Source organism: Algibacter marinivivus (genome assembly GCF_003143755.1).
Taxonomy (GTDB): domain Bacteria; phylum Bacteroidota; class Bacteroidia; order Flavobacteriales; family Flavobacteriaceae; genus Algibacter_B; species Algibacter_B marinivivus.
In genome coordinates, this window is record NZ_QFRI01000001.1 from 1,355,750 (window position 1) to 1,471,092 (window position 115,343).

General features: G+C 32.9%; 84 protein-coding genes and 2 tRNA genes (2 of these 86 running past the window's edge). 53 read left to right on the forward strand and 33 right to left on the reverse strand.

The genetic code is table 11. The annotated features are described in order from the left end of the window. Positions 1–147, forward strand: the 3' end of a protein-coding gene (locus DIS18_RS06250) for a deoxyguanosinetriphosphate triphosphohydrolase (protein ID WP_109352605.1). The gene continues 1,194 nt to the left of window position 1, outside the view; 147 of the gene's 1,341 nt are visible here — the last part of the coding sequence; the start codon falls outside the window, past its left edge; its stop codon occupies positions 145–147. Positions 148–518: 371 nt separating this feature from the next. On the opposite strand, the gene DIS18_RS06255 is transcribed toward DIS18_RS06250, so the two are convergent. After that, the gene (locus tag DIS18_RS06255) at positions 519–899 is read right to left on the reverse strand and encodes a hypothetical protein (RefSeq protein WP_109352145.1); all 381 of its coding nucleotides are present in this window, start codon (positions 897–899) and stop codon (positions 519–521) included. Between the two features lie 102 nt (positions 900–1,001). Next, positions 1,002–2,756 carry a 1-deoxy-D-xylulose-5-phosphate synthase gene (dxs, locus tag DIS18_RS06260; protein ID WP_109352146.1) on the reverse strand — a complete coding sequence of 585 codons (1,755 nt, stop codon included), beginning with the start codon at positions 2,754–2,756 and terminating at the stop codon, positions 1,002–1,004. Between the two features lie 242 nt (positions 2,757–2,998). Here dxs and DIS18_RS06265 point away from each other — a divergent pair, with 242 nt between their 5' ends. Both DIS18_RS06265 and DIS18_RS06270 read left to right on the forward strand, forming a co-directional pair. After that, entirely contained in the window at positions 2,999–5,701 is a 2,703-nt protein-coding gene (locus DIS18_RS06265; RefSeq protein WP_109352147.1) for a T9SS-dependent M36 family metallopeptidase, read from the forward strand. A 67-nt stretch (positions 5,702–5,768) separates the two neighbouring features. Next, positions 5,769–6,218 (forward strand): nucleoside deaminase, encoded by a 450-nt coding sequence (locus tag DIS18_RS06270; RefSeq protein ID WP_109352148.1) that lies wholly within the window; start codon positions 5,769–5,771, stop codon positions 6,216–6,218. Positions 6,219–6,399: 181 nt separating this feature from the next. On the opposite strand, the gene DIS18_RS06275 is transcribed toward DIS18_RS06270, so the two are convergent. Genes DIS18_RS06275 through aspS form a run of 3 tightly spaced genes read right to left on the reverse strand, consistent with a single transcriptional unit; the run spans position 6,400 to position 10,229 of the window. Next, entirely contained in the window at positions 6,400–6,636 is a 237-nt protein-coding gene (locus tag DIS18_RS06275) for a hypothetical protein (RefSeq protein WP_109352149.1), read from the reverse strand. Positions 6,637–6,644: 8 nt separating this feature from the next. Beyond that, positions 6,645–8,432 carry a chloride channel protein gene (locus DIS18_RS06280; RefSeq protein ID WP_109352150.1) on the reverse strand — a complete coding sequence of 596 codons (1,788 nt, stop codon included), beginning with the start codon at positions 8,430–8,432 and terminating at the stop codon, positions 6,645–6,647. Between the two features lie 42 nt (positions 8,433–8,474). Continuing rightward, positions 8,475–10,229, reverse strand: a complete 1,755-nt coding sequence (aspS, locus tag DIS18_RS06285) for an aspartate--tRNA ligase (protein WP_109352151.1) — start codon at positions 10,227–10,229, stop codon at positions 8,475–8,477. A gap of 288 nt (positions 10,230–10,517) precedes the next feature. Here aspS and DIS18_RS06290 point away from each other — a divergent pair, with 288 nt between their 5' ends. Next, positions 10,518–13,142, forward strand: a complete 2,625-nt coding sequence (locus DIS18_RS06290; protein ID WP_109352152.1) for a TonB-dependent receptor — start codon at positions 10,518–10,520, stop codon at positions 13,140–13,142. A 145-nt stretch (positions 13,143–13,287) separates the two neighbouring features. Here DIS18_RS06290 and DIS18_RS06295 read toward each other — a convergent pair whose 3' ends face one another. From DIS18_RS06295 to DIS18_RS06310, 4 genes are read right to left on the reverse strand one after another with little or no spacing between them, the layout of a single operon-like run. Further along, the gene (locus DIS18_RS06295) at positions 13,288–16,818 is read right to left on the reverse strand and encodes an efflux RND transporter permease subunit (protein WP_109352153.1); all 3,531 of its coding nucleotides are present in this window, start codon (positions 16,816–16,818) and stop codon (positions 13,288–13,290) included. 19 nt (positions 16,819–16,837) lie between these two features. Continuing rightward, on the reverse strand, positions 16,838–18,016 hold the full coding sequence (locus tag DIS18_RS06300; protein WP_109352154.1) for an efflux RND transporter periplasmic adaptor subunit: 1,179 nt from the start codon (positions 18,014–18,016) through the stop codon (positions 16,838–16,840). Positions 18,017–18,027: 11 nt separating this feature from the next. Then, positions 18,028–19,350, reverse strand: coding sequence for a TolC family protein (locus DIS18_RS06305; RefSeq protein WP_109352155.1), 1,323 nt, complete (start codon positions 19,348–19,350; stop codon positions 18,028–18,030). Between the two features lies 1 nt (position 19,351). Beyond that, positions 19,352–19,957, reverse strand: a complete 606-nt coding sequence (locus tag DIS18_RS06310) for a TetR/AcrR family transcriptional regulator (RefSeq protein ID WP_109352156.1) — start codon at positions 19,955–19,957, stop codon at positions 19,352–19,354. Between the two features lie 178 nt (positions 19,958–20,135). On the opposite strand from DIS18_RS06310, the gene DIS18_RS06315 reads away from it, so the two are divergent. Beyond that, entirely contained in the window at positions 20,136–21,110 is a 975-nt protein-coding gene (locus tag DIS18_RS06315) for a polyprenyl synthetase family protein (protein WP_109352157.1), read from the forward strand. Beyond that, a complete protein-coding gene (locus DIS18_RS06320) occupies positions 21,110–21,460 on the forward strand; it encodes a hypothetical protein (RefSeq protein WP_109352158.1) in 351 nt (116 codons plus the stop codon). Before DIS18_RS06315 ends, DIS18_RS06320 begins: the two co-directional genes overlap by 1 nt. Positions 21,461–21,621: 161 nt before the next feature. On the opposite strand, the gene DIS18_RS06325 is transcribed toward DIS18_RS06320, so the two are convergent. Further along, positions 21,622–22,152 carry an alpha-ketoglutarate decarboxylase gene (locus DIS18_RS06325; RefSeq protein WP_109352159.1) on the reverse strand — a complete coding sequence of 177 codons (531 nt, stop codon included), beginning with the start codon at positions 22,150–22,152 and terminating at the stop codon, positions 21,622–21,624. 155 nt (positions 22,153–22,307) lie between these two features. On the opposite strand from DIS18_RS06325, the gene DIS18_RS06330 reads away from it, so the two are divergent. Further along, the gene (locus DIS18_RS06330; protein WP_109352160.1) at positions 22,308–25,052 is read left to right on the forward strand and encodes a 2-oxoglutarate dehydrogenase E1 component; all 2,745 of its coding nucleotides are present in this window, start codon (positions 22,308–22,310) and stop codon (positions 25,050–25,052) included. 33 nt (positions 25,053–25,085) lie between these two features. Continuing rightward, positions 25,086–26,300: a 2-oxoglutarate dehydrogenase complex dihydrolipoyllysine-residue succinyltransferase gene (gene odhB / locus DIS18_RS06335; protein WP_109352161.1), complete on the forward strand. Its 1,215-nt coding sequence runs from the start codon at positions 25,086–25,088 to the stop codon at positions 26,298–26,300. Between the two features lie 501 nt (positions 26,301–26,801). Here odhB and DIS18_RS06340 read toward each other — a convergent pair. After that, positions 26,802–27,434 carry a response regulator gene (locus DIS18_RS06340; protein ID WP_109352162.1) on the reverse strand — a complete coding sequence of 211 codons (633 nt, stop codon included), beginning with the start codon at positions 27,432–27,434 and terminating at the stop codon, positions 26,802–26,804. 33 nt (positions 27,435–27,467) lie between these two features. Further along, positions 27,468–27,908, reverse strand: coding sequence for a retropepsin-like aspartic protease family protein (locus tag DIS18_RS06345; RefSeq protein ID WP_109352163.1), 441 nt, complete (start codon positions 27,906–27,908; stop codon positions 27,468–27,470). 75 nt (positions 27,909–27,983) lie between these two features. On the opposite strand from DIS18_RS06345, the gene DIS18_RS06350 reads away from it, so the two are divergent. The 8 genes from DIS18_RS06350 (at position 27,984) to DIS18_RS06385 (ending at position 33,156) form a co-directional block, all read left to right on the forward strand. Continuing rightward, a complete protein-coding gene (locus DIS18_RS06350; protein WP_109352164.1) occupies positions 27,984–28,751 on the forward strand; it encodes a TatD family hydrolase in 768 nt (255 codons plus the stop codon). A 3-nt stretch (positions 28,752–28,754) separates the two neighbouring features. Further along, positions 28,755–29,786 carry an asparaginase gene (locus tag DIS18_RS06355; protein ID WP_109352165.1) on the forward strand — a complete coding sequence of 344 codons (1,032 nt, stop codon included), beginning with the start codon at positions 28,755–28,757 and terminating at the stop codon, positions 29,784–29,786. Between the two features lie 75 nt (positions 29,787–29,861). Continuing rightward, a tRNA-Ser gene (locus tag DIS18_RS06360) sits at positions 29,862–29,949 on the forward strand. Positions 29,950–30,022: 73 nt separating this feature from the next. Further along, a complete protein-coding gene (locus DIS18_RS06365) occupies positions 30,023–30,793 on the forward strand; it encodes a MotA/TolQ/ExbB proton channel family protein (RefSeq protein ID WP_109352166.1) in 771 nt (256 codons plus the stop codon). 21 nt (positions 30,794–30,814) lie between these two features. Next, the gene (locus tag DIS18_RS06370) at positions 30,815–31,246 is read left to right on the forward strand and encodes a hypothetical protein (RefSeq protein ID WP_109352167.1); all 432 of its coding nucleotides are present in this window, start codon (positions 30,815–30,817) and stop codon (positions 31,244–31,246) included. Positions 31,247–31,249: 3 nt separating this feature from the next. Next, positions 31,250–31,837 (forward strand): ExbD/TolR family protein, encoded by a 588-nt coding sequence (locus tag DIS18_RS06375; RefSeq protein ID WP_109352168.1) that lies wholly within the window; start codon positions 31,250–31,252, stop codon positions 31,835–31,837. 24 nt (positions 31,838–31,861) lie between these two features. After that, positions 31,862–32,338, forward strand: a complete 477-nt coding sequence (locus DIS18_RS06380; protein WP_109352169.1) for an ExbD/TolR family protein — start codon at positions 31,862–31,864, stop codon at positions 32,336–32,338. A 125-nt stretch (positions 32,339–32,463) separates the two neighbouring features. Next, a complete protein-coding gene (locus tag DIS18_RS06385) occupies positions 32,464–33,156 on the forward strand; it encodes a porin family protein (RefSeq protein WP_109352170.1) in 693 nt (230 codons plus the stop codon). Here the strand turns inward: DIS18_RS06385 and DIS18_RS06390 are convergent. From DIS18_RS06390 to DIS18_RS06445, 12 genes are all read right to left on the reverse strand, one after another. Next, positions 33,151–33,756 carry a hypothetical protein gene (locus DIS18_RS06390; RefSeq protein WP_181363992.1) on the reverse strand — a complete coding sequence of 202 codons (606 nt, stop codon included), beginning with the start codon at positions 33,754–33,756 and terminating at the stop codon, positions 33,151–33,153. The genes DIS18_RS06385 and DIS18_RS06390 overlap by 6 nt on opposite strands. Further along, a complete protein-coding gene (gene rpoN, locus DIS18_RS06395; protein WP_109352171.1) occupies positions 33,756–35,216 on the reverse strand; it encodes an RNA polymerase factor sigma-54 in 1,461 nt (486 codons plus the stop codon). Before rpoN ends, DIS18_RS06390 begins: the two co-directional genes overlap by 1 nt. Positions 35,217–35,303: 87 nt before the next feature. After that, positions 35,304–36,731 (reverse strand): asparagine--tRNA ligase, encoded by a 1,428-nt coding sequence (gene asnS / locus DIS18_RS06400; protein WP_109352172.1) that lies wholly within the window; start codon positions 36,729–36,731, stop codon positions 35,304–35,306. A 109-nt stretch (positions 36,732–36,840) separates the two neighbouring features. Then, complete coding sequence (locus tag DIS18_RS06405) at positions 36,841–39,231, reverse strand: efflux RND transporter permease subunit (RefSeq protein WP_109352173.1); 2,391 nt, start codon at positions 39,229–39,231, stop codon at positions 36,841–36,843. 47 nt (positions 39,232–39,278) lie between these two features. Then, positions 39,279–40,550 carry a hypothetical protein gene (locus DIS18_RS06410; RefSeq protein WP_245925594.1) on the reverse strand — a complete coding sequence of 424 codons (1,272 nt, stop codon included), beginning with the start codon at positions 40,548–40,550 and terminating at the stop codon, positions 39,279–39,281. Positions 40,551–40,609: 59 nt separating this feature from the next. Continuing rightward, positions 40,610–41,167, reverse strand: coding sequence for a ribosome recycling factor (gene frr, locus DIS18_RS06415; RefSeq protein WP_109352174.1), 558 nt, complete (start codon positions 41,165–41,167; stop codon positions 40,610–40,612). A 55-nt stretch (positions 41,168–41,222) separates the two neighbouring features. After that, positions 41,223–41,930 (reverse strand): UMP kinase, encoded by a 708-nt coding sequence (gene pyrH, locus DIS18_RS06420; protein ID WP_109352175.1) that lies wholly within the window; start codon positions 41,928–41,930, stop codon positions 41,223–41,225. Positions 41,931–42,075: 145 nt separating this feature from the next. Next, positions 42,076–43,050, reverse strand: a complete 975-nt coding sequence (gene tsf / locus DIS18_RS06425; protein ID WP_109352176.1) for a translation elongation factor Ts — start codon at positions 43,048–43,050, stop codon at positions 42,076–42,078. A gap of 84 nt (positions 43,051–43,134) precedes the next feature. Continuing rightward, positions 43,135–43,917 carry a 30S ribosomal protein S2 gene (rpsB, locus tag DIS18_RS06430; RefSeq protein WP_109352177.1) on the reverse strand — a complete coding sequence of 261 codons (783 nt, stop codon included), beginning with the start codon at positions 43,915–43,917 and terminating at the stop codon, positions 43,135–43,137. Positions 43,918–44,110: 193 nt separating this feature from the next. Then, a complete protein-coding gene (gene rpsI, locus DIS18_RS06435; RefSeq protein WP_109352178.1) occupies positions 44,111–44,497 on the reverse strand; it encodes a 30S ribosomal protein S9 in 387 nt (128 codons plus the stop codon). A 1-nt stretch (position 44,498) separates the two neighbouring features. After that, positions 44,499–44,954, reverse strand: coding sequence for a 50S ribosomal protein L13 (gene rplM / locus DIS18_RS06440; RefSeq protein ID WP_109352179.1), 456 nt, complete (start codon positions 44,952–44,954; stop codon positions 44,499–44,501). Positions 44,955–45,086: 132 nt separating this feature from the next. Beyond that, positions 45,087–46,049: an L-threonylcarbamoyladenylate synthase gene (locus DIS18_RS06445; RefSeq protein ID WP_109352180.1), complete on the reverse strand. Its 963-nt coding sequence runs from the start codon at positions 46,047–46,049 to the stop codon at positions 45,087–45,089. A gap of 222 nt (positions 46,050–46,271) precedes the next feature. Between DIS18_RS06445 and DIS18_RS06450 the strand changes: the two genes are divergently transcribed. Then, the gene (locus DIS18_RS06450; protein ID WP_109352181.1) at positions 46,272–48,224 is read left to right on the forward strand and encodes a YgiQ family radical SAM protein; all 1,953 of its coding nucleotides are present in this window, start codon (positions 46,272–46,274) and stop codon (positions 48,222–48,224) included. 69 nt (positions 48,225–48,293) lie between these two features. On the opposite strand, the gene DIS18_RS06455 is transcribed toward DIS18_RS06450, so the two are convergent. The 3 genes from DIS18_RS06455 to polA form a co-directional block, all read right to left on the reverse strand. Beyond that, complete coding sequence (locus DIS18_RS06455) at positions 48,294–49,379, reverse strand: DUF3179 domain-containing protein (RefSeq protein WP_109352182.1); 1,086 nt, start codon at positions 49,377–49,379, stop codon at positions 48,294–48,296. Positions 49,380–49,384: 5 nt separating this feature from the next. Then, a complete protein-coding gene (locus DIS18_RS06460) occupies positions 49,385–50,368 on the reverse strand; it encodes a hypothetical protein (RefSeq protein WP_109352183.1) in 984 nt (327 codons plus the stop codon). Positions 50,369–50,824: 456 nt separating this feature from the next. Then, complete coding sequence (gene polA / locus DIS18_RS06465) at positions 50,825–53,686, reverse strand: DNA polymerase I (protein WP_109352184.1); 2,862 nt, start codon at positions 53,684–53,686, stop codon at positions 50,825–50,827. A 167-nt stretch (positions 53,687–53,853) separates the two neighbouring features. On the opposite strand from polA, the gene DIS18_RS06470 reads away from it, so the two are divergent. Further along, complete coding sequence (locus DIS18_RS06470; protein WP_109352185.1) at positions 53,854–55,083, forward strand: metallophosphoesterase; 1,230 nt, start codon at positions 53,854–53,856, stop codon at positions 55,081–55,083. 140 nt (positions 55,084–55,223) lie between these two features. Next, on the forward strand, positions 55,224–55,520 hold the full coding sequence (locus tag DIS18_RS06475; protein ID WP_109352186.1) for a thioredoxin family protein: 297 nt from the start codon (positions 55,224–55,226) through the stop codon (positions 55,518–55,520). Positions 55,521–55,689: 169 nt separating this feature from the next. Here DIS18_RS06475 and DIS18_RS06480 read toward each other — a convergent pair whose 3' ends face one another. Together DIS18_RS06480 and DIS18_RS06485 are read right to left on the reverse strand one after the other, a co-directional pair. Continuing rightward, on the reverse strand, positions 55,690–56,346 hold the full coding sequence (locus DIS18_RS06480; RefSeq protein ID WP_109352187.1) for a polysaccharide deacetylase family protein: 657 nt from the start codon (positions 56,344–56,346) through the stop codon (positions 55,690–55,692). A gap of 13 nt (positions 56,347–56,359) precedes the next feature. Further along, a complete protein-coding gene (locus tag DIS18_RS06485; RefSeq protein ID WP_109352188.1) occupies positions 56,360–59,671 on the reverse strand; it encodes a glycosyltransferase family 117 protein in 3,312 nt (1,103 codons plus the stop codon). A 193-nt stretch (positions 59,672–59,864) separates the two neighbouring features. Here DIS18_RS06485 and DIS18_RS06490 point away from each other — a divergent pair. Then, positions 59,865–59,937 (forward strand) — tRNA-Gln (locus tag DIS18_RS06490). A gap of 182 nt (positions 59,938–60,119) precedes the next feature. On the opposite strand, the gene DIS18_RS06495 is transcribed toward DIS18_RS06490, so the two are convergent. Further along, a complete protein-coding gene (locus tag DIS18_RS06495; protein WP_109352189.1) occupies positions 60,120–60,944 on the reverse strand; it encodes a universal stress protein in 825 nt (274 codons plus the stop codon). 279 nt (positions 60,945–61,223) lie between these two features. Here DIS18_RS06495 and rimP point away from each other — a divergent pair, with 279 nt between their 5' ends. The 3 genes from rimP to infB all read left to right on the forward strand — a co-directional run bounded on the left by rimP (position 61,224) and on the right by infB (position 65,724). Then, the gene (gene rimP / locus DIS18_RS06500) at positions 61,224–61,685 is read left to right on the forward strand and encodes a ribosome assembly cofactor RimP (protein ID WP_109352190.1); all 462 of its coding nucleotides are present in this window, start codon (positions 61,224–61,226) and stop codon (positions 61,683–61,685) included. A gap of 11 nt (positions 61,686–61,696) precedes the next feature. Next, positions 61,697–62,929 (forward strand): transcription termination factor NusA, encoded by a 1,233-nt coding sequence (gene nusA / locus DIS18_RS06505; protein ID WP_109352191.1) that lies wholly within the window; start codon positions 61,697–61,699, stop codon positions 62,927–62,929. Between the two features lie 80 nt (positions 62,930–63,009). Then, a complete protein-coding gene (gene infB, locus DIS18_RS06510; RefSeq protein ID WP_109352192.1) occupies positions 63,010–65,724 on the forward strand; it encodes a translation initiation factor IF-2 in 2,715 nt (904 codons plus the stop codon). Positions 65,725–65,800: 76 nt separating this feature from the next. Here the strand turns inward: infB and DIS18_RS06515 are convergent, their stop codons facing one another. Beyond that, positions 65,801–66,196, reverse strand: a complete 396-nt coding sequence (locus DIS18_RS06515; protein WP_109352193.1) for an SPOR domain-containing protein — start codon at positions 66,194–66,196, stop codon at positions 65,801–65,803. Between the two features lie 214 nt (positions 66,197–66,410). On the opposite strand from DIS18_RS06515, the gene DIS18_RS06520 reads away from it, so the two are divergent. From DIS18_RS06520 to queG, 13 genes are all read left to right on the forward strand, one after another. Continuing rightward, positions 66,411–67,703 carry a c-type cytochrome gene (locus DIS18_RS06520; protein WP_109352608.1) on the forward strand — a complete coding sequence of 431 codons (1,293 nt, stop codon included), beginning with the start codon at positions 66,411–66,413 and terminating at the stop codon, positions 67,701–67,703. A 73-nt stretch (positions 67,704–67,776) separates the two neighbouring features. Next, on the forward strand, positions 67,777–70,872 hold the full coding sequence (locus DIS18_RS06525) for a TAT-variant-translocated molybdopterin oxidoreductase (protein WP_109352194.1): 3,096 nt from the start codon (positions 67,777–67,779) through the stop codon (positions 70,870–70,872). Positions 70,873–70,900: 28 nt separating this feature from the next. Continuing rightward, positions 70,901–72,643: an NrfD/PsrC family molybdoenzyme membrane anchor subunit gene (gene nrfD / locus DIS18_RS06530; RefSeq protein ID WP_109352195.1), complete on the forward strand. Its 1,743-nt coding sequence runs from the start codon at positions 70,901–70,903 to the stop codon at positions 72,641–72,643. Between the two features lie 9 nt (positions 72,644–72,652). Continuing rightward, positions 72,653–73,183: a DUF3341 domain-containing protein gene (locus DIS18_RS06535; protein WP_109352196.1), complete on the forward strand. Its 531-nt coding sequence runs from the start codon at positions 72,653–72,655 to the stop codon at positions 73,181–73,183. An 8-nt stretch (positions 73,184–73,191) separates the two neighbouring features. Further along, positions 73,192–73,743, forward strand: coding sequence for a c-type cytochrome (locus DIS18_RS06540; RefSeq protein WP_245925596.1), 552 nt, complete (start codon positions 73,192–73,194; stop codon positions 73,741–73,743). 22 nt (positions 73,744–73,765) lie between these two features. Beyond that, on the forward strand, positions 73,766–75,133 hold the full coding sequence (locus tag DIS18_RS06545; protein ID WP_109352197.1) for a quinol:cytochrome C oxidoreductase: 1,368 nt from the start codon (positions 73,766–73,768) through the stop codon (positions 75,131–75,133). 29 nt (positions 75,134–75,162) lie between these two features. Next, positions 75,163–76,236 (forward strand): cytochrome c oxidase subunit II, encoded by a 1,074-nt coding sequence (locus DIS18_RS06550; RefSeq protein WP_109352198.1) that lies wholly within the window; start codon positions 75,163–75,165, stop codon positions 76,234–76,236. Positions 76,237–76,264: 28 nt separating this feature from the next. Beyond that, positions 76,265–78,058 (forward strand): cytochrome c oxidase subunit I, encoded by a 1,794-nt coding sequence (locus DIS18_RS06555; RefSeq protein WP_109352199.1) that lies wholly within the window; start codon positions 76,265–76,267, stop codon positions 78,056–78,058. 231 nt (positions 78,059–78,289) lie between these two features. After that, positions 78,290–82,462, forward strand: a complete 4,173-nt coding sequence (locus DIS18_RS06560) for a gliding motility-associated C-terminal domain-containing protein (protein ID WP_109352200.1) — start codon at positions 78,290–78,292, stop codon at positions 82,460–82,462. 27 nt (positions 82,463–82,489) lie between these two features. Further along, positions 82,490–83,446 (forward strand): PorP/SprF family type IX secretion system membrane protein, encoded by a 957-nt coding sequence (locus DIS18_RS06565; RefSeq protein ID WP_109352201.1) that lies wholly within the window; start codon positions 82,490–82,492, stop codon positions 83,444–83,446. 19 nt (positions 83,447–83,465) lie between these two features. Beyond that, positions 83,466–85,352: an OmpA family protein gene (locus tag DIS18_RS06570; protein ID WP_109352610.1), complete on the forward strand. Its 1,887-nt coding sequence runs from the start codon at positions 83,466–83,468 to the stop codon at positions 85,350–85,352. 186 nt (positions 85,353–85,538) lie between these two features. Beyond that, positions 85,539–86,561, forward strand: a complete 1,023-nt coding sequence (gene ruvB, locus DIS18_RS06575; protein ID WP_109352202.1) for a Holliday junction branch migration DNA helicase RuvB — start codon at positions 85,539–85,541, stop codon at positions 86,559–86,561. A 39-nt stretch (positions 86,562–86,600) separates the two neighbouring features. Further along, positions 86,601–87,527, forward strand: coding sequence for a tRNA epoxyqueuosine(34) reductase QueG (gene queG / locus DIS18_RS06580; protein WP_425428168.1), 927 nt, complete (start codon positions 86,601–86,603; stop codon positions 87,525–87,527). Between the two features lie 5 nt (positions 87,528–87,532). Here queG and DIS18_RS06585 read toward each other — a convergent pair whose 3' ends face one another. Continuing rightward, positions 87,533–88,561, reverse strand: coding sequence for a LacI family DNA-binding transcriptional regulator (locus tag DIS18_RS06585; RefSeq protein WP_109352203.1), 1,029 nt, complete (start codon positions 88,559–88,561; stop codon positions 87,533–87,535). Between the two features lie 254 nt (positions 88,562–88,815). Between DIS18_RS06585 and DIS18_RS06590 the strand changes: the two genes are divergently transcribed. The 14 genes from DIS18_RS06590 to DIS18_RS06655 all read left to right on the forward strand — a co-directional run bounded on the left by DIS18_RS06590 (position 88,816) and on the right by DIS18_RS06655 (position 111,781). Continuing rightward, positions 88,816–91,443 (forward strand): TonB-dependent receptor, encoded by a 2,628-nt coding sequence (locus tag DIS18_RS06590; protein ID WP_109352204.1) that lies wholly within the window; start codon positions 88,816–88,818, stop codon positions 91,441–91,443. Between the two features lie 91 nt (positions 91,444–91,534). Further along, complete coding sequence (locus DIS18_RS06595) at positions 91,535–91,909, forward strand: glutaredoxin family protein (protein ID WP_109352205.1); 375 nt, start codon at positions 91,535–91,537, stop codon at positions 91,907–91,909. Positions 91,910–91,915: 6 nt separating this feature from the next. Further along, on the forward strand, positions 91,916–93,265 hold the full coding sequence (locus tag DIS18_RS06600) for an MFS transporter (RefSeq protein ID WP_109352206.1): 1,350 nt from the start codon (positions 91,916–91,918) through the stop codon (positions 93,263–93,265). Positions 93,266–93,301: 36 nt separating this feature from the next. Then, positions 93,302–94,240: a carbohydrate kinase family protein gene (locus DIS18_RS06605; RefSeq protein ID WP_245925598.1), complete on the forward strand. Its 939-nt coding sequence runs from the start codon at positions 93,302–93,304 to the stop codon at positions 94,238–94,240. 9 nt (positions 94,241–94,249) lie between these two features. Beyond that, the gene (gene gtfA / locus DIS18_RS06610; RefSeq protein WP_219930753.1) at positions 94,250–95,812 is read left to right on the forward strand and encodes a sucrose phosphorylase; all 1,563 of its coding nucleotides are present in this window, start codon (positions 94,250–94,252) and stop codon (positions 95,810–95,812) included. A gap of 96 nt (positions 95,813–95,908) precedes the next feature. Continuing rightward, the gene (locus DIS18_RS06615; protein ID WP_109352208.1) at positions 95,909–98,203 is read left to right on the forward strand and encodes an NADP-dependent malic enzyme; all 2,295 of its coding nucleotides are present in this window, start codon (positions 95,909–95,911) and stop codon (positions 98,201–98,203) included. A gap of 54 nt (positions 98,204–98,257) precedes the next feature. Beyond that, a complete protein-coding gene (ruvA, locus tag DIS18_RS06620; RefSeq protein ID WP_109352209.1) occupies positions 98,258–98,839 on the forward strand; it encodes a Holliday junction branch migration protein RuvA in 582 nt (193 codons plus the stop codon). A 6-nt stretch (positions 98,840–98,845) separates the two neighbouring features. After that, a complete protein-coding gene (gene sov / locus DIS18_RS06625; protein ID WP_109352210.1) occupies positions 98,846–106,117 on the forward strand; it encodes a T9SS outer membrane translocon Sov/SprA in 7,272 nt (2,423 codons plus the stop codon). A 257-nt stretch (positions 106,118–106,374) separates the two neighbouring features. Beyond that, positions 106,375–106,755 (forward strand): glycine cleavage system protein GcvH, encoded by a 381-nt coding sequence (gene gcvH / locus DIS18_RS06630; RefSeq protein ID WP_109352211.1) that lies wholly within the window; start codon positions 106,375–106,377, stop codon positions 106,753–106,755. Continuing rightward, complete coding sequence (locus DIS18_RS06635; protein WP_109352212.1) at positions 106,748–107,125, forward strand: VanZ family protein; 378 nt, start codon at positions 106,748–106,750, stop codon at positions 107,123–107,125. Before gcvH ends, DIS18_RS06635 begins: the two co-directional genes overlap by 8 nt. A 60-nt stretch (positions 107,126–107,185) precedes the next feature. Beyond that, on the forward strand, positions 107,186–107,905 hold the full coding sequence (locus DIS18_RS06640) for an energy transducer TonB (protein WP_109352213.1): 720 nt from the start codon (positions 107,186–107,188) through the stop codon (positions 107,903–107,905). A gap of 235 nt (positions 107,906–108,140) precedes the next feature. Further along, positions 108,141–108,878, forward strand: coding sequence for an energy transducer TonB (locus DIS18_RS06645; RefSeq protein WP_181363993.1), 738 nt, complete (start codon positions 108,141–108,143; stop codon positions 108,876–108,878). Between the two features lie 188 nt (positions 108,879–109,066). Then, positions 109,067–111,166 carry an energy transducer TonB gene (locus DIS18_RS06650; RefSeq protein WP_109352215.1) on the forward strand — a complete coding sequence of 700 codons (2,100 nt, stop codon included), beginning with the start codon at positions 109,067–109,069 and terminating at the stop codon, positions 111,164–111,166. Between the two features lie 213 nt (positions 111,167–111,379). Then, positions 111,380–111,781 carry a hypothetical protein gene (locus tag DIS18_RS06655; RefSeq protein ID WP_146191807.1) on the forward strand — a complete coding sequence of 134 codons (402 nt, stop codon included), beginning with the start codon at positions 111,380–111,382 and terminating at the stop codon, positions 111,779–111,781. Between the two features lie 4 nt (positions 111,782–111,785). On the opposite strand, the gene DIS18_RS06660 is transcribed toward DIS18_RS06655, so the two are convergent. Then, positions 111,786–112,652 carry an MBL fold metallo-hydrolase gene (locus tag DIS18_RS06660; RefSeq protein WP_109352217.1) on the reverse strand — a complete coding sequence of 289 codons (867 nt, stop codon included), beginning with the start codon at positions 112,650–112,652 and terminating at the stop codon, positions 111,786–111,788. Between the two features lie 141 nt (positions 112,653–112,793). On the opposite strand from DIS18_RS06660, the gene cyoE reads away from it, so the two are divergent. From cyoE to DIS18_RS06675, 3 genes are all read left to right on the forward strand, one after another. Then, on the forward strand, positions 112,794–113,687 hold the full coding sequence (gene cyoE / locus DIS18_RS06665; protein WP_109352218.1) for a heme o synthase: 894 nt from the start codon (positions 112,794–112,796) through the stop codon (positions 113,685–113,687). A gap of 3 nt (positions 113,688–113,690) precedes the next feature. Continuing rightward, the gene (locus DIS18_RS06670) at positions 113,691–114,272 is read left to right on the forward strand and encodes a cytochrome c oxidase subunit 3 (protein WP_109352219.1); all 582 of its coding nucleotides are present in this window, start codon (positions 113,691–113,693) and stop codon (positions 114,270–114,272) included. 290 nt (positions 114,273–114,562) lie between these two features. Continuing rightward, a protein-coding gene (locus tag DIS18_RS06675) for a cytochrome c oxidase subunit 3 (RefSeq protein WP_109352220.1) crosses the window boundary here: on the forward strand, positions 114,563–115,343 show its 5' portion. The gene runs 188 nt beyond the window's last position; the window shows 781 of its 969 coding nt (coding positions 1–781); its start codon is at positions 114,563–114,565; the stop codon falls past the right edge of the window.

Consider the following 115,343-nt stretch of genomic DNA (forward strand, 5'->3'; position numbering starts at 1 on the left):
CTCATTTTAAAAGGTTTACCAAAAACTATCAAAACAAACAATTCTAGCCTATACAACCGCTTATCAAGCGTGTGTTATTACGTGTCTTTACTCTCCGATAGCAAGGCGATATTAGATTATAAAAAGATAAAAGGTATTAGTTTTTAAAAAGATTATTTGGGCGTTACCCCGAAAAGGGTCGGGCTTTACACTATATCTTTTTAAAGTGTCATTGCGAGGAGTGAGCGACGTGGCAATCTTTTAAATTATAGTTCTGTATAAACTTTAAGTTTTCTAAGCTTTAAAAAGGATGCCGTTGCAATCCCTAACGCAACTTTCCGCTAAAGAAGTTTTATCCTAAAAATATACTTTTATTTGCTATTGGGTGAACACCAAATTTTAGAATTTCGTTTAACGTGAACGTGTATGGTTTTGTTGCATCCGTACTAAGAAAACAAATAGTTGCGAACCCATTGTTCAGAAGCGATAGAATTTCCGATAAGAATTTCCGAGTAATGAACTATACACTTTGTTTATTTTTAGAACATATCTTGGAATTCTTCACGACTTTTTTCATACTTCAGGAATTCCTCATGTGATAATTCAATTAGAACAGAACCATATTCTACATATTTTTCTAAGTGATTAGATTTTAAGTAATAAATTATTTGTTCATGAACTTGCGGATGATCAAGGTCTTTTAGTAAAAGCTTTGAATATCTTTTTCTAGATTTAGGATATTGTATCCAGAATCTTTTGTAATCACCATGTACTTCATTGGCAATTTTCCAACTGAGTGAGTTTACTATATTTTTCGGAACATTTCCATTCGCTATGTTTATATAAAACTCAACAATTTTAGCGTGAAACTTTTGTCTTGATTCAACTCCATGTATTCCAAAAAGTAATCTTAGGCTCATAAATTAACTACAATGTTTTTACGGATATGCGTCGTTTTAATGACTTAAATCCGACGTTAAACGAAGTTAGTTGATTTTTCTTAGAAAGTCAAGAAGAGGTCTTTACAAAAAACGCCTAAAGATGATATTCAAACTATCAGCGTCCAAACCAACATATTCTTGAAGTTCATCAACACTACCATGTTCAATAAAAGTATCAGGAACCCCCAGTGTTTTAATAGTGTTTTTATAATTATTTTCAGAAGCAAACTCTAAAACAGCACTTCCAAAACCACCATTAATAGCGTTATCTTCAGCTGTAATAACCGTATCGTGAGTTTTAAAAATGGTATGCAGTAAGTTTTCATCCAAAGGCTTTACAAAACGCATATCGTAATGAGAAACGTTTAAATTTTTAATGGCTTCAGTAACATTTCTATCTATGGTGCCCATACTTAAAATAGCAAGTTTATGTCCAGTTTTAAGCGCAACACCTTTTCCAATCTCTATTTTAGAAAAGGGTTGTTTCCAATTTATAGTAACACCACGTCCTCTAGGGTAACGTATAGCTATAGGTTGCTCTAAACCTAATTGAGCAGTGTACATAATGTTGCGTAGCTCCATCTCGTTTCTAGGTGCAAATATGATAAGGTTTGGGATGCATCGTAAATAACTTAAATCGAAAACACCGTGGTGTGTGGCACCATCTTCTCCAACTAAACCAGCACGGTCTAAACAAAAAATAACAGGTAGTTTTTGTATGGCCACATCATGTATAATTTGGTCGTAAGCACGTTGTAAAAAGGTGGAATAGATATTACAAAACGGAATTAAACCTTGTGTTGCCATACCTGCTGCCATGGTTACAGCATGTTGTTCTGCAATCCCCACATCAAAAGCGCGGTCTGGAATTTCAGTCATCATGTATTTAAGAGAACTTCCCGTTGGCATTGCAGGAGTTATACCCACAATGTTTTTATTTTGTTTTGCGAGTTCTACAATGGTATGTCCAAAAACATCTTGATATTTTGGCGGCTGCCTAGAGGCAGTTTTGACAATTAAATCACCTGTTTTAGCATCAAATTTCCCCGGAGCATGATATTTTACTTGATTATCTTCAGCTTGTTTTAAGCCTTTACCTTTGGTAGTAATAACATGTAAAAGCTTTGGTCCTTTTACAGTTTTTAAACGTTCTAATTCTGAAATAACCGTATGTATATCATGACCATCAATAGGCCCTGAATAGTCAAAATTTAAGGCTTCAAAAATGTTATCTTGTTTTTGAGTACCCTTTTTTACGTTGGTTAAATATTGCTTTAATGCGCCAACACTTGGGTCGATACCAATAGCATTATCATTTAAAATAACTAATATATTAGCATCGGTAACTCCGGCATGATTAAGTCCTTCAAAAGCCATTCCGCTAGCAATAGAAGCATCACCAATTACAGCAATATGCTGTTTGTTTTCACCTTTTAGTTGCGAAGCAATCGCCATTCCTAAAGCTGCCGAAATAGAAGTAGAAGAGTGCCCAACACCAAAGGTGTCATACTCGCTTTCTTCTCGTTTTGGGAAACCGCTAATACCATTTAATTGTCTGTTCGTATGGAAATTATCTTTTCTCCCTGTTAGTATTTTATGCCCGTAAGCTTGATGGCCAACATCCCAAATAAGTTGATCTGTTGGAGTGTTAAATACGTAGTGTAAAGCAATGGTGAGTTCTACAACTCCTAAACTGGCTCCTAAATGGCCTTCTTTAGTGGCTACAATGTTTATGATAAATTCTCGTAACTCTTGTGCAAGTAGCGGAAGGTCTTTTTGGTTTAAAAGACGCAGCTCTTTGGGTGAATTTATATTGCTTAATAGACTTTTTTGCACAACACAAAAGTACAAGAATTTATTAGGTAGTTTTTTTGTTTTTTTCTATTAATGTTAAAATGTGCATTTTGAAATAAAATTATGTTGTTTGTAGATATTAAATAAATAAACACATAAAAAAATAACGTAAAATCTTACAGGTTAAAAAAATGAAAATTATTGAATCATCAACAATTAACATGTTCTGTTGTTTTTTTTGCTATAATATCTTTATATTTGGGCGACTAATTCAAAAAAATAATATGAAAAGAGATTACACAAAAATTGTAATGTTCTTGTTTGTGCTTGCATTTACTTTTTCTGTTAAAGGACAAAGTGAATTAAGTAAGTCAAAATACGCAGGAATAATTACAAGCTACTTAAGCAGTAGTGAAAATGCATCAAAAGTATCTGGTTCAGACTTAACAGATATTTATGTTAATAGAGAAGTTTTCTCTAAGAAAACTGGAATAGCAAATGTTTATTTAAATCAAAGATATAATGGTATTAAAATCTATAATGCTATTACTGCTGTTGGTATAAAAAATAATAAAGTATTCCATTTTGCTGAAAAATTTCAAAAGAACATTGAAGAAAGAGTAACTTCTAAAACACCTTTATTAAATGAAAGTCAAGCTATTGAAAAGGCTGCTACTTACTTTAAGCTAGGTGCAATAGGTGAAATTCAATACATAGAAAGTGAAAAAGGAAAAGCAGTTTTTTCTAAAGGAGCAATATCTCAAGAAAACATTCCAGTAGAACTAGTATACACCGAAAATGAAGATGGTGATTTAGTATTAGCTTGGGATTTAAGTATTTATACGATAGAGAGTTCTCATTGGTGGAGTGTAAGAGTTGATGCAAGAACAGGTGAAATTGTTAATCATAACGATTGGGTTATTAGCTGTAATTTTGATGGCAATCATTCTAATCATTCTGATAATCATAAAGCAGGAAATTATTCAAAATCTTCAGTTAACTTATTTAAGGCTGAATCTAATTCTCTTTATACACCTGCTGATGGTTCACAATATAATGTGTATGCATTACCTACTGAAAGCCCATTTCATGGACCAAGAAGTATAGTAACTCAACCTGCTGATGCTACAGCATCTCCATTTGGTTGGCATGATACTGATGGTATTGCTGGAGCTGAATATACAATTACTAGAGGTAATAACGTATGGGCTCTTGATGATATTAATGATAATGACGGTACCGATGGTTTTTCCCCAGATGGTGGAGCAAGTCTGAATTTTGATTTTCCATTAAACCTAGATCAAAACCCACGCGGTTATCTAGATGTATCAACTGTTAATTTGTTTTACATTAATAATGTAATGCATGATATTTGGTATCAATATGGGTTTGATGAAGCAAGTGGAAATTTTCAAGAAAACAATTACGGAAAAGGTGGCGCTGCTTCTGATGCTGTAGCTGCTCAATCTCAAGATGGAGGCGGGCAGAATAATGCAAATTTTGCAACACCAGCAGATGGAAGTGCCCCAAGAATGCAAATGTATTTGTGGTTTGCTGCTGGTACTCCTGGAGATGCTTTAATTATTAACAATGGTTCTCTTGCCGGAGGATATCAAGGTTTTACGGCAAGTTTCGGTGCTGTGTTATCTAGTCCAGTAACTGCAGATTTAGTTGTTTTAACTGATGATGATGGAGGAGAGTCAACTGATCCTAATGATGCATGTGATTTAGTTACAAATGCTGCAGCATTAAATGGTAAAATAGCAGTAATTAGAAGAGGAACTTGTGAGTTTGGAGTAAAAATGTTGGCAGCTGAAAATGCAGGAGCTATAGCAGCGCTAGTTGTAACTGATGATAGAGAACCGGGGCCAATGGGACCAGGAGCTGTAGGAGACCAAGTTACTATTCCATCAATTATGATAGACAAAGCCACAGGAGATGCTATAATTGCATCTTTAGGGAATGGAGATACTATAAATGCTTCGCTTCAAGACGCTGGCCCTTATCAAAGAGATGGAAGTTTTGATAATGGTGTTGTTGCTCATGAATATGGACACGGTATTTCAACTAGATTAACCGGAGGAGCTGATAACTCGGGATGTTTAAACAGTAACTTCCAAATGGGTGAAGGCTGGTCAGATTGGTTTGGATTAATGATAACTATGAAACCAGGAGATGTAGGAACAACAGGACGTGGTATAGGTACATTTGATTTGAACCAACCAAATGATGGTTTAGGAATTAGGCTTAGAAGATATTCTACTGATTTTGCAGTAAATGAATACACTTTTGACGCTACTAATGACAATACCGTTGAAGGTCAAGATGTAGATGGAAATGATATTATAAGAAATAGACGTGTGCATTACATAGGAACGGTTTGGTGTACAATGCTTTGGGATTTAACTTGGGCTTACGTTGATAAATATGGCTTTGATCCTGATTTATATAATGGAACAGGAGGAAATAATAGAGCGATGAGCGTTGTTATTGAAGGACTAAAATTGCAAGGATGTAATCCTGAATTTTTAGAAGGTAGAGATGGTATTTTAGCTGCAGATATGGCATTAACAGGAGGTGAAGACCAATGTTTAATCTGGGATGTTTTTGCTAGAAGAGGTTTAGGAGTAAATGCTTCTAATGGTTTACCTTTCAGAAGAGAAGATCAAGTTGAAAATTTTGATACTCCAGATCCTGCGGATCCATCATTAGCAAATTGTACTACATTAAGTGCTGCTAAATTTAATGCTAGTGATTATAGCATCTTTCCTAATCCAGCATCTAACTTAGTTACAGTTAAGTCTAAAAAAGATTTAGGAGATGTTACTTTAAAACTAGTTGACATTAACGGAAGAGAAGTGCTAACCAAAAGAACATCTCTTATAGGAGAAGTTGAACTAGATGTTAAAGGATTACAGAGTGGATTATACATTTTAAATATTAAAGGCGATTATATTGATACAAATGAAAAGATAGTTATCAAATAATTTCGAATTATATTTTGATTTAAAGAAAGGCGAATATTTTTATTCGCCTTTTTATATTTTTGCTATTATGATAGAACCTTTTGATGACACCTATTTTATGAAGAAAGCCCTACAAGAAGCTGAAATTGCTTTTGAAAAGGGCGAAATACCTGTTGGTGCTGTAATTGCTATTGATAATAGAATAATTGCCCGTGGGCATAATTTAACAGAAACCTTAACCGATGTTACAGCACATGCCGAAATGCAAACCATAACGGCTGCTGCTAATTTTTTGGGAGGTAAATATCTTCAGAAATGTACGTTATATGTAACGCTTGAACCCTGCCAGATGTGTGCAGGTGCTTTGTATTGGAGTCAGATTTCTAAAATTGTTTATGGTGCTAGGGATGAGCAACGAGGTTGTATTAATTTAAAAACAAAATTGCATCCAAAAACGACAATTTCTGGTGGCGTTTTGGCTGATGAAGCTTCTGCTTTGTTGAAACGTTTTTTTGTGGAGAAACGTAATTTGAATTGATTTTGGGGGTTGTCTTTTTGTTATTTTCTTACCCAACCTTGTATTTGACTATTATTTTTTTATTTTGGCTAATGGCTTCCTTGTCCACGTTAGGGATTGAAGTGGATAGCCCAAAGCCTGACAAAGGAAGTGCGAGGACTTGTAACGGAAAGCCCGACCCTTTTCGGGTAACGCCCTAATATTAATATTTTTTGCGCTTTTGATTTTCGCGCATTTGATCCAAGTTTTCTTTGGTGAGCATGTAATCTTTAATGTCTTTATTTTTCCAATGGTAATATGTGAATAACGGGATAACCAAAAAAAATATTCCCAAAACCCCGAAACCAATAAGTTTTTGTGAATAATCAACTTCTAAAGTAAAGCCTAAAATGATGCTTGTTAAGGTTGCAATGGCTAGAAAAAGGATAAGATATTTCATGATTTTTATTACTGTGTAAAATTAATTAATTGCTGCCTGTAGGCGGTTAGTAATTTTGATCTTGAGATGTAACCGTAATATTTTCCGTCTTTTATAACAGGTAAATTCCATGCGCCGCTGGATTTGAATTTATCCATAATGGTGTTCATATTATCACCATCGTAATCTATTATGCCTGCATCGGCGTGCATGAGACTAGAGGCTTGTACCTTTTCGTAAAGGTCTGAATCGAACATCATGTGCCTGATATCATCTAAACGGATAACACCTAAAAATTCATGCTCATCATTAACTACAGGAAAATGGTTTCTTGAGGATTTTGCTACAGCGTTTTTTAGAATATCGCCTAATTTCATTTCGGGTTTTAGTATAATAAAATTGGTTTCGATGACTTTATCGATGTCTAAAACCATAAGTACGTTTTTGTCTTTATCGTGGGTCATTAATTCTCCACGTTGTGCTAGTTTTAGCGTATAAATAGAATGTGAAACGTAGTATTTTGTGATGGCGAATGATATGGCTGAAACTATCATTAGCGGTACAAAAAGTTCGTAACCCCCTGTGATTTCGGCAATAAGGAATATGGCTGTTAGTGGTGCGTGGAGTACACCTGCCATAAGTCCTGTCATTCCTATCAATGTGAAATTAGATTCTGATACATGGAAATCTAATCCCATATTATTTATGATTTTTGCAAAGGCATTTCCAATGGCACTGCCCATAACTAGTGTAGGGATGAAAACACCACCTACGCCACCTGCACCAAAAGTAGTAGTCATGGCTATGGCTTTAAAAATGGCTATTCCCAGTAGTAATGCAATAACAATCCAGATGTTAGATAAGTCTAAATTAAAAGGCGTATTGCCAATGGCTGCTAGGTGATCACCTTTTAATAAATTATTCATTATGCCATAACCTTCACCATAAAGTGGCGGAATAAAATAAAGGATTGTACCGATAGCTAAACCACCAATTAGAAGACGAACTGCTCTACTCTTAAATTGTTTGAAGAAATTTGTTATAGCAAAAAACACTTTTGAAAAGTATACTGATGCAAAAGCAGTTACTAAACCTAATACGGCATAAAAAGCGATATCGTTGACTTCAAATTTATCAGTAAGCTCAAACCTTAGCAAAACATCTGTTCCTAAGAACATATATGAGGTTACAACTGCGGAAACGGATGCTAGTAAAAGTGGCACTAGTGATGTGAAAGCAATATCTAAACTAAATATTTCTATGGCGAATACAATAGCTGCGATAGGGGCTTTAAACATTGATGCCATAGCACCTGCTGCTGCACAACCAATTAGCAACATTCGCGTTTTGGTATTCATATGAAATAAACGTGCTGCATTTGAACCTAATGCTGAACCTACACTTACTGCTGGACCTTGTAACCCTACCGAACCACCAAACCCTGCGGTTAATGGTGCAGTTATTAAAGCTGCATAGATATTATATCTTGGAATAATACCATTGAGTTTTGAAATGGCATATAGGGTTGTTGATATACCATGACCAATATGTTTTTTTAACCATGTCTGTTTAATAATATAGACTAATAGAAGACCAATTATTGGCAGAATGAAGTATAATGTACTTTGATAATCGTGAAAAATATATTGGCTAAAAAAATACGCTATATAGTGTGTAAGGTTTTTTAGAGTAACTGTTCCAAAACCTGCTAAAAAACCAACTAAAATACTGAGTACATAAATAAACTGGCGTTCTGAAACATGTTTGTATTTCCAGATTAAAAACTTGCGCAATAATTTATTAGAGCTTAAAGGCATGTATAAAGCTAATAAAAAATCCTGCAAAAGCAGGATTTAATGTTATGATTTTAAATTAAGTTTTAAGCTTAATTCTGTTAATTGTTCATCATCTATTGGTGCAGGAGCATCTATCATAACATCGCGACCCGAATTGTTTTTTGGGAACGCAATAAAATCTCTGATAGTTTCTTGTCCGCCTAAAATAGCAACCAATCTATCCAACCCGAAAGCTAAACCACCGTGAGGTGGTGCTCCGTATTGAAAAGCATCCATTAAGAAACCGAACTGTGCTTTTGCTTCTTCTGGAGTAAAGCCTAAATAATCAAACATTAAAGCTTGTGTTTCTTTATCGTGAATTCTGATAGATCCACCTCCAATTTCGTTACCATTTAATACTAAATCGTAAGCGTTTGCTTTTACTGAACCTGGATTGGTTTTTAATAATTCTAATTGCCCAGGTTTTGGTGATGTAAATGGGTGGTGCATCGCGTGGTAACGCTCTGTATCTTCATCCCATTCTAATAAAGGGAAATCCATAACCCATAATGGAGCAAATTGATCTGGTTTACGTAAACCTAAACGTTCTGCTAATTCCATACGTAGAGCACTAAGTTGTGCACGCACTTTATTTTTGTCTCCTGAAAGCACACAAACTAAATCACCAGCTTTAGCTCCTGTAACTTCTGCCCATTTTGCTAAATCGTCTTGGTCGTAGAATTTATCAACTGAAGATTTAAAACTACCATCATCATTACAACGAGAATAAACCATACCTAAGGCACCAATCTGTGGACGCTTTATCCAAGAGATTAGTTTATCAATTTCTTTTCTTGTAAAAGTATTTCCACCCGGAACAGCAATTCCAACAACTAATTCAGCAGAATTAAATACATTGAAATCTTTATGTTGTGCGACTTCGTTAAGTTCACCAAACTCCATTCCAAAACGAATGTCAGGTTTGTCATTTCCATACAAACGCATCGCATCGTCATATAATATTCTTGGAAATTTTTCAACTTCAACACCGTTTACTTCTTTTAGTAAATGACGTGTTAAACCTTCAAAAGCATTTAAAATATCTTCTTGTTCAATAAAAGCCATTTCACAATCTATTTGTGTGAATTCTGGTTGTCTATCGGCACGTAAATCTTCGTCTCTAAAACATTTTACAATCTGGAAGTACTTATCCATACCACCAACCATAAGTAATTGCTTAAAAGTTTGTGGAGATTGTGGTAATGCGTAAAATTGCCCCTCGTTCATTCTAGAAGGTACTACAAAATCACGAGCCCCTTCTGGAGTAGATTTAATTAAATAAGGTGTTTCAACTTCAATAAACCCTTCGTTAGATAAATAATTTCTAACTTCTTGAGTTACTTTATGTCTAAAAATTAAACTCTCTTTTACTGGATTACGGCGAATATCCAAGTAACGGTATTTCATTCTTAAATCTTCGCCTCCATCTGTTTTGTCTTCAATTGTAAAAGGCGGTAATTTAGCTTCGTTTAGAACAGTTAACTTAGAAACTAAAATTTCAATATCCCCAGTAGGGATGTTTGGATTTTTTGAAGCACGTTCTATTACAGTACCTTTAACTTGAATTACAAATTCGCGTCCTAAGTTTTGAGCTTGTTCAATTAAATCTTTAGAAGTGCGTTCTTCATCAAATACCAATTGGGTTATACCGTAACGATCACGTAAATCAATCCAAACAATAAATCCTTTGTCTCTTGATTTTTGAACCCAACCCGCTAAGGTTACTTCATTATTTATGTTTGTAGCTCTTAATTCACCACAATTATGACTTCTGTACATGTCCTAAATTTTGATTTTGCAAATTTAAGTAAATAGAATAGAGTATTAATTTTTAAAGTATTTTTTTTGAAAAGTAAATAAAATTAATAGTAACACTATTGATTTACAGGGATTTACTATTTTTTAAAGACTTCTTAATTTTGCTTCTTATTTGTAAGAATTTCGTAAAATTTTATAAATATTTTTGAATAATAATCATATGCACGCATAGTATTTTAGATAATTTTAATTGTTAAACTCGATAATATGCATATATTAGCGTCAACTAATTCAAACTAAAATAAAATTATGAGAAAATTACTTCATTTAAAACCATTGGTTTTTTTAATGTTCTTAGGAATGTCAAATTTAATTATGGGACAAAGTGTTTCTGGTGTTGTCAGTGATGATTCAGGAGCATTACCAGGAGTTTCTGTTGTTGTAAAAGGTACAACTACAGGTACAACTACTGATTTTGATGGAAACTATTCAATAAGTGCAAACAATGGGGATACCCTTGTTTTTTCTTATGTAGGTTATGAAACTCAAGAAGTTGTAGTTTCAGGGAGTACATTAAATGTTACTTTACAGTCAGGTGTAGCATTAGATGCTGTAGTACTATTGGGTAACAGGTCTAAACCAAGAACTATTCTTGATTCCCCTGTACCAGTTGATAACATTAGTGCAGCAGAGTTAACAAGCGGAGGTCAACCAACTATTGAAGCTATGCTTACTTTCAAAGTGCCTTCTTTTAATGCCCAACCACAGGCAATTTCTGATGCAACTGCACATTACGATCCAGCTGATTTACGTGGATTAGGACCAAGTAGAACTTTGGTTTTAGTTAACGGAAAGCGTAAAAATCAAAGTGCTCAAGTTTACCTAAATAGAACACCAGGTAAAGGTGAAGTTGGTGTAGATTTAAAGAGTATTCCAACTGCAGCTATTGAGCGTGTAGAGATTTTACGTGATGGAGCATCTGCTCAATACGGATCTGATGCGATAGCAGGTGTAATTAATATGGTGTTAAAAAAAGATGCACAGTTTTCTACTTTTACTACCAAAACAGGTATAACATCTGAGGGTGATGGATTTAACTTTGCTACAGATTTCAATACAACTTTTGGATTTGGTGATGGTGGATTTATAAACTTAACTTTAGGATACTATAACCAAAAATTAACCAACAGAGCGGGTACACCAGGAACTGCTGATTTACCAGGTGATGCTAGACCTAATGAGATTGCATGGGCTGAGAATAATCCTGATTTAGGGATGAAGGTAGGACAACCAGATTTAGAAAAAGGAGATATTTTTGTTAATATGTCTCATCCAGTAGGAGAGAACTCTGAGTTCTATTCATTCCACGGATATACTTTACGTACTGGACGTAGTTTTGCATATTACAGAGCGCCTTATTGGAGAAGAGATGTTGCAGATGCAGGATTTATTACTGCTCCAGGAGATTTTCAAGGATATCAACCAACTTTTGAAGCAAGAATTAAAGATCATATTAACTCTGCTGGTTTAAAAATGGATTTAGGTGAAGGCTGGAATGCTGATGCTAGTATTACATTAGGAAGAAACAGTGTAGATTATACAGTTAATAATTCTGTTAATAGAAATTATTTAGCTGATAATGGTACATCACCAAGAACATTTAATCCGGGTGGTTATAGTTTAAGTAATGTTATTGGGAATTTAGATTTTTCTAAATCTTTCTCTGACATGGTAAGTGGTTCATTTGGGTTAGAATACAAAAGAGAAGAATTTGAAGCTAGAGAAGGTAATCCATTATCTTATTATGGATCTGGATCTGATTCTTTTGCTGGTATTAAGCCTGAAGAAGCTGGAGAGTGGGATAGAAATAACTTTGCTGCTTATGCTGGTTTAGATTTTGATATTACAGAAGCTTTATTATTAGGAGTAGCAGGACGCTATGAAGATTTCTCTGATTTTGGAGATAACTTCTCTTGGAAAATCAATGGTCGTTATAAATTAGGTGATGATGGAGCTATTAGAGGTTCATACAGTACAGGGTTTAGAGCACCAACGTTGCACCAACGTCATTTAACAAACAGTCAATATATAATTGTTGCTAGTTCTCCTGAGCCATTATTACAAGGAACGTTAGCAAATAACAACCCAGCTGTTGAAGCTTTAGGTGTGCCTAATTTATTTGCAGAAACATCTAGAAATATGTCAGCAGGTATTACGTATAAATTTGATAGAAACTTTTCTGCTTCTTTAGATTTTTATAGTATTAATGTTGATGATCGAGTATTATTTTCTTCTCAAATTGGAGCAGATGGAGATGATACAACTACAAACCCTGTTGAACAAATTCTTGAAGATAACGGTGTTGTAGCAGTACAATTCTTTATTAATGCAGGAGATACTAAAACAACAGGTGCTGATTTTGTATTAAATTATAGAAATATTGAAATGGGTGCAGGTAAACTACATACAAGTTTAGCAGCAAACTTTAATAAAACGACTATTGATGCAATTAATACACCTGATGCACTAGCGCAAAATGGATATGATATTTTTGCTAGAATAGAAAAAGGTTTAATTACTAGCGCAAGACCAAGATCTAAAGTGATTTTAGGATTAGATTATGAGTCTGAAAAAGTAAATATCGGTCTTTATAACACAATGTTTGGAAAAGTAACTATTACTTCTCCAAATGGAGCTGAATTTGACCAAGAGTTGTCTTCTAAGACAGCAACAGATTTAAGTTTAAGCTATAACTTTACTGATAAATTAAGCTTAACAGGAATAATAAACAACATTTTTGATGTTTATCCTGATGTAACTAAGGCTTCTACTGGAACAGCTCAAGCTGGAAGTAGATTTGTTTACTCATCTGAAGTACAACAATTAGGACAATTAGGAACAAACTTTAGTATTGGATTAAACTACCAGTTTTAATTAATTCAATAACATATAGTGGAATCAAAAAGCCCCAACATTTGTTGGGGCTTTTCTTCGCTATTAACTAATCCTTTTGATCAAAGAACAAAAGGATCTTTTTTAAACAACTTATAAGCAAGTTGTTTAATTCTTCAAATAGAAATTAATCTAATCGTTTATCCATATTAAAAACTTCCTGAGGAGCTAATTGTTCGTGAGTAGAAACTCTATCTTTATATAACCACATTTTAAATTTTGTGACAAGATAAAATAAAATTGGTACAACTATTAAGGTTAAAAATGTTGCTACAAAAAGCCCATAAATAACAGTCCAAGCTAGAGGCCCCCAGAAAATTACATTATCACCTCCAACATAAATATTGGCATCAAACTCACTAAAAAGTGTAAAGAAGTTGATGTTTAAACCTGTAGCCAAAGGAATTAAACCTAAAATGGTTGTAATGGCTGTTAATAGTACAGGACGTAAACGCGCTTTTCCACCTTTTACAATGGCTTCAACAAGTTCGCTTTGAACCAAATATTGATCGTCTTCTAAGTTGTTTTTAACTTTTCGTCTGTCTATTAATAGTTGTGTGTAATCTAAAAGAACCACACCATTATTTACAACAATACCTGCTAGAGATATAATACCCATCATAGTCATCATAATAACGAATGAACTACCCGTTGCCACAATACCACCAAATACACCGATTAAGCTCAAGAATATGGCTAACATGATAATACCCGGTTTTGAAACTGAGTTAAATTGAAATATTAAGATGAAGAAAATTAAACCCAGACCAGTAAAGAATGCTCCCATTAGGAAAGCCATTTGCTTATTTTGTTCTTCAATTTGACCAGTATAATCAATCTTAACACCTTCTGGTTTTTCAGCAAAGCTTTGCATTTCGTTTTGAATTTTCGAAACAATGGCACCAGCATCAGTGAAACCAGGTGCTAAAGCAGAATAAAGTGTTACAACACGTTTTACATCTTTATGTTTAATGGCACTAAAACCAGAATTATTAGCTTGTTTAGCCACTGTAGAAACAGGAATCTCTTTTATTTGTCCTGAGGCCATGTCTCTAAATGTTATTTTCTGGTTAAAAATAGCACTAGTATTATATCTATTTTCTTCATTGAAACGCACATAGATATCATAATCTTCACCATCTTCTTTATAAATACCAGCTTTAGCTCCAAAGATAGAATTACGTAATTGTTGTCCAACTTGACCTGAAGTTACTCCTAACTCTCCTGCCTTTTTTCTATCAACAACAACTTGCATTGATGGTTTAGATTTATTTACATCTATTTTTAATTCATCAATACCTTGAATATTTTTAGAATTGATATAATCGCGCATTTTTTCAGCAGTTGCAATTAATTCGCTATAATCCTCACCTTCTAATTCAACATTTATTGGATATCCAGCTGGTGGACCAACAGCATCTTTTTCAACTGAAATGGCAACACCTGGATAAATATCCTTTAAAGATTCTTGTACTTTTTTAAGAAGTTCTTGACTGTCTGCACCTTCTCTGAATTTATACTCGCGCATAGTGGCTGTAATTTTTCCACGATGCGGCATTTCTGCTGCAGATCCACCATCGGTTTGAGGATTTCCAGCGCCTTCTCCTACTTGTGATACAGCACTTTCAGTTAAAAAGTTGAAATCACCATGCATGTAAGCTTCATCATTTATAATTTTGTAAACACGCTGCTCAATATCTTTAGTAATGGCATTTGTTTTTTTGATATCAGTACCCTCAGGATACTCTATATAAACTATAATTTGATTAGGGGTATTATCTGGAAAAAATTCAACTTTTGTACGTTGACTTCCAACAGAAGCTCCAAACCCCATAAAAGCAATGAACAGAAGAATTACAGTTCCAATAGTAATAATTCCAGGCATTTTTCCGCTTAATGCTTTACGTAATGATTTTTCATAAAAACGTTCCCATTTTGGCAATATTTTATTTTGAAAACCATTAGCCCAAGACCTTAAAAATAATCGGTATGCCCACAACAAAATTACAGTTACTACCATTAAGGTTCCTAAGCCTCGGTATGCACCACCAAAAATTAATATGAGTAAACCGATACCTCCAACTATTGCTGAAATTTTAATGATATTTTTCAATGGCATGTCCTTATCTTCAATAGTCATGAATTGAGATACCATAACAGAGTTAAAGAAAATAGCAACAAAAAGAGATGATCCTAAAACAACAGATAATGTTATAGGAAAGTAAATCATGAATTGCCCCATAACTCCTGGCCATAGACCTAAAGGAATAAATGCAGCAACTGTTGTTGCCGTTGAGATGATGATAGGAAACGCAATTTCACCAATTCCTTTTTTGGCCGCCTCAATTCTGCTCATGCCTTCTTCAGACATTAAACGATAAACGTTTTCCACAACCACAATACCATTATCTACAAGCATACCAAGACCCATGATTAATCCAAATAGAATCATCGTATTCATCGTATAGCCTAAGTAGTTTAATATCATGAGTGACATAAACATAGACATGGGGATAGCAAACCCAACAAATAATGCATTTTTAAACCCTAAGAAGAACATTAAAACGGTTACAACTAGAATAATACCAAATATGATATTGTTTACTAAATCATCAACTTGACCAATAGTTTTTGAAGATTGGTCATTGGCAATAGTAACTTTCAAGTCTGGTGGGAAAACATTCTCTATAGCATCATCAACAATAACTTGAATTTGTTCTGCTGCAGCTACCATGTTTTTTCCTGCTCGTTTTTTAACATCAAGCATTACAACTGGAACACCAAACTCACGAGCATAAGTGGTTTTGTCCTCGTCTTTAAACGTTACTTTTGCAACATCTCTTAAGTAAATAGGATTTTCGCGTTCAGATTTTACAACAAAGCTTTCAAGTTCTTTAGGGTCTTCAATTTCACCTAAAATTCTGATTGTTCTTCGTTGCCCGCTCGTAATTAAATTACCTGCGGACATAGTCATGTTTTCTCTGCTTATGGTATTAATAATATCATCAAAACTCACTTGAGCAGCCATCATTTTGTAAATATCAACAGCTACTTCAACTTCTTTTTCTTGAGCACCACGAATATCAACTTGCTTAATTTCCTGAAGCCCTTCAATTTCATCTTCAAGGTATTCTCCATATGCTTTCAACTTATCAACAGGATAATCTCCAGAGATATTAATGTTTAGAATTGGAATTTCTTCAGACATACTTAAATCAAAAACATTAGGCTCAACCTTTGCACCGTTAAAAGTAGGCCAGTCTTCACTTGAAGTTTCAGAATCTACTTCATCTTTCACCTTTTGTTTTGCAGCTTCAACTGAGATGTTTTCATCAAATTCTACAATTACTATAGAATAATCTTCTTGAGAAGTTGAGGTAATTTCAACAACGTTACTAACCGTTTTGAGTTTATCTTCAATCGGGTCAGTGATTAACTTTTCGATATCTTCAGCAGTGTTCCCAGGATAAACCGAACTAATATAAATTTTAGTTTCTTTAATCTCTGGGAAATTCTCCCTAGGCATGCTAAAATATGCTCCAGCTCCTAGAAATAGAATAAGTGCGATTAAGACATACATTGTGGTTTTATTATTAATTGCCCACGATGATAATCCAAATTCCTTATCTACCTTTTTCTTCTTTTTATCTTTTACCATTGGTTTTTAGTCTTTAAGATTATTTAGCGGTTTCAACTACAAGGATTTTTACATCTTGACCATCTTTTACACTACGTGCACCTTCTTGAATTATTTCTTCTCCATTTTCAATACCAGAAAGTACTTCAATATAGTCTCCTTGTGTTCTACCAGTTTCAATAAACTCACGCTTAACTTTAGCTTTGTTTTCAACTTTATCTGTTATGGTATAAACATATTGTTTCCCCTCAGCATTTTCTGAAATAATACTTTGAGGAATTAAAATGGCATTCTCATTGGTATAATCGTTAATCTTAAGTTTTGCAGTAAGATTTGGCTTTATGGTAATATCTTTATTAGGAAGTGCTACTTCAACCTTAAATGTTCTATTTGCAGGGTTTATAAAGTTCCCCGCTTGACGTACTTTAGCATCAACTTCTTTTCCTAAAACAGGGAAGTTTACTTTTACCACTTTACCTTTAATAATATCTGAAACGTAACGTTCTGGAACATCAGTTTCAATATACATATCATCAAGATTTACGATTCTGAATAGCATAGATTGTCCGGGAGCAACAACACTACCTTGCTCCGTAATGACATCGTCAATAGAACCAGAAAAAGGTGCACGAACTACTGTTTTACCAACTTGTTGTTGTAATTGTTTTGTGGCTTCAAGCTGAGCCTCATAGGTTGCTTTGGCTTGTAAATATTGAATTTCACTTCCTATTTTTTGATTCCACAAGCGTTCTTGACGCTCAAAAGTAGTTTTTGCTAAATCTGATTGAATTTTTAATTGTGATAGTTGTTGACTTAAACCACCATCATCAATTTTAGCTAAAATTTGTCCTTTACTTACTTTTTGTCCTTCTTTAACATAAACCCGAGATAACACACCCGAATACTCTGGGTAAATAACTAAATTTTGCTTTGTGTTTACGTTTCCTTGTAATTCAACAAAGTGATTAAAAACAGTTTGTTTTGCAGGGAATGTGGTGATTAATGGAATTTTTTCTTGCGGATCTAATTCCTTAATCGATTTTTCTAATTGTTTTAATTTTGTAGAAATTTCTTGAGCGGAAACATCTAATTCAGCTTTCTTTTTTCTGATTTGTTCTAAATCATTTGTTGCTATAATATCTTCTACAGATTTGTTCTTATCGCCTCCACAAGAGATTAAAAGTAAACTAGCTAATACGAGTGAATATATATATTTCATTTTGATTGATTTTAGTTGTTAATGGTGTTTAAAACAGTTTCTAATTCAGCTTTTTTATTAATAACATCAAGCATGGCTTGAAGAAATTCTTGTTGAGAACTATAAAGTTGAGTTTGTGCTTGCCTCAAATCAAAACTTGAAGCAATACCTTCAAAAAACTTAGTTTGGTTTTTTTGTTCTATACGTTCAGCAAGATTTAAGTTTTTCTTTTTATTATCGTAATCTTCAATAGCATATTGATAATCACTTTTAGCTGAAGCTATTTGAAGTTTTAAGCGTTGCTCGATTTCTGTTAAATCCTCTTTAGATTTTTCAAGATTTATTTTAGCACGTTGTGTAGCTGCTTTTTGTCCTAAGAAATTAAAAACGGGAATTTTTAAACTTACACCAAAAGCTGCGGTTGGTACCCAAACTTGATCGCTATCTAAAAACCTAAATTTTTCGTTAAATCCTAAATAATTGGCATTTATAAAAGTGCTTAGTGTTGGTAAGAACTCACTTTTTTCAAGTTTTACCAGTAACTCTTTCGACTTTTTGTCATTTTCAGCTATTTTATAATCTACACTGTTAGTGATATCATAGGTGTCATTTAAAAGCCCTAATGATATGTTTTGAACTGTTAAGAGTTCTAAACTGTCACTTAATTTCAAGTCCGCATCAATATCACGTCCCATGGTTATGTTTAGCATTTGGTATGCTAAATCTTTAAGACGATTAACATTACTTAGATTGCTTTTTATTTCTGATAATGTGATTTGTAATTGCTCAACACTTTCTTCTTCTTCTAAACCGTTTTCATAAATTTTGGTTAATTCGTTTAAATTTTTAGTCAGTACTTCAACATTACGCTCTAAAATTTCAGAACTTGACTCAGCCAGTAATACATTTCCATATGCATTTATAATGGCTTTTCTAACTTCTAAATCTGTCTTCTCTTTAGCATTTTTAGATATTTCTAAGAATACTTTTGCTGATTGTAAACCAACTAAGTAAGAACCATCAAAAAGTAGTTGTGTTGCTCTAGCTGAAGCAGTAACAGTTTGTTTTGCTCCAAATTCTGGTACGCCATCTCCATCAAAGTCGACAGCCCCAAATTGGCGTTCTATGTTATTTTGATAATCTATTCCAGCACTTATTTGAGGAAAACCAATTGTTGTAGTTTCCCATTTTTGTTTAATTGCTGACTGAATATCAAGTGATGCGTTTTTTGCTGTTCTATTATGTTCTAAAGCAAAATCTATAGCTTCTTGTAACGTGAAACTCTGGCTATTTTCTTGAGAAAATGTAACCGTAAACCACAGTAAACTAAAAGCTAAAATAAGTTTGTTCTTCATTTTATGATTGATTTGATTTGATAAACTTGTTCAATATATCTAGTCCTTTTGGAGAGCAAATACCACGTAAATGGTATTCTATATAATTATTCATTAACATATTCATGGAGAATTTTTTTAATGGGAACAGATCTTTGTCTTTAATACCAAGCATACCATTAAAATATATTCTTGCAATAAATTCTACATCTATACTATCTCTATATAAACCTTGAGTAATACCTCTATTTAAATTATCAGTGACGCAAGTTTGCATAACCTCAAACTGTTTACTTTTTAAAGTATTAAATATTTCAGGGTAATATTTTTGTAATTGATATTGAGGTGAAGATTTTTCATCTTTTAAATGTTCCATAACAAACTGCTTAATGCTGTAAATCTCCTCAATAGGATTTTTTTCTAATGAACATATATGGTCTATACCGCAAGAAATAGATTCAAACAAATTAAGGGTAGTAGCTTCTACAAGTTTTGTTTTATTATCAAAATGTTGGTAAATGGTTTTTTTAGAAACCCCTAAGGCGTTAGCTATATCATCCATAGTAACACTTTTAAACCCATAGTTTAAAAACAAATCAGTAGCGCCTAGTAATATTTTTTCTCTCATAATTGAGACAAATTTACAATAGGAAACTTTTAAAACCAAAAAAGTTTCCTAAGTTTTAATAATTATTTAACATAAGCTTTACTTTATAAACGTTTTATAACTTGCCATTGGGGACATTTTTTTAATTACTTTCTTAAATAGGTTTTACATATCATATTAATTCCATTATTTTTGTTCGATGCTTTCAATACAAGAATATCAAGAAGCGTTTATTAGTTACTTAAAGGACTATAAAACCATAAAAGAGCCTAAAAATCTTTACGAACCTATTGATTATATTTTAGATTTAGGAGGGAAACGTTTACGCCCTGTTTTAACTTTAATGACTGCCGATATTTTTAATGGCAATTATAAAAAGGCTTTAAATGCTGCCTTAAGCATTGAGGTTTTTCATAATTTTTCTTTAGTACATGATGATATTATGGATGATGCACCATTACGAAGAGGTGAAGAAACCGTACATGAAAAATGGGATATAAATACAGGTATTCTCTCTGGTGATGCAATGTTAATTATGGCATATCAGCTTTTTGAAAATTACGACGCTAATACGTTTCAGGCTTTAGCTAAATTGTTTAGTAAAACGGCACTAGAAGTTTGTGAAGGGCAACAATATGATGTGGATTTTGAAACTAGAAATGATGTTACTATCCCTGAATATTTAAAAATGATTGAGTATAAAACTGCGGTTTTAGTTGGTGCTGCTATGAAAATGGGAGCTATTGTTGCAAATGCTTCTGAGGAAGACCAAAATAGTATTTATGAATTTGGACGAAACTTAGGTATTGCATTCCAACTACAAGATGATTATTTAGATGCTTTTGGAGACCCTAAAACATTTGGCAAACAAGTTGGAGGTGATATTATTGAAAATAAAAAAACGTATTTATATTTAAAAGCTTTAGAGTTTTCAAATGATACTGATAAGATTGAATTGACTCAGCTTTTTAATTCTAACCCAGATAATGTGGCTACCAAAATTGAGGTTGCAAAACAGTTTTTTGTTTCTACAGGTTCTGCTGATGCTACAAAACAAGCTATAAAAGATTATACTGCTAAAGCTTTTTTAGGTTTGGAATCTTTAAATATTTCTGAGAACAAGAAAGATCTTTTAAAAGCGTTTGGTAACAACTTAATGAACAGAACTGTTTGATGCAATTACCAAATACTTTTGAGAGTTTAATTGAGGAAGCAAATCAATTAGATTTATACAGAAAATTAATTCTTCAACTTAATAAAGATTTTCTTTTGGCTAATATTGATTTAGACTTTCATGAGGAAGTTTTACCTTCAAGTTTAAAATTATTGCTCCATGAAACGGTTTACAAATTAATTCAGGAGAAGTTTACTGAATATTTGAATCTACTTTACATAATAGATGTTCCAGAAAAAGCAGTTAAAGCTTTGAATGGCGATGATACACTTAAACTATCTGAAAATGTTTCATTTTTAATTTTAAAACGTGAGTGGCAAAAGGTTTGGTTTAAGCATAAATATTCTTAGATTTTTTTAAGAAAATTGCTATGCGTTTAAGTGAGACGAGATGTTGGCGGACAGTTGCAAAAGCGATAGTAGTGGTTAGCTTTTGGCGAGGTAGTCCCGATAGTTATCGGGAAGCCAAAACTAGTAACGGATAGCGCGGTGGCTTGCCATTTGCCAAAATATTAAAAGAAAAACCTAACGAAAGGTGCCCAAGGATCTGCATAAATACTTCGTTCATCATCATATAATACATCGTATCTAATACCAAAAGTTACATTGCCGTTTCTGAAACCTGCTCCTAAATATAGTGCTGGAATCCAATAATTATCGTCTTCAATGTTCGTGTTAACGTTGAAGCGCCTATTAACATTAAGTTGCTCAAATTCAGCTGAAATTTGTAACTCTCTTATGATGTTGTACAAGCCTACAAGACTACCTCCTAAAATAGTAGATTTGTAAACATTTTTCTGATTGTTAAACGTAGCATTTAACCCTAAACCAGCGGCAAAATTATCATCAAATTGATATATGGCACTAGGTGCAACTGTGGCACTAAAAAAGCCATCTCCAAAGTTTAACCCAAGACCACCACCGTACCTAACATGTTTCCAAAAATCATTTTTTTCTTCTTGAGCATTGATTTTTAGAAAGCCTAAAAACAGAAAAATTAAAATTACTACGGTTTTTTTATTAATTGAAAGAAATAAATTCATAAGAATAGGAAATTATTAAAAAATTAACTCAAAATTAAACATATCCATTAAAGAGACATTATTTGTTATAAATATAACCAAAGAAACATCTAATTTTGGTAAATGTTGTATTTTTGACAAAAATTTCACTAAATCGTTATAGTACAAAAATAATAATGGATAAATTTTCATTTTTAAATGCAGCACACACAGCTTTTTTTGCTGATTTGTATGAACAATATCTACAAAATCCAGATGCCGTTGAACCTAGTTGGAGAGCCTTTTTTCAAGGCTATGATTTTGGAAGTGAAAATTACGGTTTAGATGGCGAGATAATTGAAGGTGTTTCTACTCAAATACCAGAGCATGTACAAAAAGAATTTCAAGTTGTAAAACTTATTGATGGTTACAGAATCCGTGGTCATTTGTTTACTGATACCAACCCTGTAAGAGAGCGCAGAACGTATACTCCAACTTTAGATATTAGTAATTTTGGTTTATCAGATAACGATCTAGATACGGTTTTTAATGCTGGAGATATATTAGGTATTGGAGCAAAACCTTTGCGAGAAATCATTTCTCATTTAGAGCGTATATATTGTAGTTCTATTGGTGTTGAATACATGTATTTGCGTAATCCGGAAGTTATTGAGTGGTGGCAGAGTCAGTTAAATGAAAATGATAACCAGCCAAATTATTCACCAGAGACAAAAAAATATATCCTATCAAAATTAAACCAAGCTGTTACTTTTGAAAACTTTTTGCAAACAAAATATGTTGGGCAAAAGCGTTTTTCTTTGGAAGGTGGAGAATCTTTAATTCCTGCTATTAGTAATGTGCTTTTTTACGCTGTTGAAAAATATGGTGTAAAAGAATGTGTCTTGGGAATGGCACACAGAGGGCGTTTAAGTACGTTAGTTAATATTTTTAGAAAACCAATGAATGAGCTATTTAGCGAATTTGATGGTAAAGATTTTGAAGATGAAAATATTGATGGAGATGTAAAATACCACTTAGGCTTAACACTTGATAAAACTTATCAAAACGGAAAAAATATCAAGATGAATTTGGTGCCTAATCCATCGCATTTAGAGACCGTAGCACCTGTTGCTGAAGGTATCACTAGAGCAAAAATTGATGACGATTATGATGGTGATGATTCTAAAATCATTCCAATAATTGTTCATGGAGATGCTGCAATTGCAGGTCAAGGTGTGGTTTATGAAGTGGCACAAATGAGTCAGTTAAATGGCTATAAAACAGGAGGGACAATTCATATTGTAGTAAATAATCAAATAGGATTTACAACTAATTATCTTGATGCGCGCTCAAGCACGTATTGTACTGATGTTGCTAAGGTTACATTGTCTCCAGTATTGCATGTAAATGCTGATGATGCTGAAGCTGTTGTTCATGCAGTTGAAATGGCTTTAGAATACAGAATGCGTTACAAAAAAGACGTTTATATAGATTTATTAGGCTATAGAAAATACGGTCATAATGAAGGTGATGAACCAAGATTCACTCAACCAAAACTTTATAAAAACATATCAAAACACCAGAATCCTTTTAAAATTTATTCAGATAAGTTAATTGCTGAAAATACTATTGATAAGGCATACTCTAATAAAATTGTTGCAGAGTTTAAAGAAACTTTAGAAAGAGAATATTCAAAATCTAAAGAAGCGAAATCTTCAAAGGTTAGAGAGTTTATGCAAGAACGATGGAAAGGCTTTGAAAGAAAAGGTGTTGATAGGATGCTTATAAGTGAAGATACATCCTATTCTAAAGACAGGTTAAAACATATTTCGAAAGTAATTTCTACAGTTCCTGATGGTGTTAAGTTTTTACGAAAAGCAGAAAGAATACTTCAAGGTAGGTCAAAAATGGTTTTTGAAACGGATACGCTTGATTGGGGTATGGGTGAAACTTTGGCTTATGGAAGTTTAATGGAAGAAGGTTTTAACGTTCGAATTTCTGGACAAGATGTTGAACGTGGAACCTTTAGTCACAGACATGCTATTTTACGTGATGAGATTTCAGAAGAACGTATTAATTTATTAAATACAAACCCAGAGAATAAAGGTGAAATGTATATTTACAACTCATTTTTATCTGAGTACGGCGTGTTAGGTTTTGATTATGGTTATGCTATGGCAAATCCGAATACCTTAACGATATGGGAAGCGCAATTTGGAGATTTTAGTAATGGGGCTCAAATAATATTTGACCAATATCTTTCTGCAGCAGAAGATAAATGGAAATCTCAAAATGGTATAGTTGTTTTATTACCTCATGGTTATGAAGGACAAGGTTCTGAACATTCATCTGCAAGAATAGAACGTTATTTGCAATTATGTGGAAAGGATAATATGATAGTTACAAATTGTACAACACCAGCAAATTTTTTCCATTTGCTACGTCGTCAAATGAAACGTGACTATAGAAAACCTTTAATTGTATTTACACCTAAGAGTTTATTGCGTCATCCTAAAGCAGTATCGTCAATAAATGAATTAGCAAAAGGAGAATTCCAAGAAGTTATAGACGATTCAATTAATCCAAAGCATGTTAAGAAATTAGTGTTCTGTACTGGAAAATTTTATTATGATTTATTGGCTGAAAGAGAAGAACTTAAGCGAGAAGATGTTGCTTTGGTTAGAATAGAACAATTGTTCCCGCTTCATCTTGAAAAAATCCAGAATGTAATTGATAGGTATCCAAATGTTGAAAATTATGTTTGGGCTCAAGAAGAACCTAAGAATATGGGTGCATGGAGCCATATGTTACAGCGTTTAGATATTGTTAAGTTAGAAGTTTGCTCAAGATCTTACAGTTCTGTACCAGCACCAGGATCAAGTACTAGAGATAAAAGAAGACAAAAACGTGTGATAGATGCCGTTTTTGATAAAGAAAATTAAAATAGAATTTAAGATACATTAAAATTATAAAGAATGATTTTAGAAATGAAAGTCCCTTCACCAGGGGAATCTATTACAGAAGTTGAAATAGCAACGTGGTTAGTTGAAGATGGAGATTATGTTGAAAAAGATCAAGCTATTGCTGAGGTAGATAGTGATAAAGCAACCCTTGAATTACCAGCAGAAGCTAGTGGGACTATTACGCTTAAAGCAGAAGAAGGTGATGCTGTTGAAGTTGGGGCTGTAGTTTGTTTGATTGATACAAGTGCAGCTAAGCCAGAAGGAGGTGATGCTCCAAAAGAAGAAAAGAAAGCGGATGCTCCAAAAGCTGAAGCTCCAAAAGCACCAACTGCTACAGAAACTAAAACATATGCTACAGGTAGTGCAAGTCCTGCAGCAAAAAAGATTTTAGCAGAGAAAGGAATGGATGCAAATTCAATTTCTGGAACTGGTAAAGATGGAAGAGTAACTAAAGAAGATGCTGTAAATGCTGTACCTTCAATGGGAACGCCAACTGGTGGAAATCGAGGAACTTCTAGAAGTAAAATGTCTATGCTACGCAGAAAAGTAGCAGAGCGTTTAGTAGAAGCTAAAAATACAACGGCAATGTTAACGACTTTTAATGAAGTTGATATGTCTCCAATTTTTGCTTTAAGAAAAGAATACAAAGAAACATTTAAAGGAAAGCATGGTGTAAGTTTAGGCTTTATGAGTTTCTTTACTTTAGCAATTGTAAGAGCATTAAAAATGTATCCAGCTGTTAATTCAATGATTGATGGCAAAGAAATGCTTTCTTATGATTTCTGTGATATTAGTATTGCTGTTTCTGGACCTAAAGGACTTATGGTACCAGTAATTAGAAATGCTGAAAATTTAAGTTTTAGAGGTGTTGAATCTGAAGTGAAACGATTAGCGCTTCGTGCTAGAGACGGTCAAATCACAGTTGATGAAATGACAGGAGGTACCTTTACAATTACCAATGGTGGTGTTTTTGGAAGTATGTTATCTACACCAATAATTAATCCACCGCAAAGTGGAATTTTGGGTATGCATAACATTGTTGAACGTCCAGTTGCTATTGATGGTAAAGTTGAAATAAGGCCAATTATGTACGTCGCATTATCTTATGACCATAGAATTATTGATGGAAAAGAAAGTGTTGGATTTTTAGTTGCTGTTAAAGAAGCTCTTGAAAATCCAGTAGAAATTTTAATGGCTAATGATGTTAAAAAAGCATTAGAGTTATAAATTACTAATAGAAAATAAAAAAGGGTGTTACATAATTTATGTAACACCCTTTTTTCGTTATGGGATATGAGGCTCTAACTAACTAAATAAAAAACATAACGATATTTACTGTAATAACTATTACAACTAAAATTGATAATCCCACAATAATATATTTATTAAGAATATTATTTTCTTTTTCCATTTGAGCTTTAAGCATTGGTTTGGGTTTTTAATATTTTGTTTAAAAACTCTGCACCATTACAGTGCAGAGTATCTAAAAAATTCTCTCTCAAAAGAATTAATTAATAGCAATGTAAAATTAAGATAGGTTTAGGAGAAAAAAAATACGCACTTCTACGTATTTTAATATTGGAAGGAATGGGTTAAAAAAACGAAAGCTCTAAATCATTACAATTTAGAGCTTTCTATAATTCTCCCTAAGAACTAATTAATAGCACTGTAAAGATAAATGATATAAACGAAACAAAAAATACGCACTTCTACGTATTTTATACGCAACTATAAAAAATCTTTGTTTATAGTTGCCCAAATTGAAAGTGAGGTGGGTTTATTGTCTAGACTCAATTTGTGTACAATATTACTTCTGTGTTTATCTACCGTTCTAACAGAAATAGATAATTCATCGGCAATATCTTGACTTGTATTATTTTCAGAAATAAGTTTAACAATTTTTAATTCAGATTTAGTTAGAGAATCTAGTGCTTCAGGCTTATTTTCTAAAGTACTGGCTTTTAAATAAGATGCTATTTCTTCACTAAAATATGGTTTGCCATTTACAACTTGACTGATGCAAGTTTCAATTTCTTCAATAGCAAATTCTTTTAAAATATAACCAAAAACACCAAATTCTAATGCTTGATCATATACTTCTTCTTCTTTATCAAAAGTTATTAGAATAACTTTAGTAGGCAAATCATTTTTTTGACAAGCTTCTGCAATTTCTAATCCAGTCATATAAGGCATTCTTATATCTAGAATAGCAATTTCAGGTTTTAATTTAACAATAAGATTGTACGCGGTTTTACCGTCTTCTGCACTACCTATAATATTGTAGCCTTTTGAAGTTAAAAAATCTGTCAACCCTCGTAACATTAAAGGGTGATCATCAGCAATAACAATAGATGTATTCATTTACTTAAAAGAGAGACTTGGTTTGCTATTAATTTATAACTTTAAATATAGATATTTCTTTTCGTAATCTATGATAGCTTTTCCTTTTTTTAAAATATCTGCACCAATGATGCCATCTACGGGTTTAGAGTTATGATTTATTAATGCCGTATTTACATGGGTAAGATTAAATAAAACTAAGACAACTTTGTTGTTAGTCCATTTACCAATTTTCACATTATTTTTCTTAGCAGTTTTTGTATCCATATCTATGGCACCAGCGCCAGCAGCTTTAATTAAAGAATCTTCAGCATTTAATTTAAATGTTTCTATACCTTCAAAACCAACACAAGAACTAGATGCACCAGTATCTAAAATAAAACTACCTTTCACATTATTAATAGTTGCTTTTATTTCAAAATGATTGGTTTTGGTAAGTTTCAACTTTATTTTGGTATATCCTTTTTCTTCAAGAAATTCTTTCAGTGTTTCCATCTAAATTCATTTTAAACAAATATAATCCTATAAAACAATTATTTTTACAGAATAGTTTAACAAAAACTTTTTAATTTGATAATTACGGATACCCATACTCATTTATATAGTGAAGCTTTTGATGAAGATAGAAATGCGATGATTAGTAGAGCCTTAGAAGAAGGTGTTTCTCGGTTTTTTATACCAGCAATTGACTCTACTTACACAAATTCTATGTTAAAATTAGAATCTGATTATCCTGAACATGTGTTTTTAATGATGGGATTGCATCCAACTCATGTTAAAGCGAATTTTAAAGATGAATTAAAACACGTTGAAGAGATGCTTGCTAAACGAAAGTTTTATGCTGTTGGCGAAATTGGAATTGATTTATATTGGGATAAATCTACTCTAGATATTCAAAAAAAGGCATTTAAGCTTCAAATTCAATTAGCAAAAAAACATAACTTACCTATTGTTATTCATTGTAGGGAGGCATTTGATGAAATTTTTGAGGTTTTAGAAACTGAAAAGAGTGATGATTTATATGGTATTTTTCATTGCTTTACAGGCACGCTAGAGCAAGCTCATAAAGCTATTTCTTATAACATGAAATTAGGAATTGGAGGCGTAGCAACATTTAAGAACGGGAAGATTGATCAGTTTTTAAATCAAATAGATTTGAAACATATAGTATTAGAAACTGATTCACCTTATTTATCACCAGTGCCGTATAGAGGAAAACGAAATGAAAGCGCTTACATAATTAATGTTTTAGAAAAGTTGTCCTATATATATGATACATCTAAAGAATTTATAGCAGAAGTAACAACACAAAATTCTAAAGATGTTTTTAAAATTTAAAGCATGAGTAAATCAAAAACAAGTATTTTACTTATCTATACTGGTGGAACCATTGGTATGGTAAAAGATTTTAAAACTAATTCTTTAAAAGCGTTTAATTTTAAAAATCTTTTAGATAGAATTCCTGAACTACAACTTTTAGATTGTAATATAGATACGATTTCTTTTAAAAAACCAATAGATTCAAGTAATATGAACCCGGAATATTGGGTGCAAATTGCTGAAATAATCGAAAATCATTACGAAAAATTTGATGGCTTTGTAGTTTTACACGGGAGTGACACCATGAGTTATACAGCTTCAGCATTGAGTTTCATGCTTGAAAATTTAGCTAAACCTGTTGTGTTTACGGGGTCGCAATTACCAATTGGAGATTTACGAACTGATGCAAAAGAAAATTTAATTACATCTATTCAAGTTGCTTCATTACAATATAAAGGTAAGCCAGCAATAAAAGAAGTTTGCTTGTATTTTGAATATAAACTGTATAGAGGTAATAGAACAACAAAACTTAATGCAGAACATTTTCAGGCTTTTGCATCGTTTAATTACCCTGATTTAGCTGAATCTGGTGTTCATTTAAAAGTTAATCACGAATATGTTTTTAAACCTAATCTTAGAAAAAAATTAAGAGTACATAAAAAATTAGATAAAAATATAGCCATTGTTAAATTGTTCCCAGGGATAACACCTACTTTGTTGAAGAGTATTTTTAGTACTTCAAATTTAAAAGCTATAATACTTGAAACTTATGGGGCAGGAAATTGTACAACTGAAAAATGGTTTATTGATATTTTAAAAGAAATTATTTCAAAAGGGATTCATATTATAAACGTTACTCAATGTTCTGGGGGAAGTGTTGCGATGGGACATTATGAAACAAGTAGCTTATTAAAAAAGATTGGTGTTATTTCTGGAAAAGACATAACTACTGAAGCTGCAGTTGCAAAATTAATGTATGTGCTTGGGCAAAATATTTCTTCTAACAGCTTCAAAACCACGTATGAAGCGCCTTTAAGGGGCGAGATGACTTAAAAATTAACGCTTTTAATTTTAGACTTCAAAGTTTTTTTTGTTATTTGACCTCCAGTAATTATTAAAACCAATTACAGAGAGGTGGCCGAGTGGCTTAAGGCGCACGCTTGGAAAGCGTGTATGCGTTAATAGCGTATCGAGGGTTCGAATCCCTTCCTCTCTGCTGTTTTTTTATTTTTTAATTGCTTTTTTTTTATATCTTTAACACTTTAACTAATAAAATTAAGATCGAGAACATGAAAAGATTATTTTCTATCCTTGCCATAACAGTAATGGTGGCATTCGGAACTGCTAATGCAACTACAATTGCTAACACTAGTACAGCCGTAACAACAGTTACAACAATGACTCAAGATGATGCAGCACCAGCTGAAGAACTTGGATTTCATCAAGAATTAAAAAAGCGTTTTATTGAAGGAGGCCCTGGTTTTATGGGAATCGTATTATTATGTTTAATTCTAGGATTAGCGATTGCTATAGAGAGAATTATCTTTTTAAACTTATCAACTACTAACACTAAGAAGTTAACTCAAGATGTTGAGGATGCTTTATCTTCAGGTGGTGTTGAAGCTGCAAAAGAAGTTTGTAGAAATACTAAAGGACCTATTGCGTCAATCTACTATCAAGGTTTAGATAGAGCAGATGAAAGCGTTGAGGCTGCTGAAAAAGCTGTTGTAGCTTATGGTGGTGTACAAATGGGACAATTAGAGAAAAACGTATCTTGGATTTCATTATTTATTGCATTAGCACCGATGCTTGGTTTCATGGGTACAGTAATTGGTATGATTCAAGCATTTGATAAAATTGAAGCTGCAGGAGATATGCAACCATCACTTGTTGCAGGAGGTATTAAAGTGGCACTTTTAACAACAGTATTTGGTTTAGTAGTAGCTATTATACTTCAGATTTTTTACAATTACATTATTGCTAAAATTGATAGTATTGTTAACAACATGGAAGATGCTTCCATTACGTTAATGGACCTATTAATGAGACATAAAAAGTAATAATTTAAAAACTAAAAAATTATGGGTTTACATAAAATTTTAAAAATTGTAGCTTTTGCTCTTGCCATTATTGGTGCCATTGTCGCACTTGTAATTATTGCAGGAGACGAAGATACAGCTCAGAGTATGAGTGGTAATATGCTATTAATTGCTTATGCAGTATTAGGCATAGTGTTATTATTAGTTTTGTTATTCGTAATCAAAGGATTGTTTGCTGGAGATATTAAAAAGACATTAATGACAGTTGGTGCATTTGCAGCAGTACTTATTATATCTTATGTTATATCATCAGGTTCAGATTTAGATTTACAACCTTTCGTAGATAAAGGTGCTGATGTAACAGAAGCTACTTCTAAAAATGTTGGAGCTGGATTATATGCTTTTTATATACTTGCAGCAGTAGCAATAGGTTCTATGTTATTTGGTGGAGCTAAAAAAATGTTTAATAAATAGATTATGGCAAAAAGAGCAGCACCAGAAGTAAATGCAGGCTCAATGGCCGATATTGCTTTCTTATTATTAATATTCTTTCTTGTAACTACAACCATTGAAGTTGATTCAGGAATTAATAGAAAACTTCCTCCAATGGAAGAGTCTGAAGAAGATGTAATCATCAAGCAGAAAAATATTTTTACTGTATTATTAAATGGTAAAGATCAATTACTTGTTGAGGATGAAATCATGGAATTGAAAGACTTAAGAGCAGCAGCCATAGAGTTTTTAGATAATGGTGGCGATGGATCATGTGATTATTGTAAAGGAAAAAGAAACCCTTCTTCTTCTGATAATCCAGATAAAGCTATTATTTCTTTAAAGAATGAACGTGAAACATCTTATAAAACCTATATAGCTGTGCAGAATGAATTAGTTGCAGCTTATAACGTGTTAAGAGATGCCAGAGCACAATCCCTATATGGCAAGTCATTTGCTGATATGCAGGCAAACTACAAAGATGTGAATTGGCCAGGGAATAAAGAGAAGCTTAAAGAGAAAATTGATCAAATAAAGGTTGATTACCCTCAAAAGCTTTCAGAAGTACAATAGATTAAAATTTAACATTTATTAAATATGTCTAAATTTAAAAAGAAAAAAAGTGGCGATATGCCGGCGGTTAACACAGCATCTTTACCAGATATTGTATTTATGCTATTATTCTTTTTTATGGTTGCCACAGTTATGAGGCAAAATACTTTAAAAATTGAAAATAATTTACCTTTTGCAGATCAAGTTGAGAAACTAGATAAGAAAGATTTGGTAATGTATATTTATGCTGGAAAGCCAAGTCAAAATTATAAGCAGTTTGGTACCGAAGCTAGAATACAGCTTAATGATGATTTTGCAAGTGTAAAAGATATTGCTTCTTTTATAGCACAAGAACGTGCTTCAAAGCGTGAAGAGCTTATTCCATTTCTTACTACAGCCTTAAAGGTTGATAGTGATGCTAATATGGGTTTAATAGGTGATATTAAACAAGAACTGCGTAAGGTTAATGCGCTTAAACTAAATTACACAACCAAAAAGGGTAGTGTATTTGGAAGAGATTAATTTTACTTTCTTAATTTTATATAAAGGCGTTTTGAAATTTCAAAACGCCTTTTATTTTTTATAACATTCACAATTTTAATTATTATTTTGTTGTTTAGTAATTACTATTATAATTTTTTAATTAGATGAGGTATCTTTTTTTTATCTTCTTTTGTTTAATAAGTATCATACGTTGCTATACTCAAGAAAATATTATTAAGGAAGTAGATTCGCTTTATAAAGAAGATCAATTTTATGCAGGAATCACCTATAACTTATTAGGTAATAGGCCTAAGAGTCTTAACCAAAGTGGATTTTCATTAGGATTTCATTTAGGGTTTATAAAAGATATGCCAATTAATAAAAAAAGGAATAAAGCCATAGGTTTAGGTATTGGATATTCAGCAAATTCTTATAATCAAGACCTTTTTATTAATAAAGATAATGCAGGAAATTTTGTTTATAGTATACTAGCAGACACTGAAACGTACACTAAAAATAAGTTTTCAACACATTTAATTGAAGTTCCTTTAGAGTTTAGGTGGAGAACCTCAACTCCAAGTGAATATGATTTTTGGCGTATTTATATGGGTATTAAGTTTGGGTATACCATAGTTAATACATCTAAATATGAAGGCGATTTAGGACGTATAAAGTATACAAGTAATAACGATTTTAATAAATTCCAGTATGGACTAACTTTAAGTACTGGATACAACACATGGAATATTCATGTGTATTATGGACTAAATTCTATCTTATCAGATAAAGCAACAATAAACGGAGAGCGTATAGATTTTAATGCCATTAAAATAGGATTAATGTTCTATATATTATAACCAATAGTTTACTAAAATTAATTGCGGAAAAGCACCTATAAAAACACCCATGATTAATTCTTTATAAGTATGTGCTTTAAGATGTAGTCTTGAAGTGGCAACTCCTCCCATAATTATACACATTAGTGCAAGTGTTCCATTTATATTAATACTAAAATGAATGCTTAAAGCTATAAAAAACATCAGCGCACCAGATACAGCAATCATGTGAATACTTGCTTTAAATTTTATAATTGCAAGTAATAAACAAGCCATATTAGATATTAGAATTCCAACAAAGAAAAAATAAAGCTCAATAGCTTGTGTTGGAGTTAAAATACGCTGTAAAACTATTAAAAGAACTATACCATTAAGAATTAATGGGTAAATACGCTCCTTAGTAGTTTCTAGATTAATAGTTTTAACTACTCCAATTGTTTTTAATAAATAATAGAGTAAAATAGGAAGTATTACAGTTAAAATAAAAAGTGAAACTACTTTGGCTTGAATTATTTCAATAGGAATATATCGAGGAGATTTAGAAAAGTAAAAAACAACACCTAAAAGAGGTATTAAAAGTGGATGAAAAATATATGAAAGACTCTTTAATATTTTATCCATTATATTTTTTTACGTAATCGAGCTACAGGAATATCTAGTTGTTCTCTATATTTTGCAACAGTACGTCTAGCAATCGGATATCCTTTTTCTTTTAGTATAGAAGCTAAATTTTCGTCGGTTAAAGGTTTTTTCTTATTTTCTTCTTCAATAACTGTTTCTAGGATTTTTTTAATTTCTCTTGTTGAGACATCTTCTCCTTGATCATTTTTCATAGATTCTGAAAAGAATTCTTTTATCAATTTTGTACCATATGGTGTATCTACATACTTGCTATTCGCAACTCTTGATACTGTTGAAACATCCATATTAATTTCATCAGCTATATCTTTAAGAATCATCGGTTTTAAATTTCGCTCATCACCAGAAAGAAAGTATTCTTTCTGATAATGCATAATGGCACTCATGGTAACAAATAATGTTTGTTGACGTTGTTTTATAGCCTCTATAAACCACTTAGCAGCATCTAATTTTTGTTTAATAAATAGCACTGCATCTTTTTGAGATTTTGATTTGTCTTTCGAATCTTTATAACCCTTAAGCATATTATTATACTCTCTTGAAACATGCAACTCAGGGGCATTCCTACCGTTAAGTGTTAGTTCCAATTCGCCTTCAATAATTTTTATAGCAAAATCTGGTACAACATGCTCTACAATCCGATTGTTTCCTGCATAAGACCCACCAGGTTTAGGATTTAAATGCTCAATTTCTGAAATTGCATCTTTGAGTTGAATTTCTGTTATATCAAATTTTTGAAGCAACTTTTTGTAATGCTTTTTAGTAAACTGATCAAAAGCATTATCAATAATATCAGTAGCTAATTCAGTATCGGCAGTTTTTTCTTTTCGGTGTAATTGAATACTTAAACACTCCTGTAAGTTTCTTGCGCCTACGCCAGCAGGATCCAACTGATGTACAATTCTCAAAACTTTTTCGATATTATCTTCTGTTGTATAGACATTTTGAGTGAATGCTAAATCGTCCATAATATCACTTAATTCACGTCTTATGTATCCACTTTCATCAACACTTCCAACCAAAAATTCAGCAATATCTCGCTCTTCATCAGAAAGTCTATAGGTATTTAATTGATTTTTTAAATACTGTGTAAATGAAGTTCCTGCAGCATAAGGCATAGTTTTTTCTTCATCGTCACTACTGTAATTATTTACCTGTGTTCTGTAGTCAGGTATTTCATCATCACTTAAATACTCATCAACATTAATGTCTTCAGCATTAATAGATTCGTTATCATCAAAGTCATCAGTTGTATTATCAAAATCAGAATCTAAGTCATCTTTACTCTCTTCTTTTCCACCTTCCAGAGCAGGGTTTTCTTCTAATTCTTGCTTTAAACGTTGTTCAAAAGCTTGTGTAGGCAACTGTATCAATTTCATCAATTGAATTTGCTGCGGAGACAGTTTTTGGGATAATTTGAATTGTAAATATTGTTTAAGCATGTGGTTTATTCAGGTTGTTACTCAAAGATATAAAAAGGGATTAGTATACCAAAGTCGTACCAAATTGCGCTTTAAAAAAAATATTTTTTAAAATTCGGCATTTTGAGGTGTTCTTGGATATGGAATAACATCTCTAATATTAGTCATTCCGGTTGCAAACATAACCAATCTTTCAAATCCTAAACCAAATCCAGAGTGTACAGCAGTACCAAATTTACGTAAATCTAAATACCACCAAAGTTCTTCTTCAGGAATGTTTATAGCAGCCATTTTTTCTTTTAAAACATCCAAACGTTCTTCACGTTGTGCACCACCAACGATTTCTCCTATACCAGGGAAAAGAATATCCATAGCTCGAACCGTTTTACCATCTTCATTTAAACGCATATAAAATGCTTTAATATTGGCTGGGTAGTCAAACAAAATAACAGGGCATTTAAAATGCTTTTCAACTAAAAAACGCTCATGTTCACTTTGTAAATCTGTCCCCCATTCATTTATTGGATATTTAAATTTCTTTTTCTTATTTGGTTTTGAATTTCTCAAAATATCGATTGCCTCAGTATAACTTACACGTTTGAAGTTATTGTCTGTAATAAAATTTAATTTTTCAATTAAATTCATTGGGCTGCGTTCAGCTTGAGGTTTTGTTTTTTCTTCATTTTGAAGACGTGTATCTAAAAACTCTAAATCTTCTCGGTTGTTATCCAATACATATTTAATAACAGATTTCATAAAGTCTTCTGCTAAATCCATATTGCCTGCCAAATCCATAAAAGCAACCTCAGGTTCAATCATCCAAAATTCAGCTAAATGACGTGAGGTATTTGAGTTTTCAGCTCTAAAAGTAGGCCCAAATGTATATACCTTACCAAGTGACATAGCGTAAGTTTCAGCCTCTAATTGTCCTGAAACGGTTAAGTTAGTTTCTTTTCCGAAAAAATCTTGTGAATAATCTACATCTCCAGAATCGTTGAGTGGTGGATTCTTCACATCTAAATTTGTTACTTGAAACATTTCGCCAGCACCCTCTGCGTCACTTCCAGTAATAATTGGCGCATGCATATAGTAAAATCCGTTATCATTAAAATATTTATGAATAGCGAAAGATAAGGCAGAACGTAATCGCATTACTGCACTAAATGTATTTGTTCTAGTACGTAAGTGTGCATTTTCTCTTAGAAATTCAAAAGAGTGTTTTTTTGGTTGTATTGGATATGTTTCAGGATCAGAATCTCCTAAAATTTCTAATTCATTTACTTGAATTTCAACTTTTTGTCCTTTACCTTGACTTTCAACTAATTCACCTTTCACATGTATTGCTGCTCCAGTGGTTATTCTTTTCAATAAGGATTCATCAAAATTTTCAAAATCAACAACACATTGAATATTATTGATTGTTGAACCATCATTTAAAGCAATAAAACGATTAGCTCTAAACGTTCTTACCCAACCTTTAATTTCTACCTCTGGCAGGATAATATCTTCGGATAATAATTCTGAAACAGTTTTCAAAGTCGCACTTTTTTAAAAATTAATAGTGTAAATATAAAGGTTTCAATCCTCATAATTGAATTTCTAATTTCCAAAATTTTGTGGAGTTGAAATTTAATATTATCAGAATTTAATCTTCTACTTCGTCTTCTTCAGGAATTATATTTATTGAAGGTTTTCTAAGTACTTGTTTATTTGCAATACTCCGCTCTAGGGAGAGTAATAAAGAAGGCAAAAGAAGTAAATTTGATAACATAGCGAATAATAGTGTGGCTGAGACTAAAGCACCTAAAGCTACAGTGCCTCCAAAACTTGAAATGGTAAACACTGAGAACCCAAAAAACAAAACAATAGACGTATAAAACATACTTACACCGGTCTCTTTTAAAGCACCATAAACAGACACTTTAATTTTCCAGTTATTGGCTTGAAGTTCCTGCCTATATTTTGCTAAAAAGTGAATAGTATCATCGACTGAAATACCAAAAGCGATGCTAAATACAAGAATAGTTGATGGTTTTATTGGCACACCTAAATAACCCATTAAACCAGCTGTAACAAGTAATGGCAATAAGTTAGGGATAAGCGAAATAATAATCATTCTACCAGATCTGAACATATAAGCCATAAATAGAGCGATTAAAAGTATAGCTAATGTTAATGAAATTACTAAGTTTTTAACCAAATATTTTGTCCCTTTTTGAAATAATAATGCTTTACCAGTCATTATAACATTATAACGTTCTTGAGGAAATACTTTATCTATTTTTGTTTGAAGGTTTTCTTCAATACGTTCCATTTTATCAGTTCCAATATCTTTCATAAAGGTTGTGATACGAGCATATTGGCCAGTGCTATCCACAAAATTATTGAGTAAATTGACATTTGAAGATGAGTTTTTAGCATAAGACAGAATGAAGCTATTTTCTTGAGAAGTAGGTAATTGATAAAATTTAGTATTACCATTATAATACGCTTGTTTGGAGTATTTAACTAATCCAACAATGGAAATAGGTTTTGATAATTCAGGAGTTTCAATAATTAAATCCTCAAGTTCATTCATCCGCTTTAGGGTAGAAAGTTTCATCACTCCCTTTTTACGTTTAGTATCAACCATAATTTCCAATGGCATAATACCATTAAATTCTTCTTCGAAGAATCGAATATCATTTACAAATTCAGATTCCTGAGGCATATCTTCAATTAAACTACCTGATATCCTTATTTGATAAATTCCAATAATACTTACTACAAGTAACACTACAGATGTTATGTAAATAGCAATTCTTTTATGCCTTACCATACGTTCCATCCAATTTACAAAACCACCAATCCAACGCTTGTTTAAATGCTCTAAGTGTCGATCTTTAGGATATGGCATAAAGCTATATATAATAGGAATAATCAATAAACACAGAATAAAAATTGAAATAATACTAAGTGAAGCTACTACACCAAACTCTTTTAAAAGTTTACTTTCTGTTAAAATAAATGTTGCAAAACCAGAAGCTGTAGTAATGTTAGTCATCAATGTAGCATTTCCGATTTTTGTAATAACACGTTGTAATGATTTTACTTTATTACCATGTAGTTTTACTTCATGCTGATACTTATTGATTAAGAAAATACAATTTGGTATTCCAATGACGATAATTAATGGGGGAATTAATGCAGTTAAGACACTAATTTCATAGTTTAATAAACCAATAATTCCTAGCGTCCACGCTACACCAATACAAACTACAATAAGTGAAATAAAAGTGGCACGAAACGACCTAAAAAAGAAAAAGAAAATGATGGATGTAACTAAAAGCGCAGCTATAATAAATTGGCTAATTTCATCAACAATATTTTTCGAATTTAAAGTACGGATATACGGCATACCTGAAACGCGTACATCTAAATTATACTTGTTTTCGAAGGTTTCAATCTTTGGCAATAATACATCAATAACAAAATCTTTTCTTGCAGATGTGTTTACAATGGCTTTATCCATGTAAATAGCCGTTCGTATTGTTTTTGTTTCCTTATTGAATAAGAAATTATCGTAAAACGGATATTTTTTGAATAGTTCATTTTGCAGGATTTCAATTTGGTCAATTGTTGTAATTGAGTCCTTAATAAAAGGTTCTAAGTTGAATTTCTCTTTTTTAGTGTCTTTAACTAGTTTTTGAAGATCTTTTATAGAGATAACAGTTTCTACCGCTTCATTTTGTTTGAAGTTTTCTGAAAGGGCATTCCAAGCATTTAGTTTTTCTAAGGTAAATAAAGTACTGTCTTTTACACCAAGTATAATAAGGTTGCCCTCTTCTCCAAAGATTTTTAAAAAATTATTATAAGTAATATTTACTTCATGGTCATCAGGTAGCATATTTGCCTCACTATATGCTAAACGCATATTATCCCATTTCTGAGCTAACAGAAATGTAGTAATAATAATACCAACAAGAATTATGATTTTATTACGTAAAATCAATCTTGCTGTAACATCCCAAAAATCTTTTGTGAAAAGTTTAAACATGCGTTAATTAAAAGATGCGCAAAGGTAGAAAAAAGGAGTATAATACCTCATAATGAGACGTTAAATGTAAACTTAAATGCAATATTATCACTGAATTCTGGTAAATGATAGCCGCCATATCGATAAGTAAAGCTTACCCCAAAACCAAATAGTAATTTATTAAGCTCGAATCCAGATTCTGTATAGCCTTTTTTTAAAGAATTAAATGTAACGTTTTGATGTCTTTCGGGGTTATTCATATCACCAATAGCAAATCGGGAAATTAAAACCATTTGGGGTTTATATCGGCCAGAAACATTAAAAGGTTTTAAAAAGTGTTTTAATTGAAACGTTGCAAATTTATCTGAAAAGAATTCATTAAAATACATGGTTTCAAAACTATTCAATCCTGCCACAGAGAAACGTTGTAATATGGTTTCTTTTGTAATATTGTTTGGGTAGGCATGATACAAATGCGTTAATGGTGTATTACCTTTGGCAATTCCAGAAACCAATGTTATTTCTGAAAAGGCATCATTTTTACTTCCGATTTTATGAATGGTTCTGAAATCGAATTTTGAAAATCCAAAATTACTACCAAAAACATCTTTAAAACTTTTAGCGTATTGAAAAGTAAATTTAGGATAACCTTCTTCAATCTCTTCAGTGTTTTTATCACTTGTTTTTATAGTGTTAAATGGGCTCCACTGAAGTGCTATTTTTGCTGTACTTAAATGAAAAGTATTTGTGCTTTCACCATTGAATACATAACTATAACTGTAAGTTGGGTTGACGTTACTAATAGATAATTCAGATTCACTTAATAATTTTGATGTTATTTGATGCTCTAAACCGATTGATTTAGTAATATGTTTATGAAACAAATCAATGTTTAATAAACGTGGTTCAAAAAATTGAAAAAATCGTTTATCAGTTAAGAATTTTGTGCTTCCTGTTTCTTGTAAATCGTCTGTGTAAGATAGGTTAACCCAGGTATTCGTTTTTTTTGCTAATCTAAAACCTCCACCAATACTATATTTAAAACGATGATCTTTAAAGCCATAAACGCCATAGGTGTTAAATCGATATTTTTCAGAAAAGGCATCATTTGTTACACCACCAAGTCCTGTTCTTATACCTTCATATTGATTAAACTTTATAAGATACCTTAAATCTAAGTTGAAGTATTTGGAAGGTAAAAAACCATTACCAAGGCTTTTAAGTAATTCCTTCTTTTTTATGGAGTCTTGTTTTGGTTGTAAGTGCTCTTTAATAGAAGATTGACCATACCCTAAAGTTGTACAAATAATTAAAACAAAAATAGAACAACATTTTAGCATTTGTAAAAACTAGAAACTAAAGGTTTATAAAAAAAGCGACAAAAATGTCGCCTTTAAAGTTATACGGTCATGATTTCTTTTTCTTTATTATCGAAAAGCTCATCGACTTTTTTAACGTGATTATCTGTTATTTGTTGTATGTCTATTTCTGCATTTTTTTGCAAATCTTCTGATATATCATCATTTTTTTTGATATCATTCATGGCGTCTTTACGTGCAGTACGAATACTTACTTTAGCATCTTCTGCTTCAGCTTTTGCCTGTTTTGCTAAATCTTTACGGCGCTCTTCTGTTAATGGTGGTACATTAATAATAATAGTTTCACCATTATTCATTGGGTTAAATCCAAGATTTGCATAAGCAATACCACGTTCTATTTCCTGTAGCATGCTTTTTTCCCAAGGTTGAACCGTAATAGTCCTACCATCGGGTGTGTTAACATTTGCTACTTGACTAAGCGGAGTTTGAGTCCCATAATAATCAACCATAACACTACCTAACATAGATGGGCTAGCTTTACCAGCTCTAATGTTTAAAAATTGTTTTTTAAGATGCGCAAGAGCGTTATCCATTGCTTCTTTTGTGGTATCTAATATAAATTGTATGTCTTCGTTCATTGTTTTAAACTTTTATTTCAAATTATATATGCATATTCAAAAACTACGCCAATTATTACACATTAACTACTGTACCTATGTTTTCTCCAGAAACTACTTTAAGTAAGTTCCCTTTTTTATTCATATCAAAAACAATAATAGGTAACTTGTTTTCTTGACTTAAAGTAAATGCTGTAGTATCCATAACTTTAAGTCCTTTTCTTAAAACATCATCAAAAGAAATAGATTTAAATTTAACTGCAGTAGTGTCCTTTTCTGGGTCTGCATTATAAATACCATCAACTCTTGTCCCTTTTAAAATAACATCAGCTTCAATTTCTATAGCACGTAAAACTGCTGCAGAATCTGTTGTAAAATAAGGGTTCCCAGTACCACCACCAAAAATAACAACGCGCCCTTTTTCTAAATGTCGCATCGCTTTTCTTCTTATAAATGGTTCTGCTACCTCATTGATCTTTATGGCTGTTTGTAATCGTGTTGGGATATCTGCATCTTCTAATGCGCCTTGTAATGCTAAACCGTTAATTACTGTAGCAAGCATACCCATATGATCTCCTTGCACACGATCCATACCTTTACTGGCTCCAGCAACACCTCTAAAAATGTTTCCACCACCAATAACTATGGCAACTTCAATACCTTTATCAGTTATTGTTTTAATATCTTGAGCATATTCTGCTAATCGATCTGGATCTATACCATATTGACGTTCTCCCATTAAGGCTTCGCCAGATAATTTAAGGAGTATTCTTTTGTATTTCATGTGTTTTTTAAAGAGGTTGGACAAAGCTACACAATTTTTTTATTTTTTGAATTTATATGAAACTCGTTTTTTTATATAAAAAAACCACTACTTTAAGTTAAAGTAGTGGTTTGAATATATTTAATTTGTGCTTTTTCGAAAATGATTATCCTACTGATGCACGTTTGAATCCTGAGATTTCAACTTCTCCATAAGAAGAAACATACTCAGCAACAGTTTTCTTTTCATCTTTAATAAACTTTTGGTCAAGTAAACATTGTTCTTGATCTAAAGTTGTATTATCAGAAATGAAACGTTCCATTTTACCTGGTAAAATTCTATCCCAGATTTGTTCTGGTTTACCTTCAGCTTTTAATTCAGCTTTTGCAGCTTCTTCAGCTTCAGCTATAACTTCAGGCGTTAATTGTGCCATAGAAATATATTTAGGAACATTTTTTAGAGTTTTACCTAAACGTCCTAATTCAATATTATCTTTTTCAATAACAGCAATTCTAGCTTCAGTTTCTGATGCAACATAAGCAGGATCAAAATCTTTATATGATAATGAAGTTGCTCCCATAGAAGCTACTTGCATTGCTACGTCTTTAACTAAAACATCAGCATTATCAACTTTAGCAGATAATCCTACTAAAGCAGCAATTTTGTTAATGTGAACGTAAGTACCAACATAAGAAGCTTGTAATTTTTCAAATGCGTTGATTTCTAATTTCTCACCAATAACACCAGTTTGCTCAACTAATTTTTCAGCAACAGTCATACCTCCAAAATCTGCAGCTAAAAAGTCTTCTTTAGAATTTGTATTAAGTGCAATATCAGCTAATTGATTTGCCAATGCTAAAAAGTTTTCGTTTTTACCAACAAAATCAGTTTCACATCCTAAAACAATGGCAACACCTTCAGTTTGGTCTGCATTAATTTTTGAAACAGCAGCGCCTTCAGAAGAATCTCTGTCAGCTCTCTTTTCAGCTACTTTTTGTCCTTTTTTACGAAGCACTTCAATAGCTTTATCAAAATCGCCTCCAGCTTCTACTAAAGCTTTCTTGCAGTCCATCATTCCTGCACCTGTAGCTTGTCTTAATTTGTTTACCTCTTGGGCTGTAACTTTTACAGTAGTACTCATAATTGTTATAATTTAAAAAAGTCGTTTAATTTATTTTCAATTGAGAAAAAGAACTAAACGACTTATTTGTGTGTATTGTGTTATTTATTCTTCTTCTTCAGCAACAGCTTTTTTAGCTGGTGCCGCTTTTGCTTTCGCTTTTGGAGCTTCCTCCTTTGGCGCTGCTGCAGCTTCTTTTTCAGCTTTACGTTCTGCTAAACCTTCTGCAACCGCAGATGTTACATGCGTTAAGATTTTATCTATCGATTTAGAAGCATCATCATTTGCAGGAATAACATAATCAACCTGACGAGGGTCAGAGTTAGTATCTACCATTGCAAAAATTGGAATGTTTAATTTTTGAGCTTCTTTAATCGCGATATGCTCACGCTTGATATCTACAACAAACAATGCACCTGGTAAACGAGTCATATCAGTAATAGAACCTAAGTTTTTCTCTAACTTAGCTCTTAAACGATCAACTTGTAAACGCTCTTTCTTAGATAATGTCATGAATGTACCATCTTTCTTCATTCTATCAATAGAAGCCATTTTTTTAACCGCTTTTCTAATAGTAACAAAGTTAGTTAACATTCCACCTGGCCATCTTTCAGTGATGTAAGGCATGTTAATTTCTGTAGCTTTTTCAGATACAATATCTTTTGCTTGTTTTTTTGTTGCAACAAATAAAATTTTACGTCCAGAAGCCGCAATTTTAGCAAGTGCTGCTCCAGCTTCATCAATTTTAGCTGCTGTTTTGTAAAGGTTTATAATATGGATACCGTTACGCTCCATATAAACGTAAGGTGCCATATTTGGATCCCACTTACGTGTAAGGTGTCCGAAGTGTACACCTGCTTCAAGTAATTCTTTTACTTCTACTGCCATTTTGTAATAGTTTACGTTCTGTTGAATTAGCAATGATTAAGTGGTCATTTTTAAAAATTCGCCTTAACCATTTAGATGCTAAACTAAATCCTGTTTTTACACTAGGACAACAATAACTGTTTTTTAATTTATTATTTTGTTTTGAAAATGATAAAGGAATCTGATATACAGATCCTGAACCATGTTCAGGATATTAACGTTTAGAGAATTGAAACTTCTTACGAGCTTTCTTCTGACCGAATTTCTTACGTTCAACCATTCTTGGATCTCTTGTTAATAAACCTTCTGGTTTAAGTGTTAATCTGTTCTCAGCATCTACTTCGCACATTGCACGAGAAATTGCTAAACGAACAGCCTCAGCTTGTCCAGTAATACCACCTCCATATACATTTACTGTAATATCAAAGTTGGCGTCATTGTTAGTCAAAACTAAAGGTTGTTTTACTTTGTACTGTAAAGTAGCGGTAGTAAAATAATTAGCTAAGTCTTTTTTATTAATTGTAATGTTTCCTTTTCCTTTAGAAACATAAGCGCGCGCAACAGCCGTTTTTCTACGGCCAATTTTGTGAATTACTTCCATGTTATTTAAATTCTTCTAGATTTATTGCTTTTGGCTTTTGAGCTGCATGTGCATGCTCTGTTCCAACAACAACTGTTAAATTACGGAATAAAGCCGCACCTAATTTGTTTTTAGGTAGCATTCCTTTAACCGCTTTTTCTACTACTCTTGCTGGATCTTTTCCAAACAATTCTGTAGCAGTTAAACTTTTTTGACCTCCTGGATATCCGGTGTGACGAATGTATGACTTGTCAGTCCATTTGTTACCAGATAACGTGATTTTTTCTGCATTGATAACAATAACGTTATCTCCGCAATCAACATGAGGTGTGAAGTTTGGCTTGTGCTTACCTCTAATAAGTTTTGCAACTTTAGAAGCTAAACGACCAAGCGCTTGACCTTCAGCATCAACCAAAACCCACTCCTTATTTACAGTAGCTTTGTTTGCTGAAATCGTTTTGTAGCTTAATGTGTCCACACTTTGATTTTTTAATTATTAAACATTCCTCTCTCAAAAAGAGTTTGCAAATTTACGATAAACTATTGGATTACCAAACCTAGCTTGAGGTTTTTTTATGGTTGAAAATCAGGTAGCTGTAGCTTTAAAAAATTAACTACTAAATGTTGCGCGTTGTAACCTGTCATTTATAGATTTTCCTAGTCCAAAATCTGGAAATTTTTCAGCGATAATTACATCCAAATTTTGATGGTCTAAACGGTGCATAGCATCATATAATTTTGATGCTGCTTCATGCATATCACCTTTTTTTGATAAGATGATTTGAGTGGTAATAGAATCATCTTTTATGTCTTCTTTGAAAGTGAGAACGCCAATGTTTTTACCACGGTGCTTTTTTATTTCTTCTGAAATAGCATCCGTTAAGAAGGTTTTCGTTGTCGGAGCGTAATGACGTTCTAACATCCCTGGTGCATCTGGACTCACTTCTTTTTTGTTTTTTATGGCTACTTTCCCCACAACAGATTCAATGTCTTCTATAGCTAATGCGCCTAAACGATAAATAATAGGTTCATCATTTTCAAAACCTATAATGGTTGATTCTATACCGTTTGTACATGCGCCGCCATCTAAAACTTGACCAATAGCATCTTTAAAATAACGCTCTACATGTTCTGGTTTTGTTGGGCTAATACTCCCGAAAGGGTTAGCACTTGGTGCTGCCAATGGGAAAGGGAGTTGTTTTAAAAGCTGTAAAGTTAGTGGGTGTTTGGGTATACGTACTGCTACGGTGTCTTTTCCAGCGGTTATTATATCTGGTATTGTGGACTGTTTTTTTAAAACTAAAGTCATTGAACCGGGCCAGAAGGCTTCGGCTAATAATTTTGCTTTTTCTGGGATATGACTTACAATATCATTTAAGATATCAACAGATGGAATATGAACGATTAGCGGATTGAAAAATGGTCTTTTTTTAGTTTCAAAAATACTTTTTATTGCAGTTTTACTAAATATGTTGCCTGCGAGACCATATACCGTTTCGGTAGGGATGGCTACAAGTTTATCTGAACTTAGTAGTGAAATGGCTTTTTGTATGTCTTTTGAAATGATACTCACTTTTGTAAATCAGGTTGCAAAATTAGTTAAAAAAATGATGTAATTTATATTTGTAAGCTAAATGCTAGCAAGTAGGCCCGCGTTAGGGATAGCAGTGGAAAGCCCATAGCCCGACGTAGGAGGTGTGAGGACTTGTAACGGATAGCCCGACCCTTGTGGTAACGCCCAAATTAATTGCGTTATAATGTATAAGCGCCTATTTTTACCTATTTTTGCAAGGCTATGGAGGAATTGAAACTTTCGGATTGGTTGCCTACCACAAATAAAGAGGTGAAAATACGCGGTTGGGATGCGCTGGACGTGATTTTGTTTAGTGGTGATGCCTATGTGGATCATCCTACGTTTGGGCCTGCGGTAATTGGGCGTTTATTGGAAAGTTTTGGTTTGCGAGTGGCGATTGTGCCACAACCGAATGTGAATGATAATCTTCAGGATTTTGTGAAATTGGGGGCTCCGAAATTGTTTTTTGGAGTAACGGGTGGCTGTATGGATCCCATGATTAGCAACTACAATGCGAATAAAAAACGCCGTGATAAGGATGCATATACACCGAATGGTGATATTGGGTTTCGACCGGATTATGCAACCACAGTTTACTCGAAAATTTTAAAGGAGAAATGGCCTGATGTGCCTGTTTTACTTGGTGGTATTGAAGCATCGTTGCGTCGTGTAACACATTATGATTACTGGAGTGATACGCTAATGCCTACTATTTTGGAAAGCTCGAAAGCGGATATGCTGGTATATGGAATGGGCGAGCAACCTCTGCGAGAAGTGGTACGTTTAATGCAAAAAGGGGTGCCGTTTTCTAGCATTACGACTATTAAACAAACGGCTGTTTTATTGGATGCTGATGCCAGAATTCCGAAGAATAGTAATTGGGAGGATGTTGAAATTGCATCGCATGAGATGTGTTTAAAGGATAAAAAGAAATACGCTTCTAATTTTAAAATTATAGAGCAGGAGAGTAACAAATTGGCTGCTCGTAGAATTTTTCAGAAGGTAGGTGATAAAACGTTGATGATTAATCCGCCTTACCCTACAATGACTGAGGATGAAATTGATGCCTCTTTTGAGTTGCCTTATACACGCTTACCGCATCCAAAATATAACAAGCGGGGACCGATACCTGCGTTTGAAATGATTAAGTTTTCTATTAACATTCACCGTGGGTGTTTTGGAGGGTGTAGTTTCTGTACCATTTCTGCACACCAAGGGAAGTTTATTGCGTCTCGTAGTCAGGAATCGGTATTGCGAGAGGTAGATAAGGTGGCAAACATGCCAGACTTTAAAGGATATTTATCTGATATTGGTGGCCCAAGTGCGAATATGTATAAGATGAAAGGGAAAGTGCAATCGATTTGCGATAAGTGTGTATCGCCTTCTTGTATTTCGCCTGTTATTTGTAGTAATCTGGACACCTCTCATAAACCTTTAACGGATTTGTATCAAGCGGTGGATAGTCATCCGAAAGTGAAGAAGTCGTTTATTGGTAGTGGTATTCGCCACGATATGTTGGTGCCTGAATTTAATAAAAATGCCGACCCTAAAGAGTTGGATGATTATACTGAAGAAGTAATGACGAAGCATGTGTCAGGACGTTTAAAAGTAGCGCCAGAGCATACGAGTGACCCTGTATTGAAATTGATGCGTAAACCTTCGTTTAGTTATTTCCATAAGTTTAAGGAGCGTTTTGATAAGATAAATATTAAGAAAGGGTTAAAGTTGCAACTGATACCGTATTTTATTTCAAATCATCCAGCTTGTGAAGCAGAAGATATGGCAAATTTAGCTGCTGAAACTAAGGATATGGGCTTTCAATTAGAGCAAGTACAGGGCTTTACACCAACACCTATGACGGTGGCTACGGTAATCTATTATAGTGGGTATCATCCTTACACGCTTAAAAAAGTTAGAACACCTAAAACCCGAAAAGAAAAGGATGAACAACATCGTTTTTTCTTTTGGTATAAGGATGAAAACAAGGCTTGGATTAAAAACACCTTAAATAAGTTAGGACGTCAAGATTTATTAGATGTATTACTGCCTGCAAAAACTGAAAAATGGCGTAAAAATAAACCTAGCGGTGAAGTAAAACATACCTTTGATGATGCAGTGCCTTTTAATAAACGGAAGAATAAAGCTAAGTTTAGGAGCAAGAAGAAGAGAAGGTAGTAATAAAATGAGTTTACCGAAAGCTCAAGTAGAGTATCGATAAGCGTATTAAATAGTTTGCTTTTATAATTAGGAGTAAATTTCTGGATTTGGATAAAATGCAGCAATGGCAAACCAATAACTAACTACAGATTTAGTTTTACCTAAAGATTCTCCAGTATTTGGGCCTGATATAACTTCTCCAAAAATTGACCATGCATTTCCAGAATCATCAGTAAAAATAGTTCCTTCTTCGTTTTTATATTCGTATTGGAAATTGGTGTCAAAATATTCAGACGAAAGCTCGAAAGCGTTAATTATAGATTCATTACCAACTATTAAATAATCTTTATCATTAAAGGAGTCTTTAATCACTTTACCTCCTGCAAAACTTGAAAATTGATAAACTTTTGATGTGTTATTATCAATTATGCAATATACTCGTTCTTTGTTGGGTAGTATAGGATTTGTAATATTAGGTCTAAAAATAAAACGATTGTTATTAGTAGCATAATCGCCATATGGTGAGGTGCCATAATTTCTAGAAAACCCAGTTTGCCTATTCAAAATTTTAGAATCTGGATATAAAGCTCTCCATGTTTTCCAGTCTGTTTCAACAACATCTAGCAAAATAGGTTTAGCACTTATTAGTTCTCCATTAACACATTCTAAACCCAATTGAGACCAATTACTATCTGTATTTCTATCATATAATATTAAATTAGCATTGTAAAGTAATCCAGATACACCAAAAGAACTTCGTATTCCATTTGCTATACTTTCCCAAGCAAAAGCGGTGCCAGTTAATGGACAGTAATTTATAGTAACAAAATCATTACCAACTTGGTCATTACTAATTTCATGCCAATCCATAATGATATGCGGATAAGCTTTTACTTCATTATTATTAATAATGCCAATTACTAAATCATTATCATCTAAAAAATCAACATTATTTGCATTTGTAAAGTTTGGGTTGTCTACAGAAGGTATACCATCTTTTCCTGGTCCTCCATCTCTTATTTCGTTAATAGGGATTAGCCAAGTGTCACCATCTGTTATTTCGTCAATAGGAGTTGACCCTGGGCCACCAATTCCATTTTGGTCATTATCGTTAGAGGTGCTACATGCAAGAATAGTAAGTGGTAGAAATAAACTTAAAACATATTTTCTCATTGTGTTTAATTTAAATTAGGTAATGTTTTTTTTGGTTGAACTTTAAATAGTAATCCGGTTGTAATTCTATAGGTTGGTGTTAATTGCGTACCGTCAACGTTATTATAAATTGGAAGTTCTGCTTTAGTTGAAAAAGTTAAATTTGGTGTTAAGTATATTGAGAAATTTGGTATGACAGAAACCCAATTTCCACCAGTGTTATCTAAATCAAACCCGCCGATTTGATCTAACAGGGTGTCTCTGTATTTAAAAGATACACTTGGGTTTGATAATGTTTTTAAAAGTGTAAATTGATCTGAAAAGATTAAAAATACTTGAAACTCATTACCAAATTTGTATGTAGTGTTTTCAAAATATGTATTATTAGTACCAGTGCTTCTGTAAATTGTTCTTATGTTATACGATAGGGAAGGTCTGAAGTTAAAACTTGACGAATATGAGGCTAAAAATATAGCATCCCAAGCATTGCTTCCTGGTTGTAAATCGGCGTTTAAGGTAATGCCTTGTTCATTTAATTCTGTTGAAGAGCCTAAAGGTATTTTAGTTCCAATTCCAAATTGTAAAGAAGCGTTATTATCTATAAGTTTAGGTAGTAGCTTGGATACATCGTACTTTAATAATAAAACAGCATCTCCAATTCCTCTAGATTGATCTAAGTTATTGTTTCCAAATTGAGAAATATTTCGTCGTTGATTAACCCAAGTAAATAAACTCTCTACAGAAAAATTATTGCTAATAGCATAGCTAGAATTTAATATAACAGAATGTGTAATACGAAGTCTAGAATTGTCGTCTAGTTTTTCTGTGCCATCATTTAAAGTATTTAAATTATTGTAATCATAATTTAATCCTAATTGAAGTGTTCCTTTTTCTAATAATGGTAATCCAATATTATTTGATAGCGGAATACCACCAGAACAGCAGGTTTGAGAATTTAAAATTAAAGCATTAAATAACAGAATACCTATTAGGATTTTTTTGTAAAACATAACGAATTGCCTTATTACTAATAAGCGGTCGTTATTATTTTTTAACCCTTACTAACTTTAACATTTGGAATGCTAAATAAGATTAGGCTAAACCTAAAGATCAGATAATTTTGTTAAGATGCTTTTTTTGCAGCAACAGGAAGAGAAAGGCTATATTTAGTATTAGGAAAAAGAATTGAAGTTTCTAACTAATGTGTTAGTTTTAAGTTTTTTGAAGAACTTTGGTTTTACTGAAACTCAATAATTTCATCGAAGTTACAATGCAGTTTTTATGTATTTTCATTAAAAATCAAACAAAAATATTTTTATTTAATCCTATACCTTCATCACTAGATTTTCTTTAAGCCAATTATTAGTTGGATCTTTTAAATGAGCTTCTTTTGCAATATTAAAACTTTAAGAATTTTAGAAAATAATTCCAAATAAAAGAATTGAATATCAGATTTACTTATAATCCTAATGCGCCTCCAACCAATTCAACCCTGTATCAACTTCAACATCCAAAGGCACATCCATTTTAAAAGCATTTTCCATCTCCGTTTTAACCAAAGTTTTTATGGCTTCTAATTCTGGTTTATAAACATCAAACACTAATTCATCATGTACTTGTAAAAGCATTTTAGTTTTAAAATCGCCTTCTTGAAGCTTGTTGTAAATGTTAATCATGGCTATTTTAATAATATCGGCAGCACTACCTTGTATTGGTGCGTTTACCGCATTACGTTCTGCAGCACCACGAACTACGGCGTTACGAGAATTGATATCTTTTAAATAACGACGACGCCCTAAAACGGTTTGTACGTAACCATTATCACGCGCAAAATCAACTTGCTCACTCATGTAGGCGCGCAATTTTGGGTAGGTGGTATAATAGGTGTCAATAAGCTCTTTAGATTCACTTCTAGATAAATCGGTTTGGTTACTTAATCCGAAGGCAGAAACCCCATAAATAATGCCGAAGTTTACGGTTTTAGCATTGCTACGTTGCTCGCGAGTTACATCATTTAAAGGTACATTAAACACTTTTGAAGCTGTAGAAGCATGAATGTCTTCTCCGTTTTTAAATGCCTCAATCATGGTTTCTTCTTTACTAAGTGCAGCAATAATACGAAGTTCTATTTGAGAGTAATCGGCAGCTAATAAAATGTAATCTTCATTTCTAGGAATAAACGCCTTACGAACTTGACGACCGCGTTCTGTTCTAATAGGGATGTTCTGTAAGTTTGGATTGTTACTACTTAAACGTCCTGTAGCGGCTACGGTTTGCATATAATCGGTATGTACTCTACTGGTAGCTTCTTCAACTTGCAACGGTAACGCATCCACATAAGTGCTTTTTAATTTGGCAAGACCTCTATATTCTAATATATTTTGGATAATCTCATGGTCTTTGGCTAAATAACTCAGCACATCTTCTGCTGTAGAATATTGACCTGTTTTGGTTTTTTTAGGTTTATCAACCAACTTTAGTTTTTCAAATAGAATAATACCCAATTGTTTTGGAGATGCAATATTAAATTCTTCGCCAGCAGCCTCATAAATACTTTTTTCAAGGTTTGAAATATCAGTATTCAATTCTTCAGATAAAGAATTTAAAAAATCTTTATCTAGATTAATACCTTCCAATTCCATAGCTGCCAAAACGCGAAGCAATGGAATTTCAATATCATCAAAAAGTTTTTGTGTATTGGCTTCGCCTAATTCATTTTGAAAATGCTCTTTTAGTTGCAAGGTAATATCAGCATCTTCAACAGCATATTCTGTTTGTCTTTCCAAAGGCACCTCACGCATCGATAATTGGTTTTTTCCTTTTTTACCAATGAGTTCTGTTATGGAAATTGGTGTATAGTTCAAATACGTTTCAGCCAACACATCCATATTATGGCGCATATCTGGATTTATTAAGTAATGCGCTAACATGGTGTCAAACAACTTACCTTTAACGTCCACATTATATTTTGCTAAAACTTTAATATCATATTTTAAATTCTGACCCACTTTTTCAATGGTTTCACTTTCAAAAAACGGACGTAATTGTTCAATAAGTTCTTGAGCTTCGTTTTTGTCTTCCGGAAATGGTAAATAAAATCCTTTGCCAACTTCCCAAGAAAATGCAATACCAACCAATTCTGCAGTTAACGGATTCAACCCTGTAGTTTCAGTATCAAAACATACTGAGGTTTGACTCATTAAGTTTTTAATAAACAACTTAGTTGCCATTCCAGACGCCACACTTTGGTAAAAATGCGATGCTGATTCTGCTGTTTTTCTCGAAGATGCTGAACTTGTTTCAGTATCTGTCTCATTTGACGGGTCAGCTCCAAATAAAGAAAATTGTCCTGCACCTGCAGCAGCTTGTTCTTTTGGAGTGACTTTAGGTTTTTCATCTTCTGATTTAGAGCTTGGTACTTGAGAAGTTTCAGTTGCTTGTGCTTCAACATTAAATGTTTTCGTGAAATTATCAATCAACCTTCTAAATTCTAATTCTTGAAAAATCTCAACAACTTTTGGGATATCTGGTTGGTCTAATTCAAAATCTTTCGCATTAAACGTTACAGGAACATCAAGCATAATAGTGGCTAGCTTTTTAGAAAGTAATCCCAATTCGCCATTGGCTTCAACCTTCTCTTTCATTTTACCTTTTAACTGGTCAGTATTAGCCAATAAGCCTTCCATACTACCATAAGCTGCTAAAAACTTTTTTGCTGTTTTTTCTCCAACACCTGGTAACCCTGGGATATTATCACTAGAATCGCCCATCATTCCTAAAAAATCAATGACTTGTAACGGGTCTGTGACTTCAAATTTTTTCTGAACTTCAGGAATCCCCCAAGTTTCATAACCACCACCAAACATAGGACGATACATAAAAATATTCTCAGAAACCAATTGCGCAAAATCCTTATCTGGTGTTACCATAAAGGTTTGGTAGCCTTCTTTTTCAGCTTGTTTAGCAAGGGTTCCAATAACATCATCAGCTTCATATCCAGCCTTAACCATAATAGGAATATGCATAGCCTTCAAAATATCCTGAATAATTGGCACTGCAATTTTTATAGCTTCAGGTGTTTCATCTCTATTGGCTTTGTATTCGGTATACATTTCCACACGGTCTGCACTTCCGCCTTTATCAAAACAAACCGCTAAATGGTCTGGACGTTCCCGTTTTATAACATCTAAAAGTGAATTCATAAACCCCATAATTGCTGAGGTATCTAAACCTTTAGAGTTGATTCTAGGGTTTTTTATAAAGGCGTAATAGCCACGGAAAATTAATGCAAAAGCATCAACTAAAAAGACACGTTTATTATCGGACATTTTGTTTGATTTGAAAGAAAACCAAATCTACAAAAAGTAAATGGTAATTGAGAATTTTAGGGTTTAGGTTTATAAGTCAATTTCGTTTAATTCTTAACAATTAGTTAAATAAGAATCACTTGTTTAACATTCACTTAGATTACCGTTATCTTTGATAAAAAATAAAAATGCGTTGGATTATTTTCTTAGTCATATTTGTTATCATAGACATTTATGCATTTCAAGCTTTCAGAACTATTTCTAAAAACATTTGGTTAACAGTTGCGTATTGGACCATAACTATTTTGGTTTTAGGAAATTTTATTTATCAGTTTTATGGTTTAAATAGAAGTGATTTTGGTAACTCTCAAGCTTTCGCTTTTGGATTTCTAATTGCCTTTTTAGTGCCAAAAATGATTGTTTTAGCTGTTATGTTTTCAGAAGATGTGTTCAGAGTTCCTCAAGCTATATTTCGTTATTTTACTGAAGGTTCAAATGCAGATATAAAATATTTGCCATCACGTCGTTCCTTTATTTCTAAAATAGCATTAGGTATTGCGGCCATTCCTTTTGGAGCAATTTTATATGGTATGTATAGAGGGAAATATAATTTTAAAGTTTTAAAATACACTTTAAATTTTGAAGATTTACCAGATGCGTTTGATGGTTATAAACTCACACAAATCAGCGATGTACATTCAGGAAGTTTTGACAATATCGAAAAAGTAGAGTATGCCATAGATTTAATAAACGAACAAGAAAGTGATGTGATATTATTTACTGGCGACATGGTAAATAATAAGGCTGAAGAAATGAAACCTTACACTAAAATTTTCAGTAAACTTAAAGCTAAGGATGGATTGTATTCTGTTTTAGGAAATCATGATTATGGCGATTATGTACGTTGGGGAACAGATGAAGAAAAAAATAAAAATTTAGAAGAATTAAAAACAATTCAAAAAGAAATCGGTTTTGATTTATTATTAAACGAAAGCAGATATCTAGAGAAAAATGGAGAGAAAATAGCCTTAGTTGGTGTTGAAAACTGGGGAGCAGGAGGCTTTAAAAAAGCAGGAGATTTAAAAAAGGCTGTTTCAAATATTAAAAAAGACGATTTTAAAATATTACTAAGTCACGATCCATCCCATTGGGAAAAAGAAGTTATAAGCGACGATTATAAATATCATTTAACGCTAAGCGGTCATACACATGGTATGCAATTTGGTATAGAAATACCAGGTTGGTTTAAATGGAGTCCTGTAAAATGGCGCTACAAATATTGGGCAGGTATTTATAAAGAAATGGGGCAATATATAAACGTTAATAGGGGGTTTGGGTATTTAGGCTTTCCAGGACGTGTTGGTATTTGGCCAGAAATTACAGTTATCGAGCTTAAAAAAGGCTCAAATAATGCATAATTGTTCAGAAATGCTATATTTACTATGGTTTTGTTATTTTTATATCAAAGGCATAGTGAACCTATTTTAACACTATTATCAAAAAAACAAATAAATATTGTAGGTTTGTAAGAACGTGCCTGATTAATAAACAATAAAGTATGTCGAAATTTGGGGAACTTATAGATGTAGAAATTCCAGTTTTGTTAGATTTCTATACAGAATGGAGTGATCAATCCGAGCCTATGCATCTTATCTTAAGAGATGTTGCTGCGGCATTGGGCGATAAAGCAAAAGTGATTAAGATTGATGTAGAAAAAAACCAAGAACTTGCTGAAGCACTCAGGGTAAAAACGCTACCAACACTTATAATCTATAAAGATGGCGAAATGAAATGGCGCCAAAGTGGAGAGCAAGATGCTAACACACTTATAGGTATTATTCAAGAATATATTTAATTTTTTTTTGGTGTTACCACTAGGGTCGGGCTTTTCGCTATATCTTTTTAAAACGTCATAGTGAGGAGCATGCGACGTAACTATCTGCCGGTTTTTAGTTCACATCAAAAAGATGAGTTTTTTAATTTTAAAAAGGATGCCACTGCAATCCCTAACGCAAACCAGAACTTCAAATAGTATTTAACGATTTAAAAGAAAATCCTTTTTCAGAAAAATACTCTAAAACCTTAGGTAAAGCATATTGCATATTTTTTGAGGCTTTTATACTATCATGAAATACAATAATACTACCATTTGTTGCTTTAGTAATCACATTTTCTAAACACGTTTCTGGCTTCACATCCATATCCCAATCAAAAGATAAAACATCCCACATAATAATGTTGTAATCTAATTTAATTAGCTTTTTACCTTGTTTAGGAGTAATCTGTCCGTAAGGTGGGCGGAATAATTTTCGAGCATCAGATTTTGAGTTAGAAAGATTATCACCCATTGCCTCTTCTGCTTTAGCAATATCTTTTAGATAATCTTTAGTTTTAGTTTTCCAACCTTTGATGTGGTTTTGAGTATGATTACCAATAAGATGACCATGTTTTAAAATATTCTGAAAAATTTCAGGATGCTTTTCAATATTATTTCCAATACAGAAAAAAGTAGCTTTAGCATTAAATTGCTTTAATGTATCTAAAGTCCAATTGGTAATTTCGGGTGTGGGCCCATCATCAAAAGTTAAGAAAATTACTTTTTCTGAAGTAGCAATATCCCATGTGTAGCTAGGAAACATTTTTTTAGCAACAACAGGTGTTTTTACAGGGGTTAAGGGCATGCCTTAATTTATTTTAATTAGAGCTATCGCTTTCTATTGGAACGCCACTATCAGTAGGAATATCTACATCGGTTCTTATGGTGTCTTCAGGTTCTTCATCACCATAAAAATGTCTAAAAGACCTCAAGTAGTTATTAAAAATATCACCTTCAGTTTCAGCAAATTCAACATCATATCTAATTAAAACGTCAACTAAACCTTTATATCGCTGTATATCAGTGTAAATATCTTCAAACAATTGCTCTTGTTTATCAACTTTCAAGCTGCTATAGTATGCTAAGTTTTCTTGATATTTTTTAGAAACATCTTTAAATAAACGTTGTGCTTTTTCCTTATTACCAACTTCGTAATACGCTCCAATAAAAGGCTCTAAAAGCGTATAATAACCAAAATATTCAACAGGCATATTATCCATAGCTATATCTGCTACTTCTTCAGCCTTATCAAGTTTATCTTCATTAATTAATTGCTCAGATAAACGCGCTAAATTCCCTCTATAAGTAATCGAATTTTTACGTGTTTCCACATCATGATAAATCTCTGAACTGCCACTATTTCCCCAATCCCAATTCTTAACTTTTTCGTACATTAAATCACTATCTACACGTCCCATATCAAAAGGATTAGCTCTATCCACAGGAGTTTTTATTGGTACTAATTTGTAACACATACCATCTAACTGTAAATAATCTTTCATCCAGATATAATCATCGTCTCCAAAACTACCACCAGTAAAATAAATTGGGCGTTGCCAATCATTATTAGCAACTATATCTAGCATTAACAATCGGTTTTTATAAAGTGCACCACCTGTAACTTCAATATCAATATGTGGTACAATTTTATCTTCATCTTTAGGTTTTACAATACCATATTTTAAGGCATTTTCTTTATTTACAGGAACACGTAAATGTTTAGTAGGTAAATATGTTGAATTTGCATCTTGACTTCTAACTCTAGACATATCAACACCTTGTTGCTGTAATATATATTTGTACTTTGTCTTAGGGTTATCACTGGCAACAAAATCTAAAAAACGTTTTACCTCTAAAGTGTCAGGAACTACGGGCTGAATAATAATATAATCATTAGTTCCATATTTATATAAATCGTGAGTAAGTTGAGAAGGCACAGGGTCACTCTCATAAGCTTTACGCTTCATTTGGTCTATGTACCAATCGGTTTGAAATAAACTAGTATTTACAACACGTACATCGGTTCTATAACCTTCAATTTCTTGAGCATACCAAAGCGCAAAGGTGTCATTATCACCAATAGTAAATAAAATGGCATTTTCTGCACAAGAATCTAAGTACATTTTTGCCATAGCTCTGGCGGTATATTTGTCAGATCTATCATGGTCGTCCCAATTGTTTGCTGCTAAAATACCAGGGACTAATAACAAACAAGCAACAGTAACTAATGGTGCTGCTAATTTTTTAGACATGTATTTTTTTAGCAAATCATAAATGGCATAAACTCCAAAACCAATCCAAATTGCAAACACATAAAAAGAACCCACTACAGAGTAATCTCGTTCTCTTGGTTCAAAAGGACGTACATTGGTGTAAACCTGTATAGCAATTCCTGTAAAGAGGAAAAACACCAGCATTACCCAGAATAATTTCCTGTCTTTGTTGAATAAAAAGAAGAATCCAATAAGTCCTAAGATTAGCGGTAATAAATAATAAGTGTTTCTGGCTTTATTGTTTTTAACATCTCCAGGTAAATTGTCTTGAGACATGCCTAAGTGCCATTCATCAATAGGTTTTATTCCAGAAATCCAATTACCATGGTTATCATAACGTCCTTGAATATCATCTTGCCTTCCAGCAAAATTCCACATAAAATAACGCCAGTACATGTAACCTAATTGGTATTCAAATAAGTAAGCAATATTACTTGCTAATGATGGTTTTTCAATATTTATATAATCTTTGAACTGTTTCAGGAAAGCATTATAATCTTCATAATCAATATTACCGCTTCTAACATCTTTTCTGAAATTTGCTACAGCACCAAGCAGTTCACTTTCACTAGCGTATTCAGGCTTCAAATTAAAATCTAAAAAACCAGAAAACATCATGTAATTTTCAGCATGTTCACTACTCCACATTCTAGGTAAGAAAGAAGCGTGGTCAGAGTTGTAATTCTGTTTAGCGTTCTTCCAATCATTAACTACAACATATTCACCTTTTTCTTTATCCTTTTCATATTTAGGTTTGTCATCAACATAGGGGTTGTTGTCATCTAAATAAGCATATTGATCTGTAAATTGAGGTCCATAAAACAAATGTGTTTCAGGATATTGCTCTAAGTTATAGTAAGCCAATAATTCTCTGGCACTAGAGGGATTATTTTCATTAATTACCACATTGGCATTAGCACGAATAGGTAGCATTAACCACGTTGAAAACCCAATAATAACAAAAGTTAAACACAGAATTCCTGTATTTAAATGTGTGTAATTTTTTTGACGTGTATATTTTAAAGCATAAAAAATAATAGCTACTAATGCAATACCAGCAATTACAGAACCTGAATTAAAAGGCAAGCCAATAGTGTTTACAAAAAACAACTCAAAAGCACTAAAAATCCTAAGAATGTTAGGTGCGAGTAATTTAAATATAAATAGTAAAACACCAACCGAAACTACATTAGCAATAATAAAGTTTTGAATGGTAATATCTTTATAATTTTTAAAGTAGTAAACAAGTCCAATGGCAGGTATGGTCAATAATCCCATAAAGTGAACCCCAAAAGATAACCCAATAACAAAGGCAATTAAAATAAGCCAACGGTTACCACGTGGTTTGTCCATGTCTTGTTCCCAGCGTAAGCCTAACCAAAATAAAACAGACATAATTAAAGTAGCCATGGCGTAAACTTCAGTCTCAACAGCATTAAACCAAAAAGAGTCTGTAAAAGCAAATGCTAAACTTCCTACTAAACCACTACCTAAAATAGCCATAGATTTTCCTTGAGACATATCTTTTTTACCACCAACTAACTTTTTTAGCAATAAAGTAATCGTCCAAAACATAAAAAGAATGGTAAATGCACTGGCAACAGCACTCATCATGTTCAGCATAAAACCAACTTGCGAAGGCTCTAAAGCAAACATTGAAAAAAACGCACCCATCATTTGGAATAAAGGTGCTCCTGGTGGATGCCCCACTTGTAGTTTTGCCGAAGTTAAAATATATTCTCCCGCATCCCAATAACTCACGGTAGGTTCAACGGTTAAACTGTATGTTATAAGCGCTATTAAAAAAGAAAACCAGCCTAAAATGGCATTCCATTTTTTATAGTTTACATGTGCCATGTGTATCAGTGTTTATTTGCTTTGGCGAATTTAACAATAAATATGAAATGAGACCTAACTATTTAGTTTGTCTTAACATATCTAGTTTACTCAAAACGCTTTTAAAAAAACGATAAATATTCAAGATTATTTTTTTAAAAAAAAACTTGTGCAAAGATTTTTTTATATTAAATTTGCACCCTCATTACACAAATGGCCCATGGTGTAACTGGCAACACGTTGGTTTTTGGTACCAAAGAGTCTAGGTTCGAGCCCTAGTGGGCCAACATTTAAATCCTAATTTCGAAAGAAGTTAGGATTTTTTGTTTTATTAATATTTTCATTTGGGCGTTACCACAAGGGTCGGGCTATCCGCTACAAGTCCTCGCACCTCTCCCGATAGCTATCGGGATCGGGCTATGGGCTATCCGCTTCTATCCCTAACGCGAATTCAGAACTAATTAAATTCCTAAATCTTAAAAGTAATCACAGGTCGTTTTGCATGATTCACCAAGTCTTCACTAATACTACCGTTAAAAAAATGAGAAATTCCTTGTCTACCATGGGTGCTCATACCAATTAAATCAGCACCAATAGATTCGGAAAAATTCATAATGCCTTTTTCAATATTCACATCATTATAAATATTAGTAGAGTAATTTGAAAAGCTAGATGAATTAGCAAAATCTTGCATGCGCTCATTTGCATGGTCTGAAGTAATAAATTTATTAGGTGTATTTACCACAAGTAAATGTAATTTAGCCTTTAAAATTGTAGCAAAATCAACCGCTTTTTTATATGTAGCCTTACTTTCCTCTTTAAAGTCTGAAGCAAAAACAAAGTCACTTACTTTAAAAGTTTCATGTTCCTTTTTAACAACAAGCACAGGAGTTTCAGAAGTTCTAACTATTTTTTCAGTATTGCTACCAATAAGCATTTCTTTTAAACCGCTTACACCATTTGATCCCATAATAACCAAATCAATATCATGCTTTTTACAGTTATGAAAAACACCTTTAAAAATTTCATGAAAATCAACTGTTTCATGTACAGTTACACCTTCTAAATAATCTCTATTTAAAATATTTTCAAACTTCTTATGAGCCAATTTCATAAAAAATACAGCTTCAGGTAAATCGCTTTGCGAATTCATAGCATCAACTTCATGTAGCGGAATTTCTAAGATGTGCAATAAGTAAATTTCAGCATTATGAGCTCTAGCTAATTGGGCAGCTACTTTTAAAGCATTTTCAGCTTGCTCAGAAAAATCGGTGGGAACGAGTATTTTTTTCACATGTTTAAATTTTAGTAATTAATTTCATAATAATTATAAAATTAAGAACATGTGCAACCACTTGTTACACGCGTTCTCTTATTAAAAATTTTAAACATTTTCTGTCATGAAAATATTTTTAAAATTTATTAATGTTCGTTTCATCATAAGTTAAGTTGTGGTGTATCTAAATTTATGAAATATTCCTTTAAAAATCAATAAAATATTATATATTTGCACCGTTGAAAGGCGAAATTAAAGATATGAGGGGACGGAAAGTCCCCTCTTTTTATACTTAAAATGTTTAAAAATAAAGTTACAGAATTACTTGATACAGCGTTAATTGAACGCTCTGATTTGTTCTTAATTGATTTTACAATCAATTCTGAAAACCACATAAAAGTAATTATAGATGGCGATAATGGTGTTTTAGTTGAAGATTGTATGTTTATCAGTCGCGCTATAGAACACAACTTAGATAGAGAAGAAGAAGATTTTTCTTTAGAGGTTATGTCGGCAGGAGCAGCATCTCCATTAACACATCAACGTCAGTATTTAAAAAACATTGAAAGAACGCTAAAGGTAAAAACAGCTTCTGAAGAAATTGAAGGTAAACTTACCGAAGCAACAAATGATACTATCAAATTAGAGTGGAAAGTTAGAGAGCCAAAACCAATAGGAAAGGGCAAAGTAACTGTAAAAAAGGAAGCAAATATTCCTTATGAAAATATTGTAGAAGCAAAAGTTATGATTAAATTTTAATTTAAAGAGTTATGGAAAATGTCGCGTTAATTGAATCTTTTTCAGAATTCAAAGATGATAAGCTAATTGACAGAGTAACGTTAATGGCCATTTTAGAAGATGTATTTAGAAGTGCCTTAAAAAAGAAATTTGGGGATGATGATAATTTTGATATCATTGTTAATCCAGATAAAGGGGATTTAGAAATATGGAGAAATAGAATTGTTGTTGCTGATGGTGAGGTTGAAGAACCTAATCAAGAAATCTCACTAACTGAAGCTCGTAAAATTGAGCCAGATTTTGAAGTTGGAGAGGATGTGTCAGAAGAAGTAAAACTTATAGATTTAGGAAGACGTGCTATTTTAGCATTACGTCAAAACCTAATTTCTAAGATTCATGAGCATGATAATACCATAATCTACAAGCAATTTAAAGATTTAGTAGGAGAAATATATACAGCTGAGGTACACCATATTCGTCACAGAGCAGTTATTTTGTTAGATGATGAAGGAAACGAAATTGTTTTACCAAAAGACAGACAAATACCTTCTGATTTCTTCAGGAAAGGAGATAATGTAAGAGGTGTTATTGATAGTGTAGAGCTTAAAGGCGCTAAACCAACTATCATTATGTCAAGAAGCTCTCCTGTGTTTTTAGAGAAATTATTTGAGCAAGAAATACCAGAAGTTTTTGATGGTTTAATTACAATCAAACACGTAGTAAGAATTCCAGGTGAAAAAGCAAAAGTAGCTGTAGATTCTTATGATGATAGAATTGATCCTGTTGGAGCATGTGTAGGTATGAAAGGTTCTAGAATTCATGGAATCGTTCGTGAGTTAGGAAACGAAAATATTGATGTTATTAACTATACAAATAACTTACAATTATTTATCACTAGAGCATTAAGTCCAGCGCGTGTTACATCTATTAAACTAGATGAAGAGAACAAACGTGCTGAGGTTATACTTAAGCCAGAAGAGGTAAGTAAAGCTATTGGTAGAGGTGGTCATAACATCCGTTTAGCGGGTCAGTTAACAGGCTATGAAATTGATGTATTTAGAGAAGGTGCAGAAGAAGATGTTGAGTTACGTGAGTTTAAAGATGAAATAGAAGGCTGGATTATTGAAGAATTCAGTAAAGCAGGTTTAGATACTGCTAAGAGTATATTAGAACAAGATGTTAAAGATCTTGTTAAGAGAACAGACTTAGAAGAAGAAACGATTGAGGATGTTATCAGAATTCTGAAAGAAGAATTTGAAGAATAGTAAATAAAAGTGCAGATTTGCACTATTGTTATGTCTGAAAAGGTATAATGTATATATTTGAGTATTATTAAAGGCGATTTATGGCTGAAACAATTAGATTAAATAAAGTATTACGCGAGCTTAACATCTCTCTTGATCGTGCTGTAGAATTTTTAGATTCTAAAGGCGTTGAGATAGAGAAGCGCCCGACTACGAAAATTTCTCAGGAGACTTATGATTTGCTTTCTGATGAATTTGAGACGGATGCAAATAAAAAGATGAAGTCTCAAAAAGTAAGCGAAGCTAAGCTTAAAGAAAAGGAAGATTTACGTGTTAAACGTGAAAAAGAATTAGAGGCAAAGCAAAAAGCACAAGAAGCCAGAGAAAAAGCTCAGCAAGAGGAAGTGGTTAAAGCCGCAGCAGAACTTTCGGGTCCTAAAACTGTTGGAAAAATAGATTTAGACGGCAAGAAAGCTGAAGCAAAGCCAGAAGCTCCTGCAGAAAAAGTTGAAGAAAAAGCTAAGACTGTAAAAACTGAAACGCCTAAAGTTGAAGAGAAACCAGTTGAAGCTAAAAAGCCTGAACCTAAAGAAACACCTACAAAGGAAGTTTTAAATGAAGATGGCGAGGTTGTTCCTGATGAAAAGGTTACAACACAATATAAAAAACTTACTGGCCCAAAAATAGCTGGAGATAAAATTGATTTATCTAAGTTTAATAAGCCTAAAAAGAAAAAAGAAGAAAAGAAAACAGATGCTAAAGCTGGAGATGCTAAGAAAAAGCGTCGTCGTATTAGTAAAGCTGGACCTCCAAATCAAGGTGGTCAAAATAGAGGCCCTGGGAATCGTGGTAATGATCGTTTCAAAGGAAAACCTGGACAAGGTCGTCGTAATACTCCAAAAGAAGAGCCTTCTGAAGAAGATGTGAAAAAACAAGTGCGTGAAACACTTGAAAAACTTCAAGGAAAATCTAGCAAAGGTAGAGGCGCAAAAAATAGAAGAGAGAAAAGAGATAAACATAGAGAGCAATCTGAAATCGATCAACAAATCGAAGCAGCAGAAAGCAAAATCATTAAAGTAACAGAATTTGTTACTGCCAGTGAAATGGCTACCATGATGGATGTTGGTGTTACTGAAATTATTTCTGCTTGTATGTCTCTTGGTATGATGGTAACAATGAATCAGCGTTTAGATGCTGAAACATTATCTATTGTTGCTGAAGAATTTGGATATCAAGTAGAATTTGTAACTGCAGATATAGAAGAGTCTATTGAAGAAGTTGAAGATAAACCAGAAGATTTAAAATCTCGTGCACCAATTGTTACGGTAATGGGTCACGTAGATCATGGTAAAACATCACTTTTAGATTACATCCGTGAAGAAAATGTAATTGCTGGTGAATCAGGTGGAATTACCCAACATATTGGAGCTTATGGTGTTCAATTAGAAAGCGGGCAAAAAATAGCATTCTTAGATACACCGGGTCACGAGGCCTTTACAGCAATGCGTGCTCGTGGTGCTCAAGTAACAGATATAGCTATTATTGTAGCTGCAGCTGATGATGATATCATGCCGCAAACAAAAGAGGCTATTTCGCATGCTCAGGCTGCTGGAGTTCCTATTGTATTCGCTATTAATAAAATAGATTTACCAGCTGCAAACCCAGAAAAAATTAAAGAAGGTTTAGCTAATATGAATTTATTAGTTGAAGATTGGGGTGGAAAAGTTCAGTCTCATGACATTTCTGCTAAAATGGGTACTGGTGTTAAAGAATTATTAGAAAAAGTATTGCTTGAAGCGGAGTTATTAGAGCTTAAAGCAAATCCAAATAAACCTGCTATTGGTACAGTTGTAGAAGCATTCTTAGATAAAGGGCGTGGATATGTATCAACAATTCTTGTGCAAGCAGGAACTTTAAAAGTTGGAGATTATGTACTTGCTGGTCAGCATAGTGGTAAAGTAAAAGCAATGCATGATGAGCGTGGTAACGATGTTGCTGAGGCAGGTCCTTCTACACCAGTTTCTATACTTGGTTTAGATGGTGCGCCACAAGCAGGTGATAAATTTAACGTATTTGCAGATGAGCGTGAAGCGAAACAAATTGCTTCAAAACGTGCGCAATTACAACGTGAGCAATCTGTTAGAACACAACGTCATATTACATTAGATGAAATTGGTCGTCGTATTGCACTTGGAGATTTCCAAGAGTTAAATATTATCCTTAAAGGTGATGTGGATGGTTCTGTTGAAGCATTAACTGATTCGTTCCAGAAATTATCTACTGAAGAAATTCAAGTGAATATCTTACATAAAGGTGTTGGAGCTATTACTGAAAGTGATGTATTATTAGCTTCGGCTTCTGATGCTATTATCGTTGGATTTAATGTACGTCCTGTTGGAAATGCAAGATCTATTGCTGATAAAGAAGAAATTGATATCAGAACATACTCAATCATCTATGATGCTATTAACGATCTTAAAGACGCTATGGAAGGTATGTTATCTCCAGAGCTTAAAGAAGAGATTACTGGTACTGCTGAAATTAGAGAAATATTTAAAGTATCTAAAATCGGAACCATTGCTGGTTGTATGGTAACTAACGGTAAAATACTTAGAAACTCAGGGATCAGATTGATTCGTGATGGTGTAGTTGTATTTACTGGAGAATTAGCATCATTAAAACGATTTAAAGATGATGCTAAAGAAGTATCAAAAGGATACGATTGTGGTATGCAAATTAAAAACTACAATGATATAAAAGAAGGCGACATTATTGAAGCTTTCCATGAAGTTGAGGTTAAGAAGAAGTTAAAGTAATCTTTACATCAATTATGTTAAATAAAAAAAGAGCGGTTAATTAACCGCTCTTTTTTTATTATAAGATTTTTAGTTTTTAACTTTTCTTTGGTTTGAAAATAAAAGCATGAGGAAACGTTCTCTTAATTCTTTTTAAAGCCCTGTCTGCTTCAAGACGTGTTCTAAAGTTTCCTACCCATATTTTAAAATTAGGTGTTTCATATTGAATTGAAGGATTCCAACCACCACTTACAGACTTGTTATACTCTTCTTGAGCAGCATAAGCACCGGCACGATTACCCGAATAAACTTGAATTTTGTAACGTTTTGGATCAGCTTCATTTTTATTCATTTCCTTTTTTAAATCAAGTAAAACGGTAATATGTTTGTCTTGATTTATAGTTACATCGCCTTGTTGAGAGTGACCGTGTACTGAAATCAACATAAAAGTAATAAGGCTTAAAAAACTAATTTTTAAATTCAATGGTTTCATTTTCAAAATTATTTATACAAATGTATACGTTATAAACTTAATTGTGGCTCTTTTTATTATTTAGAATCCCTCTAAATTATCAATTAACACTTCTGTAACATTTCTAAAATGGACTTTTAATATTACTTTTGCGAGAGATTTTTTTAACTGTATTTTTCCATTTATGATAATGAAAAAATCATACCAAAGTTTAGAAGTTAATTTGACCAACAATATGAGAAAGGTGATTCACCGTAAATTAAGCAAAAACTTTCTTCGTTTAGGCTTAGTTTTTTTATTAGCGTTTACAAATACTCTTTCTGCTCAAGAAGGAGATCCAGCAAAAGGAAAATCATTATTCAATGCCAATTGTGCTGCCTGTCATAAGTTAGATAAAAAGATGACTGGACCTGCATTACGTAATGTAGAGGCGCGTTTAGCTGAAGAAGAAGGTTTAGATAGAGAATGGTTGTACGCTTGGATTAAAAATAGTGCCGGAGTTATTAAATCTGGGGATGCTTACGCAAACAAAATTTACAAAGAATATGGAGGTGCAGCTATGACTGCGTTTCCTCAATTGTCTAATGAAGACATTGATAATATTTTAGCTTACACTGCTGAAGAGAAGAAAGTTGCTCCACCTACGCCACCAAATCCTGATGGTGGAACTGATACTGCAACTTCTGGAGGCATTTCAAACGAAATCATTTTAGGAGCTCTTGCAATTCTATTTATTTTATTAGCGGCTGGATTATACTTAGTAAATAAAACATTACGTCGTTTTGCATCTGCTCAAGGTATAGATTTACCTGAGTCTTCAAGTAGAACGCCATTATGGAAAGCATTTATTCAAAATCAATTTTTAATGCTTGTAGTAGCGATATTCTTTTTATTGTCTAGTGCTTATTTTGTGTACGGATACTTATCGCAAATTGGTGTTGATCAAGGATATCAACCAGTACAGCCAATTCATTTTTCGCATAAAATACACGCAGGCGATAATGGTGTAGATTGTAAATACTGTCACTCTTCTGCAAGAGTTAGTAAAACGTCAGGAATACCTTCACTTAATGTTTGTATGAACTGTCATAAATCAATCTATGAATATACTGGAGAGACTTCACCAGAATATTCAAAAGAATTCTATGATGGTGAAATTAAAAAATTATATGCTGCAGCTGGATGGGATGATGCTGAACAGAAATACACTGGTGAATCTAGTCCAGTAAAATGGGTTCGTATTCATAACTTACCAGATTTCGCATATTTCAATCACTCACAACACGTTACTGTTGCTGGGGTTGAATGTCAAACATGTCACGGGCCAGTTGAAGAAATGGAAGTGATGTACCAACATGCACCATTAACAATGGGTTGGTGTATCAATTGTCATAGAGAAACAAATATTGACGTTAAAGACAACGCGTACTACACTAAAATACACGAAGAGTTATCTAAGAAATATGGTGTAGATGAGTTAACAGCTGCTCAAATGGGTGGTCTGGAATGTGGTAAGTGTCATTATTAAGAATAAAATGATTGTAACACTTAGTGTAGTCTAAGTGTAAAAAAATTAATAAGAAGTAATTCAATTATATAATATGTCATCAAACAAGAAATACTGGAAAAGTGTTGAAGAGCTAAACGAAAATAGCTCTATTGTTGAGACGCTAAAACAAAACGAGTTTGTAGCTGAGATTCCTACTGATGAATTTTTAGGTGATAAAGAAACATTAGAGTCATCTTCTACAACACGTCGCGATTTCTTAAAATATGTAGGATTTAGTACAGCTGCTGCATCTTTAGCGGCTTGTGAGGGTCCTGTGAAAAAATCTATTCCTTATGTAGTACAACCAGTAGAGATTATTCCTGGTGTTGCAAATTATTACGCGACTACAATTGCTAATGGATTTGATTTTGCAAGTGTTTTAGTTAAAACGCGCGAAGGTCGTCCAATTAAGATTGAAAACAACACCATGGCAACTACTAACGGTAGTGCAAATGCTAGGGTGAATGCTTCAGTTTTAGGGTTGTATGACAGTTTGAGAGTTCAAGGCCCTAAGAAAGGCGATGCGTCTATTTCTTGGAGTGATTTTGATTCTGAAACAACAAAAAAATTAACTGATATTGCTGCGGCTAATAAAGATATTGTGTTGCTAACACAAACTTTTGCAAGTCCTTCAACTAGTAAGTTGATTTCTGAGTTTAAAGAAAAATATGGTAATGTTCGTCACGTAGTTTATGATGCTGTTTCAGAATCAGCTGCATTAGATGCTTACCAAGCTAAATATGGTGAACGCGGATTAGCAAATTACGATTTTGCTAAAGCGATGACTATCGTTTCTGTTGGTGCAGATTTCTTAGGAGATTGGCAAGGTGGAGGTTTCGACTCTGGATATTCTAAAAACAGAGTGCCAGATCACGGTAAAATGTCAAGACACGTTCAGTTTGAGTCTAACATGTCTTTAACTGGTGCAAATGCTGATAAACGTGTGCCTTTAACACCATCTCAACAAAAAATAGCTCTAGCTAAATTACATAGTCAAATCGTTGGTGGTTCTGTTTCAGGAGATTTACCTACTCATATTGAAGATGCAGTTAAAAAAGCTGCTTCTCAATTGAAGAAAGCGGGAAGTAATGGTGTTGTAGTTACTGGTATTAACGATGTAAATGCACAAGCAGTTGCTATCGAAATTAATGAAGCTTTAGGAAGTAAGGCTTTTGATCCTAAAACACCAATTAAAACAAGACAAGGTAATGATAAAGCAGTAGCACAATTAGTAGCTGATATGAAAGCTGGTAAAGTTGCTGCAATTATCATGAGTGGTGTAAACCCAATATATACATTGGCAAATGCTTCAGATTTTGCTGAAGGATTGAAAAAAACAGAATTATCTGTAGCGTTCTCAATGAAAGCTGATGAAACGTCTACGCAAACACAATATATAGCAGCAGCACCTCATTATTTAGAGTCTTGGGGAGATGTTGAACTTAAAAAAGGACATTATGCGTTAATGCAACCAACAATCCGTCCTTTATTTGATACAAGACAGTTTCAAGAAGCTTTATTAAAGTGGAATGGAAATGATGTGTCTTATCACGATTATATTAAAGACGCTTGGGGAACTAGTATTTTAGGTGGAAGTTCTTTCAATAAAGCCTTACATGATGGCGCTTATGTTGGAACTATTGCTACTGAAGTTGAAGATACTGCCGATGTAGTTGAAGAAGAAAATGCAACACCTTTTGGAAATGCAGCACGCTCATTAGCAGCATCTGCTAAATCTGAAGGTTTAGAATTAACATTATACACTAAAGTAGGTATGGGTGATGGTCAGCAAGCCAACAACCCATGGTTACAAGAGTTTCCAGATCCAATTACAAGAACATCTTGGGATAACTATTTAACGGTTTCAAAAGCAGATGCAGATCGTATTGGTTTAACAAATAAGCATGTTGCAAATGGTGCTTTAAATGGTAGTTATGCAAATGTTACTGTAAATGGTGTAACAGTTACTGCTCCAGTAATGATTCAACCAGGACAAGCAAAAGGTTCTGTTGGATTAGCATTAGGATATGGTAGAACTGCTGGTTTAAAAGAAGAGATGCAAACTGGTGTAAATGCATATGCATTATATCAAAACGCTAATAATGTTCAGAGTGTAACTATTGAACCTGCTACTGGTGAGCATGAATTTGCTTCTGTACAACTTCATAATACTTTAATGGGTCGTGGCGATATTGTTCGCGAAACAACTTTAGAGATTTTTAATACAAAAGATAGAGACGTATGGAATAAAGTTCCAACGGTATCTTTAAATCACGAAGAAACTCCAGTTACTTCACCAGATGTTGATTTATGGGATGAATTTGATCGTTCAATTGGACATCATTTTAACTTATCAATCGATTTAAATGCCTGTACAGGATGTGGAGCTTGTGTAATTGCTTGTCATGCTGAAAATAATGTGCCTGTAGTTGGTAAAACTGAAGTACGTCGTAGTCGTGATATGCACTGGTTACGTATTGATAGATATTATTCATCTGAAGAATCTTTTGAAGGTGATGACAATAAAAAAGATAATATTTCTGGTTTAGGAAGTTCATTAAGTGAATTTGGTGAATTGGAAAATGCTTCTGAGAATCCTCAAGTAGTATTCCAACCAGTAATGTGTCAACATTGTAACCATGCACCTTGTGAAACAGTTTGTCCTGTGGCAGCAACTTCACATGGTCGTCAAGGTCAAAATCATATGGCTTATAACCGTTGCGTAGGTACTAGATATTGTGCAAACAACTGTCCTTATAAAGTGCGTCGTTTTAACTGGTTCTTATACAACGGAAATGATGAGTTCGATTATCATATGAATGATGATTTAGGACGTATGGTATTAAATCCAGATGTGGTTGTTCGTTCTCGTGGTGTTATGGAAAAATGTTCTATGTGTATTCAAAAAACACAAAAAACTATTCTTGATGCAAAACGTGATGGACGTGAAATCAAAGATGGTGAATTCCAAACAGCTTGTTCTGCAGCTTGTAGTAATGGAGCAATGAGTTTTGGAGATATCAATGATAAAGACAGTAAAGTTGCAAAACTTTTAAAAGATGATCGTATGTATCACTTATTAGAAAGTGTTGGTACTAAGCCTAACGTGCAGTATCATACTAAAGTGAGAAATACAACTGAAGCATAAATTTAATTAAAGAATCAATTATATAATTATGGCGTCTCATTACGAAGCACCTATTAGAAGACCTTTAGTTACAGGTGAAAAATCATACCACGATGTTACTGTGGATGTGGCTAAACCTGTTGAAGGAAAAGCAAATAAGCAATGGTGGATAGTTTTTTCTATAGCATTGATAGCTTTCCTTTGGGGAATCGGATGTATTTTATACACAATATCTACAGGTATTGGAACTTGGGGTTTAAACAAGACCGTAGGTTGGGCTTGGGATATTACTAACTTTGTTTGGTGGGTTGGTATTGGTCACGCAGGAACACTTATTTCTGCAGTACTTTTATTATTCCGTCAAAAATGGAGAATGGCAATTAACCGTTCTGCAGAAGCAATGACGATTTTCTCGGTTGTTCAAGCAGGATTATTTCCTATTATTCACATGGGTCGTCCATGGCTAGGGTACTGGGTATTACCAATTCCAAACCAATTTGGTTCATTATGGGTTAACTTTAATTCGCCTTTACTTTGGGATGTATTCGCAATTTCAACATATTTATCAGTATCATTAGTATTCTGGTGGACTGGTTTATTACCTGATTTTGCTATGTTACGTGATAGAGCTATTAAGCCTTTTCAAAAGAAAATATATTCTTTACTAAGTTTCGGTTGGTCTGGTAGAGCAAAAGATTGGCAACGTTTTGAAGAAGTATCATTGGTACTTGCAGGTTTAGCAACACCATTAGTACTTTCTGTACATACTATTGTATCGTTTGACTTCGCAACATCAGTTATTCCTGGTTGGCATACAACAATTTTCCCACCATACTTTGTTGCTGGTGCGGTATTCTCAGGATTTGCTATGGTAAACACACTTCTTATTATTATGAGAAAAGTGTGTAACCTTGAAGATTATATTACAGTACAACACATTGAGTTAATGAACATAGTCATCATGATTACCGGTTCTATAGTTGGTGTAGCTTATATTACAGAGTTATTCATTGCATGGTACTCAGGTGTAGAATACGAACAATACGCTTTCTTAAATAGAGCAACCGGACCTTACTGGTGGGCATATTGGGCGATGATGACTTGTAATGTATTCTCTCCACAATTTATGTGGTTCAAGAAATTAAGAACAAGTATCATGTTCTCATTCTTTATCTCAATTGTAGTAAACATAGGTATGTGGTTTGAGCGTTTTGTAATCATTGTAACTTCGTTACATAGAGATTATTTACCATCTTCATGGACAATGTTCTCACCTACATTTGTTGATATTGGGATTTTCATCGGAACAATAGGATTCTTCTTTGTATTATTCTTATTATACTCTAGAACATTCCCTGTTATCGCTCAAGCGGAAGTAAAAACAATTTTGAAATCTTCTGGAGAACGTTATAAAAATATAAGAGAACGAGGTGATAGTTTAGTAGGAACAGGTGCAGATGCAAGAACATCTGGTAATACAGTTGCTAAACCTGCTGCTAAAGCTAAAAAGGAAATAACTTCAACTGATGGTAATTCAGCAAAAGTGAGTAACTTATTAGGAAGCATTGGTGCTTTTGATGCTGCTACTCAAACTGCTGATGATTTAAAGAAAATAAGTGGAGTTGGACCTAAAATGGAAGGCATACTTAATAGTATTGGTATTTATACATTCCTTCAGGTTAGTAAGATGACGAAAAAAGAATATGATTTGTTAGACTCGATCACTGAATCTTTTCCAGGAAGAGCAGAACGAGATGATTGGGCAGGACAAGCTAAAAAATTAATAAACTAAATATAGTCAATGGAAGCTTCAAAAGTTATTCACGCTATTTATACCGATGATGATATTTTAATGTCTGCCGTTAAAAAGGTTAAGGAAGAAAGACATCACATCGAAGAGATATATACACCGTTTCCGGTTCACGGACTAGACAAAGCTATGGGATTAGCACCAACACGTATTGCTATTACAGCATTTATGTATGGTTTAGTTGGTTTAACTGTAGCTATTCTAATGATGAATTTCATCATGATAGAGGATTGGCCTCAAAACATTGGTGGTAAACCAAGTTTTAGCTACTTAGAAAACATGCCTGCTTTTGTACCAATTATGTTTGAGCTTACAGTGTTTTTTGCAGCTCACTTAATGGTAATTACATTTTACTTACGTAGTAGAATGTGGCCTTTTAAAAATGCTGAAAATCCTGACCCAAGAACTACAGATGACCATTTTTTAATGGAAATAGCCGTTCATGGAAATGAAAAAGAATTAGAAAGCTTGTTAGCAGAAACTGGAGCAGTAGAAATTAATTTAGTTGATAAAGCCCATTAATAAATAATATGAAAAGCTTAATTAAAATATTAGTAATAGCAGTTGTTTTAGTTGCAGTGTCTTGTAAAAAAGATACAGCACCAAACTATCAATTCATGCCTAACATGTATGAGTCTGCTGGGTATGAAACTTATGGAGAAGCAGCATTTCCTAACGGCGTTGAAGCACAAGTTCCAGCTGAGGGTTCTATCCCAAGAGGTTTCGTTCCTTTTGATATCGAGAATTCTACAGCAGGTTATGAGTTAGCAAAAGCAACTTTAAAAAGCCCACTTGATTCTACTCAAGTAGATTTAGAGAGAGGAAAAGAGATTTATAATATTTACTGTGGTATTTGTCATGGTAATAAAGGTAAAGGACAAGGGAACCTTGTGAAGCGTGAAAAAATTCTTGGTATTCCAAGTTATGATGACGCTGGTAGAGCTATTAATGAAGGAAGTATTTACCATACAATTTATTATGGTAAAAATGCCATGGGATCTTATGCTAACCAATTGAACGAAGAAGAACGTTGGCAAGTAGTTTCTTATGTATTAAAGTTGAAAGCTGATTTAGAAAAGTAAGATTGATAAGATTATTATAGATATGTATACATTTTCAAATAAATTAAAGACATTTTCTTTCATTCTAATGATTTTAGGAGCATTAGGTGTAGGATATGGTTTTATGACATCTCATAAATCTTTTGAAGAAGTTGAGCACTTACTTGCAGAAGAGTCACATCACGGTGGAGGACATGGTGAAGAGGCTGCTCATAATGAAGCAAGCCACGGTGCACATGCAACAGTTGATACTCACGCTGAAGGTCATGGTGAAACAGCACACACAGAGGTTGATGAACACGCTAAACACATTAAGCATGTGCAACATCAAATAGCAAACAGACCATGGTCTGCGCTATATGTTGCGGCATTTTTCTTTATGATGATTGCTTTAGGTGTTTTAGCCTTTTATGCGATTCAAATAGCATCACAAGCAGGTTGGTCTCCAGTACTCTTCAGAGTTATGGAAGGTATGACAGCTTATTTATTACCTGGTGCTTTAATTGTATTAGGAATTGCAGCAGCATCTCACTTTATAGGTCATAATAACATATTCATTTGGATGGATCCTGAAGTTGTAGCTCATGATAAACTGATACAAGGAAAATCTGGATGGTTAAATATTTGGGGTTTCATTATCAGAGGATTAATTTTTATTGGAGGTTGGAGTTTATACCGTCATTTTTCTAGAAAATTTTCTATCGCTCAAGATACTGCTGAAGATAAAAGTAACTTTAAGAAGTCATTCCGTATATCAGCAGCATTCTTAGTATTCTTTATATATACAGAATCAATGATGTCTTGGGATTGGATTATGAGTGTAGATCCTCACTGGTTCTCAACATTATTTGGATGGTATGTATTTGCTAGTATGTTTGTAAGTGGAATTACTGTGATTGCTTTAATTACTATTTATTTAAAATCTAGAAATTACTTAGAGTTTGTAAATGAAAATCATTTACATGATGTAGCTAAATTTATGTTCGCATTCAGTATATTTTGGACATATTTATGGTTCTCACAATTCATGTTAATCTGGTATTCTAACATTCCAGAAGAGGTAACATATTTTGTAACACGTTTCCAAGATTATAAATTACCATTCTTAGGTATGGTGGTTATGAACTTTGTATTCCCAATATTAATGTTAATGAATGCTGATTACAAGCGCATACCTTGGTTTGTAGTTATGGCTGGTTTAGTTATTCTATTCGGACATTACATTGATATTTTCAATATGATTATGCCTGCAACTGTTGGAGATAGATGGTTTATAGGCATTCCAGAAATAAGTTCAGTATTACTTTTTGCAGGATTATTCATATTCGTAGTGTTTACTGCTTTAACAAAAGCACCATTACTTGTAAAAGGATATCCTTTTAGAAAAGAGAGTGAAGAATTTCATTATTAATTAGATATAAATAAAGACGAACGATACCAATGACTGCTTTATTAACAATTATAGTTTTAGTATTTATTTTAATTGCCATTTGGCAAATGGTAAAGATTTTCGATTTAGCTCAAGCTAAAAACGAAAATTCAATTGCTGGTGTTGCTACCGATAAGGATAACACATTAAATGGTTACTTGATGATGGGATTTTTAGCATTCATCTATATCATAACTATTTGGTGTTTTGTTACACTTGGCGATTTACCTTTAATGTCAAATTCTGCATCTGCTCATGGACCAACTATTGATAATCTTATGATTATTTCAATGGTTATTATATTCTTTGTTCAGACAGTTACTCAGTTTTTATTACATTATTTCGCTTATAAATATAAAGGTGAAAAAGGAAAAAAAGCTTTATTCTTTGCTGACAACAATAAATTAGAGGCTATTTGGACTATTATTCCAGTAATTGTATTAGCTGGTTTAATTATATATGGTTTAAGTACTTGGATTAACATTATGGGTGTTGATGAAAGTGATGACCCTTTAGTAGTAGAATTATATGCACAACAGTTTAACTGGAAAGCTAGATATGGTGGTGCTGATAATACTTTAGGTAAAGCAAATGTGCGTTTAATTGATATTGATCGTGCAAACATTTTAGGTTTAGATGAATCTGACCCAAATGCTCAAGATGATGTCATTACAACAGAATTACATTTACCAGTAGGAAGACCAGTATTATTTAAAATGCGTTCTCAAGATGTTTTACACTCAGCATATATGCCTCACTTTAGAGCACAAATGAATTGTGTTCCAGGTATGATTACACAATTTGGATTTACACCAACTGTGACTACTGCTGAAATGCGTCAAACACCTCAGATGGTTGAAAAAGTTCAAAATATAAACAATATTAGAGTAGAGAACAGTAAAAAACTTGTTGCAAAAGGAGAAGATGCTTTAGAACGTTACGAGTTTGATTACTTATTGCTTTGTAATAAAATTTGTGGAAAATCTCACTACAATATGCAAATGAAAATTGTAGTTGAAACACAAGAAGAATATGATGCTTGGATTGCAGAACAAAAAGAATTCAAGAACTCTTTAGTAAACTAATTTAAAAAAGAAAAAACGATATAAGATTATGTCAGCACACGCAGATAACCACGCTCACGACGACGATCACGGACATCATCATAAAGAAACGTTTGTAACTAAATATATATTTAGTCAAGACCATAAGATGATTGCTAAGCAGTACCTAATTACAGGTACTATTATGGGTGTTATTGGGGTTTTAATGTCAATGATGTTTCGTATGCAAATTGCATGGCCAGAAGAGCCAAACGTATTGTTTGAAGCATTATTAGGAAAATGGGCACCAGATGGTGTTATGGATGCTGATATCTATTTAGCATTAGTAACAATACATGGAACCATTATGGTATTCTTTGTATTAACAGCTGGTTTAAGTGGTACGTTTAGTAACCTATTAATTCCATTACAAATTGGTGCACGAGATATGGCATCTGGTTTCTTAAATATGGTTTCTTATTGGTTATTCTTTGTGTCTAGTGTAATCATGGTAATCTCTTTATTTGTTGAAGCTGGTCCTGCAGCTGCAGGATGGACAATTTATCCACCATTAAGTGCATTACCAATGGCACAAGGTGGTTCGGGTATGGGTATGACTTTATGGTTAGTATCTATGGCTATCTTTATTGCTTCTTCTTTATTAGGATCATTAAATTATGTTGTTACTGTAATTAACTTACGTACTAAGGGAATGTCTATGACTAGATTACCTTTAACTATTTGGGCGTTTTTTGTAACAGCAATTATTGGTATTATTTCATTCCCTGTATTATTATCTGCAGCATTGTTATTAATCATGGATAGAAGTTTTGGAACATCATTCTTCTTATCAGATATATTTATTCAAGGTGAAGTATTACATTACCAAGGAGGCTCTCCAGTTTTATTTGAACATTTATTTTGGTTCCTAGGTCACCCAGAGGTATATATTGTAATATTACCTGCAATGGGTCTAGTTTCAGAAATTATGGCATCAAATTCTCGTAAACCTATTTTTGGTTACCGTGCAATGATTGCTTCTATATTAGCTATTGCATTTCTTTCAACAATTGTGTGGGGTCACCATATGTTTATTTCAGGAATGAATCCATTTTTAGGTTCTGTATTTACATTTACAACCTTATTAATTGCGATTCCATCAGCTGTAAAAGCCTTTAACTGGATAACAACACTCTGGAAAGGTAATTTACAGATGAACCCAGCCATGTTATTTTCAATTGGTTTTGTATCAACATTTATAACAGGAGGTTTAACTGGAATTATTTTAGGGGATAGTGCTTTAGATATTAACGTACACGATACATACTTTGTAGTAGCTCATTTCCACTTAGTAATGGGTATATCTGCCCTATACGGTATGTTTGCTGGTATTTATCACTGGTACCCAAAAATGTTTGGACGTATGTTAAATAAAAACTTGGGTTATATTCACTTTTGGGTAACTGCAGTTTGTGCTTATGGTGTGTTTTTTCCAATGCACTTTATAGGTATGGCAGGTTTACCAAGACGTTATTATACAAATAGTAACTTCCCATTATTTGATGATACTGCAAATGCAAATGTTATTATTACAATATTTGCTTTAGTTGGAGGCGTTGTTCAAATAGTATATTTATACAATTTCTTTGCAAGTATTTTCTATGGTAAGAAAACTGTTCAAAACCCTTGGAAGTCTACAACTTTAGAATGGACTGCACCTATAAAACATATCCATGGTAACTGGGAAGGAGAAATTCCTCATGTTTACCGTTGGGCATACGATTATAGTAAACCAGGACATGATGTAGATTTTGTACCTCAAAACGTACCTTTAAAAGACGGAGAAGAGGAACTTCAACACTAAAAATATAATACACATAGTTTATAAAATAGCTCACTTATTTAAGTGAGCTATTTCTGTTTAAAGGCATATTTTTTCGATGAAATGTAAATTTTTATTAAAAAAGTCGATGAAATACAAAAAAATCAGTTAAATTGCAATCAGAAATATTTATGTACTAATTCATATAATTTGATTTAGGATAATATAGATTAATTCTATTGCTATTAATTAAATGATTTTAACTTTTCAACTATGAGAACCAAATCTACTAGAAAGCATGTGTTATTATATACATCTTTTTACTTGCTGTTCTTTGGGTTATCTTTTTCAAGCTATGCTCAATGTCCAGTAATTACCGACCCAACTCCTCCATCCATTTGCGATGCTTCGGGTTTTACTTTTAACGATTTAAATACTTATGCTACCGATGGTGGAAATGGTATTGTTTGGTATGATGCTGCTACAGGTGGTAGTCTATTCAATCCTACTGAATTAGTTTCAGAGGGTGTCTATTATGCCGATGATAATTCTGGAACTTGTGGTTCTAGAGCATCAATAACTATAGATTTTGTATTAGATGATTCTGGTCAAAATTTAGATAGAGTGTATTGTAGTAATGAAAATGCTACAGTACAAACCTATATAGATGATGTTTTACAATCTATTATTCCAGTAGGAGGTTCAGTTGAAGTGTATAATGATGTTGACTTAACAAGTTTAGCAAATTCTGCTGATACAATCCCAGTTGGAGCTACAAATTTTTATGTTGTTTTTGTTGATAATGGTGGTTGTAAAAGTCAATTAGAGCTTGCGCAATTAGGTGTGTTTAGTGCACCTACAGATCCAACACCTTCAACTCCACAATCATTCTGTTCAGATAATAATCCTACAGTTGGAGATTTAAACCCAGGAACAACAGCTACTAATTTTAATTGGTATGCTAGTATTGATGGTTCAGGAGATCCTGTTCCTCCAGCATTATCTGCTTCGACACCACTTATTGACGGGAATAGTTATTATGTTCAAATCAATGATGTTTTTTGTGATAGTAATCCAATCGAGGTTGTTGTGAATATAGATATCCCAGTTGATCCAGGTACTCCAGGAAACTTAGAATATTGTAATGATAATTTACCAGCTTCAGATTTTGACTTATTTGATGAGTTAGGTGGAACTCCAGACAATACAGGTTCATGGTCAGGGCCATTAACCACGTCAAATGGAAATAGAGGTACAGTAAATATTTCAACATTAACAACACCGGGAATTTATGCATTTACTTATACAGTAACAAGTACTGGAGTGTGTCCTGATGGTGTTTCAACTGTAACTATTCAAGTTTTTGAAACTCTTTCTTCGGGAACCCCATCACCTGCAAACCCTACTTCATTTTGTGAAGCGGGATTACCTTCGGCATTCGATTTGTTTACTCTTATAGAAAACCATGATTTAGGTGGTCAATGGACACAAGGAACTTTAAGTTCAGATCCTGTGGTAACTTCAACAATTGATTTAACAGGATTTACTCCTGGAACTTATAATTTTACATACACACAAAATTTACTTCCTAATCCATGTCCAGAAGAATCTACAACGGTACAAGTTATAGTGCTTCAAGATCCAAATGCAGGAGTGGCTATAAATGATACTTTTTGTGAAAATGATTTAGCTTCAAATTCACCTTATAATTTATTTGATGCTTTAGATGGTTCTCAAGACAATAATTCTGGAATTTGGACTGATGCAAGTAATAATACAATTTCAAATCCAATTGATATTACAGGTTTCACAATTTCTGGCAGCCCATATTTATTCACTTATACAATTGATAATGGAACGTGTTCTGATTCTGAACAAATTTCGATTATTATTGAAGATGCTCCAGAATCTGGAATTCCTGTTTCTACTTTTCCTAATTATTGCGAAGGATCAGCACCGTCAAGTTTTGATTTATTCGATTTGTTAGAAGGTGAAGATCAAACAGGTCAATGGTATGTAGGGACAGATAATACAGGTGCAACAACAGTTAATCCATTAGATTTATCTGGATTTATTCCAGGAACTTACGATTTTACATTTGATGTTGATGCCATTGGGAGTTGCGATGATGTACTAGTTACAGTACAAATAATAATTAATCCTTTACCAATTACAGGTACACCAACATCACCAACGTATTGTGAAAATGATTTAGCGGCAAATTCACCATTAGATTTATTTGGTCAATTAACCGGAGAAGATGCAGGAGGAACTTGGACAGATGATAATACTTCTGGAGCCTTAACAGGTAGTGATGTTGATTTAACAGTATTGCCAATTGGTACATATAATTTCACTTATACAATAACAGATTCTAATAATTGTACAAACAGTTCAACAGTAACAATAGTTGTTGAAGATGCACCCGAGTCAGGAACAGCAAATACACCAGTTGAGTTTTGTGTTTCAGATATTACTTCAGGTCAAACATATAATTTATTTGATTTATTAACAGATGAAGATCAAACAGGAACCTGGAATGATGATGATAGTTCAGGAACTTTAATAGGTAATATTGTTACAATAGATGGTCTAGCTTCAGGAACATATAATTTTACTTATGATGTTGATGCCATTGACTCTTGTGATGACGTAAATGTAACAGTCAGCATCATTATCAACGATACGCCAGCACCTACAGCAGTAACTCCACAAGAGTTTTGTGATACTGCAACTGTTGCCGATTTAGTTGCTACTGGAACTACTATTCAATGGTACGATGCTGCAACAGGAGGTAATCTTTTAGCAGACGCAACCGCTTTAGTTGATGGTCAAATTTATTATGCAACTCAAACAGATGCAACAACAAATTGTGAGTCATCAGTTAGAACAGCAGTAACAGCATCGATTTACCAAACACCAAGTGCAGGCGATCCAAATACGAACCCGATAACTTCTTGTAATAGTAATATTAGTATTGATTTATTTACTGGATTAGATGGCACTCAAGATTCTGGAGGAGTATGGCAAAATGATGATAGTGTTGGTAACTTATCAGGTAATATTTTTGATGCTACAGGAGTTTCAGCTGGTACATATAGTTTTACATATTTAGTTACAGCTTCAGCACCTTGTGTTGATGATAGTGAAACTATAACTGTTACTATAGAAGAACCATTAAATGCAGGTTCAACAATAAACCCAGATTTAGATATATGTAGTAATGCAGGTACAACAGATTTATTTTCATTATTAGGAGACGCAGATACAGGAGGTGTTTGGTCTCCAGCAATGACTAGTACTACAGGAGTTTTTGATCCATTAGTTGATGTCGACGGAACATATACTTATACGCTAACAAATAGTTGTGGAACGTTTACAAATCAAGTAGAAGTAACCGTTACATTGGCACCAAATGCAGGTACAGATAATACCTTAGCAATTTGTGTTGGTGATGGCACAACAGATTTATTTACTTTACTAGGAACAGGTGCTCAAAGCGGAGGAATTTGGTCTCCAGCTTTAGACAGCGGAACAGGTGTGTTTGATCCAGCAGTTGATACTTCAGGAACATATACATATACAGTTACTGCAGTAGCACCATGCTCACCAGATTCAACTGCAAATATTGTGGTTACGGTTAATGATTCTCCAACAGTGATTGTTTTAGATGCAAATCCAGAATTCTGTTTGGCAGATAATCCTACTGTAGATGATTTATCAGTAAGTATAAGACCTACTGGAACTGTAAACTGGTATGAAGATTTAGCACTTACATTACCTTTAACTTCTACTGATGCATTAGTTAATGGTGAAGATTATTATGCAACTCAAACTAATGGGACTGGATGTGAATCATCAACACCAGTTCAAATTAATGTTGTAATAAACGATGCACCAACACCAACAATAGATAATTCGACTATTGATTATTGTATTAATGATAATCCTACTATTCAAACATTATCAGATAATATTATTGAGTTTGATAGTAGTACAAATAACTTAAGATGGTACGATACACAAATGGGTGGTTTAGCGCTTTCAGAAACAGCATCACTTACAGATATAACATATTACGTAGTATTAGTAGACCCTGTAACTGGTTGCGAAAGTAGTGTTCGATTACCAGTAACTCCAGATTTAACTGCTTGTGGAAAAATAAATCTTCCTGATGGATTCTCTCCTAATGGAGATGGCACTAATGACACTTATGATATTGATAATCTTGATATTTTATATCCAAACTTTGAGTTAGAGATATTTAATAGAAATGGAAACATCGTTTATAAAGGAAATGCAAATACACCAAGATTTGATGGAACTTCAAATCAAGGTAGAGTTGTTGTAAAAGGAGATTTACCAGTAGGAGTGTATTTCTATATTTTCAGATTTAACGATGGCATAAATAAACCAGAACAAGGACGCTTATACTTAAGCAGATAATTTATAGATAAAGCAAAATTTAAGACAATGAAAACATTAAATATATATCATAAAATAGCTGCTTTGTTAAGTTTGACGCTCTTGTCATTACAAAGTTATGCACAACAAGATCCCCAATTTACTCAGTACATGTATAATATGAGTGTTATTAATCCAGCTTATGCAACTGCAGAAGAAGGTATTTTAAAGCTTGGTGGATTATATAGAACACAATGGGTAGGACTAGAAGGTGCTCCCAGAACAGGAACCTTTTTTGCTCATACACCAATTAACGACAAGATAGAAATGGGAATTTCTTTCACCAATGATAATATAGGAGATATTGTAAATGAGAATAACATATTTGCAGATTTCGCTTATGTTTTACCAGTTGGAATAGAAACTAAAATATCTTTTGGAGTAAAAGCAGGAATTAGAATGTTTGATACTAATTTTAACGGTTTGCAATTACAATCGGGACCAGCAAGTGGTGATAATGCTTTTAATGAAAATATTAATAGAGCATTTCCAAACATGGGAATTGGAGCTTTCTTTTTTACCGATACCTATTATGTGGGATTATCAGCGCCAAATATGTTATCAACCAAACATTTAGAAAATGAAAATGGTATAAAGGCAACTGGTATTGAAAATGTTCATTATTTCCTCACAGGTGGTTATGTTTTTGATATCAATCAAAACCTAAAACTTAAACCTGCATTTATGGCAAGAGGCGTAAAAGGGGCACCATTAGCTGTAGATATTACAGCCAATTTATTAATCAACGAAAAACTTGAAGCTGGTTTAGGGTATCGTTTAGATGATGCTATTAGCGCACTAATTAATTTTAGGGTTACTCAAGATTTAAAAATAGGTTACGCTTACGATTATACAACTACTAATTTAGGAGATTATAATTCTGGATCTCACGAAATATTCATTTTGTTTGATGTCGATTTATTCGGATTTAAAGGCGGATATGATCGTTCACCAAGATTCTTCTAATAACTTAATACTAGGAAACATGAAAAAATACTTATACATACTTGCAGGCCTTTTATTAGTTAGTGGAATGGCTCATGCACAAAAGAAAAATTTAAAACGTGTTAATAAGCTTTTTGAAATGAGAGCTTACAAAGATGCTGCAGAAATTTATGAAACAAAGGAAAGGAATCAAGAAGTACTTCAAAATTTAGCAGACAGTTATTATTATAACACAAGTCTTCAAAAAGCCATTAAAACTTATAGAGAGTTATTTGTGGAATATGGAGATTCTATCGATATTGATTATCATTTCAGATTTGCTCAAGCTTTAAAAGGTGTAAAAGAGTATAAAGAGGCTGATAAACATTTAAAGCGGTATTATAATAAACCATTTAACACCTTAGCTTTTATCGAAGAAACTGATAAAACAACACCACATACTTTTAAATTAAAGCAAATAGAAAATAGGAATTCTAGTAGCGATTTTGGATTATCGTTTTACGGAGAAAATAAAGTAGCTTTTGCATCAGCAAGAAATTCTGAAAACCCATCCTATTCATGGAATAATCTACCATATTTAGATTTGTATAGCGCAACTATAACAAGCCAAAATGTGTTAGAAGATATTCAGCCTTTTTCAGAAGCTATTAATACAAGTTCGCATGAAAGTAATGCTGTAATTTCTAAGGATGGAAAAACCATGTATTTCAACAGAACAAATACAACACGTAAAAAAACAGATGAAGATAGAATTGCTCATATTAAAATTTATAAAGCAGAATTAATAGATAGTATTTGGACGAATGTAAAGCCACTACCGTTCACATCAAATTCTTATAGTACTGAGCATCCAGCTTTAAGTAAAGATGAAAAAACACTTTATTTTGCTAGTGATATGCCAGGGACTTATGGGAGTTTTGATATTTATAAAGTTTCAATTAATGATGATGGCACTTATGGAGAGCCTGAGAATTTAGGTGAAACAATTAATACGAAACACAGAGAACAATTTCCATTTATTAGTGAATTTAACGTGCTGTATTTCTCGTCAATAGGTCATCAAGGATACGGCGGATTGGATGTGTTTAGAAGTAATCTAGTAAACGATACTTTTGATAAACCAGTAAACTTAGGAAGCTCAATTAATAGTAATTTAGACGACTTTGCTTATGTGGTAAGAGAGAAAACAAACAAAGGCTACGTGTCTTCAAACAGAACGGGTTACGATAGATTATTTGGTTTTGCAAGAACACAAAATCCTTTAACTATGTATCAGGTTGAAGGAATTGTACAAGACTTAAACAGCAAAGAATTATTAACAGGATCTTTAGTAACATTATTTGATGAATCTGATACTGTAATTCAAGATACTATAGTTGGAGATGATGCTTATTATATCTTCAAAATCGAACCAAATAAGAAATACAAAGTTAGAGGTACTCGAAAAGCATATATTCCTCAAGATGTTGAATTTTCTACTGATAGCAAAGGGTTAGTTCAACATAATATTTACTTAAACTTAGAATCTTTTGCTGATGCTGAAGAGCGTGTAAAAGAAAAAGAAGATGGTAATGTACAAGTTGAGTTAGATAAAATTTATTTTGATTTTGATGAAGCTATTATTCGTGAAGATGCAGCTATTACTTTAAATGTTTTAGTGGACTTAATGAAGAAATATCCATCTATGGAAGTTGAAGTTTCAGCACATACAGATGCTCGTGGACCAGACCAATATAATTTAGATTTATCTAAACGAAGAGCAGCTTCAACCTTAGAATATTTAGTAAGTCAGGGTATTGAACGAAACCGATTAAAAAGTATTGGTTACGGAGAAATGCAACCTCTTAACGAGTGTGTTAAAGAAGGTATTTGTGATGATAGAGAATACGATATTAACAGACGTTGTGAGTTTACAATTTTAAAATAACCACTCAATAATAACCAACCAAATATTTGAAAAGCCTTTCCAATTCGGAAAGGCTTTTTGTTTATATTTGTTAAAAAAGAATACTATGTATTCTTTTTATTAATAGTTTGTCATTCCTGCGTAGGCAGGAATCCATTTTAACTATAACGAATCTGTCACCCTGAGCGAAGTCGAAGGGTCTTTAAAATGAACGAAAACCTAGATCCAACAGACGATAATTTTTCACCAGAAGAATTAGATGTAGAAAAAAAGTTAAGACCACTATCATTTGATGATTTCACAGGTCAGGATCAGGTGCTTGAAAATCTTCAAATATTTGTTCAAGCAGCAAATTTAAGAACCGAAGCTTTAGACCATACATTGTTTCACGGCCCTCCAGGATTAGGAAAAACGACACTTGCACATATTTTAGCGAACGAATTAGAAGTTGGTATAAAAGTTACCTCAGGTCCTGTTTTAGATAAACCAGGAGATCTAGCAGGATTATTGACTAATTTAGAAGAACGAGATGTTTTATTCATAGATGAAATCCATCGATTAAGCCCTATTGTAGAAGAGTATTTATACTCAGCCATGGAGGATTATAAAATTGATATTATGATTGAAACAGGACCAAATGCTAGAACGGTTCAAATCAATTTAAACCCTTTTACACTTATTGGAGCAACCACGCGTTCAGGGTTGTTAACGTCACCAATGCGTGCTCGTTTTGGGATTCAAAGTAGGCTTCAATACTATAAAACAGATTTATTGACCACTATTGTACAACGAAGTGCCATGATTTTAGATGTTCCAATTTCTATGGAAGCTGCGGTAGAAATTGCAGGCAGAAGTAGAGGGACACCAAGAATAGCAAATGCTTTATTGCGTCGTGTTCGAGACTTTGCTCAAATTAAAGGAGATGGAAGTATTGATATTAAAATAGCAAAATATGCTTTAGAAGCATTAAACGTTGATGCTCATGGTTTGGATGAAATGGATAACAAAATCCTAACAACCATTATTGATAAATTCAAAGGAGGACCTGTCGGAATTACTACTATTGCAACAGCTGTTAGTGAAAGTCCAGAAACTATTGAAGAGGTTTATGAACCTTTTTTAATTCAACAAGGATTTATTATGCGAACACCTCGCGGTAGAGAAGTTACTGAGCAAGCATATAAGCATTTAGGAAAAATAAAAGGTAATATTCAAGGAGGTCTATTCTAAAATTTCTTGTCATGCTGAACTTGATTCAGCATCTAAATGATGATTGAAGCTAAATCAAAATACACAGAACTCATTAAAACCGAAGCAAAACGCCTCGGTTTTTTATCTTGTGGAATTAGTAAAGCTGAATTTTTAGAAGAAGAAGCACCTAGGCTTGAAAAGTGGTTAAACAACAACATGCACGGACAAATGCATTATATGGAAAACCATTTCGATAAGCGTTTAGATCCAACATTATTGGTTGAAGGTTCAAAAAGTGTAGTATCGTTATTATTAAATTATTTTCCTTCAGAAGAACAAAATAAAGACAGTTTCAAAATTTCGAAATATGCTTTTGGAACAGATTATCATTTCGTCATTAAAGACAAACTTAAATCATTATTACATTTTATTCAAGATGAAATAGGAGACGTTCATGGTCGAGCTTTTGTAGATTCTGCTCCAGTTCTTGATAAAGCTTGGGCAGCAAAATCTGGTTTGGGTTGGATTGGAAAACACAGTAATTTATTATCGCAACAAGTAGGTTCTTTTTATTTTATTGCTGAATTAATTATTGATTTAGAGTTAGAATATGATACTCCTGTAACCGATCATTGCGGAACTTGTACGGCGTGTATTGATGCTTGCCCAACAGAAGCTATAACAGAACCTTATGTAGTTGATGGAAGTAAATGTATCTCTTATTTCACGATAGAACTTAAAGAAAATATACCGTCTGGATTTAAAGGGCAACTGGATGATTGGATGTTTGGTTGTGATGTATGTCAAGATGTTTGTCCTTGGAATCGATTTTCAAAATCACACTCTGAACCGTTATTTAATCCGAATCCAGAATTACTTTCAATGACTAAAAAAGATTGGGAAGAGATTACTGAAGACACGTTTAGAAAAGTATTTAAAAAATCGGCAGTTAAACGAACTAAGTTTTCTGGACTAAAAAGAAATATCAATTTTTTAAAAGATTAGTTGTTTTATTTTTTTGAAGACTCTCTTTCAATTAACTCTGTCTCTAAGGTAATAATTTTAGGCGCTATAGTTTTTTTGTTTTTAACAGCCTTTATTTCTTTATAAAGTTGTTTAAATGCCGTTTTTCCCATTTTAAATCCAGGTTGGTTAATTGTTGTTAAAGTTGGAGATATAACTGAAGACATAAACCAATTACTAAAGCCAACAATACTAATGTCGTCTGGGATTTTAATACCCTGTTTATTAAATTCTGTCATAGCCCCAATGGCAACTAAATCTGTGTTTATAAAAATTCCGTCTACATCATTATGGTCTTTTAATAATTGTATTGCATTTTTTTTACCTTCTTCAAAACTCATATCACCACATTCGCAGATATATACAAGGGAAGGGTCATAGGGCAGGTTATTATCCAATAAAGCTTTTTTGTAACCAAGAAACCTATCAATAGAATTTTGAGGTAAAAGTGCGCCTCTAAAATGCGCAACGCGTTTGCAGCCTTTATCTATCAAATGTTGCGTTGCTAAATAAGCTGCTTTTCGATCATCAATAATTATTTTTGAACATTTAACTATTTTGGCAATCTTGTCAAACATAACTAATGGTTTTTCTTGAGAAATAACTTCGTTTAAGTGGTTAAAGTCAGCAGTTTCATTTGCTAAAGAAATTATAATACCATCAACACGTTGGCTCAACAGTAAGTCGATTTGCTTTTTTTCTAATTCATAGGATTCGTTAGATTGAAGAATAATAACTAAGTAACCCTTTTTTTCGGCTTGTGAAATAATACCTTTAATAACATTTGAAAAAAAGTGGTGTACAATTACCGGAATTATTAAGCCTATAGTTTTTGATTCTTTAGTTCTAAGATTAACGGCAAAAGTATTAGGCTTATAGTTTAAAGTTTTTGCTAATTCTCTAACTAATCCTCTTGTTTTTTTACTAACATCGGGGTAATCTTTTAATGCTTTTGATACAGTTGTAACAGAAATATTTAATTGTTCAGCAATTTCTTTTAAGGTAACTGGTTTCATGTCTTAACATTTGTTATTTGTCAGATGTAGGATCAATTCAATCTTTCTTTTTGATATCAAGTTTTATTTATGGTTGATTCACAAAAAGTAATTAATTTATAAGTCTAAATATAATAATAATAAATAAATCGAAAACGTTTTCGTTTAAATCGAAAACGTTTTCGATAATAATATTTAAATTTTAAAGCTCTATAAATATAGATTTGATAAAAATTAACTAAATAAATTATCGAATAACTTAAAATTAAGACAAGATGAATTCAATTAGACAAAATGGAATTTTATTGATCATGTTGCTGCTTTCAGTTAGTACTGCAATAGCACAATCAATATCAGGAAATGTAAAAGACAATACAGGTATGCCTTTGCCAGGTGTTAATGTTATTGTAGATGGAACAACTAAAGGAGCTGTTACAGATTTTGATGGAAACTACACTATTAGTAATTTAGAAAACGGTACTTACACATTGTCTGCAACCTTTATAGGATACGCAAAAACTTCGCAAAGTGTTACTATTGATGGTGCAGATGTTACTGTAGATTTTGTAATGGCAGAAGATGCACAATCACTAGATGAAATTATTGTAACGGGTGTTGTAAACCCTAAGTCTAGAATAGAATCTAGTATATCTGTTTCTACAATGGGTATTAAACTTATTGAGCAAGCTGCACCAAGAAGTGCTGGTGAACTTTTTAGAAATATACCAGGTATACGTGCGGAATCTTCAGGTGGTGAAGGTAATGCTAACTTTAATGTGCGTGGTGTACCAATATCTTCTGGTGGATCAAGATATTTTCAAATTCAAGAAGATGGTTTGCCATTAAACTTATTTGGAGATACATCTTTTGGAAACGCTGATAATTTTTTAAGAATTGATTCTAATATTGGGAGAGTTGAAGCGATTAGAGGTGGTTCTGCATCTACTCAAACTTCAAATGGACCAGCTGGTATTATAAACATGATTAGTAAAACAGGCTCAACTGAAGGAGGGTCTTTAGCAACTACTTTTGGTTTAGATTATCAGACTAGTAGATTGGATTTTGAATATGGTACACCATTAGGGAATGGGTTATCTTATCATATTGGTGGATTTATGAGAACTGGAGAAGGTCCAAGAGATATAGGCTATCAAGGAAATAAAGGCGGGCAAATAAAGGCTAACCTTACTAAAAAGTTTAAAAATGGGTACGTACGTACATATTTTAAGTTTTTAAACGACCAATCTGTAATGTATCTACCAATGCCAATGCGTTTAGAAGGTAGTAATTCAGACCCTACTTATTCTAATTTACCAGGTTTTGATATCACTTCAGATTCTCAACACTCTGCTTATTTACAACAAAGTGCTGGTACATCACCTTTCAATGGTGACAGACATGTAAATGATGTTAGAAAAGGGAATAATCCTATTTCAAAAGCTTTAGGTGCTGAGTTTTCTTTTAAATTACCTAAAGATTGGAAAGTAACTGGTAAAGCTCGATACTCAAATAATAGCGGGCAATGGATTTCACCGTTTACAGCTGCTGTAGGTACTGTTGCTGAAATTGAAACTACGGCTAGAGATGCTGCTGGAGCAGGTTCTGAGCCTTTAGTTTATGCGGATGGAGATAGAGAAGCTTTTAATCCATCAAATGGATTAGCACAAATTATACATATGTTTGATGTTTCTGTAGAAGATTTAAGTAACTTTTTTGGTGATGTAAAAATAAGCAAGAAAATTAGTGATAATGTTGGAGTTACAGCAGGTTTATTTACAGCTACTCAAAATACTAAAATTGGATGGCAATGGAATTCTTTCCTATCTGAAGTTAAAGGTGGAGGAGAAGCAAGATTAGCAGATTTTGATGGTTTCTCTAGAGGTGGTCAATATTCATATGGAACTCCAGTTTGGGGTAACTGTTGTCAACGTAAATATAATACAGTACATAATGTGAACTCTCCGTATGTAGGTATTGATGCTGATATTAATGATAAGTTAAATTTTGATGGTAGTGTACGTTTTGAAAATGTTCGTGTAAACGGTAACATTCAAGGTGGTCCAACAAGTCAAGATAGTTTTGATTACAATGGAAATGGTACTATAGAAGGTATCGAAACAACTGTGCCAGTTATTATTGGTAACGCTGGTCAAATTGTAAATGATGATTATAATTTTGTTTCTTATTCTTTGGGTCTTAACTATAAATTAAATGATGGGGCTGCTGTATTTGGAAGATATAGTTCTGGTGCTTCAGGTAGAGCTGCAGATAGGAATAATTATGGTACTAATGGTTTAGCTGATGTTCAGTACGATCAATTATCTCAACTTGAAGTTGGTTTCAAGAAAAGGCTTAACAACGGAACACTTAACTTAACAGGTTTTATGAGTAATACTGATGAAGGTTTAAGTAATGAGTTGAATAGATCTGTTGGAAATCCATTTAAAGCACTAGGTTTAGAGGCTGAAACAGCTTTAGCTTTTGGAGAGAACTTCTCTTTTAATGGGTCTTTTACATGGACAAAAGCTGAAATTGATGGTGGTGCTAATAAAGGAAATACTCCTAGAAGACAAGCTGATTTAGTTTACAACTTATCTCCATCTTATAATTTTGGAGACACTAGACAGCATAGTTTAGCTTTAAGTGTTTTAGGAACGTCTAAATCTTATGCTCAAGATGATAATGATTTAGTAATGCCAGCTTATGCATACTTTAATTTAATTGGAAGAGCTGGTTTAACGGATGGTCTTTCGGTAGTGTTAAGTGTAAACAATCTTTTTGATACGGTTGGTATTACAGAAGTTGAAGGAAATGGGGATGGTGCTTTTAATGGCGATCGTTTAGTAAGAGCTAGATCAATTAGTGGTCGTTCTACAACATTATCTCTACAATATAAATTTTAAAAAAACAAGTTTAGTTTGATTTGAGTTTGTTAACAAAAGGGTTGGGGTTTTATGCTAAGTCTCAACTCTTTTTAATTAAAAATTTTATAGAATGAAAGCTTTTATTTTTTCAATATTATTTATCATAACTTTAGGTGAATTTAGTTTTGGGCAAGTTGTAGAATCTGGTTTAAAGGATAACTTGACTTCTCAAAAAGATTTGAAAAAAATAATAGTATATGGAAGCGATACATGTCATTATTGTATCGATACAAAAGCATATTTAAAAGAAAAAAAGATAGATTTTATATATTATGATGTCGATGTAAATCTTTTAAAGCAAAGAGAAATGCTAATTAAAATGCAAAAAGCAGGTTTGTCAGTAGATAATTTGTCAATACCTGTTGTGGATTTGTATGGTAAGCTTATTATGAATGAGGCTAATTTTGATGATTTTCTTAAAAAACTAGATACCTCTAAAAATTAAATTAAGATGAAAATTAAAAAGCCAAGTTTATCCTTTTGGCAAATTTTTAATATGAATGTAGGATTCTTAGGAATTCAATTCAGTTTTGGTTTGCAGCAAACAGCCGTTAATCCTATATTTTCATTTTTAGGAGCTAATCATGAAGATTTACCATTGCTAAATCTTGCGGGTCCAGTTACAGGATTAATTATTCAACCTATAATTGGTGCTATTTCAGATAAAACATGGTCACCTCGCTGGGGAAGACGTAAACCATTTTTCTTAATTGGAGCCATAATAGGTAGTTTATGTTTGTTTGCGTTTCCATTTAGTCCAGCTCTTTGGTTTGCTGTTGGTTTACTTTGGATTCTTGATGTAGGTAATAATATGGCTATGGAGCCTTATCGTGCTTTTGTAGGTGATAAATTACCAAATAAACAGTTAAGCTTTGGGTATCAAATGCAAAGTTTATTTGTAGGTGCAGGGATAGTTTTAGCTAACGCATCCATTTTTATTTTTCAAGATTGGTTTGGAGGTGCTGAGACTGTTGAAGCTGGTAGTGGTATTCCTAAATGGTTGTATTATTCGTTTTTTATTGGCGCAATATTATCAGTTTCTACGATTTTATGGTCGGTGTTAAAAACTCCTGAAATTCCACCCTCCGATGAAGAGTTTGACGAAATAAAAAGACACAATGCCTTACCACTTTCAGATAGAATTAAAACCCCTTTTCTAGAAATAGTAGCTGCCATAAAAGATATGCCAAATTTTATGTGGAAATTATCTGGAGTCTATTTATTTCAATGGTATGCGCTATTTGTATACTGGCAGTTTATAGCGCCTATGTTTAAAGAAAGTATGGGATTTAATAGTTCTGAAGCCTTAAGTCAAGCAGCTAAAATGAATACGACATATAATGTTTCAACCATAATTTTTGCTTTAGCACTTGTGCCATTGGCTTTAAAGTTTGGAGGAAAAAAAGTATATGTGTTTAGTTTGTTTTTAACTGGAATTGCAATGCTCAGTATTCCATATATACAGGATCCGCTATTAGTTATATTACCAATGATTTTGTTTGGTATAGGTTGGGCAGCAATGATGGGGATTCCATATTCTATGGTTTCTAAAATTGTACCTCAAGAACGACGCGGTGTTTACATGGGAATATTAAATATGATGATTGTTATTCCTATGGGAATTCAAACTGTAACATTTGGTCCTGTTGTAAAAAACCTATTGAACAATAGTGCAGTTAATGCCATATTATTTGGTGGTATATTTTTTATCATAGCTGGTGTTTTGGCTTTGAGACTCAAACAACCAGAATCTAAAGATGAAACCGAAAATTTGGACACTCAAGTAGGTGGCGATCATTAATCAATAATTAAAATCTATAATTAAGAAAAAATAGTTTTGAAAAATAATAATAAAGATATAGATGTTCTTTGTATTGGTGAAGTACTTGTAGATTTCATTGGGCATCAAACAGGAGTGCTTATTAATAATACAAGAGACTATCACAGATATTTAGGGGGTTCTCCAGCAAATGTCGCTATGAATTCAGCAAGATTAGGTTTGAAATCTGTATTGGTAGCAACTGTAGGGGAAGATGGTTTTGGTGAGTATATTTTTGAAAGACTCAATGAAGTTGGTGTGAATACGAATCATATTAAAACAATTAACAACAAGCCTACAAGCGTTATTTTTGTGTCAAAAACAGATAGTACACCAGATTTTATTCCTTTTAGAAAAGCAGATTCTCATATTTTAGAAGGTCAAATTTCAACAGACTTACTTTCAAAAACAAATATATATCATACAACCTGTTTCGCATTAAGTAAAGATCCTGCACAAACTACTATTTTAAAAAAGGCAGAAGAGGCTTTTGGTTTAGGTTGTAAATTGAGCATTGATGTTAATTATGCAAAAAAATTATGGCAAAATCAAGAAGAAGCGATTCAGGTTATAAAATCGTACTGTAAATTTAATCCTTTGGTAAAAGTTAGTGAAGATGATATGCTTAGGCTTTTTGAGAAAAAGATGGAACATCAAGACATCTTTAATTTTTTCCATTCAGAAGGTGTAGATACTGTTTGTTTAACCTTGGGAAGTAAAGGCGTAAAGTTATCTCAAATAGGGAAAGATATTGTTCAATTACCTGCCATAAAAATTGATGTTGTGCAAGATGCAACAGGTGCAGGTGATGCATTTTGGTCTGGGTTTTTGTTTGCATATATAAAAGAAAAGCCTATTGAAAAATGCTTAGAAGTAGCACTTCAATTGGCAGCATTAAAACTTCAAAATGTAGGCAGGTTACCAGATAATATAAATATTCTATCTGAACTTTTATAAAAATTAATGATGTCTAAAAATTCAAATATTACTAACGGCGTTATGCTTAATGCATACCCAGATAGTATTGGTAATACATTAAGCGATACTATAAGTGTGCTTAAAATGCCAGAGTTTAAAGGTGTTTTTTCGTTGTTTTATGTATTGCCAACCTTTTTTAATAGTGATTTAGATAGGGGGTTTTCTATAATAGATTATAATCTTAATAAACATTTGGTTTCAAAAGAAAATCTGAAAGCGTTAGAGAAATTAAACATTCAACTCAAATTTGATATTGTACTAAATCATTTATCGGTAGCATCACCCCAATTTAAAGATTTACTCAAAAACGGGGAACAATCAAAATACAAAGATTTTTTTATCAATTGGAATAGCTTCTGGGAAGGTCATGGTACTATGGGAGTAGATGGTGTTATTATTCCTAAAAAAGAGTTTCTTAGTAAATTGTTTATGAGAAAATCGGGACTCCCAATTTTAAAAGTGCATTTTCCTGATGGTACTGAGCAACCATATTGGAATACTTTTTACCAAAAAGTTAATGAGGATAATACCTTATTAGGTCAAATGGATGTTAATGCAAAATCTGAATTGGTTTGGAGTTTTTATGAGGAGACCTTACAAAAAGTTAGCGACTATGGTTGTAAAATTTTAAGACTAGATGCCTTTGCTTATTTACATAAAGAAATTGGACAATCTAACTTTTTTAACACACCCGGTACTTGGCAATATTTAAGGAGAATTAAAGACATTGCAGATAAAAATGATTTAACGCTTTTGCCAGAGATTCATGCAGAATACGGTTTGCATTTACATGATGAAGTCGCAAATAAAGGATATCAAATTTATGACTTTTTTTTACCAGGATTAACTATTCATACCATTGAAACTAGTAGTTGTAAAGCTCTCATAACATGGGCTAAAGAAATTATTAGTAAAGGTTATAAAACAGTAAATATGTTGGGTTGTCATGATGGGATTCCTGTGCTAGATTTAAAAGGTAAAACAGTTAATGGTAATTATAATAAAGGTTTACTGGAAGATGATGAGATTGAAACTATCATGGGTACAATTATGAAACGTGGTGGGCGTGTAAAAAATTTATATGATCCGGAAGGTAACAAGATTTCATATTATCAAGTAAATGCTACATTCTTTAGTGCATTAGGTGAAGATCAACAAAAGTTATTACTAGCCAGAGCTATTCAAATGTTTATGCCTGGGATTCCACAAATATGGTATTTAGATATTTTTGCGGGTGAAAATAATTATGAAGCAGCTGATGCTGGAGGAAGTGCTGGACATAAAGAAATTAATAGAACTAATTTAACCATGCAAAATGTTAAAGCGGGACTTAAAAGAAAGGTTGTGTTAAATCAGCTTAAGTTATTAAGATTAAGGAATACTTCCAAAGCATTTTCAGGAACCGTAAGAATTAATGAAACTTCAGACAAGATAATAGATGTTAAATGGGTTAATCAAAATGAATTTGCTCATTTTATAGCAAACCTTAACACATACAGCTTCAAAATAAATTACACAGAAGGAGAGCAACTTAAATGTTATACTTTTTAAATTATAAATTTATGTTTAAAAAGTAATATCAATTTCATAAAAGATTAGGCATTTACTTCTTAGGATTAGTATATTTGTAAATTAATCTTGTCCATTATGAGCGAAGAAAGTAAACGAAGAGAGGCCCTTATATATCATGCAAAACCAACTCCAGGTAAAATTAAAGTTGTTCCAACCAAAAAGTATGCAAGCCAAAGAGATTTGTCTTTAGCATATTCTCCCGGAGTAGCTGCACCATGTTTAGAAATAGAAAAAGATAAAGATTTAGCTTATAGATATACTGCTAAAGGTAATTTAGTTGCAGTGATTTCTAATGGAACTGCGGTTTTAGGATTAGGAAATATCGGTCCTGAAGCTTCAAAACCAGTAATGGAAGGTAAAGGTTTACTCTTTAAAATATTTGCAGATATAGATGTTTTTGATATTGAGGTTGATACTGAAAATGTTGATGAATTTATAGAAACCGTAAAAAATATTGCACCAACATTTGGTGGGATTAATCTTGAAGATATTAAAGCGCCTGAAGCTTTTGAAATTGAAAGACGCTTAAAAGAAGAGCTGGACATCCCAGTAATGCATGATGATCAACATGGTACAGCAATAATTTCAGCAGCAGCATTGTTAAATGCGGTTGAACTAGCAGATAAGAAACTTGATAAGGTAAAAATAGTGATAAGTGGAGCTGGAGCAGCAGCTATTTCATGCTCACGTTTGTATCAGGCCTGTGGTGCTAAGCGAGAAAACATGGTCATGTTAGATAGTAAGGGCGTTATAAGAAAAGATAGAGAAAACTTAACTTCAGAGAAAGCTGAATTTGCTACTAGTAGAAAAATAGACACATTAGATGAAGCGATGAAAGACGCTGATGTTTTTATCGGGCTTTCAATGGCAGATATTGTAACACCAGAGATGTTGTTGGTTATGGCAAAAAACCCAATAGTTTTTGCTATGGCTAATCCTAATCCTGAAATAAAATATGATTTAGCAGTTGCTACAAGAAAGGATATCATTATGGCTACTGGTAGAAGTGATCATCCTAATCAAGTAAATAATGTACTTGGGTTTCCTTTTATTTTTAGAGGCGCTCTGGATGTTCGTGCTACCAAAATAAACGAAGCTATGAAAATGGCTGCAGTAAAAGCATTAGCTAAATTAGCAAAAGAACCTGTGCCAGAACAAGTAAACATAGCTTATGGAGAAACACGTTTGACCTTTGGAAAAAATTATATTATCCCCAAACCTTTTGATCCGCGTTTAATTGCTCAAGTTCCTCCTGCTGTTGCAAAAGCAGCCATAGAAAGTGGTGTGGCTAAACATCCTATAACCGATTGGGAAAAATATGAGGATTCACTTCTACAAAGATTAGGGTCTGATAATAAGTTGGTTAGATTGTTGTTGAATCGAGCGAAATTAAATCCTAAGCGTGTTGTTTTTGCTGAAGCTGATCAGTTAGATGTTTTAAAAGCGGCTCAAATAGTACATGAAGAAGGTATTGCTATTCCTATTTTATTGGGAAGAAAGGAAACTATTGAAACTCTAATGAAAGAAATAGAGTTTGAAGGTGATATTATGATTATCGACCCTAAAACTGAAGAAGAAAACCCTCGTAAAAACAAATACGCTAAAGTATATTGGGAGCAACGTAAACGCAGAGGAGTTACCTATTACTCAGCGCAACGTTTGATGAGAGAACGTAATTATTTTGCAGCTATGATGGTAAATGAAGGTGATGCAGATGCTGTTATTTCTGGATATTCTAGAAATTATCCTACCGTTTTAAAGCCTATGCTAGAGCTTATTGGTTTAATGCCAGGAATTAGTAGAGCAGCTACAACAAACTTAATGATGACTAAACGAGGTCCTCTATTTTTAAGTGATACCTCTATCAATATAGATCCAGATGCAAAAGCGTTAGCTAAAATTGCTCAAATGACTTCTAGAGTAATTAAAATGTTTGGATTGAATCCTGTTTTAGCCATGGTATCCTATTCTAATTTTGGTTCTTCAGAAAATGATAAAGCATCAAAAGTAAGAGAAGCAGTTTCTTTATTACATAGAAACTATCCTGATATGATAGTAGATGGAGAATTGCAAACGGATTTTGCTTTAAATGATGAGATGCTTAAAGAACGATTTCCATTTTCAAAATTGGTTGGAAAAAAGGTAAACGCATTAATTTTTCCAAACTTAGATTCGGCAAACATTACATATAAATTATTAAAAGAATTGCATGAAGCAGATTCTATTGGACCAATTATGTTGGGTATGCGTAAACCTGTTCATATTCTCCAATTAGGGGCAAGTGTTGACGAAATGGTGAATATGACAGCTATTGCTGTAATTGATGCACAACATAAAGAAAAATGGGAATTAGAAAATCCTGAAAAGTAATAAATGTAATGTGAATAATTTTATTACATTTGGTTGTTAAACGAATTGCTCTAAATGATAACGCATATTCAAGGAAAACTTACCGAAAAAAATCCAACTCACGTTGTAATTGATTGTAATGGTGTAGGGTATATGCTAAACATATCTTTGCATACCTATTCGAAAATCCCTGAGGGCGAAAATTTAAAGTTGTTTACACACCTCCAAGTAAAAGAAGACTCTCATACGTTATATGGTTTTTCATCTTTAGCAGAACGGGAAATATTCAGATTACTAATCTCTGTAAGTGGCATTGGAGCTAGTATTGCTAGAACCATGTTATCTTCTTTAACTCCCAAACAAATTAGAGAAGGTATAGCAAGTGGTGATGTACCGTTAATTCAATCTGTCAAAGGTATTGGAGCAAAAACGGCACAACGTGTTATTTTAGATTTAAAAGACAAAATTTTAAAAATTTACGATATTGATGAAGTTTCTGTTTCAAAAGGCAATACCAACAAAGATGAAGCGTTATCTGCTTTAGAAGTGCTTGGTTTTGCTAAAAAACAGGCAGAACGAGTTGTGGACAAAATTATGATAACTGAACCTGATGCTGATGTTGAAACTATCATAAAACAAGCCCTAAAAAATTTATAATATATTTTGAACCAAACTAACAATAAACTAAAAAAGCTAACTAAACAATCTCTCCTAATAGTATTTCTATTATGCTGTTCGTTAGTTGCTTGGTCTCAACAACCTACTCAAGATTCTACTAAAACAGGATTTAGTTTAGGAAAAATTAAAATACCAAATCCAAACAGTGTAGAATCTAAATACACTTACGATCCCTTAACAGATAGGTATATTTATACTGAAAAAATAGGATCGTTTAACATCAATTACCCTATAATTTTAACGCCAAAAGAGTATTATGCTCTTGTAGCAAAAGAAAATTTAAGAAATTATTACAAAGAAAAGATTGATGCTTTTGATGGAAAAAAAGATGGAAGTGAAGATGAACGAAAAAATTTGCTCCCAGAATTTTATGTGAACTCAGGATTTTTTGAAAGTATTTTTGGAAGCAATACCATTGAAGTAACACCAACAGGATCTGTTGAAATGGATTTAGGTGTTTTGTTTTCAAAACAGGATAACCCGTCTTTTTCTCCAAGAAATAGAAGCAATTTTACTTTTGATTTTGACCAAAGAATCAGTTTAAGTTTATTAGGAAAAGTTGGGACAAGGCTTCAAGTTACAGCCAATTACGATACACAATCTACTTTCGATTTTCAACAACTCATTAAACTAGAATATACGCCAACAGAAGATGATATTATTCAAAAAATAGAAGTTGGTAACGTAAATATGCCATTAAATAGCTCATTAATTACCGGAGCACAAAGTTTATTTGGTGTAAAAGCGCAACTGCAATTTGGTAGAACAACTGTTACAGGAGTATTTTCAGAACAAAAATCGCAAGCCAATACAGTTGTTGCACAAGGTGGTGGTACGCTTGAAGAGTTTGAATTTTTTATTAGAGAATATGATGAAAACAGGCACTTCTTTTTAGCACAATATTTTAGAGATGAATATGATAATGCGTTAGCAAATTATCCTTTCATCAACAATAAAGGATTGCAAATTACACGACTGGAAGTTTGGGTAACCAATAGAAGTAATAGAACTGATAATGTTAGGAACATTGTTGCACTACAAGATATAGGTGAGAGTGATAAAGTGTTTTCTTCTGTTCCTGTGTTTTCTGGACCAGGTGCTTTTCCTGATAATGAAAATAATGGTTTTAATCCAATAGCTATTGGAACTTCACAATCGGTTTTAACAGAGCCAATACGAGATGTTTCTACTGCAGATCAAGGTTTTGGTGTTTTAAATGCTGATGTAAATGAAGGAAGTGATTATGCTAAACTTGAAAACGCAAGAAAATTAATCAACGGTCAAGAATATGCTTTAAATACAGAGTTAGGTTATATCTCATTAAACCAAAGATTAAATAATGATGAAGTTCTGGCGGTTGCATTTCAATATACCGTTGGCGGTCAAGTTTATCAGGTTGGTGAATTCGCCAATGATGGTGTTGATGCTACTGATGTTGATACAAATGCACAAGGTCAAGTAACTTCAGTAGTTAATACAGCTTTAGTTCTTAAAATGTTAAAAAGTAGTATTACTAATGTGAATCAGCCTATTTGGGATTTGATGATGAAAAACATTTACGACACGGGTGCTTTTAACCTGAGTCAGGATGATTTTACATTAAACATTTTTTATAACGAAGCATCTCCATTAAACTTCATTTCACCGGTTGGTGCTAATTTCCCTCTAGATATTAATGGAAATCCAGTTACAGGAAGTACACCCAGTGATGACTTAATTGAAAATTCACCTTTATTAAGGGTTTTTAATTTAGATAAATTGAATTTTAATAATGATCCACAATCCAGAGGAGATGGTTTTTTTGATTATGTTCCTGGAATTACTGTAATACCACAAAATGGCAAAATAGTATTTACCAGTGCAGAACCATTTGGTGAGTATTTATTTAATGTATTAGGTGGAGGAAATTATGATGATGATAATTCATTATATAATGAGGATCAGCAAAAATATGTTTACGATATACTTTATAAAAGCACAAAAACAGCTGCTCTTGATGAGGTTGAAAAGAATAAATTCAAATTAAAAGGGCGTTATAAATCTTCTGGAGGCGGTGACGGTATTCCAATAGGAGCATTTAATGTGCCACGTGGTTCTGTAAGAGTTACCGCTGGAGGTCGTGTATTAGTTGAAGGTATTGACTATACCGTAAATTATCAATTAGGACGTGTTCAAATTCTAGATGAATCTTTAAAAGCATCAAATACACCAATTCAAGTTTCTACTGAAAACAATGCAGTATTTGGACAACAAACTAGACGTTTTACAGGTTTGAATATAGAACATAAATTCAATGAGAATTTTGTTTTAGGGGCAACATTATTAAATCTTAATGAACGTCCAATTACTCAAAAAGCAAACTTTGGTTCAGAGTCTATAAACAATACTATTTTTGGTCTAAACGGAAACTATTCAACCAAAGTGCCTTTTTTAACAAGACTGGTAAATAAATTACCAAACATTGATACAGATGTAGAATCTAATTTATCGTTACGTGGTGAATTTGCATATTTAGCTCCTGGTGCTCCAAAAGGTACAGACTTAAATGGTGAAGCTACATCATATATTGATGATTTTGAAGGCTCACAAAACGGCATCGATTTAACATCACAACAATCTTGGTTTTTATCAAGTAGACCTTTAGATATTAATGGAAATGGTAATCCTGATGAACCAGAAGATGATGCTGGAATTCAAAATGGTTATGGAAGAGCCATGTTAAATTGGTATACTATTGATCCTATTTTTTATAGTGTACAACGTCCTGGTGAAATATCTGATGACGATGTTTCTAATCTTTATACCAGTCGTGTATTTATTAATGAGTTGTTTCCTGAACGAGATTTAGTTCAAGGCCAAAACTCTGTTTTATTCACACTAGATTTAGCATATTATCCAGAAGAAAGAGGGCCTTATAATTTTGAACCTGGTTCAGAAGATGATGAGCTAGACAACCCTATTGATAGTTGGGCAGGTATAACGAGACAGATTACATCAACAGATTTTGAACAGCAAAATGTAGAGTATATTGATTTTTGGTTACAAGATCCGTTTCAAGATAACCCAACTAACCCAGGAGGTAAGTTAGTTTTTAATTTAGGTAATATTTCAGAAGATATTATTAAGGATGGTAAAAAACTTTATGAGAACGGATTACCTGCTGATGGAGATGTTACTATATTGAGACAGCAACCTACTAGTTGGGGAACCATTGTACCACAAAACCAATCTTTAATTTATGCTTTTGATACTACAGGTGCTGAGAGAGATAATCAAGATGTAGGCTATGATGGTTATAATGATGCAAATGAAATAGACGTTTTTGGTAATCAATTTGGAGATGATCCAGCAAAAGATAATTACACTTATTTTTTAAATGCTGAAGGAGATATTTTTGAACGTTACAAAAAATACAATGGTGTGGAAGGTAATACTCCTGATACATTTACTAATACAGATAGAGGCGCTAACACACAACCTGATGTAGAGGATATTAATCGTGATAATACTATGAATACGATTGATAGTTATTTTGAATATGAATTAGATCTTACAAGAGCTAATTTACCACAATCACAGGCTGATTTTGAAAACCTTCCTGATTCAAATCCGTTAAAACAATTTTTAAGAGATTTTAAAGACCAACCACGTTCTTTTCCAAATGGAGATTCAAGAAATGTAAGATGGTATCAGTTTAGAATTCCAGTTCAAGGAAGTCATGTTAAAGCGGTTGGAGGAATTAACGATTTACGTTCAGTAAGGTTTACAAGAATCTATCTAAAAGATTTTCAAGAAGCTACCGTGTTCCGTTTTGGTACGCTAGATTTAGTAAGAAGCGATTGGAGAAGATATACTTTGGCTTTAGATAAAAATGACCCAACACCAGATGATCCTCAAACTGATTTTTCTGTTGGTGTAATAGGGACGCTTGAAAACGAAGGAAGTTACCAAAGGCCTCCTGGAATTGAGCCAGAACAGTTGTTTAATAACAATACGGTTGTTCGTCAAAATGAACAATCTTTAGTTGTAAAAGCCTGTAATTTAGAAACTGAAGATTCAAGAGCTGTGTTTAAAAACATAAATATTGATATGCGTCAATATAAGCGTATGAGAATGTTTATGCATGCTGAAGATGGTGAAAACGGTACAGGGAATTTAGCTAGTGATGATTTAGTAGGGTTTATTAGAATGGGTAATGATCTTACTGAGAACTATTATCAAATAGAGCTTCCACTGCAAGTTTCTACATCTACTTCAAGAGAAGGTTTATGGCCAACAGCAAACGAAATTAATATACCAATTGAAATCTTAGGGAAAGTTAAAGCACAAGGGATTTCAGATATGACATTGAGTAATGAAGACCCAACATTTTTCGATGTAATAAATAATGAAATTGTAGCAGTTGCTGATCCATTTGGAGGTTATGTTGTAGGACAGCATCGTGTTGGAATAAAAGGAAATCCAAATTTTGGTGATGTTAGAACACTTATGGTTGGTGTTAAAAATGTATCCAATGATAATGATTTATGTGCTGAAGTATGGTTTAATGAATTACGATTATCAGATTTAGATAACGAAGGTGGTTGGGCGGCTGTAGTAAGTATGGATACTAATTTTGCAGATTTTGCAAATATAAGCGCTACAGGAAGACAAAGTACTTCAGGCTTTGGATCGCTAGAGCAAGGTCCGAGTCAACGTGCTTTAGAAGATGTAAAACAATATGATGTTGTTACCAATATAAACGTAGGACAGTTACTGCCAAAAAAATGGGGTATTCAAGTGCCATTTAATTATGCGCAAAGCGAAGAACTTATTACACCTAAATACGATCAGTTTTATAAAGATTTAACTTTAGACTCCAGATTGGATGCAGCAGAAAGTAATGCTGAAAGAGAACAGATAAAGCAACAATCTGAAGATTATACAAAACGACAAAGCATCAATTTTATAGGTGTTAGAAAAAACAGAACAACGGATAAGAAACCCCGTTTTTATGATGTTGAGAATGTCACATTAAATTATTCTTATAATAAAGTTGAACATCGAGATTTTGAGATAGAAAACTCCGTTAATAAAACATTACGAGTTGGAGCAAATTATGCACACAATTTTAACCCAGTTACTATTGAGCCTTTCAAGAAAAACGACTCGCTTTTTACAGGGAAATATTGGAAGATATTAAAAGATTTTAATTTCAATTTATTACCTACAAGTTTTACAGTTAATACAGATATTAACAGACAATTTAACAGACAAAAGTTTAGAGAGGTAGATTTAACAGGTTCTAATATTGGTATTGAAGAATTATTTAGAAGAAATTATACATTCGATTTTCAGTATGCTATAAATTATAATTTAACTAACTCTTTACAGTTTAACTTTCAGGCGGCAAATAATAATATTGTACGTAATTATTTTGTAGATAACGATTTAATTGCAGGAGAGCAAGATTCAGAATTAGACGTATGGGATGGGTTAATGGATGTTGGAGATCCTAACAGGCAAACGCAAACCTTAGGCGTTACATACCAATTGCCTTTAAACAAAATACCAACGTTTAGCTTTATTGATGCCACTTACCAATATACAGGAAGTTTCCAGTGGCAAAAAGGATCTGATTTATTCGGAAATTTAGAAGTTAACGGGCAGACTTATGATTTAGGAAATACAGTACAAAATTCAAACGTGCATAATCTTAACACTTCGTTGGATATGAAGCGTTTTTATAAGTATATAGGGCTAGTTAAAAAACCTATTAAAAGAGTTAGAAAAAGAGCAGGTGCAACTGCTGGTGCACCTCCTGGAGGAAAACCTGATGAGGATAAAAAGCAAACATCTAGGGTAAAAAATCAATCGCTTACAAAGCTATTAAATGCTGGTGTAGATATTTTAACAAGTATTAAAAGAATACAAGTAAACTATTCTGAAAACAATGGTATATTTTTACCAGGATACTTAAATACACCCGGGTTTATAGGAACGTTTAAGCCTACTGTTGGCTTTACTTTTGGAAGCCAAAGAGATATTAGAGATCTTGCAGCAAGACGAGGTTGGCTAACAACCTTTGATGAGTTTAATCAACAATATACTTCTACAAATACAAAGCAACTTGATATTTCTGCAAGCTTGCAACCTGTTAGAGATTTAAAAATTGATATTGTTGGTAATAGGGCTTATTATCAGAATTTTACTGAAAATTATAGAGTAGATAACGGAATATATAATCCTTTAACGCCTAATACTTTTGGTAACTTTAATATTTCTACCATTTTAATTAAAACAGCATTTGGTAAAAGTGATGAGATTAACTCGCCAGCTTTTGATGATTTTAGATCTAATAGATTAAAAATAGCAGAGCGTTTAGCCGAAAATTTCTATGGTACTAATACTTACACAAGAGATGCTGAAGGGTATCCTCAAGGTTTTGGTAAAAACAATCAAAAAGTATTATTGCCAGCATTTTTAGCTGCTTATTCTGGACAAGACGCAAATAAAATTACAACAAGTGCTTTTAGAGATGTTCCTATACCAAACTGGGATTTAAAGTATACAGGCTTTATGAAATTCAATTGGTTTAAAAAACGTTTTAAGCGTTTTTCTGTAACTCATGGATACCGATCTGCTTATACCATCAATCAATTTAATACTAATTTAAATTTGAATCTGAATCCTGACGATAATGAAGCGCCTATTCCAGGAACTCCTTATGTAAGTCAACCACAAGAAGCTTTAGATCAATCTGGAAATTTAAAGAATGAGCGTTTATTTAGTAATATCAATTTAACAGAGTTATTTAGTCCGTTAGTTAGGATAGATATGGAAATGAAAAACTCTGTTAGAATTTTAGCTGAAATTAAAAAAGACAGAATGTTATCATTAAGTTTTGATAATAATTTGTTGACTGAAGTACAAGGAAATGAATATATTATTGGATTAGGATATAGAATTAAAGATTTACGTATTCGTTCTAAATTAGCGGGTCCTAAAAAGCGAATTGTTAGTGATTTAAATATGAAAGCAGATATTTCTGTAAGAGATAATAAAACTATTATTAGGTATTTAGATTTAGAAAACAATCAAATTACATCTGGACAAACAATTTGGGGGTTAAAATATTCTGCTGATTATGCGTTTAGTAAAAACTTAACAGGTATTTTCTATTTTGATTATACGTTCTCAGACTATGCTATTTCAACAGCATTCCCACAAACTACTATCAGGTCTGGATTTACTATTAGATATAATTTTGGTAATTAATGATATGTTGTTACTAAAATTTATAAACCCTATTGTAAGTAATAATTACTGTATTTAGCAAATTTACCCGCGTTAGGGATAGTAGTGGATAGCCCATAGCCCGACGAAGGAGGTGCGAGGACTTGTAGCGAATAGCCCGACCCTTGTGGTAACGCCCAAATAAAATTTACTTCTAACCTTGTTAATTACTGCTTTGAAGTTTGAAATGTAATTTTGAATAAATACATTTGTTGCATTAACACATTTAAATTTATAAAATGAATATTCCGGCTGAATTAAAATATACCAAAGACCATGAGTGGGTTAAAATAGATGGCGACATTGCTACTATTGGAATTACTGATTTTGCACAAAGTGAATTGGGTGATATTGTTTATGTGGAGGTTGAAACTTTAGACGAAACTTTAGACGCTGATGAAGTTTTTGGAACTGTTGAAGCTGTAAAAACAGTATCAGATTTATTCTTACCATTATCTGGTGAAATTATAGAGTTTAATGAAGCTTTGGAAGACGAGCCAGAGGTTGTAAACTCTGATCCTTACGATGCAGGTTGGATGATAAAGCTTAAATGTTCGGATTTATCTCAAGTGGATGGATTAATGTCTGCTGATGATTACAAAACACTAATAGGTGCTTAAAAAAGTTACGCTTTTAGCGGCTTTAGGTTATTCTATTGCGTTAGGTACGGTTAGTTTAATAACGTTAAACGACCTTCCAGAGGTGCAAATATCATCTGCTGATAAAGTATTTCATTTTTTAGCATATGGCCTTTTTACGTTTTTATGGTATTTTGCTTTTTTTTATACATTTAATTTTAAAAAAAAGAAGTCAGTTATATATGCCGTTGTTTTAGCAATAGTATTTGGCATAATTATTGAAATTTTACAAGATACGTTGACAGAGTCAAGAGCCTTAGATGTTTACGATGCTTTGGCTAATACTCTGGGAGCTTTAATCGCAGCAATTACAGTGAGTTTTTGGAATAAATTGTACGTTAAAAACTCTTAAACACTTGTTTTTTTGACAAATAAATAGTTATTTTAGCATTCTTGATAAACGATTTAAATTATGGAGCCTAAAAAAAATACCAAAGCAAATGTTGGACGTAATAGTTCACTTTACTTCGCCATTGGATTAGCATTGATGTTGTTTTTAACAAACTATGCCATTAATTATAAAACATACGACAAGTCTGATATTGACATAGGGCAATTGAATTTAGATGAATTGGATGATGAAGAAATCCCAATTACAGAACAAATTCAAACACCTCCACCTCCACCACCTCCACCAGCAGCACCTGAAGTTATTGAGGTTGTTGAAGATGAAGAAGAAGTTGAGGAAACTGTTATTGAATCAACAGAAGTTGATCAAGAAACAGAAATTGTTGAGGTTGAAGAAGTAGAAGTAGAAGAAGTAGAAGAAGATATTGATGTACCATTTTCTGTAATTGAAAATGTACCAATTTTTCCAGGTTGTGAAAAAGGTAACAACAATGCAAAAAGAGATTGTATGTCTAAAAAGATTTCTCAATTTGTAAATAGAAAGTTTAATACTGAGTTAGCTGGAGATTTAGGTTTATCTGGAAGACAACGTATAAATGTTATCTTTAAAATTGATAAAACTGGAAATGTAGTTGGAATTCGTGCTAGAGCACCACACCCAGGATTAGAAAAAGAAGCAAAAAGAGTTATTGGATTATTACCAAAAATGAAACCAGGTAAGCAACGTGGTAAACCCGTGAATGTTCCTTATTCTTTACCAATCATTTTTCAAGTTCAAGATTAAGAATATATTCTTTAAATTATATACAAAACCTCGAAGATGTCTTCGAGGTTTTTTTATGGATATTATTAAAGTAGAAGTTTTTTTAAAATAAATAAAACCCCGTTACAGATTTGTAACGGGATTTCTTGTTTTGGTATGCTTATTGTGACTTTATCATAACATTAACATTTAAATTCTAATTATTATGAGAAATCAAAAGAATTCTCACGAACTCATTCGGCAAAATGAGCAAATCGTGAAAAAATCACAAAAGCATGAAACAAATTTACAAAAAAACTCAACCCTTTATTTTCAAATAGGGTTAATTGTATGTTTACTAGCAGCATTTGGATTGCTAGAGATGAAGTTTGAAAGTACTATTCCTAATTACAAAGGGTTACCTCCAATTGATCAAGAAGTGTTTGTTCATATTCCAGTAATTAAAGAAAAGACACCTGCATTGGAAAAACCTGTTAAGCAAAGACGTGTAAAAGACCCAACTATATTTAAAGAAGTTCCTGATGATACTCCAGAAGACCTTTTTAAAAAAGAATTTATTGAACCTAAAGTTAATGTTCCAACTTTAGATCCCGATGATTTCACTCCTCCTATAGAAGAACCAACAGAACCTGAAAACGTTCCATTTATTTCTATTCAAAATGCACCAATTTATCCAGGTTGTGAAAAAGCTAAGGATAATAATGCTAGAAAAAAATGTATGTCTGAGAAAATCACCAAACTGATTCAACGAAAATTTGATGGTAGTGATATTGCATCTAATTACGGCTTAACTGGAAAGCAAAAAATAGATGTACAATTTACTATCGACAAAACAGGAAAGGTAACTGATATTAAAACCAGAGCACCACATCCAAAATTGGAAAAAGAAGCTGTTCGTGTTATTAATTTTATTCCAGAAATGACACCAGGAAAGCAAAGAGATACAAACGTTGGAGTTATTTACAACTTACCTATAGTATTTCAAGTTCAATAAGGACTAAAATTATAATTTCATGCTTTAAAAACCGTTATCATGTTATGATAGCGGTTTTTTCTTGACCTGAATTTATTTCAGGTTCTTAAAATATGACCGTTTTGAATAGATAGTTATCGCTTTTTATTTATAACAAGAATCGAAAAATATAGTATCTTTCAAGCCTAAACTAACTTTCAACATTAACCATGAAGCAATTCATTGTACTACTCCTACTTTTAGTTCAATATAATCTTGATGCTCAAAATTCCTTATTTTCAGAAAAGCCACCTGTTTTTCCTAGTTGTGAAGGTGTAGTCATTGATTCTTTACAAGCTTGTTTCAATAAAGAAGTATATAGTACTATTTATAAAAACTTTAAAGTTCCAGAGCAAGTTTCAAAAGAAAATTATGAGGGCGAAGTTGTCGTTATTTTTGAAGTAGACACTACAGGTCAGTCTCAAGTAGTTTATACTAACGCTTTATATGATGAATTAAAAAAAGAGGCCAAACGTGTTGTTACAGAGTTTCCAAAAATAAAACCAGCGACTTACAACGGAAGGAAAACATTTAAGCAATATTCTATAGCCATTAAAATTCCTTTAGTAGATCAATCGAAGGTAGCGCAAGATGTAGCTAAAACTCAAGAAGTTTCAAAATTAGAAGCAGCAGCAAAAAGTGAGTTTGATAAAGTTGATGAAGAATTAAAAGTTTTTGAAAATAAAGCGTTTCAAAGTCAGTTAAATATTCAATTTACCCATAGTGATTATGCGCGATTTGATAGACAGATGAACCTTATTGGCACAAATAGCCATACGGCATCAAAACCATTTGTCTATGAAGAGGTTTCAAAATATTTTGATTTTCAAGCGGAACAAGACCGATTAAAAAAAGAAGCAGACTCTTGGGGTGAAAAGAAATTATGGAACGAACATTTGGTACAACTCCAAGGAAAAGATTATTGGTTTACTGTAGACCCTATTTTAGATTTGCAAGTTGGATCTGATTCTGAGTTGGATTCCGGATCAACGTATAACAATACCAGAGGTGTTTTAATACAAGGTGGATTAGGAAGTAAATTGAATTTCTACGCTACTGTTTTTGAAAGCCAAGGGCGTTTTGCAGATTATGTAAACCGTTATGCAGAAAGTTTAAAAGCTTTTGGTCCAGACCCTGCGATTATTCCTGGGCGTGGTATAGCAAAACGATTTAAAACAGATTCTTATGATTATCCTGTAGCCGAGGCCTATTTATCGTTTGCACCTGCTAAGTTTATAAATATTCAGTTCGGTCATGGTAAAAACTTTATTGGAGACGGATACCGCTCCTTATTGTTAGCAGATGCTGCGAGTCCGCATCCGTTTTTAAAATTGAATACTAAGTTTTGGAAAATAAAATATACCAATACTTGGATGTGGTTAAAAGATGTTAGAGATGAAGTTGAAGTAGATAAAGCCTTTTTAACTAAATATATCGCAAATCATTATTTAAGTTGGAATGCTTCAAAACGATTGAATATTGGGTTGTTTGAATCGGTACTATGGACAAACTCTAACGATAGAGGTTTTGATGTTAATTACTTGAATCCAATTATTTTTTATAGAGCCATTGAGTTTGAAACGGGCCAAGGAGCAGGTAATGCATTATTAGGAGCTTCGGCTAAATACAAATGGAATGATAATGTAAATATTTATAGTCAGTTTATCTTAGATGAATTTTCTCTTGGAGATGTTAAAGCAGGTGAGAAAAGCTGGAAAAACAAATTTGGGTATCAATTAGGTATTAAATATTATAACGCATTTAAGGTTGATAATCTATTACTACAATTTGAATATAATCGTGTGCGCCCATACACGTATTCTCATAATACTATTGTGCTGAATTATGCACACAATAACCAACCTATGGCTCATTTGTGGGGTGCTAATTTTAGTGAAGCTATTATAATTGGTCGTTATCGTTACAAACGCTGGTTTGGTGATGCTAAATTAATTTTTGGAACACGTGGATTAGATTTTAATACAAGTTCTGATGACTTTAGCTATGGTGGAGATATTTATAGGAACTATAACGAGAGACCTTTTGATACAGGTGTTGAAGTTGGGCAAGGTATAAAGACAACAACATTTAACGGAAACTTACAAGCAGGCTACTTAATTAATCCAGCATCCAATTTAAAAGTCTTTACAGATATAACGGTTAGAAATTTTAACCCAGATGCTACTACAACTTCTACATTTAAAAGCAATACGGTTTGGTTTAATTTTGGACTTAGAACCGATTTGTTTAATTGGTATTTTGATAATTAGTGAATTTTTAGTCAATTAACAATTTATTATACTCTCATAACTTTAAGTTATATGAAATATAGAAGTAATTATTATGACAAGTTACCTACTAGCTATAAAAATATTTTAAGCGTTTTTTTGATTTCAATATTATTGATTTCTTGCAAAGAAAAACCTTTAATTAATTTACCGAATAAAGAAATTCCATATCTCTCGAGATATTTAGACTCAATAATGGATTCAAAATTGTTGGATGAAAAACCAATACTTATTGTAGATGGAAACTTCATAAGCTCTTATGAAAAAAATAATGGCTGGTTTTTATTGCGTAAAGATGATATTAGGGAATTGAAGTATATGGTAGATACTAGTTCGGTTAAATTATACGGTGTTAGAGGAAAGAATGGTGCTATTTTGATAAATACCAAATTACTTGAATACAAATCCAAACCTAATAATGAAAAATCAATTTTTGTTTTAGACGGAAAAGTAATTAGTTATTCAGAATATAAAAAAATTGACTTTTCAAATATCAGTGGAATAGCTACATTTACAGATAAAGCAACAATAATTTTATATGGGTCAGAAAAAAACACGGAATTGATTTACATTACTAGTAAAATTCCAGCTGATTAAAAATTTATCTTTTCAAACTTCTATAAAGTGTGCGCCTCATTTTTTCAGAAGAAATATAACAGCAACCATAATTTAAATCATCATAGGTTTTGGTTAAATTGGTGTTAGAAACAACTTCATCTTCAGTTTTCCCATTACTAATTTCGGTTTCAACTTTATTTTTAAGCGTTTCTAACATATTTAAAAAGGTAGTGTACTCTTGTTTGTTTGATTGTTTACCGTGACCAGGGATTATTTTGGTATTATCGTCAACAAAAATCATAGCGCTTTTTATAGCTTTTATATAACCATTTACGGTTCCGCCAGATTTTAAATCGATGTATGGATAACGTCCGTTAAAATACGTATCGCCAGTATGTAGTACATTACTTTTGGTGAAATATAGTAAGGCATCACCATCAGTATGTGCATTATCAATATGGAAAATTATAACTTGCTCACCATTAATGTATAAACTCAATTTATCATTAAAAGTAATTACAGGAAGAGAAGCATCAGATTGTTTAGGGTTGTTCTTGACACGTTTATAAACATTATCATGTGCAATTATTGGTGCGTTTAATTTTGAGATATTTTCGTTACCACCTGTATGGTCTCCATGATGATGAGTGTTTGCTAAATATTTAATAGGTTTATCACTTAGGGTTTTAATGGCATCTAAAATTTTAGGCGTTAATGGTGCAAATTGACTATCAATCATAAAAACACCATCTTCCCCAGTAGATATTCCAATGTTTCCGCCTTGACCTTCTAGCATGTAAATTTTATCAGTGAGTTTATGTGTTTTTATTATAACTTCCTTTTTTTGAGCACAAGCTGATGTCATTGAACTAATAAAAAATAAGATTAAAGTAAAGTTGAATGTTTTCATGTGATGCATTAAAATTTAAGTCCCACTAAAAGTACAAATTTTTAATCTATGGCTGTTTTTAAATTTAGTATTAAACCATTGCTCAAATTGCTTTTATCGAGTATCTTTGCACTCGCAATAAAAAAGTAGAAGCTTACAACATTGAGTAATTCAAAATCTTCATTAGCAACCCATTCTGTCATTTCAGATTTTAAAGAAATCACGAAAATGCGCTTGTCTATTAGTGTTGTTTTTTCTTCGTTGGTTGGTTACTTGTTGGGGGTAGAGACTATTGATTTTCAGACTTTAATTTTATTAGCTTTAGGGGGTTATTTTATGGTTGGCGCTTCAAACGGATTCAATCAAATTATTGAAAAAGATTTGGATGCCTTAATGGATCGTACAAAAAACAGACCTATTCCTGCTGGACGTATGTCTGTTAATACAGCGTTTATTATTTCGACCATTTTCACAGTTTTAGGTATTATTATTTTATACACTATAAACAAGCAAACTGCTATGTTTGGTGCTATATCTATCTTTTTATATACTTGCGCATACACACCTTTAAAAACAAAAACACCATTGGCTGTTTTTGTTGGCGCTATACCTGGTGCTATTCCGTTTATGTTAGGTTGGGTAGCAGCTACAGACGATTTTGGTATTGAACCTGGAACCTTATTCGCACTACAATTCTTTTGGCAATTTCCTCATTTTTGGGCTATTGGTTGGTTTTTATTTGACGATTACAAAAAAGGTGGTTTTTTTATGTTGCCAACCGGAAAACAAGATAAAGGCACTGCGGTACAAACCATTATGTACACCATTTGGACAATTTTAATTTCTATAATTCCAGTGTTTGGTTTTACAGGAAAGTTACAGCTTTCTGTTGTGGCTGCTATATTGGTTTTTGGCGCTGGTTTATGGTTTTTATATTATGCAATACGATTGTTTAGATTAATGACCGAAAAGGCTGCAAAGCAATTGATGCTTGTAAGTGTATCGTATATTACTTTAATACAGATTATTTACGTTGTAGATAAATTTATCAGATAGATTATGGATTTAACTCAAGGAACACCACAAGAGAAAAATAGTAGAGCAAAAAAAATGATGCTTTGGTTTGGAATTATTTCTTTAATCATGTCTTTTGCTGGATGGACAAGTGCTTTTGTAGTTAGTAGCTCTAGACCAGATTGGTTAAAAGATTTTGTTTTACCCAATGCTTTTGTAGTTAGTACAGTAGTTATAATTATAAGTAGCTTTACTTTTATTTTAGCAAAACGTACTTTAAAAAGTGGAAACCATAAGGCTACCATGTTGTGGTTATTTATAACCCTAATTTTGGGTGTGGTTTTTATTTTTAATCAGTTTTCAGGGTTTCAACAAATTATAGATTTAGGTTATAATTTTACAGGACCAACGAGTAATGTAACGATGTCTTACATTTATTTAATTGCTATTGTGCATATTTTGCATGTTGTGGTTGGACTATTTTGTTTATTGGTTGTAATTTATAATCATTTTAAACAAAAGTATAATTCTGAAAATATGCTAGGTTTTGAGTTGGCTGCAACCTTCTGGCATTTTATAGACATCCTTTGGGTATACCTCTTTTTATTTCTTTATTTTGTTAGATAGGTTTTAAGTAAAAGAACCTTTAACTAACTGTTTTATTAGGGTTTTAGGGGATGGATGCGTTAGGGATTGAGGCATTGTTGAAGCTCACCGACGCAGGAGGAAGCGACTGCCGAAAGCCCGACCGAAGCAATTAGATTACATTTTTTTTATCTAAAAAACGTATAGCGAAAGGAGCGCCCAAATAATTTTTACTAAGATTAATTTAAGGTTTTTAAATTTTAAAGCGGGATGTTTTATTAGATGAATAAAATGATTATTTTTGTCCAACTTTTAAATAACAACCATTATATATGAGTACAGCAGTAGCAGAAGGCAAAACTTGGGGAGGCGGTAACCAACCGTTAAAAGCAAGTTACGGTAAAATGATGATGTGGTTTTTCATCGTATCGGATGCTTTAACATTCTCGGGGTTTTTAGCAGCCTACGGATTTTCAAGATTTAAATTTATTGATGCATGGCCAATTGCGGATGAGGTGTTTACTCACTTTCCGTTTTTACACGGCGTAGATGCACCTATGTACTATGTGGCGTTTATGACGTTTGTACTAATTATGTCGTCTGTAACTATGGTATTAGCCGTGGATGCTGGACACCATATGAACAAAGCTAAGGTGACTATTTACATGTTTTTAACCATTATTGGTGGTTTAATATTTGTTGGGTCTCAGGCTTGGGAGTGGAATACATTTATTAAAGGTGATTATGGTGCAGTACAAACAAAAGGAGGGAACATCTTACAGTTTGTTGATACTGAAGGGCATCGAGTGGCTTTAAAAGATTTTGTTGTAGCAGAAGAAAAGTATAGAACAGAACACAATAGAAAAGATGGTTTGTGGTTTGTACAAGAAGGCACTTTGCCTACATATACTGTTGGAGAAGTAGTTAAAGGGTTAGAGGCTCATGACAATGTTTTAGTAAGGACTCAAATTATAAATGAAAACGGAGAGAAAACAGTGTTATCTAGAGCTGAATCATTAAGACAAATAAAAGAAAACGGAACATTAGTTGTTGAAGGTGCTAATCTTCATGTAAACGAGTATGGATCGCCATTATTTGCTGATTTCTTTTTCT

Coding starts and splice junctions, on each gene's coding strand:
- DIS18_RS06410 (WP_245925594.1), bottom strand. CDS start 40,550: ATGCTAAAATGTTGTTCTATTTTTGTTTTAATTATTTGTACAACTTTA.
- DIS18_RS06520 (WP_109352608.1), top strand. CDS start 66,411: ATGAGAAAGGTGATTCACCGTAAATTAAGCAAAAACTTTCTTCGTTTA.
- nusA (WP_109352191.1), top strand. CDS start 61,697: ATGGAAAATGTCGCGTTAATTGAATCTTTTTCAGAATTCAAAGATGAT.
- odhB (WP_109352161.1), top strand. CDS start 25,086: ATGATTTTAGAAATGAAAGTCCCTTCACCAGGGGAATCTATTACAGAA.
- DIS18_RS06455 (WP_109352182.1), bottom strand. CDS start 49,379: ATGAGAAAATATGTTTTAAGTTTATTTCTACCACTTACTATTCTTGCA.
- DIS18_RS06375 (WP_109352168.1), top strand. CDS start 31,250: ATGGCAAAAAGAGCAGCACCAGAAGTAAATGCAGGCTCAATGGCCGAT.
- DIS18_RS06330 (WP_109352160.1), top strand. CDS start 22,308: ATGGATAAATTTTCATTTTTAAATGCAGCACACACAGCTTTTTTTGCT.
- DIS18_RS06640 (WP_109352213.1), top strand. CDS start 107,186: ATGGAGCCTAAAAAAAATACCAAAGCAAATGTTGGACGTAATAGTTCA.
- DIS18_RS06355 (WP_109352165.1), top strand. CDS start 28,755: ATGAGTAAATCAAAAACAAGTATTTTACTTATCTATACTGGTGGAACC.
- frr (WP_109352174.1), bottom strand. CDS start 41,167: ATGAACGAAGACATACAATTTATATTAGATACCACAAAAGAAGCAATG.
- DIS18_RS06585 (WP_109352203.1), bottom strand. CDS start 88,561: ATGAAACCAGTTACCTTAAAAGAAATTGCTGAACAATTAAATATTTCT.
- DIS18_RS06600 (WP_109352206.1), top strand. CDS start 91,916: ATGAAAATTAAAAAGCCAAGTTTATCCTTTTGGCAAATTTTTAATATG.
- DIS18_RS06405 (WP_109352173.1), bottom strand. CDS start 39,231: ATGTTTAAACTTTTCACAAAAGATTTTTGGGATGTTACAGCAAGATTG.
- DIS18_RS06660 (WP_109352217.1), bottom strand. CDS start 112,652: ATGAAAACATTCAACTTTACTTTAATCTTATTTTTTATTAGTTCAATG.
- DIS18_RS06275 (WP_109352149.1), bottom strand. CDS start 6,636: ATGAAATATCTTATCCTTTTTCTAGCCATTGCAACCTTAACAAGCATC.
- rimP (WP_109352190.1), top strand. CDS start 61,224: ATGTTTAAAAATAAAGTTACAGAATTACTTGATACAGCGTTAATTGAA.
- queG (WP_425428168.1), top strand. CDS start 86,601: ATGATTGAAGCTAAATCAAAATACACAGAACTCATTAAAACCGAAGCA.
- rpsI (WP_109352178.1), bottom strand. CDS start 44,497: ATGGAAGTAATTCACAAAATTGGCCGTAGAAAAACGGCTGTTGCGCGC.
- gtfA (WP_219930753.1), top strand. CDS start 94,250: ATGTCTAAAAATTCAAATATTACTAACGGCGTTATGCTTAATGCATAC.
- rpoN (WP_109352171.1), bottom strand. CDS start 35,216: ATGCTTAAACAATATTTACAATTCAAATTATCCCAAAAACTGTCTCCG.
- DIS18_RS06320 (WP_109352158.1), top strand. CDS start 21,110: ATGCAATTACCAAATACTTTTGAGAGTTTAATTGAGGAAGCAAATCAA.
- DIS18_RS06485 (WP_109352188.1), bottom strand. CDS start 59,671: ATGGCACATGTAAACTATAAAAAATGGAATGCCATTTTAGGCTGGTTT.
- DIS18_RS06650 (WP_109352215.1), top strand. CDS start 109,067: ATGAAGCAATTCATTGTACTACTCCTACTTTTAGTTCAATATAATCTT.
- ruvA (WP_109352209.1), top strand. CDS start 98,258: ATGATAACGCATATTCAAGGAAAACTTACCGAAAAAAATCCAACTCAC.
- DIS18_RS06280 (WP_109352150.1), bottom strand. CDS start 8,432: ATGCCTTTAAGCTCTAATAAATTATTGCGCAAGTTTTTAATCTGGAAA.
- DIS18_RS06380 (WP_109352169.1), top strand. CDS start 31,862: ATGTCTAAATTTAAAAAGAAAAAAAGTGGCGATATGCCGGCGGTTAAC.
- DIS18_RS06365 (WP_109352166.1), top strand. CDS start 30,023: ATGAAAAGATTATTTTCTATCCTTGCCATAACAGTAATGGTGGCATTC.
- DIS18_RS06525 (WP_109352194.1), top strand. CDS start 67,777: ATGTCATCAAACAAGAAATACTGGAAAAGTGTTGAAGAGCTAAACGAA.
- DIS18_RS06295 (WP_109352153.1), bottom strand. CDS start 16,818: ATGGTAAAAGATAAAAAGAAGAAAAAGGTAGATAAGGAATTTGGATTA.
- DIS18_RS06255 (WP_109352145.1), bottom strand. CDS start 899: ATGAGCCTAAGATTACTTTTTGGAATACATGGAGTTGAATCAAGACAA.
- DIS18_RS06570 (WP_109352610.1), top strand. CDS start 83,466: ATGAAAAAATACTTATACATACTTGCAGGCCTTTTATTAGTTAGTGGA.
- DIS18_RS06655 (WP_146191807.1), top strand. CDS start 111,380: ATGGATTCAAAATTGTTGGATGAAAAACCAATACTTATTGTAGATGGA.
- polA (WP_109352184.1), bottom strand. CDS start 53,686: ATGTCCGATAATAAACGTGTCTTTTTAGTTGATGCTTTTGCATTAATT.
- aspS (WP_109352151.1), bottom strand. CDS start 10,229: ATGTACAGAAGTCATAATTGTGGTGAATTAAGAGCTACAAACATAAAT.
- DIS18_RS06310 (WP_109352156.1), bottom strand. CDS start 19,957: ATGAGAGAAAAAATATTACTAGGCGCTACTGATTTGTTTTTAAACTAT.
- rpsB (WP_109352177.1), bottom strand. CDS start 43,917: ATGGCAGTAGAAGTAAAAGAATTACTTGAAGCAGGTGTACACTTCGGA.
- DIS18_RS06670 (WP_109352219.1), top strand. CDS start 113,691: ATGGATTTAACTCAAGGAACACCACAAGAGAAAAATAGTAGAGCAAAA.
- DIS18_RS06385 (WP_109352170.1), top strand. CDS start 32,464: ATGAGGTATCTTTTTTTTATCTTCTTTTGTTTAATAAGTATCATACGT.
- DIS18_RS06450 (WP_109352181.1), top strand. CDS start 46,272: ATGGAGGAATTGAAACTTTCGGATTGGTTGCCTACCACAAATAAAGAG.
- DIS18_RS06315 (WP_109352157.1), top strand. CDS start 20,136: ATGCTTTCAATACAAGAATATCAAGAAGCGTTTATTAGTTACTTAAAG.
- DIS18_RS06300 (WP_109352154.1), bottom strand. CDS start 18,016: ATGAAATATATATATTCACTCGTATTAGCTAGTTTACTTTTAATCTCT.
- DIS18_RS06555 (WP_109352199.1), top strand. CDS start 76,265: ATGTCAGCACACGCAGATAACCACGCTCACGACGACGATCACGGACAT.
- pyrH (WP_109352175.1), bottom strand. CDS start 41,930: ATGAAATACAAAAGAATACTCCTTAAATTATCTGGCGAAGCCTTAATG.
- gcvH (WP_109352211.1), top strand. CDS start 106,375: ATGAATATTCCGGCTGAATTAAAATATACCAAAGACCATGAGTGGGTT.
- DIS18_RS06615 (WP_109352208.1), top strand. CDS start 95,909: ATGAGCGAAGAAAGTAAACGAAGAGAGGCCCTTATATATCATGCAAAA.
- DIS18_RS06290 (WP_109352152.1), top strand. CDS start 10,518: ATGAGAAAATTACTTCATTTAAAACCATTGGTTTTTTTAATGTTCTTA.
- DIS18_RS06345 (WP_109352163.1), bottom strand. CDS start 27,908: ATGGAAACACTGAAAGAATTTCTTGAAGAAAAAGGATATACCAAAATA.
- DIS18_RS06540 (WP_245925596.1), top strand. CDS start 73,192: ATGAAAAGCTTAATTAAAATATTAGTAATAGCAGTTGTTTTAGTTGCA.
- DIS18_RS06470 (WP_109352185.1), top strand. CDS start 53,854: ATGCGTTGGATTATTTTCTTAGTCATATTTGTTATCATAGACATTTAT.
- DIS18_RS06595 (WP_109352205.1), top strand. CDS start 91,535: ATGAAAGCTTTTATTTTTTCAATATTATTTATCATAACTTTAGGTGAA.
- DIS18_RS06480 (WP_109352187.1), bottom strand. CDS start 56,346: ATGCCCTTAACCCCTGTAAAAACACCTGTTGTTGCTAAAAAAATGTTT.
- ruvB (WP_109352202.1), top strand. CDS start 85,539: ATGAACGAAAACCTAGATCCAACAGACGATAATTTTTCACCAGAAGAA.
- infB (WP_109352192.1), top strand. CDS start 63,010: ATGGCTGAAACAATTAGATTAAATAAAGTATTACGCGAGCTTAACATC.
- nrfD (WP_109352195.1), top strand. CDS start 70,901: ATGGCGTCTCATTACGAAGCACCTATTAGAAGACCTTTAGTTACAGGT.
- DIS18_RS06370 (WP_109352167.1), top strand. CDS start 30,815: ATGGGTTTACATAAAATTTTAAAAATTGTAGCTTTTGCTCTTGCCATT.
- DIS18_RS06305 (WP_109352155.1), bottom strand. CDS start 19,350: ATGAAGAACAAACTTATTTTAGCTTTTAGTTTACTGTGGTTTACGGTT.
- DIS18_RS06590 (WP_109352204.1), top strand. CDS start 88,816: ATGAATTCAATTAGACAAAATGGAATTTTATTGATCATGTTGCTGCTT.
- DIS18_RS06545 (WP_109352197.1), top strand. CDS start 73,766: ATGTATACATTTTCAAATAAATTAAAGACATTTTCTTTCATTCTAATG.
- tsf (WP_109352176.1), bottom strand. CDS start 43,050: ATGAGTACTACTGTAAAAGTTACAGCCCAAGAGGTAAACAAATTAAGA.
- DIS18_RS06565 (WP_109352201.1), top strand. CDS start 82,490: ATGAAAACATTAAATATATATCATAAAATAGCTGCTTTGTTAAGTTTG.
- DIS18_RS06535 (WP_109352196.1), top strand. CDS start 72,653: ATGGAAGCTTCAAAAGTTATTCACGCTATTTATACCGATGATGATATT.
- DIS18_RS06550 (WP_109352198.1), top strand. CDS start 75,163: ATGACTGCTTTATTAACAATTATAGTTTTAGTATTTATTTTAATTGCC.
- DIS18_RS06270 (WP_109352148.1), top strand. CDS start 5,769: ATGATAGAACCTTTTGATGACACCTATTTTATGAAGAAAGCCCTACAA.
- DIS18_RS06325 (WP_109352159.1), bottom strand. CDS start 22,152: ATGAATTTATTTCTTTCAATTAATAAAAAAACCGTAGTAATTTTAATT.
- DIS18_RS06475 (WP_109352186.1), top strand. CDS start 55,224: ATGTCGAAATTTGGGGAACTTATAGATGTAGAAATTCCAGTTTTGTTA.
- DIS18_RS06515 (WP_109352193.1), bottom strand. CDS start 66,196: ATGAAACCATTGAATTTAAAAATTAGTTTTTTAAGCCTTATTACTTTT.
- DIS18_RS06560 (WP_109352200.1), top strand. CDS start 78,290: ATGAGAACCAAATCTACTAGAAAGCATGTGTTATTATATACATCTTTT.
- DIS18_RS06340 (WP_109352162.1), bottom strand. CDS start 27,434: ATGAATACATCTATTGTTATTGCTGATGATCACCCTTTAATGTTACGA.
- DIS18_RS06265 (WP_109352147.1), top strand. CDS start 2,999: ATGAAAAGAGATTACACAAAAATTGTAATGTTCTTGTTTGTGCTTGCA.
- DIS18_RS06460 (WP_109352183.1), bottom strand. CDS start 50,368: ATGTTTTACAAAAAAATCCTAATAGGTATTCTGTTATTTAATGCTTTA.
- DIS18_RS06390 (WP_181363992.1), bottom strand. CDS start 33,756: ATGGATAAAATATTAAAGAGTCTTTCATATATTTTTCATCCACTTTTA.